Raw genomic sequence first — 115,343 nt, 5'->3', positions numbered from 1 at the left:
ACGCTGATATGTTTTGAGAATCTGCTAAAGCTTCACGCGCCGGAATAAGTCCTCGCTCATCACTAGTAATATAGTTACTTGGGCTCCATGAACCAATTGAGAATTTTACGTCAACGAGTGGGCTACCTGCACCAATTACGCCATACTCAATAGCAGGTGCGTATACAAGTAATGGTTTCATCGTAGAACCATTTGAACGATAAGCTTGTGTTGCATGGTTAACTTGAGTTGTATTAAAGTCTCGACCACCTACAAAACTTAAAATGCGACCTGTCGTATTCTCCATTAAAATACTGCCCACTTGTACGGGCATTTCGATATCAACTTCCTCACCGGTTACAGGGTCTTTCCCTTTACCAGTATATGTGTGGCCGTAATATTGGAAGTCCTTAGCAGCTTTTTGCATGGCATCATACATATCTTTGTTAATGGTTGAATAAATACGATAACCTTTTGAGCGAACATCTCGATCTGCTAAGATTTTATATTTATCTTTTAATTTTTTTTCTGTTTTTAATCGCTCTGGGTCAATACCGTCATCTTCTGCGAGTTTTTCTGCAATAATATCTTTTGCGCGGCTCTCAAGCTCATATGTAAGCCATGGATAACGATCCTCCGCTCGCATTTCTGGACCACGGAAGTCAGCAGCAATATCATAATTCAGTGTTTCTTTATATTGAGCATCGTCAATATAACCAGCTTCTTTCATACGATAAAGAACTGTTTTCATACGATCAATACCTGGTTTTAAAGCTTCCTCACTTTTCAGTTCACCCGTATTTGTAAAAGGTGTGTAAGCAAATGGCGCCTGAGGAATACCAGCGATGTAAGCTGCTTGCGCAAGTGATAAATCCTTAGCTTTGACACCAAAGATTCCTTCTGCGGCTGTTTCTACGCCTGCAATATTTCGCCCTGAAGAGTTACGACCGTATGGAATAATATTTAAATAAGCCTCTAATATTTCTTCCTTTGTCATAAAATGCTCTAAACGCATAGCAAGTAAAATTTCTTTTGCTTTACGTTCATAGGAAACTTCATTGGTTAATACTTGGTTTTTAATAAGTTGTTGCGTAAGTGTAGAGCCACCTGTCTGTGTAGCAGAATTCGTAACATCTTGTAATAAGCCTCGTACAACCGCTTTTGGTACAATGCCGTTATGTTCACGGAAATACTCATCTTCTGTTGCCAGTACTGCATTAATAACATCTGGTGCAACATTTTTTAGTGAAGTTTCGCGGCGATCTAAATCTGTCCGTAATTTTCCGATATAAATATCGTTGGCAAAATAAATTTCACTTGTTTCTTCATAGCTAAAAATTTGATCTCGCAATTCATCTTTTGAGCGTAAAGGCTCTTCTTTTACAAGAGAAGCGAAATAACCAGCTCCTACTGAACCGACAAATACAGTGCCAACCAATGCAAAGACTAAAAATAGTAAAAATAAGTTCCAGGTAACGCTACCTGAAATACGTAATTTCTTCATCCATTTTTGTTCAATTAATGTATCGATCTTTGCATTGATTTTTTCAATCCAATCCTTCAATGTATCGACCTCCTAAAATCTTGTTTATTATAGCACATATTGTTTTAGCTCGAACATAGTTATTGACTTTGAAATAGATTCGTATAGAATAATGTTTATAGTTTTCTAGTGATGAAGAGTTTGGAGTAGTTTCTATATTCCCTGTTTAGAGAGCCAGTGGTTGGTGAAAACTGGTCATAATGTAGAGACGAATTACGTGCTTGGAGCTTAGACGTGCGCGCCTGCGATAAAGGCGGTTGAATGAAGTGGAAGGTGGATGACATCTTCAAGCCGGGTGGTACCGCGTTAATTTACAATTTAACGTCCCTGCATGCAATTGTTTGCGTGTAGGGATTTTTTTATTTCATGAACTTGTCCATGCACGTAGCGAATTTCAATCAATTAGGAGGAATCATCATGACAAACGAATTATTACAAGATTTAGAATGGCGTGGGCTGCTATACCAACAAACCGATGCTGATGGTATGGCAAAACTATTAGAAGAACAGTCCGTCTCTTTATACTGTGGTGTTGATCCAACAGCAGATTCTATGCATATCGGGCATATTGTCCCGCTTTTAACATTACGTCGCTTCCAAAAAGCTGGTCACCGTCCAATTTTACTTGTGGGTGGGGCTACAGGCATGATTGGAGATCCATCAGGTCGTTCAGAAGAGCGTCAATTACAAACTGTGGAGCAAATCGATAAAAATGTTCAAGGGATTCGCGGTCAACTAGAACGAATTTTTGACTTTGCTGAAGATGGTAATGGCGCTCAGCTTGTGAACAATCGTGACTGGATTGGCAATATAAATACGATTGAATTTTTACGTGATTATGGGAAATTAATTAATGTTAACTACATGTTGGCAAAAGATACAATTGCTTCTCGTCTTGACACGGGGATATCTTTTACAGAGTTTGCTTATACATTAATTCAAGGGATTGATTACAATCATTTATACAACCACTACAATTGTCGTATTCAAGTAGGTGGCTCTGATCAATGGGGTAATATTACAACAGGTTTAGAGGTTATTCGTAAGACACATGAAGAAGAAACTAAAGCCTTTGGGATTACGATTCCATTAGTAACGAAAGCAGATGGTACGAAATTTGGTAAAACAGCTGGTGGTGCTGTCTGGTTAGATGGTAAGAAAACATCTCCATATGAATTCTATCAATTTTGGATCAATGCTGCTGATGCAGATGTCATCAAATACTTGAAAATATTCACTTTCCTTACTCGTGAAGAGATTGAAGCATTAGCTGTTTCTGTAGAAGAAGAGCCACATTTACGTAAGGCTCAAAAATCACTTGCTGAGGAAATGACACGATTAATTCATGGTCAAGCGGCGTTAGAGCAAGCTATTCGCATTACAGCAGCTTTATTTTCAGGCGATTTAAAAGCACTTTCGGCTGAAGAAATGAAGGATGCCTTTAAAGATGTTCCTTCTATTGAAATGGCAAAAGAAGATAAAAATATTGTGGACCTTCTTGTAGAAGCTGGTATCTCATCATCGAAACGTCAGGCACGTGAGGACGTTTCGAATGGTGCAATTAGTGTCAATGGTGAAAAAGTGACGGATTTAGAATATGTAGTCGATGCAAAGGATCGTCTAGAGGATGCCTTTAGCATTGTTCGTCGCGGTAAGAAAAAATATCATATGGTAAAGTTTGTATAATGATTTTAATTTAAACAACATCCCCGATCATAAAGGGGATGTTGTTTTTTTATTATAGAAAACTTGGCGATTTTATGTGTTCATATTGCTGAGGGTGCAGTATTTTTGCCAGTTTTATAGCCCCTTCAATAAGACGGGGAGAAGGCCGACAATAAAGCCATTCCTCCATTACATGAAGCTGTTCCATTTTCACAGCATGTAGCTCACTTGCATGGGGACGCTTTAATAAGTTGGCCGGCTGTATACGCTCAAAAGCTACACCTACCCAAGCCATCATGATATAGTCGGGCTTTCGTTTAACAACATCTGCCCAATCAGTTTGAACACTGGCTAGTTCTACATCGTGAAATAAATTGACTCCGCCTGCAATAGCACTAATTTCTGTTAGCCAATTTATTTTTCCTGGTGTAAAAATTGGGTTTGGCCACCATTCCCAGTATAGAGTAGGTTTCTTCGTGAGAGAGTTAGCAACTATACGCATTTTGTCAATGGATTGCAAATATTCTTCTGCGATTATTTTAGCACGTTCTTCTACATGGCAAGCTCTCCCGAGTGAAAGGAGATCTTGTGCAATTTCCTCTAACGAGTTCGCATTAAAAACAATATGAGGGATATTTCTTCTTTGCAATTCCTCGATGTTTTTTTCCATTCCAGGCACACTTAAAGAAGCAAGAACAAGATCGGGGTGTAATGCCTCTAAATCGTTCATATTAATAGATAAATCTGGACCAAGCTGTGGCAAATCTTTAACGCTTGATGGCCAATCGGAGAAATCATCTACTCCAACAAGCTGGTCTGTCAGTCCTAAATAGGCTACAAGCTCTGTATTGCTTGGACATATCGAGATTAAACGCATTTGTTATCTCCTATTCTTTTTAAGAAAAGTATAGCGAGAGTTTCCATTCTAAACAATGTGTTTACATCATTTTCATCTTTGAGCATAGAAAAAAGGTGGAGAAAAACTTGGTTTATCTCCACCTTTTGTTTTTTTATTAATTATGAAAGAGCAGCAACAGCTTCAAGCGATTCCTCTTTTTTCACGATAGGGCCCATTGCATTTGTAATAATTTGTTTAATATCATCTAGTGTTGCTTTACGAGGATTTGTCTCAGCACAAACATCTAACATCGCATTTTTTGCTAAAATTTCAATATCCTCATCTTTTGCACCTAGTTCGCGGAAGCCACTAGGAATATTTAAATCCTTTGATAGCTTTTCAATAGCTGAAATAGCTTTTTCAGCAGCATCACGCTTACTTAATCCTGTCACATTTTCACCTAATAATTCAGCAATGCGAGCAAAACGCTCAGTACGTGCTGTTACATTGAAGCGGCAAACATGTGGTAATAAAATGGCATTACATACGCCATGAGGTAGATTATAATAGCCACCTAACTGATGAGCAATCGCATGGACATAGCCTAGTGAAGCATTATTAAAAGCCATACCAGCTAAAAATTGTGCATATACCATTTGTTCACGTGCTTCTAAATCAGCTCCATTTGCATAGGCACGTGGTAAAAATTCAGGAACTAGTTGAAGTACCTTCTCAGCACAAGCGTCTGTAATTGGTGTTGCATTTGTCGAAACAAATGATTCAATAGCATGTGTCAATGCATCAACACCAGTAGCAGCTGTTAGAGCAGGAGGTAACCCAATCATCAGTTCGGGATCATTAATCGAAAGTAACGGAGTCACATGTTTATCAACAATGGCCATTTTTACTTTACGTGCTGTATCTGTAATAATCGTGAAACGAGTCATTTCACTAGCAGTACCAGCCGTTGTATTAATAGCAATTAATGGCACAAGTGGATTTTGTGATTTATCAACGCCTTCATAATCTTGAATGCGTCCACCATTCGAAGCAATAAGTCCGATACCTTTTGCTGCATCATGAGCGCTCCCTCCTCCAAGAGAAACGATTGAATCACAGCTTTCAGCATGGTAAGCTGCTATGCCATCTTCAATATTTTGATCTGTTGGATTTGGTTCTGCTTTAGGGAAAATTGCTACATCAATTCCAGCAGCTGTAATGATGTTTGCAATTTGTTCAGAGAGACCTAATTTGTGTAAGCCCTCATCTGTTACGATTAATGTCTTCTTCACTTCTAAATCATTTAAGTGTTTACCAACTTCTTGAATTGCTCCAGGTCCAAATAAGTTTTTTTTCGGCATAACAAATTGCTTTAGAACGTCTGACATACTTCCAACCCCTTTTTAAAAATTATTATTGCTTGAATGATGGTGAACCACCTTTCGGAATTCATCGTATTCTATTTTTTATTAAAGTTCAACTCGTATTTTTATTAAAATTGCTCGCTTTATCCTTGTTATTATTTTACAAAAAAGTTAGCTTGTTAAAATGTTCTTTAAAAATGTGAAAGGTATAAGAATGCTGATTGTAATATGTTTTATAAAATGTTTTACTATAAAAATAAAATATATTTTTTTGGAAATGGTTCTATTTGAAGGGGTCTAAGAATAGTAAATAACTGATATTTGTTTTTTAATATTAAGATAGTGGTTATGTTATTTTGAAGCGATGTAATTATTATTTTAAAGTATATAAAATTTTCATAAATGAGAGGGAGTTATGATTGTTGATTATAATAATATTAAGAAATTCTGAATATACGGACGGTGTATTTCTAGAATAACCCTCATACCAATCTCTACGCCCTGAGAACCCAAGGGATATATAAGAAAAGAAGCTTATTTCGTTAATGCCCTCATCTTCAGATAGTTTAAATTTTTTAAATGGCTAATTTGTTGAATAGCGCAACCAAGAAATTGATTGAAATGGAAGTTTTCAATTTCGTTAAAAATTATTTTTAAAAATTTGTTCAATAAAAGAGCATTATTCAACTTAAGTTATAGTCCTTTCAACTGCTCTTTTAATCCAAGATAGTCATTGATGACAAATAATAAAGAATCCAATTCTCTCTTAGAGTGACGGTCAACAGCAATGTATTGCAATTGCTAGGGCACTTGCCCCTAAACCTCGTTTACTACTGTTAGACGAGCCTTTTAGTAACTTAGATACCGAGCTTCAAGTAAAAATTAGAAAAGATTTACGTGACATTTTAAAGCGCGCAAATATTACATCTATTTTGTTACACACGATGAAGAGGATGCCTATGCTATCGCTGATTTTATCGTGCAATTAAAAAATGGAAGAATCGAACAAATGGGAAATCCTTGCTATCTTTAAAAAAAGGGGTAAAAGATTGTCCTAACTTTGTTTGAACATAGTGTGAAAATATCATTTAACAATTTAGGGTACTGAGAAATTAGAGCTTCACAGTACCTTCTTCGTCTTTGTTTAATAAGGGGGCGGGTTTTGGTAGTCAAACTGAGGCTAAAAAGTTTTTTATAAAGTGTTTAAAAACTCATGTGTCTTGAAGGTGATAAAACGACCTCTTAAACAAGTGGAAACATTAAAACAGCATTTCTCTGACCGAGAATACTATCAACTTTCTGTCAATAATAACACGTTGATTTCCATCCTTCTCTAACTTAAATCTAACGTGATAAGGGCTTTACTTCTCTCAACTAATTCCCTTTTCTTTGAATTTAAGGATCTCTGTAGCAATAAAGGGAAATCATTAAGCATTAGTTAAATAAAAAAACCTATTTATCAAAATGCAATTTCTAGAAAATGATACTCTTGAGAATAAAGCAACATATTCTTCAATGAACAAGTAATTGGTTGTTTATTTAATTCTCCTCCAACCCACATAACACACGTTCTAAATGTTCCTTCTTTACATGAGTAATTCCCCATTCACAAATCATATCGAGTAAAGGAATAAGGGACAATCCTTTTTTAGTTATGGAATATTCTACACGAGGAGGAACTTCTGGATATACATTTTTTACTATTAATCCATCCATTTCAAGTTCTCTTAATTGTCTGGATAGTGTTTTATGTGAAATATCCTCAATATATCTTTGAAGCTCTCCAAATCGTTTGAGAGGGTTTTCGTATAGTTCATATAAAATCATTATTTTCCATTTTCCTTGAATAATTTGCATTGTAGCATCAAACTCATTTAAATATTTTTTCTTATCCAATTCATTGCTCTCCTTTATTAAGTACCTTAAGGTTACTAAGGGACAAAGAGGTGCCTACTTTATCTTAAGTAGATTTAATTGTAAACTGATTTTACTTAGAAATCAAAGAAGGAGTGACAATCAGAATGAAAACAGGATATATTGCAATTACAGGTGCTTCATCAGGTATTGGTGAAGCAACAGCAAAGAAGTTTATACAAAATGGATATAACGTTTTAGTTATAGCACGTCGTGCACATTTGTTAGATCAATTTACAGGAGATAATGTAATTAAAGCAAGTGTGGATGTAACAGATAGAGAGGCTTTAGATAAAGCTCTTATGGCAGCTGAAGACAAATTTGGACCAGTTGAAGCAATCGTAAATAATGCTGGACGTATGTTATTGGGCGATATCGCTAAACAAAATCCTCTTGAATGGAAAGAAATGTATGATGTAAATGTGTTAGGTATGTTAAATGGAATGCAAGCAGTATTGCCTTCTATGATTGAACGTCAAACAGGAACTATTATTAATGTAAGTTCTATTGCTGGAAAGAAAACATTTGCTGATCATGCGGCATATGTGGGGACGAAATTCGCAGTTCATTCAATGAGTGAAAATGTTCGTGAAGAGGTTTCAAAGCATAACGTACGTGTGATAACAATTGCACCAGGTGTGGTTGAGACCGAGTTACTATCACACACATCTGACGAACAAATTAAAGAGAACTACATAGAATGGAAGGAATCAATTCATGGTGGTTTAAATCCAAGTACAGTAGCAGAAACAATTTATTTTGTATTTAATCAGCCTCAAAGTGTAAATATTAGAGAAATCGTATTAGCACCAACAAAACAACAAGCATAAAATGAAGAGAATAATATAGACCGCTCTCTTTTATTATACTGATGTTATATACTGGTATATTAGCGTGAGTAATTATGTATTCTTGCGAAAAAAACGGGGCTGATAGTGTGAGTGAAAAAATGGTGCAACAAACATTATTGGGAGATCTGGAATGGAAAAATCCAATTGAAATGGTCGATATAGAATTGTTTGAAGAGTATATTTATTATAACTGTATTTACTTTAAGTTGCCTGAAGAACAAGACTATATTTCTTTATTACGAAGGGAAATTTTAAAGCGAATGTGAGATTTATCGAAGGAGTAGCACTAGCTGCTCTTTTTCTTTTTTAGCTCTTGAAAAAACATCCGTTTCTTTAACGAAATGGACGCAATGAGCAGAAATTTTTGAGTGATTGATCAATTAACGGAGTTTATTTCCGTGTGGGTAAATTATGGAATTAGTTACACTTAATAATTATGACAAACACAGTGGCCATAGCGGAAGTGTCAACGTTGAGTACTAAAATGAATGCTCCAATATTAAAAAAGATTAACAGTATAAGAGTTATATTATATAGGTAAATATACTTGTTAGTAGTTAGATATCCTTTTTATCAATTACGATGTAAAATTACCTAAATAATAAAATGCGAAACTATGGATATTATAGGTATTTTATATTAATATAGATGATAGTTATTCTAACATACTTTTAATAATTATTTTAGGCTATGGATATTTAGAAAAATATACAGATAGGAGTGTAAAAGTTGATAATACTAGATAGACCTTATGTTTCTGATTTATTAGCGCACACAGTTAGTAAGAATAAAATTCCAGTTATCAAATTAAATGAAGTTTTTATACCAAATGAATCTACTATAAGTTTAAAAAAGGTAGACGATTTGTTGATTGAATTAGAGAAGAAGAATTATCAAATTCTCTTTAACTCTGAAAATGGACTTAATATTTTATCTAAATATGCACCTAATCACTACTTAACAATTGTTACAGATATTTTGAAAAATAAAGTTACTTTCAGGAAAACATTAAGTAGTCATTTTAAAGATTTCTTTTTCACAGAAGTATCTCTAAAAGAATTAGATGAATTAGATCCTGGTTCACTACCTTTCCCTATTATTGTTAAGCCTGTTATAGGATATTCAAGTGTAGGAGTACATCGTATTGATAAGGTAGAAGAATATAAAGAAACTATTGAACAACTTAAGTTTGAAATGGAAGTTACAAGTGCAGAGTATCCAATCGAAGTTATTAATAATCAATCCTTTATAATTGAGAAATTAATTGAAGGTGATGAATACGCTGTTGACGTATATTTTACAGAAGAAGGCGAGCCTGTTATCCTAAATATTTTTAAAAGAATGTTTAGGCATGAGAAGGACATGAGCGATAGAATTTACTATACGAGTAAGCAAGTAATAAATGAGTCCCTCAACAACATTCAACAATTTTTAAAAACTATTTCATCGCTCTTCGCATTAAAGCTTGTCCCTATACATATTGAAATTCGCATCGATAATCTCGGACAGATAGTTCCTATTGAAGTAAACCCACTTAGATTTGCTGGTATCGGTACAAATGAACTTGGCGTTTATGCATATGGTGTCAACGCATGCGAGTACTTTTTTAAACAACAAAAGCCTGATTGGGAAAATATAATTAATCAAATGGATGATTCAATTTATAGTTTTTGTTGTGCTGAAATAGATGCATCTATTGATTGTAAGAAAGTTGTGTCTATTAATCATGAAGCGTTTAAACTAAATTTTGAAGAAATTTTAGAATATCGACGGATGAAAGTGAATGAAAGCTCTACTTTTGCTGTAATATTCCATAAATCACCAGATTTAAAAGAAAATACTAGGTTATTGAATTTAGATCTGAATCAATATATTACGTTAAATGAATTGGTATTTGTTTAATAATAGTTAATTTTATATTACAGTTAGGAGCGTTAACGATGTTTAAAGGTATGACCATTAGAAAGAAAATATTATTAAACGTATTAATGCCTATTATTGTTATAAGCACAATTTTTAGTTTTGCCATATTTATTGTAGCTGAGCGTTTAATCGATGGATATATTATTCCTCAGTTTGAAGAGAGCTTAACAATGAAAATGGATGACTTTGAAGAGTTATTTGATAAAGAATTAATCAATAGTGCTAAAACAAACAAAAGTGCATATCAAGAACTGTTGTCCAGAGGAAATGACTTTCAAAAAGAGTATGAATTAGAAAATGTGTATATTATGAGTAAAGTAGATAATAAAGAAGTCATTTTATTTTTAGGTAATGACGATAAGTATTTATCACCACTAGCGTTTACAGATGAACAAAAAGCAGCGCTAGATACAACTAAAATGGTTACAAGTGATATTTATATAGATGATTACGGCGCTCATAAGTCTACATTTTTACAAGTTCCAGGAACAGATTCTGTCTTAGGGTTAGATGAAGATGCAGATTTTATAGTTGATCTGGAGAATTTATTAATAAAGGTATGTGTGTTATTAGCACTTATATTTATTGTGGTAAGTGGTATACTAGCATATTTCACTGCTAAAAGAATTTCTAAACCGTTAAATGAACTTGTTGATTATACTAAAGTAATTGCTGCTGGTGATTTAACACAGGAAATTAAAAATACAAGTAATGATGAAATTGGTCAGCTTGCATCAAGTTTTAATAGTATGCAAGTGCAGCTAAAAGAAGTTATAGGTCATGTATCCTCAACAGCAGACTATGTAGCAAGCGGGTCTAAAGAATTGACGCAAAGTATAGAGCAAGTGACAGAAATGGCCAATCAGGTATCAGCAGCAATTCAGGAAGTTTCAGTAAGTAGTGAAATGGTAACAACTGGGGCTATTCAAAATCAAATTGCGATTAGAGAAATATCAGAGGGGATAGTAGAAATCACAGAATCTACTACAAACGTTTCTGATGAATCTATTAGAACATCTGAAGAATCCAATCAAGGTAATCATGTCATTCAACAATCCGTACAAGGAATTGATTCAATTAACGAGCTTTCAAAAGCCTCTATGCAAATGACAGAACAAATGCATCGACGTTCTAAAGAAGTAGGACAAATTACAAATGTTATTACAAGTATTTCAGATCAAATTAATTTACTAGCATTAAATGCAGCTATTGAGGCTGCTCGTGCAGGTGAATACGGAAAAGGATTTGCTGTTGTCGCAGATGAAATAAGACATTTAGCAGAACAATCTGCCCAATCTGCTAATGACATAACTAAATTAATCTCTGAAATGCAAAACAATTCTAATGAATCGGTTGAAGCTATTACGAGAGTAGTAGATGAAATTAATCATGAGACTATCGCAATAAGATTGGCTGGAGATACTTTTCAAAAAATCTCATCTCTAATTTCAAACATTAGTATGCGAACGCAATCAATTGCTTCAACAGTAGAACAAATATCAGCAAGCTCTGAACAAGTATTAGGGACTACTGAGACAACTGTGCAATCATTGGAGCAAACATCAGCAGGTACCCAAAATATTGCTTCAACTATGCAAGAGCAATCTGCTTTTATGGAAGAAATGCTAGGAACAGCTAATCAATTAAACGAGATGGTTGAAAACTTAAAAGGTCAAATTGCACATTTTAAAATTAAGTAATCCTAGCAAAGTTAAAAGGATAAATTACAACCAGGAATGTATGTTCTGATGGAGGAGTCAGTGAATTGGAAGTTGTGAAGACGATGTCTTTGTCTTATTAGTAGATTCTTATATGAAGATTATTTCAGAGGTCTTAGATTTTACAAATATTCTAGAGCAAAAAGCATTATCACCAATACGGTAAAAAGCTACTATGAAGACCCACTGTCCTATAAAAATGATATATATAAACACCTTTTGTTGAGATATGGGTATAAGGATAACCAAACAATCAACGGAGGTGTTTTTTCTATGGGAACAAAAGTAGGTTATCCAATAGAAGTAAAAATGAAGGCAATTGAGAAGAGATTAGCAGGAACCCCGGTCAAACAGGTATTAGAAGAATTAATAATAATAACATTGGTGTGTAATATACTACGATGGACTGCCTGAATCCCTTCGTAGATGTAGAAGTAGGAGCAATTATTATCTTTTATCCTAATTATTGAAAAGTAGTTAATCAAACACCTTCTCCATATAAATAATAGTCGTTTCAATCTTTTCGTGGCCGAGGGAATTTTTATTATTTAGACTGTTATCTGCATACGGCTCTTTTGTTTGTGAAGAAATAAATACATAACCATTTTCTTTAAGCTGTTCACCATCTTCTAATAGAATTTCAGAACGCCACACTCTATACTTTTTAACACTGCACGAACTCCTTTTATGAATTCACTGGAATCTGAACAGTTTATTGTTGCTCCAAGGATCGCTCCGATTGTATGGTTCGTTGCAGTTACATGTGTTAAACTAGTTGTAAAATAAATTCCAAAAGCAACAGTGAAATTTTCTTCACACGCAGTTATACAGGCTAACGCACGTCAACTTTCTTCCAAACAAGTTGCTGATGTAATTGTAAATGGAAGAAAATTCATGGATAAACATACACGTGCTAGAGCTATTTAGGATAAAAATCAAAATATTAATGTAGTTTTTATAGGGAATTCAAAAGAGGTTGCAACGGTTTACAAACCTGATAGTGGGGAAATCGCTAAGAAATTTATTAATAGTAACTGGGGATGGTAAGATTTAATTATGGCAACCTTATACGATAGATCATTTGATGCATCAAAGACAAGTTTAGAAGTTGTTAATATAGAGAGTGATACTGTTTCCAGTAATATTTTGATTAAACTTAATTGTGGTGAACATCATTTAGATTTTAAGTTTTTGGTTTTACGAAGTGACCTTATAATGCTGCATACGCTGATATTAAATAATTGGGACGAATTATTGGAAGCAGAAGTATGGGACTCAACGGATCCTTCTTTTTCATTTGCTATTTTAGCGAATAATAGTGACCTAATTGATGAACAGATTTATCAATTCCAATTTTGGATTGATGCAGGAGAATATAACTCTCATAGAGCTACTCGTTCTGGTATTGGTATTACAATTTATCAAGATAGAAAATCTATTGAAGAATTTGCATTACAGATAAAAAAGAATTTGATTAGGATTTAAAGCAAAGACCAGGCGCTCAATTGAGAGTGAGTACCTGGTTTTTATTAATTTATTCACTTTTTAATTCAGCCAAGTCATCTAAATCACAGTACTTATTAATGTAACTCTTAGCTGAACTCTTCGCTGAATGTTTCCTTGTTTTATCTCTGTTTTTTTCTCTGTAAGCCTGTGTAGCTCGTTTTTGTGCTTCGGAATGAAGATAAATGTACATCTGTCCGTTGATTTTTTTGAAATAAATTAAAGTGACGTTCCCTCATTCGCTCCCCTAAACCCCTAGTAAAAAACGCTAATTATCCAAAGTAAAATACAAAACAAAAACCCCGTAAACACTTGGTATACCAAGGCTACGGGGTTTAAGAATCCGAAGATTTCTATCGTTAAAAAATTAACGAGAGTAGTACTCTACGATGAATGATTCGTTGATTTCAGCTGATAACTCAGAACGCTCTGGAAGGCGAGTGAATGTACCTTCTTTTTTGTCAGCGTCAAAAGTTAAGTAGTCAGGTACGAAGTTGTTTACTTCGATTGCTTCTCCAACAACAGCAAGGTTTTGAGATTTTTCGCGAAGAGAAATCGTTTGACCTGGTTTTACGCTGAATGATGGGATATCAACGCGTTTGCCATCTACTAAGATGTGACCGTGGTTTACTAATTGACGAGCTCCACGACGAGTACGAGCTAAACCTAAACGGTAAACTAAGTTGTCAAGGCGAGTTTCAAGAAGGATCATGAAGTTTTCACCGTGTACACCTTTCATTTTACCAGCGCGGTTAAACAATGTACGGAATTGACGTTCGTTCATGCCGTACATGTGACGAAGTTTTTGCTTCTCTTGAAGTTGTAAACCGTATTCTGATAATTTTTTACGTTGGTTTGGACCGTGTTGTCCTGGTGCGTAAGGACGTTTTTCGATTTCTTTACCTGTACCGCTTAGTGAGATACCAAGACGACGTGATAATTTCCAAGATGGACCTGTATAACGAGACATATTGTTGTCTCCTCCTTTAAATTTGGTTTTTTTGTTGTAAAACAAAAACCAGTAGTACCCATTCTTACACGCATTTTATTTTCATGTATTTTCGCCTATGCAGCCGTTAGGTTACACAATACACCATCTATTTTTAAAAGTTGACTATCTAATTAGTTGTACAGAAGAAAATAGAGGAATAAAATACAATATAAGCTTATACCACTGCTGCGTTCATTTTACACAACCTCCATTGTAACTGCTTAGGACATGTACGTCAATTAATAGTATTTAAAATTTTATTACAGGTATATAGTAGAAAATTCTCACTGTCCATTCCTAATGTGTTAGAAATAGTTAAAGATGCGCTGTAAAATCTAAAATGTAAAAGTAAGGGAGAATTTACATAGTCAAAATGACACAAATTATGTATAATATATTATAAGTTAATAGTAATTGATTTGGACGTTATATAGAAAAGGTGATTTCATGACAGACCATTTACAAACGCTAAAATATATAAAATCTGATGTTTTGAGCTTTTGGGTGAGTTCTAATGAAGAACAAGCTAGTTTTAATGGGTATTTTTATTCATTAAAACAGTGTCTTAAGAAACACTTGGAAATTGATAATGTAGCTTTTCTTAGTTTTGAAGGTAATTCTTTAATACCTATTGAGGAGATGGCTTCATTAACGATTGAAACAAAGCTAAATGCTGTGTCATGGCTGATGATTGAAGCTAGTTTTTATCAACAAAAAGTAGTGAAAATTCCTTATATATTAAAGGCAAGACAGGCCTATTCAATGATGACAGATATGGTGCTTTTCCAAGCAGAGGGCAATAATCCCATTGGTGTATTACTTGTGGAGGCAACAGAGTCTTGGACAGACTTTATGACCTCAGATTACGGCGAAAAATGTATAGAAATACTTTCTCAGGTTCTTCAAATGATGAAAGATAATTTAGATGTAAAAATAAATGAAGACCAATATAGAAAACTATATAACATGACTGATTTATTTCATTCAACAATGGATATTGATTTAATTTTGGAAAATGTATTGAAAAATATAAGGGATAACTTCCCTGAATTTAATGTAGAGCTTATATTATCGAATGATCAAGACCGACACACGACCATCGATATTAAGCTTTTTGATTATTTATCGGAAAGACCTACCACTATTGAGGCTTTTGTATCAGGAGAGTTAACAACAGAACTTGCGAGTGATTTAAATTGCCGTTTATTAAATGCCCCTATTAAAGGAAGGCAAGCTATTTATGGCATATTACAAGTGAGTGCTCCAACTACTTACCTTTTTTCAACGACTGAAAAAGATTTTGTACGGATGCTTGCGCAGGCGTCAGGAAATGCACTAGAAAATGCAAAGCTATATCATCAGTCGCATCGCCTCGTCAGTGACTTACAACTTATCAATGAAACATCACATCGTTTAAATATGAGGATTGACATTCATGAAATGTTACTTTTCCTGCAAAAGCAGTTACTGAAATCCTTTCAACCAATGGAAGTTTGCTTCGCCTTTAAAAAAGATGACACCTTTGAAGTAGCGGGGGCAAGTACTTCGCTATTTAGTTCTGAAGAGGGTCAAACCTATATTAAGCATGTTGAACAACATTTTACTCAAACTAATGATCCGCTGTTTATAGCTGATTTTAGTCGATTAACCTCTAAACAAATTGAATATCGTTCCATAATGGCCATCCCCATTCTAATGGAAGAAAAGATCAATGGCTTTAGTATCGTTTTACATAAAGAGCCGTATTTCTTTTCGTTTGATAGCTTTAAATTAATGCAGTCTTTAATCCACCACTCATCTTTAGCAATTGCAAACTCTATTTTACGAACACAGCTTCAGGAAATGGTCGATTTGGATCATTTAACGAAACTATATGCACGTAGTTACCTTGATCATTTTGTAGAAAAGTCTCTTGAATATGATCAATCAGGTATGTTTTTGCTCATTGATATTGATAATTTTAAACGCATAAATGACACGTATGGTCATCAAGTAGGTGATAAAATACTGATGCAGATTGCCGTTCAGTTGAAGGAAACAATAGGTAGTCGAGGAATTTGTGCAAGATGGGGCGGTGAAGAGATGTCCATATATGTACCTAACATTAGTGAAAAAGAAGCTTTGGAATTAGCATCAGCCATCGTTGAAGTAATTCCAAGTGCCACCGATCCTCAAGTAACAATTTCAGCAGGACTCATTACATGGAATGATCAAGACCGACCAGCATTCCAATCCGTTTTCTTACATGCTGATACCGCTCTATATGAAGCAAAAAATAGTGGTAAAAATCGTTTTTGCATCCATGATGGTTCTTTTCAAAACCAATAATATGGATGGAGTTCTTGTAAATGGTTCTATAAAATAAATTGCCCTGAAATGACAATGCATTTCAGGGCAATTTTTTAACATCTTATATATGAAGTAGTAGTGTTTGAACAAAATGCTCTAAACCAGCTTGATCTTCCTTGGAGAAGCGATTCACAGTAGGGCTATCGATATCAAGTACACCCATGACCTCACCTTGTTTCATTAATGGTATGACAATTTCAGATTGGGAGGCAGCATCGCACGCAATATGTCCTGGGAATTCGTGAACATCTTTGACAACAATCGTTTCTTTTGTTGCCACAGCTGTTCCGCAAACCCCACGGCCAATTGGTATTCTAACACAGGCAGGCAGACCTTGAAATGGACCGAGTACAAGCTCATTTTCCTGTAAGAGATAGAACCCCACCCAGTTAATATTTGTTAAAAATTGATGGAGGAGTGCAGAAGCATTGCTTAAATTTGCAATCTGATCCTTTTCACCAGTTAGTAGTGCGTCTAATTGCTTAGATAGTGTAAGATACTGGTCAGCAATGGATCCTTCATAATTAATTTGTGTAAACATACAAGCACCTCGTTTAAAAGTTATTTAGATCGGTAATATAACATTATAATGTTGATGTAAATCAGTCACACTATGGGCATCGGAACCAAATACATAAGGTAATTCAATCGCCTGACAATAATTGATAAAGGCAAATGGTGGATAGGGCTCCTGACAAAATGGTTTACTTATACCAGCACTATTTACATCTAATTCATAGCCATTTTGCTTCATACTGTCCAAAACTTGGTAAAGTCGAGTGTCGTCATTAATTTTCTCATGATGAGCTAGCTGAAATTTATGAATCAGTGATGGGTGCCCAATCCTTTTTGGCTTATAAGAACCAAGGTCTGCTTTTATAGAGTGTAGGACTGTATCATAATATAAATGATACACCTGTTCAATAGAGCCAACTTTCTTAGAGAAATCAATAAAGCATTTAGGAGAGAAGTCGATACATTCAAAGGTGTCCTGCCACTGTAAAAAATGGACTGACAAGATGGCATCATCTAAAAAATGTCCATATGTATCAAGAAAATGACGAGTTTCTTGTTCAAAACCTTTGATATAATCAACTTCTAATCCGATACGAATTCGAATGTCTTTTGCATATTGTTTTTGCAGGCATTGTAATTCTTCAATGTATGGCATGAGATACTCGGGTTTCATCCCACTATCTTGGAGTGGGGTAGGATCAATAAACCCTGCTGGTAATGGGGCGTGTTCTGTAAACGTTATATCTGTGAAATTATGAGAAATTGCTTTTTCAATATATTGAATGAACGTGTCCGAACTGCCATGTGGACAATAAGGACTATGTATATGCCCATCACGTTTCAAAATGTACCACTCCTTTAGATCTATAGACTGCTATCTTAATATTTTACAATAGCAAAAATACAGTTTTCTGAAAATCACTTAAATTTTAGTACAAAAGGCGAAAACATAGTATATAATAAATACAACTAGCCAATTCGTTTATTGTAGAATAGGAGGCTTACGATGGAGTATATCATCATTCCGATTATCCTACTATTAATTTTAGCCATAGTAGGATTTATGATGCGAAGAAAACATGTTGCAATTATTGCAAAACTTGAAAATGAAAAATTACAAATACAACATAAACCTATAAATGAAGAAATTTCAAAAGTAAAATCTTTGAACATGAACGGTGAAACGGAAGAAATGTTTGAACGATGGCGCAATATTTGGGATGAAGTCATCGATGTACATATGACTAAAATCGATTCACTTTTATTTGATGCAGAAGATCAAATTAATCGACTTCGTTTTAAAAAAGCGACATTAATTGAACGTGAAATCGAAGACTATATCAAAAAATGTGACCAAGATAAAGATAAAATTTTAGAGGAATTAAATGAATTAATTGGCAGCGAAGAAAAAAATAGAATTGAAATTGAACAGTTAAAGGAATATTACCGTTCTGCAAGAAAAACATTGCTAGCACACCAGCATTCCTTTGGTGTAGCATTACCTGCACTGGAGAAAAAGCTAGAGGAATTTGTTGAGCAGTTTGAAAAATTTGATGTTCTGACGAATGAAGGTAATTACTTGCAGGCGAGAGAAATTGTGATTAGCTTAAATCAAGAATCCCAGCAGACATTCGAATATATTAATGATGTCCCAACAATTTTGACGGAATTACAAGTTAAGCTGCCGGGAGCCGTTCAAGAATTGCGTAATGGTCAACGTGAAATGGAAGACCAATCCTACTATCTGCAGCATTTAGAATTAGCAGAGGCATTAAATAATTATGAAAAAGAATTTGCTAAGTTAAAAAATGACCTAGCAGAGCTAAATTTAATGGTGGTTAAACCTCGTGTAACAGAAATCAATGAAGAAATCGATCATTTTTATGATTTACTGGAAAAAGAGGTTATTGCCAAAAATTATGTGGATCAAAATTGTGATCGTTTATTAAGCTCAATTACAAATGTTATTACGTCTACAAAATCAGTGAGTGATGAGGCAACCTATGTACAACAAAGCTATCACTTAAATGAAAAGGATGCTGAAATTCCAAAAGCAGCATTAAAGCAATTGGAAGCACTGCAACGTCGTTACGATTTATTAGCCATGCGTGTCAAAGAAGAAAAGTCTGCGTATTCAAGCTTACAAGAAGAATTAATTGAAATAAGTGAAGAGCTTGAACGAATTCATGAAGAGCAAGGTCATTTGTCTAATACAATGAAGAAACTTCGTATTGATGAAAACAAGGCCCGCGCTCAAGTTGAAAACTTAAAGAAAATATTACAAGATACAGATCGTCTCCTAAATAAGGCGAATATTCCAGGAGTCCCAGAGGAGATGGACGCACGACTTGATGAAGCGGCAGAGCATATATATGTAGTTATGCAAAGTCTGCAGGAAGTTCCGCTTAATATGGGAACGGTTCATAATAATTTAAATGCTGCAACACTTTGTGTAGAGGATGTTAGAGCAAAAGCTCATGAGTTAATAGAGAATGTAATGCTCATAGAACGTATTATTCAGTATGGTAATCGTCATCGTGCATCCAATCCAACATTAAATGCGCGTTTAAAAGAGGCGGAGGAAGCATTCCATCAATTCCGTTATTCCAAAGCATTAGAGGAAGCAGGGACAGCTGTGGAAGAAATGGAGCCAGGTGCATTAAAACGTATTCAAGAAATGGTAGCAGAGCAGACTATGACTAACAATTAAAACTACATTTATGCTGTCTAAAAAGTTTAGAAATTACTTTTTAGACAGCTTTCTTTTTAAATTTGGATAAGGGTGTGAGACTGATGGGATTGTTCATTCGAAAAATGAATGAAAAGTATGCTCAGGAAATTATATGTTGGCAATATGAAGAACCCTATGATTTTTATAATAATGAATTATCCGAGGAATCCTTGCGGGAGTTTCTTGATAATCCTTACTTTGCCATAATTAATGAGCAAGAGGACTTAATCGGTTTTTATTGCACGGGGTCAGCTGCGCAAGTGCCAAAAGGACATGATTATAATGCTTATTCAGAAGATTATATAGATATTGGTATTGGCATGAAACCAACGCTAACAGGAAAAGGTTTTGGCACAAAGTTCTTTTCATTTATCATCAAGAATATGGAGGAAGAATATCCTCTGCCACTCCGTTTAACAGTCGCCCTATTCAATAAGCGAGCTATATTCCTATATGAAAAATTAGGATTTGTGAAAGAGCTCGAATTTAGTACGCCAACGGAATTTATTACGATGTTAAAAAAATTGTGAGTTCCATCACTCTTGAGATTAAAATATGAATTATCGTTAAAGTTAGTGGTCAATCGCTAAAGATTGCGTTATGATAAATACCGTTACATCAACGTTTTGAAAGTGTGTGAAAAATAATGAATGATACAATTTATTTAGATAATAGTGCCACAACTAAACCATTAAAAGAAGTTCTTCAGGCGTTTATGGTTGTAAATGAGCAGTATTATGCCAATCCTGCATCCATCCATGCTATGGGTGTTGAAGCAAATGATTTATTAATGCGGGCACGTGAGCAAGTAGCAGATATTTTGCAAACAGAAGCAAAAAATGTGCTATTTACTTCAGGTGGTACGGAATCGAATAATGCGGCTATTTTTGGAATAGCGCGTAGCAATACACATATAGGAAAGCATATTTTAACAACTGAAATTGAGCATCCTTCTGTTTTAGAGACTGTGAAACAGCTCGCAACAGAGGGCTTTGAAGTGGAATATTTAAAGGTTGATCATCATGGTATTATTTCATTGGATGAACTTCGTGCAAAAATACGTAAAGATACAATTTTAGTAAGTATGATGCATGTAAACAATGAGATGGGTGCTATCCAACCGATTGATGAAGCAGCTAAATTAATCCATGAAATGAGTCGTGCAGCCTTACATGTGGATGCTGTACAAAGCTTCGGGAAATTAGCTGTATCCTTTAAGGGTGAAGAGGGACCGGATTGTATTTCGATCTCTGGCCATAAAATTCATGGCTTTAAAGGCTCTGGCGTATTAGCATTTCGTAAAGCGATAAGATGGCAGCCCTATGCACTTGGAGGTGGCCAAGAATTTGGATTGCGTAGTGGGACTGTAGCTGTTCCACAAGCTGTGGCTTTATCTAAGGCAGCTCGTATTGCGGTTGAAACCATGCATGACCATGCAAAAAAATACCGTCAATGGCATGATGAAATTCTTGCACAGCTAAATGAATATAGAGAGGCTATTCATATTTTGTCGACTCCACAGGGAGCGTCACATATTATATCTTTCAGTGTTCGCGATTTAAAAGGAGAAGTCATCATTAATGCGATGCAAAAACGAGGTGTGATTGTATCAACATCCAGTGCTTGTTCTTCGAAGCAAACTAAAACAAGTCATGTTGTCGAAGCATTGCATCTAGATGAGCATTATAAAAAAGGTGTCATCCGTATTAGTTTTGGTGCACATAACACAGCCGAAGATATTAAAAAGTTTAAACAAGTATTAGCAGAAGTAATGCTAGAGCTTAAAGGAGAAATAAAGTAATGATTTGGAAAGAAATTTTAATTCGATATGGTGAACTTTCTACAAAAGGTCGCAATAAGATGGATTTTATCCGCCGTTTACGTGAGAATATCCGCCATGCTTTTGCAGATTTAGGACATCTTCATATTCGTACCGAACGTGATCGAATGTTTATTGCAATAGAGAATGACGCACAAATGCAAACACTTGTAACAGGTTTGCCTAAAATTTTTGGCATCCAATCATTTAGCCCTGTTGCAGCGTGTGAAAAAGATATGGAAAGTATGAAAAAACTTGCGATTACGATAATGGAAACATTTAAAGACCAGCCATATACGTTTAAAGTGGAAGTGAAACGTACTGATAAAACCTTCCCATTAGAATCACATGCGATTCAGCGGGAAATTGGTGGATATGTTTTACCTCAATTTAACAATTTATCGGTGAAAGTGAAGCAACCAGATATCGAGTTACGTGTAGAAGTCCGTCATGATGCAACCTATATGATGGCGCAAGTCATTCCAGGTGCAGGAGGAATGCCTGTAGGATCAAATGGGAAGTCATTGTTAATGCTTTCAGGTGGTATTGATAGTCCTGTTGCAGGTTATTTAATGATGAAACGCGGAGTCCGTTTAGAAGCTATTCACTTTTTTAGTCCACCCTATACAAGCCAAAATTCATTAGAAAAAGTAAAAGTGCTTGCAAATGAGTTAACGAAATTTGGTGCTAATATTCGTTTGCACGTTATTCCTTTTACTGAAATACAAGTATTGATTAAAGAGAAAGTACCATCTAATGTATCAATGACAACAACTCGTCGTATGATGTTAAAGGTTGCTGATCAAGTACGTGAGGAAATCGGAGCTCTTGCGATTGTCACGGGAGAAAGCCTTGGACAAGTAGCGAGTCAAACACTTGAAAGCTTAACGGCTATAAATGCAGTAACGAATACGCCTATTTTACGACCATTAATTTCATCAGATAAATTAGAAATCATTGAGTTAGCTGAACAAATTGGCACCTATGAAATATCTATTCAGCCTTTCGAGGACTGCTGTACAATCTTTACGCCTGCTAGTCCTAAAACAAAGCCTAAGCTCGAAAAGGTTGAGCATTACGAAAGCTTTTCTGATTTTGATGAACTTATAGCACGTGCTGTCAAAAATCGTGAGGTCTATATTTTCCCTAAGAAAGAAGAAGAGCAACAGCAAGATAAGTTTGCTGATCTTTTATAAATCAAAAGTTCAAAAACCGTCTCAAATAGCCTATTTGAGACGTTTTTTTTTGTATAGTTCGGCATATGCCAATAGAGGTACAATTTACCTTTATTTTTTTTGTATTAAAAATCTAATAACGCACATTCTATATTCACAAGGAGGTGAGAAACATGGCTTCAAACAACAACCGCAGTTCAAACCAGCTTGCAGTACCTGGTGTACAACAAGCACTTGATCAAATGAAATACGAAATTGCACAAGAATTTGGTGTTCAATTAGGGGCTGACGCTTCAGCTCGTGCTAACGGTTCCGTTGGTGGTGAAATCACTAAACGTCTTGTACAAATGGCAGAATCTCAATTAAAGGGTATGCCAAACAACAACCAATAAATGCTAAATAAGCATTTATAAACTTAAAACCAGTGACCGTAAAAGGCACTGGTTTTAGTTTGTTTAAAGATCATCTTTTTATGCGATTTAAAGACTTAAATATGGATACTGTTTGTTCAATATCCTCACTTTCACAGAGAGCAGAGATAACAGCAACTCCATCAGCACCAGCTTGAAAAACAATATCAGCATTTATCCCATTTATGCCACCTATAGCCACGATAGGTAAGTTAGGCTGTAATTTGGAAGCCTTCTGTAAAAAATTGGTGCCACATGGTGGCTGTGCATCACTTTTAGATGTTGTGGCAAAAATAGGGCCGATACCTACATAATCAGCATGATGATCAATAGCTATTTGTAGTTCCTCCTGCGAATGTACGGAAACGCCAAGAATTCGGTTCGCCATTTTTTTCCGTGCAATGGCAATCTGTTCATCATCTTGTCCAATATGGACACCATCAGCACCAAGTCGTACTGCTAGATCCACGTCATCGTTAACAATAAACGGCACATGGTAATGTTGACATAATTGTTGACACTGGCGGGCAAATTGCTCATAAGCTAGTCCTGTTAATGCGTAAGGACCTTTTTCACGTAATTGAAACATGGTTATGCCAGCCCTCAGCGCTTTTTCGAGAACAACTAACGGCTCTTGATGGGAAACATTGCTTGTACCCATAATAAAATAAAGCTGTAAATCCTCACGTTTCAACTAACTTCACCTCGCAGGCACCATTATGCAGCCGATAAGCAAAATGATTTGTAGGGCCATGACCATTACCAATGGCTAAATCATGCATAATAGCTAATTGTATAAATTTTTTAGCTTCAATAACAGCTTTTTCAATTGTCAAACCTTGAGCAATAAAAGCAGTGAGAGCTGCTGAAAATGTACAACCTGTACCATGTGTGTTTTTCGTTGGAATACGAGGAGACTGCATGGAAAAATATTTGTCATTTTTTATAAATACATAATCAATCGCATATAACGAATTGGGGAGATGCCCACCTTTAATGATGACACAGTGAACACCTAGTTGGAAAAAGCATTGAGCGACCTCCTCCATATCAGAGAATTGATTTATTTTTCTTCCAGTAAGTGCCTCTGCTTCTGGTATATTTGGTGTCACAATTGTAGCAAGTGGTAGTAAAGAAATGCGCATGGCTTCAATAGCCTCTTGCTGCAATAAGTTTTCTCCACCTTTTGCAATCATAACTGGATCAACAATTAGTGGGATTTTTAAATCCTGTAAAATGTGTGCGATTGTCTGAATAATATCCGAGGAATAAAGCATCCCCGTTTTAATCGCAGCAATCGAAAAATCTTCTAGTAATGCATGAAATTGTTTTTCAACAAAATTAACTTCAATTGGGAAAACCCCTGTTACACCTCGTGTGTTTTGAGCAGTTAAAGCTGTAATAACTGAGGTACCGAAAACCCCTAATTCCTGGAATGTTTTTAAATCAGCCTGAATACCAGCGCCACCACCACTATCTGAGCCTGCAATTGTCGTTACAATATGCATGAAGCCTCACCCTCCTTTGAAAGACGATGAAGGGCATTTAGCAAAGCAATTTGAATATCCCCGATATCCTCTGTAAAGGCTGATGCTAGCTCAGCTGCTTTTTTGTAGTAAGTGAGGGTTTCCACTAATTGACTGTATGGATCTTCTCCTGAAGAGTATGCGGCTCCACATATAGCACTAAGTAAACAGCCTGTACCAGTGACTTCTGTCATTTGTGAATTTCCACCAGTTATCCATTGGCTCTGCACACCGTCTGTCATAAAATCATGTTCGCCTGTAACAATGACTATACAGTTGTAGCGTTGAGCCAATAATGTTGCTTCTGTTTCTATGTCAATAAATCCATCACCACTATCAACACCTTTTTGTTGCCATTCCACATTCACTAATGCCGCAAGTTCTCCCTTGTTACAGCGTATGACCGCAAATTGTATGTCTGTAAGTAATTGGTGTACGGTTTCCTTGCGATAAACTGTGGCACCTGCGCCAACTGGATCTAATATAACAGGAATACCAAGGGTATTTGCCTTTTTTCCTGCTAACAGCATCGCTTCCTTTGTTCGATCATTCAGTGTACCAATATTGATTAAAAGAGCTTCTGCAATGGCGACCATTTCTTCTACCTCATGGCTGTCATCAGCCATGACAGGAGAGGCTCCTAATGCCAATAAGCCATTTGCTTGGAAATTAGCCACAACATAATTAGTTATACAGTGTATAAGCGGTTGTTGTTGACGAATCGTTTGAAAAATCATTTTAGTCCTCCTTCATGGGTGGACGTAAGCACGCAAAAAAAGGCTCTTTTGTGTAAAAATGCACGAAAAAGAGCCTTTCATCTGAAAAAAAGATGTTCATTGCTCCCTACGTCAGTATTAACTAACAGGTTCAAAGGGTCAGGTTTTACCTTCTCAACTCTTTATGAGTCCCCCTGCAATCTTGCTTTTAGTTGACCAAAATGTACCATACTTTTCATATGTATTCAATAGCAAGTTTTCCTATCAGCAAAACGTGACTGATGCCATATAGGTAAGTATGATAGTTGTCATGACTTTACTCAAATCAAGTGTAAACCATTGAAAATTCTAAGAAAGGAGTATAATGTGTCTTATCAAAAGGGGGCATTTGCCATGAAAAGACAAGAATTAGTAGCACCAGAATGGTATAACATAACTGATGAATTTGAAAAATATGCTAAGGATTCAACTAAAAATGCATTGATAATTTATGAAGAGCATTCTGATGTACAATTTATCACCTACGCACATTTACTTGAAAGAGCGAATCAGGCGGCACATGTATTTACAAAAAATGGATTAACTAAAGGTGATGTCATTTTAGTGATGGTACCACGCTCAGTAGAAGCATACATTGTCTATATTGCTGCATTAAAAGCGGGTTTAACAATCATTCCAAGCTCTGAAATGCTAAGAACAAAAGATATTGAGTATCGTATTCATCATGCCGATGCTAAAGCAATTGTGGCCTTTGAGCCTTACATTCAGCAATTTGATCAAGTAGAAAATTTACAAGAGGTGCAGCTATTTGTTATTGGAAATGCTCATGAGCCATGGCAGCCATTGTTAGACATAATGCGAAAGCAACCAACAACTTACATAAGTTCTACACCAACAAAAAGTACAGACCATGCATTTTTAGCTTATACAAGTGGCACAACAGGAAATCCGAAAGCTGCAGTGCATACGCATAGCTGGGGCTATGCACATTTACGGACAACAGCTCCTCATTGGCTAGGAGTACAAGAAAATGATATTGTATGGGCAACCGCAGCACCAGGATGGCAAAAATGGATTTGGAGCCCGTTTCTCGCCATTTTAGGCAGTGGTGCCACTGCTTTTGTCTATAAAGGAAAGTTTGATGCGGCAACCTATTTAACATTGCTTGAAAAATTTAAAATGAATATCTTATGTTGTACACCGACTGAATATCGTTTTATGGCAGCACTTGACAATTTACAGGAGTATGATATCAGTTCAATTCGACAAGCTGTTTCAGCAGGTGAGCCCTTGAACAGTGAAGTTATAAAAAAATTCGCGGATACTTTTCATCTACAGGTGCGAGATGGTTATGGTCAAACAGAAAATACCTTACTGGTAGGGACTATGGTAGGTATGGAGGCAAGAGTTGGTTCGATGGGGAAGCCTACCCCTGGCAACACCGTTGAAATTATAGACGATTTTGGTGAGCCAGTAGCTATAGGAGAAGTAGGTGATATTGCCGTTCATCGAGAAACACCTGCACTCTTTAAAAGATATTTAAATGATCCAGAACGTACAAATTTACAATTTCGTGGTGATTGGTATATAACAGGGGATCGAGCTTATAAAGATGCGGACGGCTACTTTTGGTTTGAAGGACGCGGGGATGATGTCATTATTTCCTCAGGTTACACAATTGGACCCTTTGAAGTGGAGGATGCGTTGATGAAGCATCCGACTGTGAAAGAGGTTGCTGTCATTGCAAGCCCTGATAGAGTTCGCGGGAACATCGTTAAAGCATTTATTATCCTGCAGTATGGTGTTAATGGTGATCAAGGGCTTATTCAAACCCTTCAAAATCATGTGAAATCATTAACAGCACCTTATAAATATCCACGTGCTATTGAATTTGTTACAGAGTTACCCAAAACTGCATCTGGTAAAATTAGACGTGTCGAATTAAGGCAACAAGAAATAAAAAAATGTATACAATAATCATTTCCTAGGAAATAATGTCGAAAATCAGAGTTCATCAAAGAAATGAACTTTGATTTTTTTTGTAATTTTAGGTAAGGTATTATGAGGAAATAAATAGAATAAAACTAATTGCATATTATTGCAAAAAAATGAAACTAATGAGCAAGTCATACGTATTACGTCATAAGGAGGCGGAAAGAGATGAATGTTAAAAGGTGGGTTGCATTAATAGTAGCAGGTGTTCTTTTACTGTTTTCATTGGGGATTAATACCATTTTTGCGCTATTTAAAGCAGATTTCCTAGGTAATTTTGATAGTTTAATGGCAGGAAATAACTTAGATGTATATGAAAATGTAATCGAAGGGGATAATTTTGATAAAAGGATTGCCTATTTAAAGGTGGATGGCACGATCCAAGATATTGGCTCAAGTTCACTATGGCAGCCTGTTGCATATGATCATCAATTTTTCCTAGAACAATTGGATAGTATTTTGTACGATGATACGATTGAAGGAATTGTTTTAAGTGTTAACTCTCCTGGTGGAGGGGTAAAAGAATCTGCTGAAATTTATAAAAAGCTGTTAAAAATTAAAGAAGAAAGACAAATTCCAATTTATGTATCAATGGATTCAATGGCAGCATCTGGTGGTTATTATATTTCAGCTCCAGCAGACAAAATATTTGCACATCGTGATACAATAACAGGCTCAATTGGTGTTATCATGCAATCTATTAATTATCAAGCATTGGCTGAAAAAGTCGGTGTCAAATTCGAAACGTTTAAATCTGGTGAGCATAAGGATATGCTAAGTCCAATGCGTGATGTGACACCAGAGGAACGTGCAATGATGCAGGATATGATCAATGAAACATATGAAGAATTTGTGGATATCGTTGAACAAGGACGTAATATGTCAGAAGCCGATGTGAAGAAAGTGGCGGATGGCCGTATTCTTGGTGGTACAAAAGCACTTGAAGCTGGTTTAGTCGATGAAATTGGCGACGAAGAAGCTGCCATTGCAGCCTTACGCGCCGATTTTGGACTAGAAGATGCTGTATTATTTGAATATGCTTATGATATGGGCGGATGGCAATCATATGTTGGGATGAAAATTGGCTCCATGTTCGGTCCTTCAGCAGAGGAAAAAATGCTAATGAAAATTATGACAGATTACAATGCACCTAAAATGATGTATTTATACGGGGAATACTAAGGAGGGAGTTCAATGACAAACAATGAAGTTGTTATGCAAGGTTCACCCTCAATGGAAAATAACTTTTTTAACAATGGCACGGAAGATTTAGCAAGGCAAAAAAACTACACATTAAAAACAGCAGGCTTTTGGATTCGATTGTGGGCATTTTTATTGGATGGGTTTATTGTGTCTGCTGTAGTTGGAATACTCTTTAATCCTATCTTTTATTTAATGGATTGGTCCTTATCAGAATCAGTTTGGTATGCTCCAATCTCCATTATTTCAGCGGTTCTTTATTATAGTTATTTTGTCCTTATGACAAAATTCTTTGGTCAAACGCTAGGGAAGATGGTATTTGGATTACGTGTCATTTCATTAAAGCATGGTAACCTTACTTGGTCAGATGTATTATTCCGTGAATGGATTGGGCGTATTATTAATAATATTGTGATGCCTCTTTATATTTTGGTAGTTATTTTACCAGACAATCAAGGGCTGCATGACTATTTCGCCGATACAACAGTGGTGCATGAGAAAGTCTATATTGAAAAGAATTTAGTGCCACTTTCTATAGAGAAAAAAGATGAAAAGATAGCTTCTATTGAACAAGAGGGAAAACCTGAGCTAGAAAAACTAGAAGAAAAAAATGAACAATAAACAAGAGACTGTCTCAAACGATGAGACAGTCTTTTCTATTGCTAGCTAACACTTTGAATAAAGTAAGCTATCTTAGTTGCAATTAATTCCCTTCATTTAGTAATATTATGTACATATGATGATTAGGAGGCGTTTATATGGCACAAGTAACATTTAAAAATGGTCCAGTGACACTAGTAGGTAATGAAGTAAAGGTGGGCGATTTAGCACCAGCTTTTACAGTATTAGCGAATGACCTTTCACCTGTAACATTAAAAGATTCAGAGGGGAAAATTCGTTTATTTAGTGTTGTACCATCATTAGATACTGGTGTATGTGATGCTCAAACACGTCGTTTCAATGAAGAAGCAGCTAACTTAGGTGATAATGTAGTGATTTACACAGTATCTGTAGATCTTCCATTCGCTCAAAAACGTTGGTGTGGGGCAGCAGGTATTGATGCGGTTCAAACGGTTTCTGATCACCGCGACCTTTCATTTGGTGAGGCTTATGGCGTGTATATTCAAGAATTACGTCTTCTGACACGTGCTGTGTTTGTTGTGGATGAAAACAATAAAGTAACATATGTTGAGTATGTACCTGAGGCAACAGATCATCCAAACTATGAAGCGGCTATTGCAGCTGTCAAAGCACTAGCATAATGGCCTGCTTTTAGGCTAAGATAATACTAGACAAAGGGGCTGTGACGAGTGTTTGTCACGGCTCTTTTCTGCTTGAAAGGAAGTTATCTATGGAAAATATCGAGAAATTATTTGGTATGTTAAATGAGCATGCTGAAAAAATCGAAAAAGAGCACAATACAACTTTGTTAGAGGGGTTGCTAGATGGGCTAGAGGCATGGCTTGATGGCGAGGTTGATTTCTCACAAAAAGATGCAACGAAAGAGGATATTCGCAAGGCTATACAAATTGCCATTCTAAAAGGAATGCGTAAAAGCTCTCAACCAAACCATCAAATGACACCTGATACGTTAGGGTTATTAGTGGGCTATTTTGTTGAGCAAATCTTTGCTGAACGTCTTGAGCAAGAAAAAATATCGATTATGGATCCAGCAGTAGGTACGGGAAATTTATTGCTAACAGTTATGAATTTATTAGATGGAAAAGTCGAGGCTACAGGTGTAGAAGTAGATGAGCTACTTATACGTTTAGCGGCAGCTACAGCTGATTTAACAGAGCAGCCAATTTCTTTATATCGACAGGATGCCTTGCAAGATTTACTAGCAAATCCAGTTGATGCAGTTGTTTGTGATTTACCTGTTGGTTATTATCCAAATGAAGAAATTGCCCTTGAGTATGAATTGTGCTCGTCAGAGGGAATGAGCTATGCCCACCATTTATTTATGGAGCAATCTATGAATTATACAAAGGATGGTGGCTACTTATTTTTCCTTGCGCCATCACATCTGTTTGATTCAGAGCAGTCTAAGCAACTTCACAAGTACATTCAAAAGCACGCTTGGATTCAAGCAATTATTCAGCTACCTGATTCCATGTTTGCTAATAAATCATTAGAAAAGAGCATTGTCATTTTGCAAAAGCAATCGAAGGAATGTCAATCACCTAAAGAAGTGCTTTTAGCAAAGGTACCAAATATGCAAAATAAACAAGCACTTGCCTTATTCTTTGAAAAAGTGAAAATGTGGAAAGAAGGCAAATAATTGCTCATAGAATTCAAAAAGGTATCCTACTGTAGGATACCTTTTTATGTATTGCTGATTAGTTTTCAGGTGTGCGGATTACAAGAACGTCACAATTAGCTGAACGTACAATTGCTTCAGATACTGAACCAATTAGGAAACGTTCTACTGCATTTAGACCTGTGGCACCACAAATGATTAGATCTGCGTCTACGATTTTAGAAAGCTCTTTAGTAATAATATTTTTTGGAGAACCATATTCGATGATTAGGTTAACGTTTGCGATACCTTCATCTTCAGCTTGCTTTTTGTAACCATTTAATAGTTCTTCAGAGAATGCTTGTGCACGTTCTGCAATAGAACGGTCGTATGCTTCGATTGCAGCGAATGAACGTGTATCAATAACATTTACTAAATTTAATACCGAACCTTCATTACGCTTCGCCACGTCAATTGATTTACGAAAGGCGTATTCAGCTTCCTTAGAACCGTCTACTGCAACCACAATGCTTTTATAATGATTAGCCATTTGAAAAACCTCCCTGATTTGTATATGTTGATTATACCAAATGATTTTCTAAAGGAAATACTTTCCGGAAGAAAAATTATGAAAAAGTGAAGGCATTTCATGAAGAAAATATAATTACTTCATTCCCACTATTTGCAGCGTGCAAACGTATTTTTGGCTTTCGGAATGGCTAGTTCCTATTGTTATAAGCTTCCTTTTTATTTTTTAAATATAGTAATTTATTAGCTGGAATTACCGTTTAAATATTTTGTATTTTGGAAATGTTAGAAATTTTATTTGTATTTACTTTAATTAAAGCTTTTTTTTTATTTGTTTGGTAATATGGAATTGCAAGGGGTGCATCTATTTTTAATTACATAAATGATGCTGATTTTTTACGTAATGGAAGGGGATAGGGAACTATGAAAATTGGTATTCCAAAGGAAATTAAAAACAATGAAAATCGTGTAGCGATGACACCAGCAGGAGTTGTTACTTTAACACATGCAGGCCATGAGGTGTACATTGAAACTGGAGCAGGCTTAGGATCAAGCTTTACGGATGCTGATTATATTGCAGCTGGTGCTCATATTGTGAATACTGCTAAGGAAGCTTGGTCACAAGAGATGATTATGAAGGTGAAAGAGCCTGTAGCTTCTGAGTATAATTACTTTTATGAAGGTCAAATCCTATTCACTTACTTACACTTAGCGCCAGAAGTTGAATTGACTCAGGCACTTTTAAATAAAAAAGTTGTAGGGATTGCCTACGAAACCGTTCAATTAGCAAATGGTTCACTACCGTTATTAACACCAATGAGTGAAGTAGCAGGTAAAATGGCTACACAAATTGGTGCACAGTTCTTAGAGAGAAATCATGCTGGTAAAGGGATTTTACTTGGCGGTGTATCAGGTGTACAACGCGGTAAAGTGACAGTCATCGGTGGTGGTATCGCGGGAACGAACGCTGCGAAAATCGCTGTTGGCATGGGAGCAGACGTAACAGTTATCGATTTAAGTCCTGAGCGTTTACGCCAATTAGAAGATATGTTTGGCCGTGATGTTCAAACTTTGATTTCTAATCCTTATAATATTGCAGAATCTGTGAAAACTTCTGATTTAGTAATTGGTGCCGTGTTAATTCCAGGCGCAAAAGCACCGAAGCTTGTGTCTGAAGAAATGATTCAATCAATGCAAGCTGGCTCTGTAGTAGTGGATATCGCTATTGACCAAGGTGGTATTTTTGCTTCTTCAGATCGTGTCACAACACATGATGATCCAACTTACGTAAAACACGGCGTTGTCCATTATGCAGTTGCGAATATGCCGGGAGCTGTACCACGTACATCAACAATTGCTTTAACAAATAATACAATTCCTTACGCACTTCAAATTGCAAATAAAGGCTATAAACAAGCTTGCCTAGACAATGCTGCACTAAAAAAAGGTGTGAATACATTAGATGGACAACTAGTATATAAAGCTGTAGCAGATTCACAAGGAATTCCATATGTCAATGTGGATGAGCTTATTCAATAATTTCCTGTAAAAATGAAAAATCCTTCGAGAAATTCACTCTCGAAGGATTTTGTTATTTTTCTTACAAACATTTCCCAAGTAAAGATCAACGACGCTTTTATAGGCAAGCTCTCAAAAATTTTGTGTTTGTCTACAGTCTGTAGGAAGACAAATTCGATGCTTCCTTTTTTATATTATAGAATGATTAAATCTTTCGGGAATTTTGTTAGTACTTCCACACCATCTTTTGTTACAACAACATCATCCTCAATACGTACACCTGTTACATCTGATTTATAAATACCAGGCTCAATCGTAAAGACCATGCCTTCTTCCATTGTCATATCATTTGTTCCTGTAACGGATGGGAATTCATGTACAGAGATGCCGAGACCATGTCCAAGACGATGTGTGAAATACTCTCCGAAACCTGCTTCTGTAATCGTATCGCGTGCAATTTTATCTAAGTCCATGGCACGAACACCAGGCTTCACAGCTGAAACAGCATTTTGGTTGGCCGCTAACACAGCGTGATATATTTCTTTTTGTGCTTCACTTGGCTCACCAAAGGCAACTGTACGCGTAATATCAGAGCAATAGCCATCATAAATGACACCAAGGTCAAATAGCACCATATCCCCTTTTTCTATTTTACGTGCGCCTGGATGACCATGAGGAGAGGCTGTTTTTGGTCCACTTAGTACCATTGTTTCAAAGGACATTTTACAGCCTTTATCTTGAATAGCATTTTCAATGGCTGTTAAAATTTCCATTTCTGTTTTACCTTCAGCAATTTCCTTGCAACCGATTTCAATAGCATAATCAGCTAACTCCGCAGCTTTGCGTAATTTGTCTAATTCACTTTCATCCTTAATTACGCGCATTGCATTAATTTTTTCGTCTAAACGTACAAAATTTGCTTGTGGGAAGGATTGCTGTAGTGCCTCTAAGCGTTCCACAATGAGCTGTGCTTTTTCAATGGCAAACGTAGTTGGTTTAATTTCACGTGATGTAATGGCTTGTGCAAGCACTTCCATCGAATTGTCAGTATCTTGGTGACCAATAACCTCATAAGACCAACCAGCCGCTTTTGCATCTGGAATCTCCATTTGCGGACAAATTAGAAAAGGTTCAGCATCTTTAAAAATCATGACACCTAGTAATCTCTCATGTGGATTACTTTTAAAGCCTGAAACGTAAAAAACATTGTCAGGTGTAGTGATAAATGCTGCATCAATGTGATTTTGCTGTAAATAACTTTGGATTTCTTCAACCTTTGACATAAATATGTCCTCCTTTTTAGTACATGGAAAATTTTAATGAGGAACCTTCGACTTTCTAAAGAAAAGGGCTGTTCCTTTTTATCACTGAATAATTGTGATCTAACAAAGTATAAAATTGTTAGAGAGTGATACGATTATTCTCTGTACAAGCATATCAAAAAAAGGAAAAAAGCGCATGGGTAGCGAATTAAAATGGAGGGGTTGTCATTTATAAACGAGGAGGACATTAAGATGGAAATAAGCTATCATGGACATTCAATTGTCAAAATTCAAACAAATGGGAAAACAATTTTAATTGATCCTTTTATTAACGGTAATGGACAAACAGATTTAAAGGTTGCTGAAGAAGCACCAGATATTATTTTATTAACACATGGTCATAATGATCATGTTGGAGACACCATAGAACTAGCGAAGAAAAAAGATGCGCTAGTCATTGCTCCAAATGAATTAGCCAATTGGATTTCCTGGCAAGGAGTTAAAACACACCCAATGCATATTGGAGGGGCTAAGGAATTCGATTTTGGGAAGGTAAAGTTTACGCAGGCTTTCCATGGCTCTTCTTATGTAACAGATACAAAAGAAATTATTTATATGGGAATGCCAGCTGGGATATTACTATTTGTTGAAGGGCTAACGATTTATCATGCAGGTGACACAGCTCTATTTAGTGATATGAAATTAATTGGGGAGCGACATCCAATAGATATAGCATTCCTACCAATTGGTGATAATTTTACAATGGGTCCAGAAGACGCTGCATGCGCAGTTTCATTCTTACAGCCTAAAATAGTTGTACCTATTCATTACAATACATTCCCACCTATCGAGCAAGATCCACAGATTTTTGCTGATTTAGTACAAAACTCAGAGGTTCAAATTTTAAAAGCTGGTGAGAAAGTAAACTGTTTCTAATCGTTGATTATGCTGTACTATATGAATTGACACCACGCTGGTAGTTGGAATGATAGGGTTTTTTAAACAATTTGATCACTTTATATTAAATATTTTTATAAAAAATATGGTACACTAAGAGCAGAATTGAAGCTTAGGAAATAGGTGATATTTTGTCTACAAAACATGAGAAAATTTTACAATACATCGAGTCACTACCTGTGGGCGATAAAATTTCAGTACGTCAAATTGCGAAAGAAATGCAAGTGAGTGAAGGGACTGCATATCGTGCTATAAAAGAAGCAGAAAACCGTCGCTTAGTAAGTTCAATTGAACGTGTTGGAACAATTCGTATTGAAAAGAAAAAGAAAGAAAACATTGAACGTTTAACTTTTGCAGAAATTGTCAACATCGTAGATGGTCAAGTTTTAGGTGGAAAATCAGGTCTACATAAAACGTTAACGAAATTTGTTATAGGGGCAATGCAATTAGAAGATATGATGCGGTATACAGATGCGGGTAGCTTATTGATTGTAGGGAATCGTTTTAAAGCCCATGAAAATGCACTTCGAGCAGGTGCTGCTGTTTTAATTACAGGGGGTTTTGATACAACAGATGCCAATAAACAACTGGCTGATTCATTAGATTTACCTATAATTTCAACTAGCTATGATACGTTTACTGTAGCAACGATGATTAACCGAGCTATTTATGATCAGCTCATCAAAAAGGATATTTTATTTATTGAAGATATTTATGTTCCAATGACTGACACAGCAGCGTTAAAAAATGATGAGACCATCCGTCATTTCCAGAAGTTAAATGAACGCACCACACATGGTGCATTTCCAGTTGTCACTCATCAAAATAAACTTGTCGGAATGATTACTGTAAAAGACGTTATTGGTCGAGAAGAAAATGAGTTAGTTGAAAAGGTTATGACGAAGAATCCAATTGCTGGTTCCATGAAAATGAGTGTTGCTTCAGCTGGGCATCGTATGATTTGGGAAGGGATTGATCTGTTACCTATCGTAGATGACGACAACATTTTACAGGGTGTCATTAGTCGTCAGGACGTGCTTAAAGCATTGCAGCTAGCTCAAAGGCAGCCACAGCATGGTGAAACTATAGATGATTTAGTGAAAAATGAGATGAAGGTACTTGGTGATGATGAGCTGGTCGTGGAATTTAAAGTTACACCTCAAATGACAAATCAATACGGGGCAATTTCTTACGGTGCTTTCACCACTCTACTTGCTGAAGTGGGTTCATTTGCATTAAAGCGTCGCAAACGAGGGGATGCAGTAGCTGAGAATATGACCATTTATTTTATTAAACCGGTACAGATGGAAAGTACACTTACAGTCAAGCCACGAATTTTAGACATGAGTCGTAAGTTTGTGAAAATGGATTTTGAAGTGTATAATCAACAAATACTTGTTGGTAAGGCAATGATGATGTTCCAGCTTTTAGAACGTTAAGTATTAAAAGGGATGGCCTAGCGCAATTGCTTGGTCATCCCTTTGTTACATATTATCGATTAATGCGGAATTCTTCTTCAACAAATTGACCATAATGACGCGCTTGTTTCGTATTTTCTACTACGACAAAGATGCCTAGCACGACAAGAATTGCTACAATTACAAATGTATATAAGCTAGGGAATAAATAGGCTTGATTAAATCCGAAAAACAGTAGGAAGGAACCGAAGCCGATATTCGCCTTACTTTTATACCAATTTTTAGCGATTGGTAATGATGAACGGAACTGTTTTGTTTTAAAATAAAAATAAAAGACAAAAGATATAATTATCGCAAACACAAATATTAAATTGAGCATAGTAAACCTCCTAGCATAACTAGACATTATTGTAACGATAATTCTGGAAAAATGCTAACGGTTCTTACTATCATTTTGGAGGAATTTATTGTGAAAAGACAAATCATCGACACAATTGCTGCCTATGAAACAATCATTATTCATCGTCATGTACGACCAGATCCAGATGCTTATGGCTCACAACAAGGATTGAAAGAATTGATTTTAACAAATTATCCAGATAAAAAGGTTTTTGCTGTAGGTGAGCATGATACTTCCTTAACATTTATGGCACAGCCTGATCAAGTAGCTGATGATGTTTATGATCATGCTTTAGTAATTGTGACTGACACGGCCAATACCGAACGTGTTGACGATCCACGCTATACTAAGGGGAAAATGATTATTAAAATTGATCATCACCCTAATGATGATGCCTATGGTGACCTTTTATGGGTCGATACGACAGCAAGTTCTTGCAGTGAAATGATTTACGAACTGTATGAGGAAGGTAAGGAAGTGGCTAACTGGCAAATGTCTGATACTGCTGCACGATTATTATTTGCTGGAATTGTAGGAGATACAGGTAGATTCCAATTCCCAAGTACTACGGCTAAAACATTTAAAGTGGCTGCAGACCTGATTACATATGATTTTGATCGAAATCAAATTTTTGATGGTATGTATGAAATGGAGCAAAAACTGCTTAATTTACAAGGTTATATTTATCAAAACTTTAAAATGGATGAATATGGAGCAGCTCATGTGAAGCTAACAAAAGAATTATTAGCAGAACATGATATTGTACCGTCAGAAGCATCACTGCTAGTAGGTTGCCTAGGTAGTGTTAAGGGGATTTGCTCGTGGGTTGTATTCATTGAAGAGGTAGATCAAATTCGTGTACGTTTACGTTCGAAGGGTCCTATTATTAATACATTAGCAAAAGAGTTTAATGGTGGTGGACATCCGCTGGCTTCTGGAGCTACGGCTTATTCATGGAAAGAAGCAGATAACGTCATCACAAGATTACAAGAGATTTGTAAAGCGTATCATTAAAAAGAAAAGGAAGGGATTCATTTGACACATGTATACACAAAGATGCATACGAGCGCGGATTTATTGAAAAGCACAATTCGGCTTGAGCAATTGATTCCTTTTTTACTAGAACAAAAGACGCAGGCCTGTGCAATCGTAAATACGAAATTGTACGGGCTTTTGCCTTTTTGTAAAGCCATGCAGCAAGCAAAAATACATGCCGTCATGGGGCTTTCTGTTAATGTGCAATGGCATGACACAACGCTTCCTCTTGTACTGTATGCACAGTCTCAGGAGGGCTATCAACAGTTATTGAAAATTAGCAGTGCGGCTTCAATTAGGGAAGACGGAGTGCTACCTTGGAAATGGCTAGAGGGCTATGCAGCAGGCTGCTTGGCATTGCTTTCATCCGATGATTTAGCCGAATTAAAAGATTGGCATGGAGTAGTATCTGCCTTAGCTCATCTCTTTCAGCATCACTTTTATATGGGAATTACCAGACCTGGAGGGGTGGCGCTAGCTAATGAGAATGAGCTTGTAGAGTGGTGTGAGGGACAGAGGATTCCACTTGTAGCTGTTCAGAGCTGTTATTTTTTACGACCTGAAGATCATTTTGCATACGAAGTAGCAAGAGCAATCGATACGGGAGACAAGCTTGGAGATACGATGCTAACAGCTAAATTACAGGGTTATTTTGCACCAACAGCACAAGAGTGGCAAAGTTGGTTTACTGATCGACCAGAATGGCTTGAGACCTGTGGACAAATGCTTGCTAGCTGTCGTGCTATCATTCCTGAAATGTCTGTACAAATGCCTAAATTTCCTGTGCCAGTAGGTGAAACAGCTGAGAGTTTACTTGTTAAAGAAGCATTTTCTGGATTAGAGGAACGATTTAACCAGCTGGACATTCCGTATGGTTACCGAGAAAGACTACAATATGAGCTTGAAATAATATGTTCAATGGGCTTCGCTGATTATTTTTTAGTTGTAGCTGATTTTATGCGCTTTGCCAAAGACAATCGCATTTTAACTGGACCAGGTCGTGGTTCCTCCGCTGGGTCACTAGTTGCCTATAGTCTAGCTATTACGCAAGTAGATCCACTCGCCTATGGTTTATTATTTGAACGATTTTTAAACCCTGAACGGATATCCTTACCTGATATTGATATTGATTTTGTCGATAGTAAACGACATCAAGTGATTCAGTACGTTGCACAAAAATATGGTAAAGGCAATGTCGCCCAAATCATTACATTCGGTACATTGTCTGCCAAAGCAGTGGCTCGAGATGTCGCAAGAGTATTTGGTTTTGGTGCAGAGGTATTAGAGAAAATTTCAAAAATGATTCCGAATAAACCGGGGATTACATTGCAAAAGGCTTTAGAAGAATCATATGATTTACAGGAGTGGCTCTCTGAGGATCACCAGCATCAGCGTTGGTTCGAAGTAGCGCAAAAATTAGAAGGTCTGCCTAGAAATTCCTCTACCCATGCGGCAGGCATCGTTATTGCTCCTTCCTCCTTAGTCAATACAGTCCCTATTGAGGATGGACATGAAGGCATATATTGCACACAATGGCCGATGGGTGATGTAGAGGCGAGTGGGCTTGTCAAAATGGATTTTTTAGGTTTACGCAATCTAACTATTTTAGAGCAAATTCGTTGGTCCATTTATAAAGCGGGTGGACCTTGGATTGATTTTGAACGAATTCCTATGCATGATGAAAAAACTTTTCAATTATTGCAAAGTGGTGATACATCAGGTATTTTCCAATTAGAATCGGAAGGAATGAAACAAGCATTACGAGACATTCATCCTACACAATTTTTAGATATTGTGGCTGTGAACGCACTTTATCGTCCGGGTCCAATGGAATTTATACCTGTCTATGCTAGACGAAAAGCCGGTAAAGAATTAGTGGTTATGCCTCACCCTGTGTTAGAGCCAATTCTACAAGAGACTTTTGGTGTTATTGTCTATCAAGAGCAGATTATCAAGATTGCCTCTGTGCTAGCAGGATTTTCAATGGGTCAAGCAGATTTACTTCGCCGTGCCGTTAGCAAAAAAAATCGTCAAGTCCTGGAGGAGCAACAGGTTACCTTTGTACAAGGGGCATTAAAACAAGGCTATGATCAGCATGTGGCGACAGAGGTGTATGAATTAATTGTCCGCTTTGCTGATTACGGATTTCCTAAAAGTCATGCTGTAGCTTATAGTATTATTTCTTATCAAATGGCTTATTTAAAGGCACATTTCCCTCAAAGCTTTTATGCTGCATTATTATCTAATGCAACGGGAAATGTAGATAAAATTCAACAGCTAGTACAAGAGGCCAAAGACAAAGGTATCCCGTTTTATCCACCTTCATTAAAGGACAGTACAAAATATTTTACGGTTGAGCAGGAGGGGATCCGTTATAGTTTAGCAGGGATTAAAGGCGTCCCTCATACTTTTATTGAAAGTATCAATACATTGCGCCAAACGAACCCTCAGGCATTATATAACCTTTTTGATTTAGCTGTGGCATTAAGTGCACAGCATTTTAAACCGAAAGTAATAGAATCATTAATTTATGCTGGAGCCCTAGATTTTCTAGAAAAGGACCGTGCAGTACTAATCATGACAATAGATGCTGCCTTAAAACACGCTGAACTACTACGGCCAAATGAGGATATTGATATATCAACTGCTACAGAATTTAACTTTGGAAAGCCAAAATATATGCAAGTTGATGATATGCCACAAAAGGAAAAATTGATACATGAGAAGGAAAGTTTAGGCTTTTACATTTCTGCCCATCCGGTTACGCAAGAAAGACCATATTGGGCTGATGTGAATTGTACAAGTCGTGAGTTAAAGCAAATGCGAGATGGTACGTATGTGAAAATGATTGGTGTCATGGAAGAAGTAAAAAAAATTCGTACCAAAAAAGGGGAGCAGATGGCCTTTGTCCAGTTACAGGATGAGCATGGATCTGTTTCTGCTACATTATTTCCACAAGTTTTTCAATTCGTTCAAGATTTTTTAGTAGAAGATGAAATTCTGGTTGTAGAAGGGAATCTAGAAAGACGTTTTGGAAAACCGCAAATTAAAGTAAAACATGCGCAAGCGACGAAAAAGATATGAAATGAAACAAGAATTAAGAAACTGCATTGAATTTTATGCAGTTTTTTCTTTACTTTTTAACAGTTATTCTGTAAGCTAGAGTCAACGTTAAAAAGTGGTCAGACCACTTTTCTGATAAGGGGAGTTAGTCGTATGGATAAAAAAACCGAACAAAAAAAAGTGTTTTTAGAAATCGTCCAACAACTACGTCAACTCATTAAAATGGAAAAAATACAAGCAGGTGAAAAGCTTCCCTCCGAACGAGTCTTATCGGAGCGTCTAGGTGTCGGGCGATCCTCTGTCAGAGAGGCATTGCGAAGTCTAGAATTACTAGGTCTTATTGAAACGAGGCATGGTGGTGGTACTTTTCTTGCTTCCACACATAAGCATCAGCTTGTAGAAATACTGTCGATGTTTATATTAGAAGATGAAAAATCGAAAAAAGATGTCGAATTTACGCGACAAATTCATGAAAAGGAAGCTATTCGCGTAATAAGTTGTACAGAGATTCTTCGCACACTACCTGTGTGGGATAGTTTTTTTGTGAAACTAGAATTAGAAGGTATGATTAATTGTCGTGATATATTGCGAGAACTTCTAATCACAACAGGCAATCGTTTATCATTAAAAATCTGGTTTCAGTTGGCAGCTTACGATGGCGACCGTTTAAATCGAAACTCAACAGAAGATGAAAAAATAATCATTCAAACCATGTTGAAATCGATGCAGCTAGGGTACGAAAAAGAAGCACTAAAAGCTTATGAGCAGTGGATGAGTACTGTACAAAGCACTTAGACAACAACAAAGGGGGAGTCAAACATGGCAATACGTAGCTTATTTAGTGGTAACCGAAAAAAGAAAGAGGATGGACAGGAAAAAGCATTTCCAGAAGGATTAATGACAAAATGTCCTGAATGCCGCCATATTCAATTAACGAAAGAACTAGAAAAAAATCATAAAGTGTGTACGAAATGTAGTCATCATTTCAAAATGACTGCACAAGAACGTGTAGACTACTTCTTGGATGAAGGTTCATTTGTTTCGATGGATGACCATTTACAAACAAGCAATCCATTAAACTTCCCAGCATATGTGGAGAAAATTTCAGCTGACCAAGAAAAAACGGGCTTGAATGAAGCTGTGCTAACGGGTGTTGGTACATTAGACGGAGAGGAAATTGTTGTGGCCATTATGGATTCTCACTTCCGTATGGGTTCCATGGGTTCAGTTGTGGGCGAAAAAATTACTCGTGCAGTAGAAAAAGCAACTGAATTAGGTGTGCCTTTTATTATCTTTACGGCTAGTGGTGGTGCACGTATGCAAGAAGGTGTACTATCTTTAATGCAAATGGCAAAAACAAGTGTTGCTTTAAAGCGTCATAGTGATCAAGGCTTATTGTTTATTTCTATTTTAACGCATCCTACAACTGGTGGGGTTTCAGCAAGCTTTGCCTCTGTAGGTGATATAAATATTGCAGAACCACAAGCATTGATTGGCTTTGCTGGTCGTCGTGTCATTGAAGAAACTGTAAGAGAAAAACTACCGAATGATTTCCAAACAGCCGAATTTTTATTAGAGCATGGCCAATTGGATGCCATTTTCCCTCGCAAAGATTTACGTAAACAAGTTTCATTACTTGTAAAAATGCATACGAAAGGCGGCGTGCAACATGTCTAAAAATTTAGCTTTTGAAGAACCAGTTATCCAACTACGAGAAAAAATTGATGAATTAAAAACAATTGCTACTGAAGCAGATGTAGATATGACAGGTGAGATTGAGAAATTAGAAACACGGTTATCACAATTAGAGCAATCTATTTATGCGAATATGAAGCCGTGGGATCGTGTGCAAGTAGCAAGACATCCAGAAAGACCTACTACTTTACAATATATTGAAGCGATATGTGAGAATTTTATTGAGTTGCATGGAGATCGTACTTTTGGTGATGATGCTGCAATCCTTGGTGGAATTGGTATTTTTGAAGGGCAACCTGTAACAATAATCGGACACCAACGTGGGAAATCTACAAAAGAAAATATACGACGTAATTTTGGTATGCCTCACCCAGAAGGGTATCGTAAAGCCTTACGTTTGATGAAGCAAGCAGAAAAATTCAAACGGCCAATTATTTGTTTTATCGATACAAAAGGTGCTTATCCAGGTAAAGCTGCAGAAGAACGAGGGCAAAGTGAAGCAATTGCTAGAAACCTTGTTGAAATGGCAGGCTTAACAGTTCCAGTCATCAGTATTGTGATTGGAGAAGGAGGAAGTGGCGGTGCCTTAGCATTAGGTGTAGCAAACCGTGTCTTTATGCTTGAAAACTCAACATATTCCGTTATTTCTCCAGAAGGAGCAGCGTCGATTTTATGGCGTGATGGTAGCCTTGCTAAGCAAGCGGCTGAAGCAATGCGAATAACAGCACCGGATTTAAAAGAGCTTGGTGTTATAGATGGTATCATCCCTGAGATTATTGGTGGTGCGCATCGCAATGTAGCAAAACAGGCACTTTATATTAAAGAATGCATTAGCACTACACTTCATGCATTAAATTCTCTAAATGGAGAACAATTAATTAACGATCGTTATGAAAAGTTCAAAAAAATCGGACAATATACAGAAGTATAAAACCATTTTTTAAGGCTTTCTTTTGATAGCATCAACAATTATGGGGATATGAATTTGCTCGTTAAGAGACAAAAATTGTTTCTTAACCTATTAAAAAGCTATAAAAAATAAAGAAGCTAGGTACGCAATCTGAACGTCAGACTTCTTGAAAAAATGTTAGATTTAGGATGTTTTTGGATGGAAAGAGTGTGTGAAAGCGCATTCTTTTCATTTTTTATGTAAAAGTTATGTTTTTGTATCATCAGAACCCTTACATAGTTTGTTTTTTCATGTTAATGTGAATAATAATAGTAACTGCAGGAGGTTCGACAATGAAAAAAATTGCTGTATTAACTAGTGGTGGAGATGCGCCTGGAATGAACGCAGCTATTCGAGCGGTTGTTCGTAAGGCAGCATTCCATGGAATTGATGTTGTCGGAATTAAACATGGTTATGAGGGCTTAGTAAAAGGTTATTTAGAAGAACTTGATCTAGGCTCAGTTGGTGGTATTATTCAGCGTGGTGGTACCCATTTAAATTCTGCCAGATGTCCAGAATTTAAAGAAGATGCCGTGCAACAACAAGGAATTGAAAACTTACGAGCTGCCGGAATAGAAGGACTTGTTGTCATTGGTGGTGATGGTTCTTATAGAGGGGCTATGGATCTAGTGAAAAAAGGCTTCCCTGCTGTAGGTGTACCAGGGACTATCGATAATGATGTTCCAGGGACGGAATATACGATAGGCTTTGATACGGCACTCAATACAGTAGTAGAATCCATCGATAAAATCCGAGACACAGCTACTTCACATGAAAATTCCTTCATAGTTGAGGTTATGGGTCGTGATGCAGGGGATATTGCTTTATGGGCAGGGCTTGCTGCGGGTGCTGAAACAGTTTTAATTCCAGAAGAGGATTATGATTTAGATGATATTGTGGCACGCTTAGATCGTGGTGCAGCACGTGGGAAGAAGCATAGTATTATTATTGTGGCAGAAGGTGTTATGTCTGGAAATGAACTAGCTAAGCTGATAAAAGAAAAGACTGGAAAAGAAACTAGAGTTTCGGTGTTAGGTCATATTCAGCGTGGCGGTTCACCAACTGCACGTGATCGCGTATTGGCAAGTCAGTTTGGCGCACATGCAGTGGAGTTACTAATGGAAGGCAAGTATGGCCGAGCAGTAGGTATTCGCAATCATCAAGTTATTGATTATGATATGCCTGAGGCCTTTGAAAAGAATCATGAGGCAGATGTAAGTCTATACACGCTTATGAAAGAACTATCAATATAATTTGTTATAAACGGAGTGGGCAAAAAATGAGAAAAACAAAAATCGTATGTACAATTGGACCTGCAAGTGAGTCATCAGAAACATTAGAAAAATTAATTGAAGCAGGTATGAATGTAGCCCGCTTGAATTTTTCACATGGCTCTCATGAAGAGCATGCGGGGCGAATTCATTTAATTCGTGAAGTGGCACAAAAGTTAAATAAACCAGTAGGAATTTTATTAGACACAAAAGGTCCTGAAATTCGTACGCATAACATGAAAAATGGTGAGCTTCATTTAACAGCTGGTCAAGTGATTGATATTTCAATGACTGAAGTGGAAGGCACGGAGACAAGCTTTTCTGTTACGTATGAGCAATTAGTAGAAGATGTTGAACAAAACTCCATTATTTTACTTGATGATGGTCTTATTCAATTACGTGTATTAGCTACAGATGTTGAAAAAGGTTTAATTCATACGATTGTAGAAAATGCTGGTGTATTAAAAAATAAAAAGGGTGTTAACGTACCAGGTGTATCTGTACAGCTTCCAGGTATTACAGAAAAGGATGCACAGGATATTTTATTTGGTATTGAGCAAGGCGTTGACTTCATTGCTGCTTCATTCGTTCGTCGCGCAAAAGATGTACTAGAAATTCGTGAGTTGCTTGAGCAAAATGGCGGTGGGCATATCCAAATCATTCCTAAAATTGAAAACCAAGAGGGTGTCGATAATATAGATGAGATTATCCTTGTGTCTGATGGATTAATGGTAGCACGTGGAGATCTTGGTGTTGAAATTCCAGCAGAAGAAGTACCACTTGTACAAAAGAAATTAATTTTAAAATGTAATCAAGTAGGGAAACCCGTTATTACGGCCACTCAAATGTTGGATTCAATGCAACGTAACCCACGTCCAACACGTGCAGAAGCAAGTGATGTAGCGAATGCAATCATTGATGGTACAGATGCGATTATGTTGTCAGGAGAAACTGCTGCAGGTCTATATCCAGTGGAGTCAGTACAAACCATGAATAAAATTGCTCAACGTACTGAAAATTCGTTAGATTATAAATCGATTGTTTCTACACGTAGTCGTGAAAAAGAAGCCAATATGACAGAAGCTATTTCACAAGCAGTCGCGTATACATCCATTAATTTAGGTGTTAAAGCCGTATTAGCACCAACAGAAAGTGGTAATACAGCTAGAATGATTGCCAAATATCGACCTGGTGTACCAATTGTTGCAGTAACAGGCTCAACAAATACAGCCCAAACATTAACTTTAGTATGGGGTGTGCATCCAATTGTTTGCCAACGTGTTACAACAACAGATGAGATATTAGAATTAGCTGTGGATGAAAGCTTAAAGCATGGTTTCGTCACACATGGTGATGCTGTTGTAATTACAGCAGGTGTGCCTGTTGGAGAAGCAGGAACAACAAACCTAATGAAAGTACACATTATTGGCGATTTACTTGCTCGTGGTCAAGGAATTGGCAAGGCATCCGTTGTAGGTAAAACGGTAATCGCTAAAAATGCAGCTGAAGCACTTGCTTATGATACAGAAGGAAGTATTCTTGTAACAGTGGGTTCAGACCGTGAAATGATGCCAGCAATAGAAAATTGTATAGGGCTAATTACTGAAGAAGGTGGACTAACGAGTCATGCTGCAGTAGTTGGACTAAGTCTTGGTATCCCTGTAATTGTTGGTGTAAAAGAAGCAACAACATTATTACGCCATGGTCAAGAAATTACGATGGATGCTGAAACAGGCGTTATCTATAAAGGACATGCTAGCGTTCTTTAATAATAAACAAAAAGCTCTAGTGTGATTTGTTGTACTAGAGCTTTTTAATAAGGGTTGTACAAATTAACTATATTAAGTGCTATATGGAAAGCTTCTTATTATATCTCCATTAATAAACAAAAGTGATTTGGTATTATTTGATGAGAGGCATTCATTTTTTTATGAAACTAAATGGGCTATAATAACGTATATAAGGTATACCTTTTCAAGTAGAAAGGAGAAAAATATGCGAAAAATTTTTCTTGGTTTCATTGTCTACGCATTAGCCGAATTGGCGTTATTAATAGTTATTGGACAAAACATTGGTGTTTTAAGTACATTATTACTCATTATTGTCACTAGTGTACTTGGGATTTATGTAATGAAAAATAAAGGTATGAATTCTGTCCAAAGTGTAAAAAATACATTAGCACGTGGAGAGGCTCCGGGATCTGCGTTGGTAGATACATTATTAACTTTTAGTGGTGGGCTACTTTTAGCATTACCAGGGTTTATTACAGATATTATTGGCTTACTACTGCTTCTGCCTTTTTCACGAAAAATGTTCCAACCAGTTGTCTATTATTGGATGCGTAAAAAAATGAAAAAAGGTCAATTTATTATCGTTCAAAGATAGAGTTTTCTTTTAGCTTAACTGCTAAAAATAAAAAGATTGGGCTAAGTAATATTCCATAAAAGCCAAATAATAGAATAGAGGCGGCGCTGATGAAAAATGTATGGAATGTACGTAATTGAAGCGTGTTGGACCAAAGCATGGAGTCAGCTAGCTGCCTTGTTAATTGTACAAATAAATACAATAGTAAAATGGCTACACATAAAAATGTATTACCATTGAAATAAAAATAAATACTCATCGGTACAAGAAATACACCAATACCGAAAAATGGCAGTACATCTGCAAATGCGACAATAAAAGCTTTAATAATAGCTTGTTCAAACTGAAGGATCATAAAGCCTCCACAAAGAATAAGTAAGGTAATTGTAAATAATTGAAATTCCACAAATATAAAATAATGAAAAAGTTGCATGATTTTCGCAAAATGTGATTGCCACTCATGACGATATTTCTTTGGCACATATTGAAAAAACCAATAGCGTGATTTACGTGTTTCAAGTAAAGCGAAATAATAAGCTACCAAGAAAATGAATACCTCAATGACATGTTTCATTAATAATTGGAAAAGATCAGCTGTATATATAATGATCGAATCAAAAATAGAAAGTGATTTCTCCTTTAAAACTTGTATAAACATCGATTCATATTCACTGAAAAGTGGGAAGTTTTGTAATGTATTACGTATCTCCGGAAAGATGACAATTACACTGTTGATGGATATGACAACAAGCAAAAAAATACAAGTTAAAATCAATACCTCCACAATTATTGCTGCTATCCAATAGGCGATCCTACAATATTTATGCAAAAAATTTATGATAGGATACGTCGAAAATGATAAAAAAATCGCGAGTGAAACTGGCAGCACGAACCAAAGTATGACTAAATAAAAGATAAACAGTAAAATACTTGTGGTTCTTTCGTATGAAAAATACTTTAAATTCCTCATTTTAACAAAATCACCTCAAATCATAATGTCAAAAAATACAAAAAAAACTCTTTAGGGCATATATATAGTCGTTCGGACGTCTTTTTCTTTATTTGGAGGATTTTCATTCACAAAGCTGTCAAAAATGATTATAATAGCAATGTAAGCGATTTACTTAATGGTTCATATGAGCAAAATCCGTAAATGCAAGAAAAAAACGCATTTACAACAAAATATAAATATGAGGGAGCGATAATTTATGTCAGCAACTAAAGGTTTAGAAGGTATCGTAGCAGCGGAATCTAAAATCAGTTCAATTATCGATGACACACTTACATATGTTGGTTACAACATTGATGATTTAGCACAAAATGCGTCATTTGAAGAGGTAATTTACTTGTTATGGCATACTCGTTTACCAAAAGCGGACGAGCTAGCTGAATTAAAACAACAATTGGCAGACAATATGTCAATTCCGCAAGCGATTGTCGACCAATTCAAAACATACCCACTTTCAACTGTACATCCAATGGCTGCACTACGTACTGCAGTATCTTTACTTGGTGTATTCGATGAAGAAGCGGATGTTATGGACCCAGAAGCAAACTACCGTAAAGCAATTCGTCTTCAAGCTAAAATTGCTACAGTAGTGACTGCATTTGCGCGTGTTCGTAAAGGTTTAGAACCAGTTTCACCAAAACCTGAACTAGGATATGCGGCAAACTTCTTATACATGCTTAAAGGCGAAGAGCCAGCAGATATTGAAATTGAAGCTTTCGACAAAGCATTAGTATTGCATGCTGACCATGAGTTAAATGCATCTACATTCACTGCACGTGTATGTGTAGCTACATTATCAGATGTTTATTCAGGGGTAACTGCGGCAATCGGCGCGTTAAAAGGGCCACTTCATGGTGGAGCAAATGAGCAAGTTATGAAAATGTTAACTGAAATTGGCTCACTTGAAAATGTTGAATCTTACATTCAAAATAAATTAGACAACAAAGAAAAAATCATGGGCTTCGGTCACCGTGTATATCGCAAAGGCGACCCTCGTGCACCACATTTACGCGTAATGTCTAAAAAATTAACTGAACTAACTGGTAAACCAGAGCTTTATGAAATGTCAGTTAAAATCCATGACATGATCGTAGAACAAAAGAAATTACCAGCTAACGTAGATTTCTTCTCTGCGTCAGTGTATGATTCTTTAGGTATTGATCATGACCTGTTCACACCAATTTTCGCAGTATCACGTACTTCAGGTTGGGTGGCACACATCCTTGAGCAATATGCAAATAACCGCCTAATCCGTCCACGTGCTGAGTATGTTGGACCAGGCATGCAAAAATATGTTCCAATCAGCGAGCGCTAATTTGGAAAATATGCTAGAATGTTTGGGACTGTGTTATCACTAACACAGTCCTATGATTATGAATTTAGGAGGCAACAGAATGTCAAACAAAATTGTAGTTGAAAATGGCGTACTTAATGTACCAAATAATCCAGTAATTCCTTTCATCGAAGGTGATGGAATTGGTCCAGATATCTGGGCAGCAGCATCACGCGTAATCGACGCAGCAGTAGAAAAAGCTTATAACGGTGAAAAGAAAATTGAATGGTTAGAAGTTTTAGCTGGTGAAAAAGCATTTAACCAAACTGGTGAATGGTTACCACAAGAAACTTTAGACAAAATTAATGAATACTTAATTGCAATCAAAGGTCCTCTTACTACACCAATCGGTGGTGGTATCCGCTCTCTTAACGTAGCATTACGTCAACAACTTGACTTATATGTATGCTTACGCCCAGTACGTCACTTTGATGGAGTGCCTTCTCCAGTTAAACGCCCAGAAGACGTTGATATGGTTATCTTCCGCGAAAACACAGAAGACATCTACGCTGGTATTGAATTCGAATCTGGTTCAGAACAAGCTCAAAAAATCATCAACTTCCTACAATCTGAATTTGGTGTAAATCAAATCCGCTTCCCAGAAACTTCTGGTATCGGTGTAAAACCTGTATCTAAAGAAGGTACTGAGCGTTTAGTACGTTCTGCTATTGAATATGCAATTAAACATAAACGCCCATCTGTTACTTTAGTTCATAAAGGTAACATCATGAAATTCACTGAAGGTGGATTCAAAAAATGGGGTTATGAATTAGCAGAAAAAGAATTTGCTGATCAAACTTTCACTTGGAATCAATACGATGCAATCAAAGCTGAACAAGGTGAAGAAGCAGCAAACAAAGCACAATCTGATGCTTTAGCAGCAGGTAAAATCTTAGTAAAAGATTCTATCGCAGATATCTTCTTACAACAAATCTTAACTCGTCCAACTGAGTTCGATGTAGTAGCTACAATGAACTTAAATGGTGACTATATTTCTGATGCACTTGCTGCACAAGTTGGTGGTATCGGTATCGCTCCAGGAGCTAACATTAACTATGTAACTGGACATGCGATCTTCGAAGCTACTCACGGTACAGCTCCAAAATATGCTGGTTTAGATAAAGTAAACCCATCTTCAGTATTACTTTCAGGTGTATTAATGCTTGAACACTTAGGATGGCAAGAGGCTGCTGACATGATCACTAAATCTGTTGAGCAAACAATTTCTTCTAAAGTTGTAACTTATGACTTTGCTCGTTTAATGGATGGCGCTACAGAAGTGAAATGTTCAGAATTCGCTAATGAGTTAATCAAAAACTTATAATTTTCTATTCTGATATAGAAATTTTCACGTAAAAGTGTGCTTATAAATGCCGATATAATTAGGGTAAAAGTGAATTTTCGTTAAATAAAATATTTACGATGAACTTGTTTAATCGAGGGAGTGAGATGTATTTCTCCTCCCTCTTTTAAAATATATAACCCCATTTTAAAGGAGCGTATTCAAATGTCTCTGAAACGTAAAAAATTATCAGTAATCGGTGGAGGATTTACAGGTGCTACAGCAGCGTTCTTAGCAGCTCAGAAAGAACTTGGTGACGTTGTATTAGTAGATATCCCTCAAGCAGAAAATCCTACAAAGGGAAAAGCTTTAGATATGTGGGAAGCAGCGCCTATACAAGGGTATGATGCGTATGTAAAAGGTACTTCCGATTATGCGGATACAGCGGATTCTGACGTAGTCATTATTACAGCTGGAGTAGCCCGTAAACCAGGTATGAGTCGTGATGATCTTGTACAAATCAACCAAGGCGTCATGAAAACGGTGTCCAAAGAGATTGCCAAACATTCACCAAATGCCACAATTATCGTACTTACCAATCCAGTGGATGCCATGACCTATACAGTCTATAAAGAAACTGGTTTCCCAAAAAATCGTGTGATCGGACAATCCGGTGTTCTTGATACGGCGCGTTTCTGTGCATTTGTCGCAGAAGAGTTGAATGTGTCAGTGAAAGACATTACTGGTTTTGTATTAGGTGGTCATGGAGATACGATGGTGCCTTTAACACGTTATTCGTTTGCAGGTGGTATTCCATTAGAATCATTAATCTCTGCTGAACGTCTAGAAGCAATTGTAGATCGCACACGTAATGGTGGTGCTGAAATCGTTAACTTACTTGGTAACGGTTCAGCGTACTATGCACCTGCTGCAGCATTGATTGAAATGGCAGAAGCTATTATAAAAGATCAGAAGCGTATTCTTCCATCTATTGCTTATTTAGAAGGTGAATATGGCTATAGCGATTTATATCTGGGTGTTCCTACATTACTTGGCGAAAATGGTATTGAAAAAATCTTTGAGCTTGAGTTAACAGACAAAGAAAAAGAAGCTTTAGACCAATCGGCAGATGCAGTACGCAGCGTGATGAAAATTCTAGTTTAGGTTAATAATGTCCGACTCAAGGTGCTGTCCGTCAGAAACTTTAGGGGAGCATATCGATCTCTCTTTATTTCAGCTATTGAAAAAATATATAGCAGTGTCTGTGTATCTGAAGTTCAACAGTGGTACATGAGTATTTGCTGGATTAAGAAAACGAGTAGGTAACTCCTGCTCGTTTTTTTATGTATACGTGTTGTGAGACTTAGGGTACTTCGGCTTTTCGTTGTACTTTTGGCATAAAATTGATACTATGAATGTAGTATGATAGAAAAGGGGTTGGCGTATCTTTGCTTCAAAAAAATAGTAAACTTGGTCTGACAATTGATGAAATTACAGTTGGCGAAAAGATCCATATCACTGAAAAGATTGAGGATAGGGATCTGTTGTTGTATTTGGGGCTCACGAATGATAGTAATCCACTATACATTCAACATGATTATGCGGCGATGACACCTTTTGAAAAACCGATTGTCCCGACCATCATGTTAAATGGTATTATTACATCAGCTGTGTCAAAGTATATTCCTGGACCAGGTGCACGAATTATTGAGCAACATTTAAAATATTTAGGTCCTCTCTATCATTATGAATTGTTTGATACGCTTTTAGAGGTAACAGCAGTTAATAAATACGAAAATACGATTACTGTGTCTGTTCACTCTTATAATGAGCAAAAGCAGCTTGTGATTGAAGGTATGTTGTTGGTGACACCACCACTTGCATTATAGACGTCTTGAGATTTGAAATGGGGGTTTCAAATCACTAACGGAGGCATTATATTATGACAAAAACGATATTAGTTATTGAAGATGAATTTTCAATCGCAACATTATTGAAATATAATTTAGAACAGGCTGGCTATTTAGTGGAAACAGCTGCGGATGGACAAGAAGGTCTGGAAAAAGCAATTGACATACAGCCTAATTTAATCCTGTTAGATTTGATGCTACCAAAACTAGATGGTATGGAAGTATGCAAACAAATACGTCAGCAGCGTATGAATACGCCCATTATTATGTTAACAGCAAAAGATGATGAATTTGATAAAGTACTTGGTCTAGAATTAGGTGCAGATGATTATATGACTAAACCCTTTAGTCCGCGGGAAGTATTAGCACGAGTTAAGGCTGTTTTAAGACGTTTTACACAAAATGTTGTATCAGATGAGAAAGATGAGCCTCAAGAGAAAATGTTTGAGTTTGGGCAATTGCGTGTATTTCCAGAGCGCTTTGAAGTCTTTTTACAAGATGAAGCATTGGAGTTTACACCAAAGGAATTTGAATTACTCATTTACTTACTAGAAAATAAAAATCGTGTATTAACACGTGATCAGCTATTAAGCGCTGTATGGAAATACGATTTTGCTGGCGATACTCGAATTGTGGATGTTCATATTAGCCACCTTCGCGATAAAATAGAGGAAAATAGTCGTAAGCCAATGTTTATTAAAACAATTAGAGGGCTGGGCTATAAATTTGAGGAGCCGAAAACGTCATGAAATCAATGAGCAACCGCTTATTTTTGACATTCATGTTTTTACTTGGAACGATACTAGCTGTCCTAATGATTGTTATAGGTCAGCTTTTTCCTGTTTATATTAAGCAACACAATGAGGAAGCAAATACTCATAAACAAGCATTAATGACTCAAATAATAGATGAACGCAAGATTCAACTTTCACAGGAAGATCAAGAAGCATTAATTGCATCACTGAGCTTGGATCAAGAGGATTCTTTGACCTTTGTGCGGGCGAGGCTCTATATCATATTGGCGATTCTCTTCACTATCACACTGATTTTAATCGGAATTGTCAGTCGCTATATGATTCGAAATTTTACAGCACCAATCGATAATGTTACGGAAACGGCTCTTGAACTTGCAAAGGGGAACTATCGTGCACGTGCACAGGAAAATGAATATGAACGCATGATACCATTAAGTCATTCGATTAATATTTTAGCTCGTAATTTACAGGATATTACGACTGTCCGTGAAGTAGAAGAAGAGAGGCTGAAAACGTTAATCGAAAATATGGGCAGCTCTCTCATGATGATTGGGCGTGAAGGCAATATTTCAATCGTAAATCGCGTTTTTTTAGAGCGATTTGGTATGCAGATTGATGAAGTTCAGGGAAAGGTCTTCCGGACAATTGGTTTACCCAAATCATTAGAGCAGTTTATCGATCACGTATTTCTTACAGAGATGCCTTATCGACAGCAGATTAAAATGGAGATAAAGCAGGAGCTATATAATAAAGAAGTATATGGAGCACCTGTAATAGGGGACCATGGACGATGGCTAGGCGTTGTTATCGTTATGCATGATATAACGGAGCTTGTCCGTTTAGAGCAAATTCGCAAAGACTTTGTTGCCAATGTATCTCATGAATTGCGAACGCCGATTACCTCTATTAAAGGTTTTTCCGAAACTTTATTGGATGGAGCCTATAAAGACGAAAAAATGTTAATATCTTTCTTAGAAATTATTTATAAAGAAAGTAATCGTCTTCAAATGCTCATTCAGGATTTATTAGAGCTTTCTAAGATTGAGCAGCATGGCTTCACGGTTAACATTATGCCAATGGGCTTGCAGGATGTGCTGATTCGTGGAGCAGAGCTAACAGCGCCACGCTTAGATGAAAAAAATATGAGCTTTCAAGTGGATATTGACGGTGACGTACAAGTAATGGGAGATGCCAATCGTATTATTCAAATAGTGACGAATTTAATTACCAATGCGATCACCTATTCCCCAGAAAATACAACAGTGTCTATTCGTTTAAAGGAAAATGAAACATATGGCATTATTGAAATTGAAGATCAAGGAATCGGCATTGAAAAGCATGAAATTGCCCGCGTGTTTGAGCGCTTTTATCGTGTTGATCGCGCGAGAAGCAGAAATTCAGGCGGCACAGGTCTAGGCTTAGCGATTGTAAAGCATCTTGTTGAGGCCCATCATGGACGTATTCAAGTAGAAAGTGAAGTTGGAGTAGGGACAACAATGATTGTGATGATTCCGAAAAATTAACAAATCCTTTACATGAACAAAATGTTACATTCATATTTGGGGACTATACTTGTCAGTAGAAACCCCCTTATATGATTGTTAAGACTATAACCTAAAAAATCACTCACCATCTTTGTGTTGGGGGATTTTTTAATAACTGCTTTATTTTTCACTACAGGAGAATCTATTGTCTAATGATTAGGCACTAGATTCTTTTTTCTGTTTTACAGAGAGGGTAAATAGGTGTAAAGTATAGTAGCATAAAAGTTTAACATCAATCCATTGTAGATTGTTTGTCAAATTACAGCTTGTACAGTCAGTGAAAGCATAACTTCTTTTCATTTGAATCGTGTTTTCTGACTGTTGAAGCAGAGAAAAAAATGAGAGAAGGATGACCATGAAAATCGTCAAAAGTATCGTGCAAATTGGCTTTCTTTATTTCCTTTTATTGATTGGAAATAGTATTGCACGCCTACTTCACTTGCCGATTCCAGGGAGCATAATAGGACTCGTTCTATTATTTTTACTTTTACAGTTTCATATTATCAAGCTTGAATGGATTGAGCTAGGGGCAGCATTATTACTAAGTGAACTTTTACTCTTCTTCATCCCATCTGCTATTGGTGTCATCGATTATGATGCATTATTCGGTGTCCAAGGCATGAAGGTTGTATTGGTCATTGTTGGAAGCGCGATTATTGTGATGTTTGTAACGGGCTATACGGCACAATGGCTAGAACATCGAAAGAAGGGTGATACGGTATGAGTTTTGGGATAGCCGGTATTAGCTTACTTGGAACAATTATTATTTTTTATATTTGTAAAATGATTTATAAGAAATATAAAAAAGAATGGCTGACACCGATGCTGGTGACGCCAATTGTCATTATTATCTTATTATTACTAACAGGTATACCATATAAATCTTATAATGCAGGAGCCAGTGTTTTAACAAATTTACTAGGACCAGCAACAGTTGCTTTTGCGGTTCCTATCTATAAAAACATCAATTTATTAAAAAAACATGCCTTCGAAATATTTATAAGTATTGCGGTTGGTTCAACAGTTGCTATTATTTCATCTTTTATTATGGCCATAGTAGTAGGGTTAAACAATGAGCTTGTGCATAGTTTAGTGCCACGTTCAGTGACAACACCTATTGCAATGGACATTTCAAATATGATTGGGGGCTCCCCTACTCTAACAGCTGTCTTTGTTATGACGACAGGCATTTTAGGAAGCCTATTAGCACCTATCGTTATTAAAATATGTCGATTCCACAACCCATCGTCTAGAGGCTTAATGTTAGGAATGGGCGCACATGGGGCAGGTACATCAAGAGCTTTTGAATTTGGTGAACTAGAAGGAACATTTGCCAGTTTAGCAATGATTGTGGCTGCTTTAATTAGCATTGTATTAACCACAACCATTTTCCCAGTCTTTGAACATCTAGTTATTAATATCCTGTTACCATAAAAGGTAGCAGGATTTTTTTATGCTAAATTCACTATATTTTGAAACTTTTTATAAGACTTTCCCGTAAACATAAGTAAATAATAAAAGGGAGGAATAGACATGAGTGTGAAAAGGACACTAATGATGGTTGGACTTGGGATTTTTGGAGTTATTGCACTTATTACCGTATTTACATCTTGGTACACTGTAGATGAATCAGAACAAGCGGTTGTCATTACATTTGGTCGTGCCGATGAAATGGTTACAAACCCAGGACTACATTTTAAATTACCTTGGCCAGTTCAATCAGTTGAAATTTTATCGAAAGAAACGTTCAGTTTACAGTTTGGCTATAAGCAAAATAAGGCAGGAGAGCTAGAGGCCTATGATGCTGAGACAAAGATGATTACAGGCGATGAATATATTGTATTAACTGACCTTGTTGTACAATGGAAAATTACTGATCCTCGTAAATTTTTATTTAACGCGCAAAGCCCCGAAGAAATTTTACATAGCGCCACATCAAGCGCCATTCGTTCAATTATTGGTAGCTCTACAATTGATGCAGCATTAACAGATGGGAAGGCTGAAATTGAAGCAAAAACACGCGATTTACTAGTGTCCTTAATCGAAAAATATGATATTGGTATTGGCGTATTAGGTGTGAAGTTGCAAGATGTTGAATTACCGAACAAGGAAGTGCGAGCTGCCTTTACAGCAGTAACAGATGCACGTGAAACAAAGAATACAAAAACGAATGAGGCACAAAAGTATATGAATCAGCGTAAAAGTGAAGCTGAGGGTGAAAAAGATGCTATTATTTCCAAGGCACAAGGTGCAAAAACAGCCCGTATTGAGCAAGCTCAAGGTGATGTAGCTGTCTTTAATAAGATGTATGAGCAATATAAGGGGAATCAACAAATTACACGAGAACGATTAATTTTAGAGACACTTGAAAATGTTTTACCGAAGGCGCAAATATATATTATGAATGATGATGGTAGTACAATGAAGTACTTACCGCTACAGCCATTACAGCCTCAGCAGCCACAAACAGATAAAAAAGAAGGGAGTGGGAATTAATGGACCAAAAAAATAAGGACCTTGACAAATTCCTCAATTTTTTATCAGGAAAAAGTAAAAAAAAGGCTCCAACAGACGGTAACTCGGGAGACAATGTCGTGAAAATGGAGAAAAAAGGCACGCTCAATCCTAAAAAATATCTGTCTCTTGCCATTACATTAACAATTGTCTTTGCGGCAGCCCTTACTATCTTTGCTAATGTTTATATTGTAAAGGAATCTGAGTATGCCGTTGTTCGCCAGTTTGGAGAGGTAGTAAAATTTGAACGAGATCCAGGCTTAAAAATGAAAATTCCTTTTATTCAAAGTGTTACACGATTACCAAAAAATCAGATGACCTATAATATTTCAGAAGAAGAAATTAATACAAAGGATAAGAAACGAATTATCATCGATAACTATGCTGTTTGGCGTATTACGGATCCAAAAGCTTTAATATCGAATGCAGGTACACTTAGTAAGGCAGAGACTCGAATGGAGGAGTTTATTTACTCAGTAATTAGAACAGAGCTAGGGCAACTACGATACGATGAAATTATTAATGATGAAAATTCCTCACGAGGAAGCATCAACGATCGTGTAACAGAGCGAGTTAATGAATTGTTACAAAACGACAAATATGGCGTAGAAGTAGTGGATGTACGTATTCGTCGTACAGACTTACCCGCTGAAAATGAACAATCTGTATTTACCCGTATGATTTCAGAGCGTGAATCAACTGCTCAATTATATCTTTCTGAGGGGGATGCAGATAAACGACGTATCGAAGCGCAAACTGATCAACAGGTGCAGGCAATGTTAGCTACAGCGAATAAGGAGGCATCCATTATTCAAGCTGAGGGAGAAGCAGAAGCTGCAAAAATATACAATAAATCATTTTCTCAAGATCCTGAATTTTACTCCCTATACCGCACGCTAGAATCCTATAAGAAAACGGTTGGAGAGGATACGGTCATTATTTTGCCAGCGTCATCACCTTATGCGAAAATTTTATCTGGTTATTTAAAATAATAGATAGTAAAGTCGTCTCTCCTATTAGGAGGGCGACTTTTTTTAAATATGAAAATTATAAGTATCCATACAATTGGATTGTTATATTGTGAAAATAATAGAAACTTACAAATTTCTATTCCCCAACCGCCTATAATTTGATAGAATAATAATGTTTAAAAAAGAACTGTTGGGGGTAATAGTTGTGAAATTAAGAATTAGCACATGGCTCCAAAATGTAGGAATTGCTTGTAGTATAGCGTCGTTATTGACTCTTTTTTTCCGCCTATCTGATTTTGCATGGATGACAAAGAGTGTTTATCATATACCTGTATTTTTTGTCAGTATCTTTTTAGTGAGTATTATTATTGCGAATGATGTAAGAAATCTGTTTAAAAAGTTGTTTTGGTATGAAAAACGGAAGGTCAAGCGTCCTATATGGCAAGTCGGTATTGGCTTTATTTTCTTTTTAGCACAAATTAGTGCTGTGATGGTATTTAGTAAAGAGTTAACACAGCCACAGCTGGGTGGAATGCCATTATTTTTAGTATTTGCCTTTATGAATGCATTTATCTTAACGATTATATATGAAGAAATTTTTTATCGAACAGCTAATCAATAAATCCATTATAGAACTTTCATTCACAGGAGTTTTCTCCACGAATGAAAGTTTTTTACGTTTTTTGCATTGAATACGTAGAATCATCTACCCTGTTAATATGGAAATAATTAACTTTCTTTACTGTTCAGAGAAGGTCGATAACTGAACGCATTCTATTTTGTATGATCAGTAAAATTTCACGGATTGGCTTGTCGCTATAGATTGAAATACAGAAGTAATGGATAGGATTTTAAAAGTGACGGGTAAAACCAAGAGAATGACGGATAGCGACTCGAAAGTAGCGAATATCCAAGGGGATGACCGTCTGCTTTTTTTTACTTGAAATGTATTGTTATGATAAAGTAGAAGGAAGTAGAAGACAACGCAGGAGGATCATATTATGACAAAAGAAAAATTACTATTATTGGACGGTAATAGTTTAGCATATCGCGCGTTTTTTGCGTTGCCATTGTTGACGAATGATAGTGGTATTCATACAAATGCTGTATACGGCTTTACAACAATGCTACAAAGAATATTAGAGGAAGAACAACCAACGAAAATTTTAGTGGCTTTTGATGCAGGAAAAACAACTTTCCGTCATGAAACTTTTACAGAATATAAAGGTGGACGACAAAAGACTCCACCAGAATTATCGGAGCAATTCCCTTATATACGAAAGCTAATTGATGCTTATGGAATAAAACAATACGAGCAAGATTTATATGAAGCGGATGATATTATCGGGACGCTGGCGAAAGAAGCTTCATCACAGGATATGGATGTGATTATCGTTTCTGGTGACCGTGATTTAACACAGCTTGCGACGGAGCAAGTAACAGTTTATATAACGAAAAAGGGGATTACAGAAATTGAGAGAAATACTCCGGCCTTTATTGCAGAAAAGTACGGTTTAACGCCGCTACAGATTATTGATATGAAAGGCTTAATGGGTGATTCTTCAGATAATATTCCTGGTGTGCCAGGTGTTGGTGAAAAGACTGCCGTCAAACTATTAAAAGAGCATGGCTCCGTTGAGGCACTTTATGAGGCGATGGATACATTGAAAGCTTCTAAAATGAAAGAAAAGCTGGTAGCCAATGAAGAGCAGGCTATTATGAGTAAGAAACTGGCAACGATTTATACAGATGCACCAATTACCATTTCACTAACTGATCTCGCTTACAACGGACCAAATGAAGAAGAATTAATGAATGTATGGCGTGAGCTGGGCTTTAAATCACTGCTCGAGAAAAGTGATTTTACTGTGCAAGAGCAAGAGCAAACACCTTTTGATTTTGAACAAGTTCAAGAAGTACGCCAAGAAGACTTACAAGATGTGATGGCTGTGCATGTGGAGCTAGAGAATGAACATTACCACACTTGTGCGCTACTAGGGATGGCATTATCTGATGGAACAAAGACTCAATACATTCCTTTTGAGATTGCGGCAAAATCAGATATACTACGTCGCTGGTTAGAGGATTCATCAAAAATAAAATATATGTCTGATTCCAAAGCGTCTAAAGCGGCATTAAAACGAGCAGGTATTCAATTAGCTGGCGTTGATTTTGATTTAGTGCTTGCTTCGTATATTAATAATCCCGGACTTAGTGGAGATGATGTTGCCACTCTTGCAAGAGAGCTTGGGTATTATGATGTACAAGCAGATGAAACGGTCTATGGAAAGGGAGCTAAACGTGCTGTACCTGAAATAGATAAGCTTGCTCAGCATGTTAGCCGAAAAGCCTATGCTGTATGGTCATTACAGCCGAAGCTAGAGGCATTATTAAAAGAAAATGAACAATTTGACCTTTATAAAGAGTTGGAATTGCCTCTGGCAGCCATTTTAGGTGAGATGGAAAGTGAAGGCATTACTGTTAACCGTGCCACGCTAGAAAAAATGGGACAAGAGCTTAACGATAAGCTTGTCGTACTTGAACAAGAAATTTATGCGGAGGCAGGAGAAACCTTCAATATTAATTCACCAAAACAATTAGGTGTTATTTTATTCGATAAATTGGGCTTACCTGTTATTAAAAAAACGAAGACGGGCTATTCGACGGCTGCTGATGTATTAGAAAAATTAAAATCAGAGCATGCAATTATTGAATATATTCTGTTATATCGTCAGCTTGGTAAATTACAATCTACTTATATTGAAGGGTTGCTAAAGGAAATACATGAAAAGGATAGCAAGGTGCATACTCGTTTCCAACAAGCTCTAACCGCTACAGGACGACTAAGCTCGACAGATCCAAATTTACAAAACATCCCTATCCGTTTAGAGGAGGGACGTAAAATCCGTCAAGCATTTGTCCCTTCAAAAGAGGATTGGATCCTGTTTTCTGCGGATTATTCGCAAATCGAATTACGTGTACTCGCTCATATGTCGGAAGATAAAAACCTTGTAGAGGCCTTCCGTGAAGGGATGGATGTTCATACACGAACAGCGATGGATGTATTCCATGTATCCGAAGAAGAAGTTGATAGTAATATGCGTCGTGCAGCAAAGGCTGTGAACTTTGGGATTGTTTATGGGATCAGTGATTATGGTCTATCACAAAATCTAGATATTACCCGTAAGGAAGCGGCAACTTTTATTGAGAAATATTTCGCTAGTTTCCCAGGCGTCAAACAGTATATGGATGATATTGTGCAAAATGCGAAGTTCAATGGCTATGTCACAACGATTTTAAATAGACGTCGGTATTTACCAGATATCACAAGCTCGAACTTTAATTTAAGAAGTTTTGCTGAGCGTACGGCTATGAATACCCCGATTCAGGGAAGTGCTGCGGATATTATTAAAAAAGCAATGATTGATATGGATGCTCGACTAAAAAAGGAAAATATGCAGGCAAAGCTACTCTTACAAGTGCATGATGAATTAATCTTTGAAGCACCTAAGGAAGAGATTGCGATGTTAGAAAAAATTGTACCAGAGGTAATGGAAAATGCGATTGAGCTTTCCGTACCGCTAAAAGTAGATTTTAACCATGGTTCGACATGGTATGAAGCAAAATAAGGAGGGGTTCAAATGCCTGAGTTACCAGAGGTAGAAGGTGTCGTCCAGGCATTGAAGCCAAAGGTTGAAGGACGTACAATTCAACATGTTCAGCTATCTGAAAGGGTACACTTTTCTTTTAGTGAGGGGAAACAATGTATTGTTAAACAAGCGGAGCCTGATGCATTTGAATTAACATTGTCTGAAATGACGATTACAAAAATTGAACGACGTGCGAAATATATTTTCTTTCATTTATTGAAAGATGAGGTTCCTTATGTTCTTGTTAGTCACTTAGGAATGACAGGTGCATGGTTTGTTGTAAATTCACCAGAAGACATCAATGAAGCCAAATTCCAAAAGCATATACATGCAACATTTAAGATGGCTGATGGTGGTTACTTAATTTATTCAGATATACGACGTTTTGGTGAACTACGATTTTTGGCAAAAATTGAAGATCATATACCATTAACAAAAATGGCACCAGAGCCCTTTGATGAATTAGCGTGTGAATTTTTTATAACAAAATCTACATTACCGAAATATGCGAATAAGGCCGTAAAAGAAGTGATTATGGATGGTCAAGTCATTTCGGGTTGTGGCAATATTTATGCAACGGAGGCGCTATTCGCTCAGAAAATTCATCCTGCACGAAAAATGAACCGCATAAGTGAGAAGCGCAAACGAGCATTATTTGAGGAGATCGTTGCTGTTTTACGTCAAAGTATAGAAGCAGGTGGTTCAACTATCTCTGATTATCGAAATATTAATGGGGAAGCTGGGAGCATGCAGAATCGTTTGAAAATGTATGGGAAAAAAATATGCCCCGCCTGTGAAACAGCAACAAGTCAAATGACGATTGGTGGGCGGACGTCGTCTTTTTGCCCAAATTGTCAACATTAAAGGGGATTTAACAATGATTATCGGACTTACAGGAAGTATTGCAAGCGGAAAAAGTACAGTAGCAAAAATGATGCTCGAACTAGGATTACCGATTGTGGATGCAGACATTGTAGCGCGAGATGTTGTCGAACCAGGAACGGAGACATTGGCATTTATTGCAGAAAACTTCGGCCAAGATATTTTACTAGAGGATGGCAATTTGAATCGGACAATGCTTGGAAATATTATTTTTCATGAGCCAGCCAAACGAAAAATTTTAAATGATATTATGCATCCGGCCATTAGAAAGGAAATGCTACGTCAACGGGATGCCTATTTAGAGGGCGGTCATGAACATGTTGTCATGGATATTCCCCTGTTATTTGAAAGTAAGCTTCAGCATTTTGTAGAGCGTATCATTGTAGTGTCGGTAAGTGAAGAGGTTCAGCTTCGACGTTTAATGGAACGCAATCATTTAACAAAAGAGGATGCCTTGGCGCGCATGCATTCACAGTTGCCTATGTCTGTGAAAGAAAAGGGAGCTCATGCAGTCATTTATAATAATGAGAATCTGGAAAATACAGAGGAACAATTAAAGAAAATTCTAGCTTTCTGGGGTGTAATTTAAATGGCTTCAGACTAAAAATGTGTAGCAAGTACATCTTGCTACACATTTTTTTATGGGTGAATGCCATAATAAGAGATAATTTTTCAGAAAATAAGAACTTTAATAATATGAGTATATAATGTTCATCTTTTTTAAAATTGTGTTATACTAATCACCATAAAGTATATAATTAATCTGAGTATGTACTCACAGGAGGATTTTTAAATGACAGTATCAATTGCTATTAATGGTTTCGGACGTATCGGACGTATGGTTTTCCGCCAAGCGATCGTACAAGAAAATTTAAATATTGTTGCTATTAACGCTAGCTATCCAGCAGAAACGTTAGCACATTTGATTAAGTATGACACAAATCACGGAACATTTGAAGGTACAGTAGAACCAGCAGGCGATGCTTTAGTTGTAAATGGCAAACGAGTTCAAATTATTAGCGAACGCGACCCATTAAAATTACCTTGGGCTACAATGGGTGTTGATATCGTTATAGAAGCTACAGGTAAATTTAATGAACGTGACAAAGCAGCAATGCACTTAGAGGCTGGCGCGAAAAAAGTTATCTTAACAGCACCTGGTAAAAACGAAGATGTAACAATTGTTTTAGGTGTTAATGATGACAAACTTGATATTGCTAAACATGATGTAATTTCAAACGCTTCTTGTACAACAAACTGCTTAGCACCAGTAGCAAAAGTATTAAATGATACATTTGGTATTGAAAATGGTTTGATGACAACTGTTCATGCTTATACAAACGATCAAAAGAACTTAGATAATCCACATAAAGATTTACGTCGTGCACGTGGGTGCGCACAATCAATTATTCCTACATCTACAGGTGCTGCCAAAGCATTAAAATTAGTTCTACCTGAATTAGAAGGTAAAATTCATGGTATGGCACTTCGCGTTCCAACACCAAATGTTTCTTTAGTGGACCTTGTAGTAGATTTAAATACAGATGTAACAGTTGATGCTGTTAATGCAGCTTTTGTAAAAGCTGCAACAGAAGGTCCAATGAAAGGTATTTTAAATTTCTCAGTTGAACCACTAGTATCTTCTGATTACAACACAACGACTTACTCATCAACAGTTGATGGGCTTTCCACAATGGTATTAGGTAACCGTAAAGTGAAAGTACTTGCTTGGTATGACAATGAATGGGGTTACTCTGCGCGTGTTGTGGACCTAGTGAAAAAAGTAGCTAATGCATTAGAAACAGTTAACGCATAATAATATTTTTATCTTGAGCACATTGAAATCTAACGGGTTTCAATGTGCTTTTTTAAAAAAACTTTCCTTGTACTTTAAGTGCTTTAGGTTTATCATGAGCTCACTACGGGAATGCACTTTTCTTATATGTAGGAAATTTGTTATAATAGAAATATTAAATTGTTGTAAACCAGGAGAGTAATTATATGAGATGTCCATCTTGCCAATTTAACGGAACGCGTGTTGTGGATTCGAGGCCAGTAGATGATAACAAAGAAATTCGTAGACGTCGTGAATGTGAGTCATGTGGCTTCCGTTTTACAACGTTTGAAAAAATTGAAGAGACCCCATTAGTTGTAGTGAAAAAGGAAGGTTCACGAGAGGAATTTAGCCGTGAAAAGGTACTTCGTGGCCTTATTCGTGCCTGTGAGAAACGCCCAGTTGCGCTTGATATACTGGAGCAACTTGTCCTATCAATTGAAAAAGATCTTCGTCGTATTGGAAATTCGGAGGTACGCTCAGAAGATGTCGGTGAATTGGTCATGGATCGCTTAGCCAAAATTGATGAGGTGGCGTATGTCCGTTTTGCATCGGTCTACCGACAGTTTAAAGATATCAATGTCTTTATCGAGGAGATTAAAGATATTATTCAACGTCAAACGGAGCAGAAATCATAGAAAATAGAGAGGATGAATGACGTTGATTCATTTATATAAGGAATTGCAGCCTGGCGATCCTTTTGACATTCGTCTACCTCATGCATTTTCTACTCAAGAGCGTCAATTAGTAACATTATTCTATCAACCGTTAACGGGCTCAGACCCCATCAGCCTATACTTAACTTTATGGGCTGAAGCAGAGCAGATACCAAAGCAGCAAATGACACATTATTATTTAATGAATGTGCTTGGTCTGCCCATTGGTAAAGTGTTTGAGGCACGAATAGCCCTTGAAGCGATTGGTTTACTACGTACATGGAAAAAAGAAAATGCTGGTGAGCGGAGTTTTTTATATGAGCTACAGCGTCCATTAGATGCAGAAAGCTTTATGAAAGACCCGTTGTTGTCGATGTTTTTATTTAGCAAAATTGGAGAGCAGGCATATCGTAATTTGCGTCAACGTTTTATATCCCCTGTAAGGGACGCGGAGTTAAAGGATGTATCTCGTGCCTTTATAGATGTCTATAAGCCCGTTCATTCCAATATTCCATCAGATTTACAAGTGGATACGAATCGTAAGGATAAACAACAAAGGGTGTATCCTTTTTATTTGGAGCAATTTGACTTCGATTTGTTACAAGCAGGGTTATCCGAGCAATTGGTACCGTCTAGTTTACTGACATTAGAAGTTCGTGAGGCTATCGCAAAGCTAGCATTTTTATATCATTTAACAGCGCTCGATATGCAAAAAGTGGTGATTCTTGCTTTAGACGATGATTTAGGAATTTCTCAAGAGCGCTTACGCAAGGCAGCTGCTGATTTCTATAAGTTAACTGTGTCAAAAGAGCCGCCAAAAATAGCGAGAGTTAGCGAACAGTTGCCATTAGAAGAAACGGGACAAAAAACGAAGGATCAGGAGCTACAACACTATTTAGAGACTACAGCTCCTATTCAAGTGTTACGTGACATTAATAATGGAAAAGAACCTTTGCAAACCTCTGTACAACTTGCGGAAAGCTTGATTGTACAGCATGGCATGCCGGTTGGGGTAGTCAATGCTTTGCTAGAGTATGTTATGTTAACAACGGATATGAAGTTACCTAAAAAATATGTGGAAACGATTGCGGATCATTGGGTTCGTAAAAATATTCAAACCGCTAAAGAAGCAATGGAACTTGCACGCCAAGAGCATGATAAATATACAACTTGGAAAAATAAACCTCAAACGACCACTAAAACGAGTCAGCGTGTTAAGGGACGTTCAGGACATCAACGAGAAGAAAAAGTCCCTGAGTGGTTTTATAAACGTGATGAGAAACAAGAGGAAAGTACTTCTAGCACGATAGATTTTGAAAAAGAACGTCAAAAAATATTAGAAATGCTAGGGAAAAGTGAATAGTAAAGAAGGTGAACAACAATCGAACCAATAAATGGACCATTAAAACGAGCTATTAATGTACCCTCGTTTCAAGAACGCTATGAAGCTATGCGACGTGAAATTTTAGATAATCCCCGAGTACAGGAATTTCTTGCACGTCATGCAGATGAATTAAGCTATGATAATATCGAACGAAATTTACCTAAGCTGCATGAATTTATTAGTCAATCTACGGAATGTTGTGGTTGTGATAACACAGAACATTGTACAAACTATTTAAAAGGCTTCCTCCCTACTCTAAGGGTAGTTCGGAATACAGTTGAAATTGATTATGTACGCTGTGAGCAAAAGATCAGGGAAGAAGAGCGTCGGGATGTCGCGAATATGATTGCAAGTATGCATATGCCAAAAGATGTGCTTCAAGCAACTATTCAAGATTTAAGTATCGATGATGAGTCTCGGGTGATGATTGCCCAAAAAGCAGCACAATTTGTAAAAGCGACAAAAGAATCAGGTCATTTACCATCAAAGGGTTTTTACTTATACGGTAAATTCGGCGTGGGGAAGTCTTTTGTGCTTGGTGCAATCGCCAATGAGCTAGCGTCTATTAAAATACGTTCAGTGGTTGTCTTCGTGCCAGAATTTTTACGGGAAATGAAAAATGCTATTGGCGATAATACATTGAATGAAAAAATAGATTATATTAAAAAGGCACCTGTTTTAATGCTCGATGATTTAGGTGCAGAAACAATGACCGCCTGGACACGGGATGAAATTTTAGGGACTATTTTCCATTATCGTATGGCGGAACAATTGCCAACGTTTATTACATCAAATTTTAATTATGGAGAATTAGAGCACCATTTAGCTCAATCACAAAAAGGTGATATTGAGGTTGTTAAGGCAGGCCGTATAATGGAGCGTATTAAAGCCTTGACAGAGCCAATTGAAATGCGTGGCAATAACCGTAGGATGTAACATTGGTAGTTGCATTTTTCGACAATCGAGCGTATACTGACTCATATACTAAATATCAATATGCATTGATGAGGACATGAATTTTGTGTATCAGCTTCTAGAGAGGGAAGTCAACGGCTGAAAGCTTCCTAGTTTGAACGCATCATTTACTACCTGCTGAGCAGCGAAAGGGATAATCTTTCGCCGGTCCCTAGCCCGTTAGCTAGCCTTGAGCTTCGTCTGACTTGATAAGTCGGAAGGAAGAAGGGTGGAACCACGAGCATACGCTTCGTCCCTTTTGTGAGGGACGGGGCTTTTTTTATTATTTTAGATGTGGAGACTTCGCTTAGACCAATTGTGGAGAGCGCTCATATAGGCAGCTGAATCACTTTATTAGTCTACAATCAATCATTATGTATTCAACTTAACAAAGGAGTGCAAAGAATATGTCAGAAATGATTAAATTAACTTTCCCAGATGGCGCTGTAAAGGAATTTGTAAAAGGTACATCAACAGATGACGTAGCCTTATCAATTAGCCCTGGCTTACGAAAAAAAGCTTATGCAGGTAAAATTAATGGTGTATTGGTAGATTTAAAAACACCAATCGAAGAAGATGCTACAATTGCCATTATTACACAAGATGATGAAGAAGCACTTGAGATTTTACGTCACTCAACAGCTCATTTAACAGCACAGGCAATTAAACGTTTATTCCCAGATGTAAAGCTTGGTATTGGTCCTGTCATTGATGGTGGATTCTACTACGATATTGATTCTCCTACACCCATCACTGCCGAGGATTTACCAGCAATTGAAAAGGAAATGAAAAAAATTATTGCTGAAAATCTAGAGGTAGAACGTAAAAATGTAAGTCGTGCGGAAGCACAAGCAATGTATGAAGAAATTGGCGATGAATATAAATTAGAATTACTAGAGGCAATCCCTGCAGATGAGCAAGTGTCCATTTATTATCAAGGGGAATTTTTCGATCTTTGCCGTGGTATTCACGTACCATCTACTGGTAAACTTCGCGAATTCAAGCTGCTATCATTAGCAGGTGCCTATTGGAGAGGGAACTCTGATAACAAAATGCTACAACGTATTTATGGTACAGCGTTCTTCAAAAAAGAAGAATTAAAACATCACCTACAAATGCTAGAAGAAGCAAAAGAACGTGATCACCGTAAAATCGGGAAGGAATTAGAGCTATTTACAACTTCTCAAAAGGTCGGCCAAGGTTTACCACTTTGGTTACCAAATGGTGCAACAATTCGTCGTGTTATTGAGCGTTATATTGTCGATAAAGAATTATCTCTTGGATATAAGCATGTTTATACACCTGTATTAGGTTCAAAAGAGCTTTATCAAACTTCAGGTCACTGGGATCATTACCAAGATTCTATTTTCCCACCAATGGAAATGGACAATGAGACATTAATTATGCGTCCAATGAACTGTCCTCACCATATGATGGTTTACAAAAATAGCATGCATTCTTATCGTAGCTTACCATTACGTATTGCTGAGCTTGGAACAATGCACCGCTATGAAATGTCGGGAGCAGTTTCTGGCCTGCAGCGCGTACGTGGGATGACTTTAAATGATGCACATATCTTTGTTCGTCCAGACCAAATTAAAGCAGAATTCCAAAAAGTCGTGCAGTTAATCTTAGAGGTGTATAAAGATTTCGATTTAAATGATTATTCATTCCGTTTATCATATCGCGACCCTGCTGATACTGAAAAATACTTTAATGATGATGCTATGTGGGAAAAAGCACAAAGTATGTTAAAAGAAGCAATGGATGAGCTTGGCTTAGATTACTTCGAGGCTGAGGGTGAAGCAGCATTCTATGGTCCTAAACTGGATGTGCAAGTAAAAACAGCGATTGGTAAAGAAGAAACTTTATCAACAGTTCAGCTAGACTTCTTATTACCAGAACGTTTCGACCTAAGCTACGTTGGGGAGGATGGCAAACCACATCGTCCAGTCGTTATTCACCGTGGCGTTGTATCAACAATGGAGCGTTTCGTTGCCTTCTTAATTGAAGAATATAAAGGTGCATTCCCAACTTGGTTAGCTCCTGTCCAAGTAGAAGTCATTCCAGTATCGAATGAAGCACACTTCGATTATGCAAAACAAATCGAAGAGCAATTAACAGCAGCGGGCTTACGTGTGGAAATGGATGATCGTGAAGAGAAATTAGGCTATAAAATTCGTGAAGCACAAATGAAAAAGATTCCGTATATGCTTGTCATTGGTGATAAAGAAGTTGAAGCTAATGGTGTTAATGTTCGTCGCTATGGCTCAAAAGATTCCGAAACAATTAGCTTTGAGAATTTCCTAGCAGCTATAAAAGCAGAAATTACAAAATAATCTTTCTTAAAAAACCTCACTTGCATAAGTGAGGTTTTTTGTATAAAATGAATCTTGCTGTTGTATAAATTATTTAATAGTAGGTCAATCTAGAAATGATAAGAAAATTAGTATTTGACAGCTTATCATATACATGCTAATATAATTAAGGTTAATGAATACAAAGTTTGTGGTTGAAGTAGAGGCTGCCCGCTTCTCACCTGATACAACGCTTTAAAGGCTGTGAACAGGTATGACACGTTGAATTGTTTTGCGTAGACTTGCGCATGCACATATAGCGGGCGGACATCTTCAAAATGTCCGTCCTTTTTTTATGGACATGACAAGAGGATGTACCGTTCAACCGGGCAAGGCTTTGCCCAAACCATGTATTCGCGACAACTACTTGGAGGTGGATTACTATTAGCAAAGACATGTATGTAAACGAAGGCATTCGCGCACGTGAACTTCGATTAATCGATCACAATGGTGACCAGCTTGGTGTAAAGACACGTAATGAAGCGCTAGAAATCGCCGCTCGTGTAAACTTGGATCTTGTCCTTGTGGCCCCTCAAGCCAAGCCGCCAGTCGCTCGTATCATGGACTATGGTAAATTTAAGTTTGAACAGCAAAAGAAAGACCGTGAAATTCGTAAAAATCAAAAAGTCATCGTAATGAAAGAGGTTCGTCTGAGCCCGACAATCGATGAACATGATTTCCAAACGAAGCTACGTAATGCGATTAAATTCCTTGAAAAAGGCGATAAAGTAAAATGTAGCCTACGTTTCAAAGGTCGTGCGATTACACACAAAGATATTGGTCAACGTGTGTTAGATCGTTTTGCTGAAGCTTGTGCTGAAGTATCAACGGTAGAACAAAAACCGAAGATGGAAGGCCGAAGCATGTTCTTAGTTCTTCAACCAAAGAACGAGAAATAATATTAGACGAACAGTTTAGGAGGAATTCGACATGCCAAAAATGAAAACTCACCGTGGAGCTGCGAAACGTTTCAAAAAAACGGGTTCAGGTAAATTAAAATATGACCGTGCTTATGGAAGCCACTTATTCGCAAACAAATCTACGAAACAAAAACGTCACTTACGTAAAGCAAACATCGTTTCATCTGGTGACTTCAAACGCATCAAATCTTTACTTGTTTACATGAAATAATTGACTACAAAAATACTAACATTCATTTTTTAATGAAAAGCAGGAGGTAATTCATATGCCACGCGTAAAAGGCGGAACAGTGACGCGCAAACGTCGTAAAAAAGTATTAAAATTAGCTAAAGGTTACTATGGTTCAAAACATACATTATATAAAGTTGCTAACCAAGCAGTAATGAAGTCAGGTCAATATGCATACCGTGACCGTCGTCAGAAAAAACGTGATTTCCGTAAATTATGGATCACTCGTATCAACGCAGCTGCTCGTATGAACGGTCTTTCTTACAGCCGTTTAATGCACGGTTTAAAAGTTGCTGGTATCGAAGTTAACCGTAAAATGTTAGCTGACCTTGCTGTAACTGATGCTGCTGCATTCACTCAATTAGCAGACGCTGCTAAAAAAGCAGTAGCTAAATAATATTTGACTCAGTTAAATATTATTTCTGCACCGAAAGCGAATGCGATAGGTGAAGAAAAAGACTGATGGATTTTTCCATCAGTCTTTTTTGTGTTAGATTAATCATATACGTTTTTTTGATAAAGGAGTAGAAAATGGGACAAGCAGTATTAGCTTATATGAGTATTATATCGATTGTGTTGCTCATTTTAATGGGGATGGACAAATCGCGTGCTAAAAAGCATGAATGGCGTATTGCAGAGCGTACTTTGTTCACACTAGCCATCGTAGGAGGGGCAGTAGGTGGAGTGCTTGGCATGTATTTATTCCGTCACAAAACACGCCATAATAGTTTTGCCTTTGGATTTCCTCTACTGGCAGCCATCCAAATTTTTATTATCGTACAGCTTTGGATATAAATAAAAACATTTTAAAACACACATCCTCATCAAGAGGATGTGTTACGCATAAGCTGTTCAATGGGCTGCTTCCAATTGATTTTCGCACTTGGATAATTCAATAGTATTTCTTGCTGTAAATATTCAAAGTCGCCTTTTGTAAAGCCCTGCAATGTTGCAGTATCACGTGCGCCGACAAAAATAGTGACAACCTCGAAGGCATCCTCTGTTGTACCTAAGTATTTTTCGCCTTCAAAAAGAGCACCCTTATAGGAAATAAAGAAATTTTTCCGGACATTTTTAACGTCATCATAAAAGTAATATTGGCCTTTTTCATAGGCTTCGTCAAGTTTGCGTTTAGGATCAGTTATATAACGAATCGCTTTATAAAATACATAAATAATAAGCGCTATTACAGCAAGTCGAATTAGTAACGGCAACATGTTTAAATTTCCCCCTTGAAGAAAGGTTATTCTTTCCTATACGATTGGGGAGGTCAAATAGTTTCACTTTTATTTAAATATTTTTTAGAAATTTAGGAGAAAAAAATGAATATACAACAATTGTTTATGATGCAAAAAGAGCTGGATGATTTCATTGAGCAAACTCAAAATATTCAGCAAGATGTATTTCAAGAAAAAGGACTAGCATTATTGGTAGAGCTAGCTGAGCTAGCCAATGAAACGCGCTGCTTTAAATTTTGGAGTACAAAAGGGCCTTCAGCACGAGAAGTCATTCTAGAAGAATATGTGGATTCTATTCATTTTATCCTTTCCTTAGGCTTATTAAAGAACTATACAACCATCGAAAAATGGCCTGTGATAGAAGAACAGAGACATTTAACAGCAACATTTATAGAGACACAAAGTGCTATTTTAGCTTTTATCGAGCAACCGACAGAGGATCGATATCTAGCAATTTGGCAATGCTATGGTTTACTTGCATACAATCTTGGTTTTACTTTCGAAGATGTAGTTCATGCTTATATTGAAAAAAACCAAGAAAATTATAATCGTCAGCGTACAGGATATTAAATAATTAAGAAATACACCAATTTTCAGACGATTAAGCTAGGAATATTTCGGTAAACGAAGTATAATAAAATAGATATAAGAAGTAGGAGGCAAAAGAATGACACAACTAGATCCAACATTACAAATGTTTAAAGATTTAACAGATGCAAATGGTATTGCAGGTAATGAACGTGCACCGCGTGAGGTCATGAAAAAATATATTGCACCGTATGCAGATACTGTAGAAACAGATAACCTAGGTAGTGTAATCGCTAAAAAAGTAGGCGATGAAAACGGACCTAAAATCGTCGTGGCAGGACATTTAGATGAAGTAGGTTTCATGGTTACACAAATTGATGACAAAGGCTTTATCAAATTCCAAACAGTAGGTGGCTGGTGGAGCCAAGTTATGCTGGCACAGCGCGTGACAATTACAACACGTAAAGGTGATGAAGTAATAGGGGTTATCGGTTCAAAGCCACCTCATATTTTACCTGCTGATGTCCGCAATAAAGTAGTAGACATTAAAGATATGTTTATTGATATTGGTGCAGCTTCTAAAGATGAAGTGCTTGAATGGGGCGTACGTCCTGGCGATATGGTAACACCATATTTCGAGTTTAATGTTATGAAAAATGAAAAATATTTATTGGCCAAAGCTTGGGATAATCGTATTGGTTGTGCCATTGCTATTGATGTAATGAAAGCTTTACAAAATGAAAAACACCCTAATATTCTTTACTCTGTAGGAAATGTGCAAGAAGAAGTTGGACTTCGTGGTGCTAAAACAGCTACACATAAAATCCAACCGGATATTGGATTTGCCGTTGATGTGGGTGTAGCAGGAGATACTCCAGGAGTAACAGCTAAAGAATCAACGAGTAAAATGGGTGCAGGTCCTCAAATCGTTGTGTATGATGCATCTATGGTTTCACACCGTGGCTTACGTGAATTCGTATTAGACGTAGCAGACGAAAACAATATTCCATACCAATTTGAGGCAATGGCTGGCGGCGGTACAGATGCTGGCTCCATCCATGTAACAGCAAATGGTGTACCAGCATTATCCATCGGTATTGCGACACGTTATATCCATTCACATGCAGGTATCCTACATCGTGATGATTATGATAACGCTGTTAAATTAATGGTTGAAGTCATTAAAAAATTAGACCGTGATGCAGTCAATAAAATTACATTCGACTGATTGAATGGAGAGTAAATAGATAAACAGTAGTTTTGCCTTCTAACTAAAATGTTAGAAGGCTTTTTTGTTAATGAAAAAAGATAGTAGACATATCGCACAAAATTAACATAATAGTTATCATAATAATCATAAGTACATATTATTTGCACAATAAAAAATGAAACGAAAATACTATATTTGAAAATTATTTTTATATGGTATAATTTCCTATAAAAGGAGTGGATTTATTTGGGAATTAAAAAAACAATCAAGTTTATATTATGTTTATCTATTAGTTTATGCATTCTAAATTATCCAAGTATTTCATTTGCTGAAACACTTGATACTAATAGTTCTAGTGTAAAAAGCAAATCTGACATTGATACGGGTATAGCAAACTTGAACTACAACAACAGGGAAGTACTAGCAGTGAATGGTGACAGAGTTGATAGCTTTGTTCCAAAAGAAGGGCTTAACTCCAATGATAAATTTATAGTGGTGGAGCGCAATAAGAAATCACTGACAACTTCACCAGTGGATATATCAATTATTGATTCGATGGCGAATCGTACATATCCAGGAGCCCTACAACTTGCCAACCAAGCTTTTGTAGACAATCAACCCAACTTATTGGTGGCTAAAAGAAAACCCCTAAATATTAGCATTGATTTACCTGGTATGAAAAGAGAAAATACTTTGACTGTTGATAATCCAACATATGGTAATGTATCTGGAGCCGTGGATGAGTTAGTATCTACTTGGAGCGAGAAATATTCCTCTACACATACTTTACCTGCAAGACTACAATATTCAGAATCAATGGTTTATAGCAAATCTCAAATAGCAAGCGCTTTGAATGTAAACGCCCAAGTTCTCGACAATTCACTGGGAATTGACTTTAATGCGATTGCGAATGGAGAGAAAAAAGTGATGGTTGCCGCATATAAACAAATTTTTTATACGGTAAGTGCAGAACTGCCTAACAATCCATCAGATCTTTTCGATGATAGTGTTGATTTTGCAGAGCTAACTCGTAAAGGGGTAAGCAATGATGCTCCTCCTGTAATGGTGTCGAATGTAGCTTATGGTAGAACAATTTATGTGAAATTAGAAACAAGCTCTAAGAGTAAGGATGTACAAGCAGCATTTAAAGCATTACTGAAGAATGTTAACACGAATGTAGAAACTAGTGCACAATACAAGGATATTTTTGAGGAAAGTTCCTTTACGGCTGTAGTATTAGGCGGAGATTCACAAAAGCATAATCAAATTGTCTCAAAGGACTTTAATGATATTAGAGAAGTCATTAAAGATAATGGAGAATTTAGTCTTAAAAATCCAGCTTATCCAATTTCCTATACAAGTGTTTTCTTAAAGGATCATTCAATTGCTGCTGTTCATAATAATACAGATTATATTGAGACGACAGCTACAGAATATTCTAAAGGCAAGATCATCCTTGATCATTATGGTGCATACGTTGCTCAATTTGAAATAGCATGGGATGAATTTTCCTATGATGAGAATGGAAATGAAGTATTAACTCATAAAACGTGGGATGGAAACTGGAGAGATAAAACAGCTCATTTTTCTACAGTCATACCGCTTCCGGCTAATTCGAAAAATATAAGAATTTATGCAAGAGAATGTACAGGTCTTGCTTGGGAATGGTGGAGAACGGTTATTGATGAATATAATGTTCCATTGTCTAATGAAATCAAAGTCTCCATTGGAGGAACTACATTATACCCAACAGGCAGTATCGAGTAAGTAGCCGTATATAAAGATAAAGAATTTTTACCTCCTAACAAATTATTGTTAGGAGGTTTTTACGTTTTCAAGTTCTTTCAATAACTGCCCCATGTTCCTTCTTTATTCATACCCCTTTCTATAATTAAACTACAAAGGATTCAATCTTAAAAAATGTTATTATGCATAAATATTCAATATGACGAATTTTTGTCACATTTAATATTTATCGAAAAAAAATTATAAAAATTCAGTTGATTTTATATTTATGCATGATATACTGATTTCAACAGCAATGAAACAAGGAGCGAAGGCCATGAAATTACTCGAAGAAGTACAGCTAAAGTTAGTTTCTAGTTTAAAAGGAAAAGACCTATTAACGTTGCTTGACTATACAAGTCAAGAAGTTAAAGAACTTATTGAATTAGCAACTCAGCTTAAAATGATTACCAAAGAGGGGAAATGTCCAAGATTACTAGAAGGCAAAACACTTGGTATGATCTTTGAAAAACATTCAACGCGTACTCGTATTTCCTTTGAAGTTGGTATGAATCAGCTAGGTGGAAAAAGTATGTTTATGCATGCACGTGACTTACAAATAGGCCGTGGTGAATCCATTTACGATACAGCACATGTCTTATCAGGCTATTTGGATGGGATTATGATCCGAGCAAATTCCCACGCAATGGTGAAGGAACTAGCAGAGCATGCGGCTATTCCCGTCATCAATGGATTAACAGATATTTATCATCCATGCCAAGCTTTAGCGGACTTAGAAACAATTGCAGAAAACAAAGGTTTTTTAAAGGGACTTAAAATTGCCTATGTAGGAGATGGCAACAATGTAGCACATTCTTTAATAGTGGCTTCAGCACATGTTGGGATGAATGTAGCTGTGGCGACACCAGCAGGCTATGAATGTGATGCGGAAGTGATCGCTAACGCACAAGCAATTGCCGCGGCAAATGGCAGTACAATTATGGTGACACATGACCCTGTGGAAGCTGTATTACAGGCAGATGTTGTTTATGCAGATGTTTGGACTTCGATGGGCCAAGAGGAAGAAGCAGCAAAACGTTTGCAAGATTTTGCAGATTACCAAATCAATGATGAGCTTGTAGCATATGCGAAACCGAACTACATGTTCCTGCATTGCTTGCCAGCACATCGTGAGGAAGAAGTGGCAACATCTGTTATTGATGGCCCTAATTCTTACATTTTTGAGCAAGCTGAGAACAGACTTCATGCACAGAAAGCAGTTCTTGCATCAATTCTAGCGTAAGATTTGAACTATACTTTTCGAGTTGAAAAGTACAATAAATAGAGTTTATATGCGCAACAGAGGGTGCCCATATGAATAACCTACAAGTGGCTGACAGACAGAGGGATGATCACCACGCGCGATGCTTGTTGTCAAGATGGATGGCTACATCGCTACATAGTCAAGTAACCTGGGAGACGCTGGGTTACTTTTTTCTTTTGTATGGAGTGATAGAGGACTAAAAACTAAGTTTTCCTATAAAGTATAGAGAATATAAAAAATTATTTATATAATAGATTTAAATAAGGAGTGAAGGGATGGAACTCACATGAATATAGACCATATAGAGGCTTTTTTATATGTTGTCCATTACAAGAGTACGCATAAGGCAGCCAACGCTTTGTTTCTTTCTCAACCGACGGTGACTGCACGTATCAAATCATTGGAGAGGGAGCTAGGGGTTGAATTATTTTATCGAGAGGGACGAAGTGTAACCTTATCAGATAAAGGCAAAGATTTCTTACCTTTCGCCACTCAAATCGTGCAAACATTTCAGCAAGGAAAGAAGCAATTGGAAAAGACACAGGAAACAGACGATGTATGTATTGGTGCAAATGGCGTAACAGCTCAGTATTTTTTAGCGGATGCGTTACCTAAATGGAAAGAACAATTTCCTAATTTGCGTTTTCAATTGGTGACAGGCTCAACAGCTATGCTATTAGAAAAATTGGAGAGTCACCAAATACATGTAGCTTTCATTCAGTATGTGCACAGAGAAGGAATATTCAACGAGTTATTATTAAAAAATGCAGTGAAACTTGTGAAGCATTGTGAACATCCTTTACGACAATATGAATGCATCGAGGCGAAAGAATTGGCACAACAGAAAATGGTGTTTTTTGAGTGTGGAGCGTTTGATTGGAATTATGTGCATAAAATGTTCGAGGTAGAGGGTGTAGCAGCCAATATAGAGGTTCGAACAGATCATTTAGAAATCGCTAAGGCCTTCATTCGCACAAAAAACTATATTAGCTTTTTACCACAGCTTTGTGTCAAAAATGAGCTTGAAAGCGGCGAATTTGTTGAGGTAGATGTGAAGCATTTACTGGATATGAATCAACATATATTCCTAACTTATAAAAATAAAGATACATTGATTTCAGATTTTTGGGAGACAATTTGTCATACAGCGAAGGATTTTGAAAGGGGACAAATGATGGAGTGATAAAATTTTTTATGTAGCCGATAAATTTTTTCTATTACTTAACCTATTGCATATTGTCTGAATGAACTGTAATATCATTCTCAATCCAAATTTATTTATGAATGATCGTAAATAAATATTTTTTTAACTCGAAAACATACTTAACCACTATGTTTAGTAAAAAATAAAAATAAGGAGGAATTGATATGGCTAGACAAGACAAAATTCGTTTGGGAGCAATTATTCACGGAGTAGGTGGTAATATTTCAAGCTGGCGTCATCCAAAGGTAGCGAGCAATCAAAGTGTCAACTTGCCTTTTTATATTCAGCAGGCTCAAAAAGCAGAGGAAGGGAAATTTGATGTTGCTTTTATTGCGGACGGCTTATTTATTAATGAAAAATCGATTCCTCATTTTTTAAATCGTTTTGAGCCTATTACGATATTATCGGCATTAGCATTAGCAACCAATAATATAGGGCTAGTTGGAACGGTATCGACATCCTATAGCGAACCATTCACAGTGGCACGTCAATTTGCCTCTTTAGATCATATTAGTGCAGGGCGTGCAGGCTGGAATGTGGTAACTACTCCTTTAGAAAGTACAGCTTTGAACTACAATAAAACAATAGATCAACATCCTAGTCATGCAGAACGTTATCAAATCGCCGAAGAATATTTAGAGGTTGTTAAAGGATTATGGGACTCCTGGGAAGATGATGCATTTATTGCAGATGTCGAAAATGACCAATTTTTTGATCCAGAAAAATTACACACGTTACATCATAAAGGGCAGTATTTTTCAGTCCAAGGTCCACTAAATATTGGGCGAACAAGGCAAGGCCAGCCAGTTATATTCCAAGCGGGTGCATCTGATGCTGGGATTCGATTGGCTGCTAAGGATGCAGATGCCATTTTTACACATGGGACATCTATAGAAGAATCACAAAAGTTTTATAAAAGAGTAAAGACTGAGGTTGCAGCATTTAAGCGAAATCCAGATGAAGTAAAGATTTTTCCGGGTATTTCTCCAATCATTGGCGATACAGTAGAGGAGGCAGAGGCAAAGTATCAGGAAATCGTTGAATTAGTTTCCATTGACCGTGCTTTGGCTTATCTTGGTCGTTACTTCGATCATCATGATTTTACACAGTATGATGTGAATGCGCCGTTTCCAGAGCTGGGAGAAATTGGGTCAAATAGCTTTAGAAGTACGACTGATTATATTAAACGCTATGCTAAGCAGGAGGGGCTTACATTACGTCAAGTTGCTTTACGTGAGGCGACTCCGAAAACGGCATTTTTTGGGACGGCAGAGCAAGTGGCTGATCTTGTACAGGAATGGTTTGAGCAGGAGGCAGCAGATGGCTTCATAATCGGTGTAACGGTACCAGGTGCCTTAGAGGATTTTGTTGATAAAGTAGTACCGATATTACAAGCTAGAGGGCTTTATCGAGAAGACTATGAAGCTGATACATTGCGTGGAAATTTAGGATTGCCATTTAAGAAAAGTAGGTATATCAAACAGTCTGTTTAAAAACCTAGTAAATTTATTTGAATAAGTGAAATTAAGGAGGCTGTGTATGAGTTATACATTAGGCATATTAGATCAAAGTCCAATTATGGATGGAGCTACAAATGAGCAAACATTACAAAAAACTGTCGCATTGGCACAGAATGCAGAGCAGTTAGGCTACTCTCGTTTTTGGGTATCGGAACATCATCATTCGGATGCACTAGCAGGGTCATCTCCCGAAGTATTAGTGTCCTATTTACTTGCAAAAACCGCATCTATTCGTATTGGTTCTGGAGGAGTCATGCTCCAGCATTACAGTCCATACAAAGTAGCTGAAAATTTTCATGTCCTTTCATCCTTAGAGCCGGGGCGTGTTGATTTAGGTGTTGGGAAGGCACCAGGTGGTTTACCGCTTTCTACAAAAGCCTTACAATATGGCACGCTCAATCAAGGCGAGGATTTTGAAAAGAGACTCACATTTTTACAGCAATTAATTGAACAAAATGTACCTACGGATCATGATCTTCATGGTGTGCAAGCCACACCTATCCCAAAAGTAAGTCCGGCACTATTCTTATTAGGGGCAAGTCCACAAAGTGCAGAACTTGCTGGAAGACTTGGTATTGCATTCGTCTTTGCACGATTTATTAATAGTGACAATGAATTACTAGCACAGGCGTCTAGTATTTATCGTGAACATCATCCTAAAGGCCACTTTGTGGTCTCAATCGCAGCTGTTGCAGCACCTACAAATAAAGAAGCAAAGGGACTGATAGAAGACCAAAAAATTACAAAAGTTCATTTAGCAAGCGGTAGGACGTTGACTCTACAATCCGTAGAGCTAGCAGAAAAATTTGGGCAGGAGTCTGGAGAGGAATATACGGTCAAACAATATGATGCGGATATTGTTTATGGATCACCAGAAGAAATTAAAAATCTACTTGATCATTTTCACGTTCAATACCAAATAGATGAGTTCATTTTGCACACGCCTGTACGAAAGGAATTTGAACGGCAACGCTCCTTTGAACTTTTAAGTCCTATTCATTTAAAGTTGCAGCAACAAGTAACAGTAAGATAAGGAGGAAAAATAATGAGTGTGACTAGAGATATAATTGTTTGGTCAAAGCAGGGATGCAGCTATTGCGATGATATAAAAGCGTATTTACAAGAACAGCACCTTCCTTATAAAACGGTAGATGTAACAAATCATGATTCATTTAGAGATATTCTTGACTTAAAATATGGTGTTCGTTACGTGCCCATTGTAGAAATTGGCTCGAGAGAAAGTGGTGTCTATAGAGCCATAACAGAAATTGGTTTAGAACACGTAAAGAATGCACTTGCCGTGAGCTTACCCTCACAAACATAGAAGAAGGAGAGGAAATTATATGAAAAAAATATTATTTTATATGCTACTTTTGCTGACGGCGCTTTTAACAGCATGTGTAGAAAAATCGGACGGAGATTCGAATGAACAAAAAACAGCGCAAGGAGGAGAAGATGTCCAAAAAATTATCGTTGGTACAGGTACACAGTTTCCAAATATTTGTTTTATCGATGAAAAAGGCAACTTAACCGGCTATGATGTGGAGCTAGTTCGAGCAATTGATGAAAAGTTACCTGAGTATGAATTTGACTTGAAAACAATGGAATTTTCAAATTTATTACTAAGTTTAGAAACAAGAAAAATAGATTTCATCGCCCATCAAATGGAAGTTAATAGTGAACGAGAGGAAAAGTTTTTATTTAATAAAGAACCGTATAATGTTTTCCCATTAAAGGTGACAGTAAATGAAAAAAATAATGAGATCCAATCTATTGAAGATTTGAAAGGGAAAAACGTAAGTGTTTCGCCAACAAGTAACTCCGCTGTCTTTCTTGAAAAATATAATAAGGACCATCATTTAGGCGCGAATATCGTGTATTCTTCAGGTTCAGTCGATGTCAATAATCAACTAGCAAGTGGCCGTATTGATGCCATTATTACGACACCCTTTGCCGTGAAATACTATAACGAAAGCAATGAAGCACAGCAAAAGGTTGTTGGGGATGCATTATTAAATTCGAAGGTTTATTTCTTATTAAATAAGGATGAGGTGAAGTTACAAGAGCGTTTAGATGAGGCTATTGTTGAGCTGAAGAAAGAGGGGGTTATTAGCAAACTAAGTAAGAAATGGTTAGGTGATGATTATACAGTAGACTTCTAACAATCAAGGAAGGAAGAAAGAGGCATGGATAATAATCTTGATTTTGTACTCATTGCGAAAGTACTTCCAACATTGCTTCAGTATTTACCAGTAACTGCAGAAATACTAGTGTTCTCCATAATTTTTGGTATAGTGCTAGGAATTATGCTAGCAATACCAAAGCTTTTAAACGTAGCGCTATTAAAGCAAATTATTACAATTTATATTTCATTTATTCGTGGCACACCAATCTTAGTGCAATTGTTTTTAGTGTTTTATGGAGTACCAGCACTCCTAAAGCTCATTCATATTGATGTTACTCGATTGGATGCTATGTATTTTGTCATTATTACGTATACACTGAGCAATGCGGCAGCCTTTGCTGAAATATTTCGTGCAGCCATATTAACTGTTGATCGTGGGCAAATAGAAGCAGCCTTTTCCGTGGGCTTAAACGGGCCTCAAGCCTTTTTGCGAATTGTTTTCCCTCAAGCAATCCGCGTTGCTTTTCCAAATATAGCGAACACCATGATTAGTTCATTAAAAGATACCTCACTCGCTTTTTCTATAGGTGTAATGGATATGGTTGGGCGAGGAGAGACTTTAATTGCGTCCACAACACGGGCTTTTGAAATATATGTGGCATTATCGATCGTTTACTTTGCGATTGTCATAATTCTTGAAAAAATATTCAAATTCAATGAACGTTATTTCAATCGCTATATGCCAAAAGAAGTTGAAACTTATTAGGGGGATGTGCTATGACCATTGATATTGTATTTGTGATGGAGGCTTTACGAGAAATTAGTAAAGTAATACCGCTAACACTATTCATGACATTTACCCCAGTTTTTTTGGGTATTGTAATTGGAATTATGGTAGCCTTTGTACGGATAAAACAAATAAGATTTTTGACGCCCTTCTTAAATTTTTATGTTTCCTTTTTCAGAGGCACACCTATTATTATGCATATCATGCTTGTTTATTTTGGATTACCCATGCTAGTGGATGGTGTGGTAAATACTTTTCACTTATCATTTCAATCTAGTTCAATTCCTATATTATTTTTTGTAATACTTGCACTCACATTCAGTGCAGGGGCATATGCATCGGAAATTATTCGCTCTGGTATTTTAAGTGTCCCCAAAGGGCAATTAGAAGCGGCATATGCAATAGGTTTAACATTTACACAAGCAATGCGACGTTATGTTTTACCACAAGCATTTGGTAAGTCAATTCCTAACTTTACTAATGTCTTTATTGGTTTTTTACATGCCACATCATTAGCTTTTTTTCTGTCCATCAAAGAATTGACAGGAGTGGCGAACATTGTTGCTTCTGTGAACTTGAAATTTTTAGAGGCTTTCATTGCGGTTGGTATCATTTATTGGGGGATTTCGATTATTACAGAATCGATCTCACATCGTATTGAAAAAAGAGTAATGGCCTATAGTAAAAGTGGGCTTTAGTTGAAAGGGGAAAATATATGACAACAGCGGAAATTGTTATTGAACATTTACAAGAGGAAGAGTATGCAGATTATCGTAAGGTTTTAGTAGAAAGCTATGGGCAATATGAAAAGGATTATAAGGACCCAGAGCAATGGGCGTCCTATTTAAATGATATTCGAGCATCCGTTGGCAATCCAAACGCCCAAACTATTCTAATAGCAAGGAGAGGGGATGAGATTTTAGGGGGACTGCAATTATTTACCGATGCAGAGAGAGCATATGGGCTGCCAGAGCTTAATATACAATCGACCATCGTTCGTTTATTGGGGGTTCATCCAAAAGGAAGAGGGCAGGGAGTTGCTAAGAAATTATTGCATGAAAGCTTTGCCTTTGCAAGAAAGAGACAGGATCAGGCACTATACTTGCATTCAGGAGATATTATGCAGGCTGCTATTAATCTTTATTTATCTTTAGGTTTTGTAAGAGACGAGTCAAAGGAATTTTATAAGGGAGATATATTAGTAAAGAGCTTCCGCTATGATTTATAAATAAAAACCGCTGATTGTTGGAATCGGCGGTTTGTTTATGGTTATAGGGAGAAGACTTTCCCGGGATTCATTATGTTAAGGGGGTCAAGTGCTATCTTAATACTTTTCATCACTGCAAGAGAGGTACCATGTTCAGTAGCTTGATATTTCATCTTACCAATGCCAACACCATGTTCTCCTGTACATGTGCCACCTCGAAGCAGAGCATATTGAACAATTTGCTCGTTGAAGCGATCGGCTTTTGTCTGCTCCTCCGCATCATCGGGGTTTAACATTAATAGCGCATGAAAGTTACCGTCTCCTACATGCCCGACAATTCCTCCTACTAATCCCACATTATTTAGCTGCTCCCTTGCATATAAAATGGTTTCGGCAAGCATGGAAATAGGAACACAAACATCTGTTGACATAAGCTTTTTACCAGGATGAGCATGCATATAGGCATAGGCCAATGAATGGCGTGCTTCCCAAAGTTTATTACGTCCAGCATTATCCTGTTCAAATTCAACAGATAGGCAATGAAAATCCTTAAAAATTTCTGTGGCAAATGCTATATCTGCATGCATACCTGCCTCATTACCCTGGAACTCTAAAAATAGTGTCGGCTTTTCGTTAAAGGATATGTCATGATAAGTATTGACTTGTTGAATGGAGGCTTCATCAACTAACTCCACCCGACCAACCATTATTCCTGTTTGTAATAATGCAGTGACGGAACTGACAGCATCGCCCACTGTATTAAAAACAGCCCGTCCTGCGGTCACAAATTCAGGTATTCCATATACTTTCAGTGTAAGCTCAGTAAAGCAACCAAGCGTACCTTCTGAGCCAACGAATAAACCGTTTAAATGATAGCCAGAAGAGGACTTCGCTGCTAAATTTCCAGTATGAATCACAGAGCCATCTGCCAATACTACCTCTAAATCACGAACTTGATCGCGCATAACACCGTAGCGAACAGCAGTAGTGCCACTAGCATTAGTAGCTGCCATACCACCTAGTGTGGCATCAGCACCCGGGTCCACTGTAAATTGTAGCCCATGCTTTTTTAATTCTTTATTCAATTGTGAACGTGTGACGCCTGGCTGTACTTTTACAAGAAGGTCTTCAGGTCTAACTTCTAAAATAGCATTCATTTCAGAGAAATCGATTGAAATACCATTTGCAATGGGAATTGCATTTCCTTCTAGACTTGAGCCAACACCGAATGGTACAACCGGAACACGTTGTGCATGCGCGACTTTTAAGATGGCACTGACATCAGCGGTGGAACGTGGAAAAACAACGATATCAGGTAAGCTCATCGCATGATGGGATTCATCCTTACCATGTAGCTGTCGTACCGTTTCGTTTGTTGACACTTGCTCTTCTAATAATACCTGTTTGAGTTGATTGACAATAAATTCTACTACAACAGTCATTCCAATCCCTCCAAATTTTCTGATAAGTAAAACATTATCATGCATTTATTGGAAAGGGAATGCATTGCTTATAAAAAATCAGTTTGCAAATGCTTTTTCTAACTTTTGAACGAATGCTTCTTGTTCAGTAGAGCTTGATTGCTTCCACCATTTTTCAAAAAATACCCCAAGTCCTGGGAGTAAATGCTCTTCTCCACGGCTAATGGCATCTTCAACAATATCTTTAATTTCTGCTGCAGATTGACCGTGTACATTGGCTGTAATCGCATCTCTAATTTGAAAATTCATCTATTTCGCCTCCTTAATAGTAATTTGTCCAAGTATCGTTTTAATATGTACGAAATACCAAAGAAAATAGTTCAATTTTACAAAAACAAGGTGTAATTATGATGAATACTGCTAGTAATTTGAATCATATTGAGCGATTAAATGATAAAAGTGAACATTCGATTTTTATATATATCCATTTTAAGATAACATCACCTAGGAATATCGGACTGTGCATAGTTGACAGGAAGAGACAAATGACTATCCATAACAATCGAAAGCCCACAACTACCCAATCATTTGAGGAAATATTGGAAAGTGTGCAACCGATGATTAGTTCTATTCTTACAAACTTTAGAATTTATAAAGATTATGATTATTATCGCCAAGTAGCGACTATTGCTGTTTGGAGGGCATGGTTAAAAGCAGATCCAGCAAAAGGACAATTATCTGGTTATATTTATTCCAACATAAAAGGAGAAATATTAAATGAATTAATAAAGGAAAAAAACTATTTAGAGAAAATAGCAACAGTTGATGATGAAACACTTGATTTTCTTCGTAGTGAGTTCGAGCGAGAGGAATATAACCATCCACAAAGTTCCAACTTTCTAGAGAATTTGATAGGACAGTTAAAACAGGTAGAAAGAAGCATCTTATATTTATATTATGTAGAAGATCGCAGTGATCAAGACATCGCTAATATACTAGGTTTTTCCGTAGCAGCCAGTAAAAAAAGAAGGGAAAGAATCATTAAGAAGTTAAGAAATAAGGATTCTAGAGTGGAAAAAAAGCAATAATATATCAAAAGTATGCTAATATTGTAACAAAATGAATATTAGCATGCTTCTCTTGCCTGCATACAAATTACGATAAAAGTGTTATGATTTGTAAGTAGTCAAAGAAAAATACAATTTTACATAAATTATTCAGTTGCAGTAGTTAAAAATACCTAGTGATTTTACATAGTAGTATGGAGGGTTTGTGTTGGGCAAATGGTTTAATCAGATCGATAAAAAAGAGGTTTGGTACATGGTATTACCATTACTACTGGTCATACCATTATTAATTTTTAGCAATCAAGTATATGATGTTTTTCAAGGTGAAATTTATACAAATTTAAAATTGATTATACAAGTATTGATTATTGTGTTTACAATGGCAATAGCCATACAATCCTATTTAGTATTTTCTCACTTACTATCCAATCAGACTTTATACATAGGAAATGTGTTTTTTATTTTAGCATTACTTGAATTAGTAAGTTTATTTTTTAGCCATAACCATTATATTAAATGGGACTATATAGATGGCACTTTACATATCTTAATACGTTTTTACTTATCACTTGGTTTTTTATTCATTATTTTATATCCTAAAAAACAATTAACAATAAAGTATAGAATCCTTAGTTATAGCGGTTCTCTACTTTTTGTTATAGCAAGTATTCTCCTAGTTTTTATTTCACCAAAATTTTTGCCAGTACAATGGATAGATCCTATTGATAATATGGTACACCTATTTTCTATTGTTCTTCAACTGATCACAATAAATATTATTAGTAGGTTTTTTAAGAAAATGCCAAAGCGTTCCATGTGGCTCATCAGTGCGGCTATATCGCTTATTGTAAGTGATACGCTTTTTATAATAAGCCAAGATACACATGCTATTTGGGATTTCTCCGCCCTTATTTATCAATTTTTAGCATTTTACTTTTTCTTAAAGGCAATTTATTATACATCGGTTGAAAAGCCGTTTCAACAACTGTTGAAAATCAAAAAAGATCTTGAACAATCACAACGGGAGCTTCAATTTCAAGCCTATCATGATGATATTACACTATTGCCAAATGAGCATTTATTACTTAAAACATTAAAGGAAAAATTACATGAAAACGAACTTCAAAAGGCAATCATTGCGATAGAAATTGATCGGTTTGCAGCCATTCGTTCTTCCATAGGAATCAGTCATTCTAATAAAATGATGAAGTTAGTGGCAGACCGTATTCAAACGATTTTACCACCGCACTATTTTGCGACCAAACTACAAGAGGGCCAATTTGTCATTTACATTCACCATGTAAAGACTGTTGAGGAGCTATTACAATTTTGCTTAAATCTAAAAAGTGCCATGAAAAAACCTTTACAGGTACAATTATTTTCGTTAAATGGCAATTTGAATATGGGAATTGCCCTACAAGAGGAAAAGTGGTCGGGGGAAGAGCTATTGATGCATGCCCAACTAGCCATGCGAGAGTCTAGACAAATACCTCAAAGATTTCTTTTTTATAAGCCATACATGTCTAAAGGAATTGCAGATCGTATATTGCTTGAGCAAGATTTACATAATGCATTAGCCAATAATGAATTTTATTTAGATTATCAACCACAGGTAAATTTAAAGAGTGGTGCGATTGAATCTGTTGAAGCATTAGTACGCTGGCGACATCCAAGTCGGGGGTTTGTGTCACCTGAATTATTTATTCCGATTGCTGAAGAATGTGGTCTTATTATTCCTCTTGGAAAATGGATATTAGAAACAGCCTGTCAGCAAGCGAAACAATGGGAGGAACAAGGGTTACCTCCAATCAAAGTAGCTGTTAATCTTTCACTTGGACAATTATTTCAACAGGATTTAGTTGAAATGGTGGCTGGAATATTACAACATTCAAAATTGGATGCTCATTATCTACAATTAGAAATTACAGAAAGTATGACAATGAATATTGATCAAATGACACAGCTACTGCATGAATTAAAGGCGCTTGGCATTCAAATAGCAGTAGATGATTTTGGAACAGGATATTCATCTTTATCCTATTTAAAGGATTTTCCAATAGATTGTCTAAAAATTGACCGCACTTTTATTAGAAATGTTCCACATAATCCAAATGATGAAGCACTTGTATCGATGATTATTTCGATGGCCAAGCATTTACGCTTGAAGGTTGTGGCGGAGGGGATTGAAGAGGTTGAACAGCTTTCGTTTCTGATGGAAGGTGGATGTGATTATATTCAAGGTTACTTATTTAGTAAACCGATTTCACCTCAGCAAATTTCGGAAACCTTTCATGATTTGCACCACCATGTAAATGACGTCTTGATGCAGCTTCAATATAAAGAAAATTATAGTGTGTAAGCAATGCAAAGAACCTGCATAGTGATGAAGCAGGTTCTTTCTTTTCTAGTGAACGAGATATTCTTCCTTCAGTTCGGATATATCTACTTCAGAACGCTCCTCTAAAGAGCGTCGTAGGTGAACAGTCGCTGTTTTCTCATCATCATGGAGTTTATCAATCCAAACGGATACACCATTATAGCTCACTTCATATTCTAACGGTGAGGCGACAATTTCATGTGCACGTTGATAATCCAACAGAAGACCCCCTTATTTTTTCTTCTTATTGTGCTGATTTTGGGTTACTGAATTAATCAGCTCCATGAACTCTTGAGAAAATTCCTCGCTAACCTTATTAGGGGCGATCTTCTGATTTTTTGGTGTTTGAGGTAATGAACCTTTATTGTTACTTTGACCTTGTTTATTGTCTCTTCCCATGTGAGTTGCTCCTTTCAAATTGATATATCTTAATATGGCTTTGAAATGAGCTTTTTATCATGGGAAAAAATCGGGAAAATGTAGCATATCTTTATTAGTTGAGTACACAATAAGAAAAAGCTAAGGTTTTATTATAGAAAAATTTTCATTTAAAAGTACCCAATTTTGTGGAAATGGGAAACCTAAAGCCCAATAACTAATTCCTCGAAGGTTATATTGTTTGACTAAGTCAAATTTAGCTTGGGCACTTCTTGCATCTTCAAACCATACCTCGTGATTTCTCCCTTGTTCATCGACATAACGATAGAATGGGGATTGTGCTGTTTGGTCAAATTGGATAGTAGCGCCATATTCAATGGCTCGATTAAGAGCCTGCTGTGGACTAAAAGTTTCGGCTTCTTGGCCTTTGACATGGGGTAATAGCCAATCACGAGCATATAGCTCAAAGCCTAATAAAATTTTATTTGCTGGTATTTCTGTCAGTGCATATTCCACAACTCTTCTCATCTCATTAATAGGGGAAATCGCTTGAGGAGAACCAAAGCGATACCCCCATTCATAGGTCATCAAAACCACAAAATCTGCTATTCGACCGTGCGCCGCGTAATCGTGTGCTTCATATAACGTTCCAGCTTGCGTTGCACTTGTTTTAGGTGCGAGTGCAGTTGACACGAGATAGCCCATTGGATGAAGCGTATCCGCAGCTAATTGTATAAACGCATTGTAATTTTCTCGATCTGCTGGTAAAACATTTTCAAAATCAATATTCAAAACTTGATAGCCCTTCTCTTGCATTACTTGCAAAACATTATTCATCACCTTGACACGTAAATCTTCATTGGACAAGACAACATGTGCTAAATTAGAGCCACCCTCTGTAGAAGTAAAATTAGTGAGCGTTAGCATAGGAATGATGTTTTTAGCCTGTGCAGCTGCTATCATTTTTTCGTCGTTTATAGGCTGTAGTGTACCGTCTTCCTTCATCATATATGCAAAAGGACTAAAATAAGTAAGTAGATGACCAACGGCATTAATGGAATCAATCGCTTCCTCAGATGGTTGGTAAGAATAAGCATTTACTTCAATGAGGGGTAATTTTCTAGGGATGATTAACTGAGCGCCGACATAAATCATATTAGGGTTGTTTATATGATTTACAGCAACAATTGCTTGGATGGTCGTCTCATACTCTTGAGCTATTTGCCATAAAGTTTCTCCAGGCTCCACAATATGAATGATTGGTGGAATAATTAATTTAGTGCCAGGGGTTAACATATCAGGGTTAGTTAGATGATTGTCTGCAATGATGGCTTCTAGCGGAACGCCAAATTGCTGTGCAATTGCCCATAATGTATCTCCGCTTTTAACGGTATAGGTGGTATAGGGTGACGGTATAACAAGTGATTGTCCGATGGCTAATTGATCTGGTGTGGCTAACGCATTTAATAAGGTAATAGATTGCACAGATACCCCATAACGATTGGCAATATGCCATAGCGTTTCCCCAGCACTTACTACATGAATAATCATAGAACACCTCCTACATGATAGTTCATTACTGCATCATATGATTCAAATGAAGAAATGAGTATTTTTATAAGAGAAAAGTAAAATGCTTAAAACTTCAAATTCTTTCCCTATGATACCTAGCATAGGATATGACATAAGTTAGGTATGATAGGAAAGGGGTTTGAGGTGAAAAAAGCGAAACTTACAGGCAGAATCGTTACTCCTGAAGATCCGAATTATGAACAAGCCAGGACGAATAATAATTTAAGTAATCCAAAATATCCGAGAATAATTGTATTTTGTCAAAGAACAAAAGATGTGGTGAATGCCTTGAGATGGGCAAGAGAAAACAATGAACCTTTCAGGGTTCGCAGTGGCCGCCATAGCTATGAAAATTATTCGATATTAAATAAAGGACTTGTCATTGATATAAGTGATATGAATCACATGGCTATTAATTTGCAAGATATGTCGGTCAAAATCGGTGCTGGAGCCAATTTAGGAAAGGTGTACAGAGAATTATGGGAAAATGGTGTAACGATACCTGCTGGCACAGAAAGTAGCGTTGGTGTAGTTGGCTTAACTCTTGGTGGGGGGATTGGCATGCTGTCACGACCTTTTGGGCTAACTTGTGATAATCTCCTCGAAGTAGAGATAGTGACGGCAAGTGGACAGGATGGGGCTAGAATCATCCAAGCAAATAGGCAAAATCATAATGACCTCTTTTGGGCAAGTTGTGGTGGCGGCGGCGGTAATTTTGGGATTGTTACTTCATTAACATTCAAGCTTCATGCTATCAGTGAAGTTTCGCTCTTTTCTATCACATGGGGATGGGACGATTTTGAGCTTGCTTTTAATACTTGGCAAAAATGGGCTCCCTTTACCGATAAGCGTTTGACATCGCAAATTGAGTTAAAGACTAAGGAAGTTGGAGAGGTTGTAGCACAAGGGGAATTTGTGGGTCCTACAGCTGAGTTAAAAAAACTTCTTCGACCTCTAAGGAAGGCAGGTTCACCAACAAATATATGGATAAAGGAAGTACCCTATATCAAGGCTGTAGAATTTTTTGATCTACCGAGTGGTAATCAACCAGTTCTCTATAAAAGATCAGGTTCCTTTATAGAGAGACCACTTCCTTTTGAGGCCATTAAAAGAATGAAGGATTTTTTAACGCTTGCCCCTAATCCAAATACGACAATTTGGCAACAATCCTTAAGAGGAGCAGTCAGTGAAATTTCGCCAACTCGCACAGCCTATTATTACCGAAATGCAATAATGGCTCAAGAATACAATACTTCTTGGAAAAAGCCAGCTGAAGAAAAGAAAAATATCGAATGGGTGGAGAACATACGAAGAGCTTTATCTCCATATACCACTGGTGATTATGTCAATTTCCCAGATCGATTTATTCAGGATTGGCCAACAGCCTATTATGGTCGTAATTTTAGAAGGCTGAGAGAAGTGAAAACAAAATATGATCCATTTAATGTTTTTCACTTTCCGCAAAGTATTCCGCCAATTAGAAAATGGTTATAGACAATATGATGAGCAGTATGCGGACGCATTGCTGCTCTTTTTAATGATCAAAGTATGTCCAATCTACAAGTGGAAATTAATCTTGATAATTACCGTACCAAAGTTCACAATAAAACTATTACATATATTTCTAAAAGGAGTTAGTTGGATGGAAAATATTGTTGTTCGTAATCATGTAAAAATAGTTGGACAAGGAGATCAATCGATTATTTTTGGACATGGTTTTGGCTGTGATCAAAACATGTGGCGTTATATTACGCCTGCATTTATGGACAAATATAAAATTATCTTATTCGATTATGTCGGCTCTGGAAGATCAGATAAAAATGCCTATATATCAGAGAAATATAAAAATTTGGAAGGCTACATGCAAGATTTATTGGATATTATTGAATCTTTAAAATTACAGCAAAGTGTTTTTGTAGGACATTCTATTAGTTCCATGATTGGATTACTTGCATCCATCAAAAGACCGGAATACTTTAAAAAATTAATTATGATTGGTCCTTCTCCATGTTATTTAAATGATGGTGAATATATTGGTGGATTTGAGCGTAGTGATATTTCGGAATTATTAGAGATGATGGAAATGAACTTTGCGGGTTGGGCAAGTTATATGGCCCCTATCGCAATGAGCAATCCTGAAAATCCAGCATTAACGGATGAACTCAAACAAACATTTAAATCTGCAGATCCTGTCATTGCGAGAGAATTTGCCGAGGTAACATTTTTATCGGATCATCGAAATGAATTATCACAGGTAACAGTCCCTGTTTTAATTATACAATGCTCCGAGGACAGTATTGTGCCCATAAGTGTAGGAGATTATTTACATAAACATATTAAAGACAGTACTTTTAGCTTAATGGAAGCGAAAGGACATTACCCTCACATTAGTCACCCAAATGAAACCATTCAGTGTATTATGGATTTTTTGTAGAGAAGATAATGAAAGGATTATTGTAAATGGAACAACAACTTAATGATGCGCCCTGTGGTTTTCTTTCCATCACTCATGAAGGAGTGATTGCCGAGGTCAATCACACCTTACTAAAATGGATAGGCTTTGAACAGGTGGATTTGCTACAACAACATTTAGAAATACTTCTATCTACTCCTAATAAATTAATTTTTCACTCCTATTTTTATCCGGCGATAAATTTAGAACAGCAAGTAGAGGAATTGTTTATTCATCTCAAACATAAGGAAGGTATGGCCATACCTTTTCTAATGAATGCTAGATTGTATACGGAAGATACGGTAGAGCGAATTGATTGTATTTTAGTCAAAATGCAAAAGCGTATTGATTATGAACAAGAGTTACGTTCAGCTAAGAAGCTACTAGAGGCAGCCTACCAAGAAAAAGAACAGGCGTTAGCCAATTTGGAGCAAATATATGTAGAAATCGAACAACAACAGGCAAAATTATTAACCGTGAATGCTTCCTTAGTTGAATTATCAGAGACAGACAAACTGACGGGTTTAAAAAATAGGAGATTCTTCCAAGAAAAACTTGAACAACAGCTCAATAGTTATTATGAATCAGCTAAGCCTTTCTCTCTATGCATTCTTGATATTGACCACTTTAAAAAGGTTAATGATACGTTTGGACATCAAGTAGGTGACGATGTTCTTGCTCAATTGGCACAGCTATTAACACAACGAGCGCGTAAAGAAGATACCGTCGTTCGTTATGGTGGTGAGGAATTTGTTATGATTTTACCGGAAACCGAGATTGCCGCAGCAAAAGAGATAGGGGAGCAAATAAGAAAAACCGTTGCGTTAGATCATTGGCCAGCTGGTCAAGTGACCATAAGTATTGGTTTGGCAACCGTCACATCTAAAGATACTGGTACGACCTTGCTAAAGAATGCGGATGATGCCTTGTATGCATCGAAAAAAAATGGTCGTAACCAAGTGACCCATTTTTATGATATGAAGTAAATGTGTTTTATTGTTCCGCTAATAATTTTTGAATGGAAGGTAAATCTGCAGGAGCGAAAGAAAGCTCAAGCAATTGCTGACGAGGAACCCATTTTGCTTCAGCGTGTTCCAATATTTGTGGAGTACCTTCGACAATAGTGGCTAGATAAGTTTCTAGGTGAAAGAAAAATGGTTCATATTCATAAAGAGTTTGCGTTACTGGATCACCAACTTGAATGATGCAGTTGAATTCTTCAAGGATTTCTCGATAAAGTGCTTGCTGAGGAGTTTCGCCGGATTCAATTTTACCACCAGGGAATTCCCAATAATTAGCGAGCACCATATGGGTATTTCTTAAAGCACAAAAAATTTCTTGTCGATCATTTTCAATTATGGCACCAACTACATGGATTGTTTTTTTCATCCGCATCCCCTTTTTTGATACTGTAAAATTACTGAGAAATATGTATGATTATAGCATAATGGATTTATTAGAGCTGTACTAAAATTATACTTGTCTTAGAAAAATAACAGTTTTCTCACATAGCTATGAAATTTGGTATTTCCTAAGGTATAATAATGGTCAATATATAGGAAAAAGGCGGTAATAGGTAGCAATGAAGAGAATCGAATCTACGCAAAATGCGTTAGTGAAATATTGGAAAAAATTGGCGACAACAAGAAAAGAGCGGGAACGATCAGGTGAATTCATAGTCGAAGGCTTTCACCTCATAGAAGAAGCATTAAAACATAAGGAGCAAGTCCTACAGATTATTGTGCGTGAAGGTGTAGATTTACCGATGCTATGGCCAATTGATGGAATCGCTATTGTAGAGGTGACGTCAGTAGTAGCGAAGGAATTTGCTGAAACAGAAACGTCACAAGGTGTTTTTGCTATTTGTAAACAGCCTGTTTTAGAGGAGGAAGCGAAGACATCTTGGCGTAAAGTGCTATTGATCGATGCTGTTCAAGATCCAGGTAATATTGGGACAATGATACGTACAGCTGATGCTGCTGGGTTAGACGCTGTTATTTTAGGGAAGGGTTGTGCCGATATCTACAATCCTAAAACATTACGAGCTGCACAAGGCTCACATTTCCACATCCCTGTAGTACGTGAAGAATTAACAGAATGTGTCGACTTTTTACAGGATCAAGGAGTACCTGTATTTGGTACGGCATTGGATGAAGACGCAGTGCCTTATAGCGACATTCATCATACTGGTGCATTTGCGATTATAATGGGGAATGAAGGAAGTGGTATTCAGCCACAGCTTTTAGCAATGACAGACCAAAATATAATCATTCCTATTTTGGGTCAGGCAGAATCACTAAACGTAGCTGTTGCAACCGGTATAGTTCTATATGGTTTTGTGAGATAATTAAGTGATTCATGCTTGTTGCTAGTTGTCCCTTGATTTGCAACAGTTTATTATTGTATAATTAACTCTAAAATGTAAGTTTAAATATGAAATGCAATGACCGGGAAGTAGTAAAAATTGTGAATGGACGACAGGGAGCGTGTGGCCGGAGATTGAGAGCCAACGCCGTACCGATGCAATTTTGAATTCAGCCCGTGAGCAGCTACCGGGACCAGCCTAATGCTGTAAAGGTAAGCCGGCTTTATCAAGTCGTTATGTCAATGAAGTGATTGTAAGGATATTGGGCCTTGCAATAACTAGGGTGGTACCGCGAATATGTCCTCGTCCCTTTTTTAGGGGCGAGTTTTTTTATGCCTAAAAACAGGCGTTAATTTTCTAGGGAGGTTTTAACATGGAAGAGCAATTAAAGCAATTAGAGCAAGAAGCACTTGCTAAAATTGAAGCGGCAGCAAGTCTAAAAGAATTAAATGAAGTACGTGTTGCATATTTAGGGAAAAAAGGGCCTATTACTGATTTATTAAAAGGTATGGGTAAATTATCAGCTGAAGAGCGACCAAAAATGGGTGCTTTAGTGAATAATGTTCGTGAAAACGTAACGGCAGTATTAGAGTCAAAGGCTGCTGTACTTGAAGAAGCGGCTATTGCTGAAAAATTAGCAAGTGAGTCGATTGATGTTACTTTACCTGGACGTGAAATAAAAGTCGGGAATCGTCATCCATTGACACGTGTTATTGAAGAAATTGAAGATTTATTTATTGGCATGGGCTATGAAATTGCAGAGGGTCCTGAAGTAGAGAAGGACTACTATAACTTTGAAGCATTAAATTTACCAAAGGGTCATCCTGCTCGTGACATGCAAGACTCGTTCTATATTTCCGAGGAAATATTATTACGTACCCATACATCACCTGTACAGGCTCGTACTATGGAAGCTAAAAAAGGTGAATCTATTCGTATCATCTGTCCAGGAAAAGTATTCCGTCGTGATAATGATGATGCCACTCACTCACATCAATTTATGCAAATTGAAGGTTTAGTAATTGGGGAAAATATTCGTATGAGTGATTTAAAAGGAACTTTAGATACCTTAGCAAAAAAAATGTTTGGTGCTGAACGTGAAATTCGACTTCGTCCGAGCTTCTTCCCATTCACAGAACCATCTGTTGAAATGGATATTTCATGCTTTAAATGCGGTGGTGCAGGATGTAACGTATGTAAGAGCACTGGCTGGATTGAGATACTAGGAGCAGGTATGGTTCATCCAAACGTCTTAGAAATGGCTGGCTATGATCCGAAGAAAGTTTCTGGTTTCGCATTTGGTATTGGTGCAGAGCGTATTGCCATGTTGAAATATGGTGTCGACGATATTCGACATTTCTATACAAGTGACACTCGTTTCTTATCACAATTCGAGCGAACAGAGGCGTAAGGGGGATAAAACATGTTAGTATCATTAGAATGGTTAAAAGAATATGTCAATACACAGGACTTAGCACCTGAGCTATTAGCAGAAAAAATTACACGCTCAGGGATTGAAGTAGACGCAGTCATTGATCGTGCGAATGCAATGGATAAAGTTGTAGTCGGATATGTTGTATCAAAGGATAAACATCCAGAAGCCGATAAATTAAATATTTGTCAAGTTGATGTTGGAGAAGAAGAGCCTCAACAAATTATTTGTGGTGCTCCCAATGTAGATGCTGGTCAAAAAGTAATTGTGGCTCGCCCAGGTGCCCATTTGCCAGGCGGTATTAAAATTAAAAAGGCCAAACTCCGAGGACATGAATCAAATGGCATGATCTGTTCATTACAAGAGCTTGGTATTGAAGGAAAGCTTGTTCCTAAAGCTTATTCTGAGGGCATTTACGTGCTTCCGGAGGATGCGGAAGTAGGAACTGACGCGCTAGCCATTCTAGGCTTACGCGATACGGTGCTAGAGCTTGGTTTAACACCAAATCGCTCAGATGCACTTTCAATGCTGGGTGTAGCGTATGAGGTGGGTGCTATCCTGTCAGAGGAAGTAAAGTATCCAAATATCGCTTATCAAGCTGCCAATGAAAAAGCAGAGGATTTACTAAAGCTTCGCGTGGAAGATATGCAAGCAAATCCAATGTACGTCGCAAAAGTTGTGAAAAATGTCAAAATTGGTGAGTCTCCAATGTGGCTTCAAAATCGTTTGATGGCAGCAGGTGTGCGCCCGCATAATAACGTAGTGGATGTGACGAATTATGTGTTAATGGAATATGGTCAACCACTTCATGCCTTCGACTATGATAGCCTAGCAACGGGTGAAATCGTTGTTCGTAAAGCGACAGATGGTGAGAAAATCACAACTTTGGATGATCAAGAACGTACATTAAGAGCGTCAGATTTAGTTATTACGAATGGCAAAGAGCCAGTTGCTATAGCTGGTGTAATGGGTGGTGCTAATTCTGAGGTAACGGATTCTACAACGACTGTTGTCATTGAATCAGCTTATTTCGATGGCTTAACAGTGCGTCAAACATCTCGTCATCTTGGCCTTCGATCAGATGCATCTGCTCGCTTTGAAAAAGGGGTGGACCCTAACCGTGTTTTACCTGCTGCCGAACGTGCTGCAACATTACTTGCTGCATTAGCTGGTGGTGAAGTATTGGAAGGAACATGTATAGTAGACGAGTTAGACAAAACACCAGCACGTGTTGTCGTTTCACCAGATTTTATTAACGAACGTTTAGGCATGAAGATCGCATTAGAGGATATGCTTTCTATTTTAGAGCGCCTAAAATTCGGAGTAGAAGCTGCAAATGGTTTATTAATTATTGATGCACCAACACGTCGTCAGGATATTAAAATCGAAGAGGATATCGTAGAGGAAATTGCTCGACTTTATGGCTATGATGAGATTCCAATGACATTACCAGAAGGTGCAACACAAGTAGGTAGTTTGACATCTTATCAAGCTAATCGTCGTGTTGTTCGTAGCTATATGGAGGGTGCTGGTCTGTATCAAGCTGTGACGTATTCATTAACATCTGATGCGCTGTCACAACGATTTGCATTGAAAGCCGAGCCAGTAACTCGTTTACTAATGCCTATGAGCGAAGATCGCTCTACACTACGACAAAGCCTAGTTCCACACTTAATCGAAGCAGCAGCCTATAATGTTGCCCGCCAAGCAGACAGTGTAGCACTATATGAAATTGGCTCAGTATTTCTTGGTCAATCGGAGGAAGGACAGCCTTTCGAAGAAGAGCATCTAGCAGCAGTCCTTACAGGGAAATGGCTAGATCACGCATGGCAAGGTGAGAAAAAGGCTGTAGATTTCTTCGTCTTAAAAGGTGTTATCGAGGGTGTCATTGGCAAGCTTGGTCTAGGAAATCGTATTTCATTTGAAAAAGCACAAATTGATGGATTACATCCAGGTCGTACAGCTAGCATATTATTAGATGGCGAGCAAGTTGGGATCATAGGTGGACTACATCCTGCAGAGGAAAAAGCATGGGGTGTAAAAGATACTTATATCATGGAAATGAATCTCGTTGCTCTATTAAATGCAACAAATCAAGAAGCGCCACTTGCTTATACACCAGTACCTCGTTTCCCTGCAATGTCTCGTGATATTGCGCTCATTATGGACCGTATAACAACTGCAGGTGAAGTCGTTAAAGCTATTAATGAAGCCGGCGTGAAATTATTGAAGGATATCCGTGTATTTGACGTTTACGAAGGTGAGAAAATGGAGCAAGGGAAAAAATCTGTAGCATTCTCACTCACATACTTCGACCCAGAACGTACGTTAACAGATGAAGAAGTAGTAGCTGCACACAATAAAGTACTAAAAGCAATTGCTACAATCGACGGTACAGAGGTACGCTAAAATTTATAATAAAGACTGTCGTTTTAGATGGTCTTAAACTTAGTCAAAAGTCATCGAGAAGTTTACTCTCGATGACTTTTGTCATTTTTCTTTCTCTTTTATTTTCAATATTTAGTAAATCATTGCTATCCAACATTCTCTTCGAGCATAGATGCTCTCTTAAGCTGTCTGCCACGTCCAAATAGCTAGTTTCTTTAAATTCATGGCAGCAAAAGTAAGCATCGCCTGCATGGACCATTTTTTTAGACCTCTTAAGGTTGTCCATCGCTTACCATGCTTTTCTTTTGCATCCGCAAAGACACGCTCAATCGTTTCTTTGCGCTTGGCATAAATTTGTTTGATGTCATAGGAATGGCGTAAATGTTCAGCTTCCTCCACATACGACTCCCAAATATGACGTTGAATGAGTTTTTGATGATGCTTACTTTCTGTACATTGGGAAAGGCATGGACACTTCGCACAAATCAAAGGATTCGATTTATATTGGCGATATCCTTCCTTCGTCGTTGTCGCATACTTCAATATCTGCCCTTGTGGGCAAAGATAACAATTATAGTGCTCGTCATATATATACTCATGCTTTCGGAAGAATCCATCTTTCGTTTTAGGACGTGTATATGGAAGAACAGGCAACATTTAATTCTCTAACAAAAAGTTCGTAATCGCTGGTGTTTTATAGGCTGCGTCTGCCGCAACAGCTAATGGTTTTTGAACGTTTTGAATGACCCTTTCCACAAGTGGCTACAATACATGGCTATCGTGCACATTTTCCAGATTCACAATGGCACCTAAGACAAAGCCTTCTAAAGGATAGATAAATGAAAAATCAATAGCAGCCTCTAGTTTTCGCACTAAATGATTGTTGGGAACTAATGGATCAATCGTTAACATTTCTAATTGTTCTCGTTCATTGGATGGATTCTTCGTCATCATCGTTTATCACCTCAAAAATTTACTTTTCAACACCCTATGTAGATGGAGTACTTTATGTAGAAGTTGATGGGAACGAAGGGCGGCGACTCCTGCGGGAAAAGCGGGAAAGTCGAGATCCTGGACTGAGCGAAGCGAGGGAAGCAGCTCGACCCCGCCCGCGGAAAGCGTCCGCCCGTAGTGGAAATCAACGGCTTTACTTTATTTCATTGTAAAAGAAAAAAGACTGTCATATAGACAATCTTTTTTAGTGGTTAATTTATATATAGTAGTTTTTTAAATCATCTTTCTCGCTTTTTCTGTATTAGCAAAATGCCATTTTGTAATGGAGCGTAGAAATTCTTCGCCTTGTTTACGCCAAATACGTACAGCTTGCACATCTACCTTGTTTGAGGCCCCTTTCATTAACTCTAGACCCGCTATATCACTTAGACGATCCATTTCCTTTAAAAACGCAGCACGAGCTAGAATGGATGCTGTGGCCACGGCTACATGCAATTGCTCGGCTTTAGTAGAAAAGTACACGCTTTCCTGTACAATTTCTCGTTCGTTTTTTAAGTAATTGTAATAAACACCCCGTTCTGCAAACTGATCAATTAAGATACATTCAGGTGTTTCGGGAGCCATTTTTGCCAGGGTGTTGTGCAGTGCCTTGTTGTGCATCATGGCTTTCATTTTCCCTTGTGAATAGCCTTTTGCTTGTAGGCTGTTATATTTTTCATTGCGTAAGATGAGAACACTATGAACGCAGGCTGCTCGTAAATCAGGAGCAATTTTCCGCATATAATCATCCGATAACATTTTTGAGTCTTTGACACCAAGCTCATTGATTAGTTCAATTTTGGATGAAGGTACATACACGGCAGCTACTGTCATGGGGCCAAAATAATCCCCTGTGCCTGTTTCATCTGAGCCTAATACGGACATCGATGCAAATTGGTCTGGTAGTGTATCCCCCTTTGCCCCAATAATAGCTGATTTCGAATTCGGTGTTTTTTCAATTGTCCCCCAGCGGGCAGCTTCACGCTCAGCGCCACCACCTTGAAACATTAATTTTCCTGATTTATACATTGTTATGGAGGTATCTGGTAGTTTTGCGGCGAAGATTACACCAGCAGCCTTACGTTCAATATAGTTGGCTGCATAGTATGCCATCACCTCTTTTTGAATATTTGTTGAAATGGAAAGCACAATATTTGACATTTAATCGATCCTTTCTGTCCTCATTGTTCACAATTTTATACCTTTCATGGTATGATAATAAATAGCTTTTTTGTGTGATGGTGCTAGCAAGCGAAAAAAATCTTGCGAGTATCGAATTTATAGGAGGGTGCGACTATGGAAAAACAAGAAAAGAATAAAATTTCTGTGGAAATATATGGTCATACATATAAAATGGTCGGCTTGGAATCCATTGGCCATATGCGACTTGTTGCTTCGATTGTTGATGACCGTATGCGCGAGATGAACGTACATAATCCCTCACTTGATAGCACAAAACTTGCTGTTCTGACAGCAGTAAATACAGTACATGATAATTTACTATTAAAAGAGCGGCTGGAGCAACTGGAAGAAGAATTGAAAAAATTAAAGGGTTGAAGAGAATGTTAGATTTAATCATATTAGTGGTACTGTTAGCTGGAATTGGTGTCGGTGCAAAACGTGGTTTTATTGTACAAATGATGCACATTGTCAGCTTTATAGTAGCCCTAATTGTTGCGTATATTTATTATAAGCCATTAGCACAAAAATTTGTATTTTGGGTTCCATATCCAGGAGTTACTGATACAGGTAGTCTTGGTGTCGTGATAGACAGTCTAGATTTAGACCGCACATTCTATCGTGTAATTGCTTTTGCGGTAATTTTCTTCGCCGTAAAAATAACATTGCAAATTGTGGCATCGATTTTTGACTTTATCGCTTATTTACCTGTACTGAACACAGTAAATCGTTGGCTAGGAGCGCTGTTCGGCATGATTGAAAACTATTTAATTATGTTTATTTTGCTATACGTATGCGCTTTACTACCGATTGATAGCATACAAAATTTAATGTCGAAGTCATTGTTAAGTGGTCTTATTTTAGAGCATACACCGGTCATTACAAAGATGTTCCAAAACTGGTGGTATATTTATATGCAATAGTCAACTATGCACTTCTCTCTGTTTTGAGAGAAGTGTTTTTACGATAGGAGGAATTATTGGTGAATAAAAAAACCATTATTCGTACACTCGAAAAAATTGCTCTGTACATGGAATTGCAAGGTGAAAATCCATTCAAGGTATCTGCTTTTCGAAAAGCAGCCGCAGCACTGGAAGGAGACGAGCGTTCATTAAGTGAAATGGATGATGTAACCAAACTTAAAGGTATTGGCAAGGGGACGGCTGCTGTTATTGAGGATTTGATGGTAACGGGTGAATCGAGTTTGCTAAAAGACCTAGAAGAGATTGTACCTAAAGGATTATTGCCATTGTTAAAGTTGCCAGGTTTAGGTGGAAAAAAGATAGCCAAGCTTCACCAAGAGCTAGGCATCGATTCAGCGGAAAGCTTAAAGGAGGCTTGTGAAGCAGGCAAGGTTCGTGAATTAGCCGGCTTTGCTGCCAAAACAGAAGAGAAAATTTTAAAGGAGCTTGCCAATTTAGCTAATCGTTCTGATCGTTTACCCATTTGGCAGCTAGAGCCTGTGGTTTTACAAATAGAGGCCCTTCTAGATAGTATGGAGGAAGTGGAACGTTTTTCAGTAGCTGGAAGTTTCCGTCGGGCAGTGGAGACTAGTAAAGATATTGATTTTATTGTTGTAACAGAAGCGGTTGAGGTAGTCCGTGAAAATTTAATAAATACATTAGCCATTCAAGAGGTTGTTGCAGGAGGAGATACAAAAATCTCGGTGATTTTGGATTTAGATGAGCCAGTCAGCGTTGATTTTCGCTTAGTGAAGGACAAGGAATATGCAACTGCCTTGCATCATTTTACCGGCTCTAAGGACCATAATGTACGCATGCGCCAACTTGCAAAAGCGCGAGGAGAAAAAATTAGTGAATATGGTGTAGAGCAGGAAGATGGTACGGTTCTAACATTTCAAGATGAAGCGGCATTTTTTGCTCATTTTGATTTACCCTGGATTCCACCTAGCTTACGTTCAGGGGCAAAGGAGTTTGACAAAACAGAGGAAATACAAAAATTAGTTCGACTTGAGGATATTAAGGCTGATTTGCATATGCATACGACGTGGTCGGATGGTGCATATTCTGTTGCAGAAATGGGCAAGGCATTACTAGCACGTGGCTATCAATATGGCGTTATTACGGATCATTCTCAATTTCTAAAAGTCGCAAATGGTTTAACACCAGAGCGTTTAAAAAAACAGCGAGTGGAAATTGAAGCTTTTAATGAAGCTCACCCAGAATTTCATTTATTTACAGGTACAGAAATGGATATTTTACCGGATGGAACCTTAGATTTTGATGATCAAGTATTGCGGGAATTAGATTTTGTGATTGCTTCTATCCATTCAAGTTTTACACAATCACAGGAAAAAATTATGGCACGCCTACTGACAGCTATGCAAAATCCTTATGTCCATATGATTGCCCATCCTACAGGGCGAATTATTGAAGATCGTGATGGCTATAATCCTAATATGAAACAGTTAATTGCCTGGGCGAAGGAATATGGTAAAATTTTAGAGTTAAATGCCAACCCTTACCGTCTTGATTTATGTGTTGAACATTTAGAAATGGCTTTAGCAGCAGGTGTACCAATAGCAATTAATACGGATGCCCATGATTCGGCACATTTACGTTTTATGGATATTGGAGTTCGCTATGCCAATAGAGCATGGATACCAAAAGATTTGATTGTGAATACATGGACGCGTGATCAATTTGAAGCGTTCATACGACGAAATAAATAGGTTGAGGAGGTGTTCTCAGTGATTGCAGAACGCGCATTGAAAACACTAGAATACGATAAAGTACGGCAACAAGTGGCTACCTATTGTACTTCTTCAATTGGGAAATCAGCCATCGAGGAGCTTGTACCACAGACTGATTATGATAAAGTAGTACAACTATTAGAAGAAATGGATGAGGGTTTATCCATTTTACGTGTAAAAGGTAATGTACCGATGGGTGGGATATTTGATGTTCGACCATCTGCAAGAAGAGCACAAATAGGGGGCATGTTAGCAGCGATAGAGCTAATGGAAATTTCTAGTACAATTCGAGCGAGTAGAATTCTCCGCAATTTTATCGAGGATTTAGAAGCCGATGAAGTAATTGAGATTCCACATTTCATCGCTAAAAAGGAAACAATGCCTGTATTAACGGGATTACAGCATGAAATTAATAACTGTATTGATGATAACGGAGCCGTTTTAGATTCGGCTAGTACAACTTTACGAACTATTCGCCAATCCTTACGCTCGGAAGAAGCCAAGGTGCGTTCTAAATTGGAGAGCTTAATCCGTGGCAGTAATGCATCGAAAATGCTATCTGATACACTTGTTACAATTCGGAATGATCGCTTTGTCATTCCTGTCAAGCAAGAATATCGTCATCATTACGGTGGAATCGTCCATGACCAATCCTCTTCTGGACAAACATTATTCATTGAGCCAGATTCTATCGTCCAAGCGAATAATGAAATTCATCGTTTGAAAATGAAAGAACAGGCTGAGGTTGAAAGAATTTTACTAGCTTTAAGTGCAATGGTGCAAGATGTAGCACCAGATTTATTTAACTTAGTAAAGGTATTAGGGGATATCGATGTCATTTTAGCTAAAGGCAAGTATGGCCAAGCCAATAAGTGTACAATGCCTAAAATGAATCAGGACGGCTATATCCGCCTTGTTCGTGCACGCCACCCTCTGTTACCAATAGATATAGCTGTGCCAAACGATATTGAGTTTGGGAAAGACATAACAGCAATAGTCATTACGGGTCCAAATACAGGTGGTAAAACGGTCACTTTAAAAACAGTTGGCTTGTGTACATTAATGGCTCAAGCAGGGTTACCGGTACCAGCATTGGATGGATCTCAACTTGCTGTGTTTAAACAATTGTTTGCTGATATTGGAGATGAGCAATCTATAGAGCAATCGCTTTCCACATTCTCATCTCATATGGTCAATATTGTCGACATCTTACAAAAATTTGATCATGAGTCACTTGTTCTATTTGATGAGTTAGGAGCAGGGACGGACCCACAAGAAGGGGCAGCTTTAGCCATTTCTATTTTAGATGAGGTGCATGGTCGTGGTGCTCGTGTGATGGCTACAACTCACTATCCTGAACTCAAAGCATACGGTTATAATCGACCTGGTGTTGCCAATGCCAGTGTAGAATTTGATATTGAAACATTGAGTCCTACCTATCGTTTATTAATTGGTGTTCCTGGACGTTCAAATGCATTTGAAATATCCAGTCGCCTTGGTCTCCCAGAGTCCATTATTGAGCGTGCTAAAGGCTTTACAGGAACAGATCGACATGAGGTTGAATCGATGATTGCTTCATTAGAGGAAACACGTCGTCAATCGGAGGATGATGCAGAGCGTTCCCATGCATTATTGTTAGAGTCAGAGAGCTTACGTAAAGAGCTACAAGATAAATTGCAAGCCTATGAAGAGCGTAAAGAGGCACTTGATAAGAAAGCTAAAGAAAAAGCTCGTAAAATTGTAGAAGAAGCGAAACGTGAAGCGGAAGGTATTATTGCTGAGCTGAGAGAAATGCGTAAAAATGCCGACCAAGTTGTTAAAGAGCACGAACTGATTGAAGCACGTAAACGTTTGGAAGAAGCAACACCGCTTGAAAATAATAAAGTACTAAAAAAAGCTGCACAAGTAAAAGCCCGTGCACAAAACTTAGTTGTCGGGGATGAGGTAAAGGTGTTAAGCTATGGTCAAAGAGGTACTTTGTTAGAAAAAGTTTCGAATACTGAATGGGTTGTCCAAATGGGGATTTTAAAAATGAAAATCTCTGATAGTGATTTGGAGTATATTAAACCTGAAAAAGAGCCTATTGTACGAACAGCTGGTGTAAAAAATCGAAATGGCCATGTGAAATTAGAATTGGATTTGCGTGGAGAGCGCTATGAAGATGCAATTTTAAGGACAGAAAAGTATATTGATGATGCTTTACTCGCGAATTATGGTCGTGTATCTATTATCCATGGTGTTGGTACTGGGGCTTTACGCCAAGGTATTCAAAGCTATTTGAAAAACAATAAGCGTGTGAAATCCTTCCGTTTTGGTGAAGCCGGCGAAGGGGGCTTAGGCGTCACAGTTGTTGAATTGAAATAAGCTATAAAGGGGACGGAGAAAGATGCTGAATTCTGGCTTTTGGCGATATCCAATTATCGAAACGGCAGGATACTTTAGTGTTGTTGTGTTATGTTTAGTCGTGTCGATGGCATTGTTCGAAGTCGTGACGAAGTATAAAAATTGGGAAGAAATTAAAAAAGGTAATGTAGCTGTGGCACTTGCAACAGGCGGAAAAATACTAGGAATTTGTAATATTTTTCGTTTTTCCATTGCTCGTCATAGTACATTAAGTGAAATGATTGGCTGGGGTCTTTTTGGTTTTACGCTGTTAATTGTTGCCTATTTCTTATTTGAATTTATGACACCTCGTTTTAATGTTGATCAAGAGATTGCCAATGATAATCGCTCAGTTGGTTTCATTTCCTTTACCATTTCAGTTGGTCTATCGTTTGTAATTGGGGCAAGTATTGCATAGGAGTGTCATGACATGGAAAAATTAGCAAAGGTACTAATCATTGTCTGTATCGCATTTTTGGCAGTGGGCGTCTATTATATGATGACTATTTAAACATTTGAACGCATCCTTTTAAAGGGTGCGTTTTTTATTGAGCTAGCTTATTGCAGGTAGCCTCAACTAAATTTACGAAAGACTTGAGAGAAAAAATATTTTTCAAATATAGAAATACGTAGGTTATTTTTAATCTGAAAGACTTGAGAATGAATGAGTGTTCATCGTATCTAACCGCACAAATACTATATAGAATAAGTCATAATAATGTTGTTAAATGCATAATAATTAATCGAAAATACGTTTATTTTCTATTTTCTGTTTGAAAGTGCATTTCTTTTTCATTATAATAAAATTAAGAATTGACAAAGTTTGGGACAAAGGGGAGAGGACGTATGACAGCAAAACCATGGCTAGCAAATTATCCTGAAGAAGTACCATCGTCTTTAACGTTTGAGGAAATTCCAGTGCAAGAGTTTTTGACACGCGCCTATAAAAAGAATCCATCAAAAATAGCGATTCATTTTATGGGGAAGGATTTGACGTACACCGAACTATATGAATCTGCTTTAAGATTCGCAAACTATTTACAATCATTAGGTGTGGAAAAGGGAGACCGGGTGGCCATTATGTTACCTAACTCGCCTCAAAGTGTAATCGCTTACTACGGTGCCATGTATGCGGGTGCTGTTGTCGTACAAACAAATCCACTTTATACTGAACGTGAGCTTCAATATCAAATGGCAGATTCGGGTGCAAAAGTTATACTTGTGATGGATATTTTGTACCCAAGAGTTATGAAAATTATCAAAGACACTGCCCTAGAAAATGTCATTGTGACAGCCATCAAAGACTATTTACCATTCCCAAAAAATTTAGTCTATCCATTTATTCAAAAAAAGCAATATGGCTTTAGTGTCAAGGTTGAACATAGTGGACAAAATCATTTGTTTTCAGAAATAATGCGCTCTGCACCAATCAAGGTAATGGATCATATTCCTTTTGATTTTGAAGAAGACCTAGCATTACTTCAATACACAGGTGGTACAACCGGATTCCCGAAAGGAGTCATGCTTACCCATAAAAATTTAATAGCCAATACGACAATGTGTGATGCATGGATGTATAAATGTGTACACGGTGAAGAGGTTATTATGGGTATCCTACCATTCTTCCACGTCTATGGTATGACAACGGTTATGCTTTTATCAGTTTTCACTCAAAATAAAATGGTGCTTTTACCGAAATTTGATGCGGAAACAGCATTAAAGACAATCGATAAGCAAAAGCCGACCCTTTTCCCTGGTGCGCCAACCCTATACATTGGTTTATTAAATCATCCAGACATTGCTAATTATGACTTATCATCTATAAAGGCCTGCCTAAGTGGTTCAGCTTCTTTGCCAATTGAAGTGCAAGAGAAATTTGAAGAGGTAACAGGTGGAAAATTAGTAGAAGGTTATGGATTAACTGAAACATCGCCAGTGACACATGCTACTCCCATTTGGGGCAAGCGGGTGATTGGCTCGATTGGATTACCTTGGCCTAATACAGAAGCAGTTATTTTGCGGACAGGGGATACTGAAGAATTGCCAGTTGGAGAAGTTGGTGAAATTGCAGTAAAAGGGCCACAAGTGATGAAGGGCTATTGGAATCGTCCAGAGGATACTGCCGCTACATTTGCAGATGACTGGTTTTTAACAGGAGATCTTGGCTATATGGATGAGCAAGGCTTTTTCTATGTAGTGGATCGTAAAAAAGATTTGATCATTGCTGGAGGCTTTAACATCTATCCTCGAGAGGTTGAGGAAGTGCTATACGAACGAGAGGAAATCCAAGAATGCGTTGTAGCAGGTATACCTGACCCTTATCGAGGAGAAACGGTAAAAGCTTATATTGTTTTAAAAGAAGGGTATTCGATTACAGAAGACGAATTAAATAAATATTGCCGTCAGCATCTAGCGGCATTTAAAGTTCCACGGTATTATGAATTTAAACAGGAGTTGCCAAAAACAGCCGTAGGTAAAATTTTGCGTCGTACATTAGTGGAAGAAGAAAAAACGAAAATGGCGAATAAAGAAGCGAAATAAATACGTGTTAAAGTATTGACAAGCAATGGTGTAAAATATAATATGAAAATATGAATGAATGACCATTCATATTTTCATATTTTTTTAGGTTCTCACGTCATACGTGATTATGTTGACGTGCGCATGTTTTTTAGGTGGTGATATAAAAGTGAAACGAGATAAGCCAAAATATAAGCAAATTATTGATGCAGCTGTCATCGTTATTGCGGAGAATGGGTATCACCAAGCGCAAGTATCGAAAATCGCCAAACAGGCTGGGGTGGCCGATGGAACTATCTATTTATATTTTAAAAATAAAGAAGATATATTAATTTCTGTCTTTAATGAAAAAATGGCTGTTTTTGTAGAGTCATTACAAGATATAATAGAAAATGGGAATACGTCTAAAGACAAACTTTCCCGAATGATTGAAAATCATTTTAATGTTCTAGCGACAGATCGATACCTAGCAACCGTCACGCAATTAGAGCTTCGCCAATCAAACAAAGACTTACGACTAAAAATTAATTCGGTATTACGTGAGTATTTACATTTACTTGATCAAATTTTAATCGAAGGTATGCTTTCAGGTGAGTTCAATCAAACGATGGATGTACGCTTGGCACGTCAAATGGTTTTTGGAACAATCGATGAAACTATTACGTCGTGGGTTATGAATGACTATCGATATGATTTGATGGAACAGGTTCCGAAGGTTCAGGCATTAATCCTGAACGCCATAAAAGGTTAAAAGGATGTGGAGAAATGGAATTTCTAAGTTGGAAAGTGGAAGATGGGGTAGCAAATATTACAATTGCACGTCCGCCAGCAAATGCGTTATCACGCGGTATTATTGCAGAAGTAAATTCTGTGCTAGATGCTGTAGAACATGATGATGCTGTAAGAGTCCTTGTACTTCATGGTGAAGGCCGTTTCTTCTCTGCAGGTGCAGATATTAAAGAATTTATTGGGGTAGAATCTGGAGAAGAGTTCACGAAGCTAGCTAGCAATGGACAGCAAGTATTTGAGCGTGTGGAATCGTTCCCTAAGCCAGTTATCGCAGCTATTCATGGTGCAGCATTAGGCGGTGGGCTTGAGCTAGCAATGAGCTGTCATATGCGCTTTGTTACAGAATCAGCGAAACTAGGTTTACCAGAGTTACAATTAGGTCTTATTCCTGGCTTTGGCGGTACACAGCGATTACCACGTTATGTTGGTGTAGCAAAGGCTGCTGAAATGATGTTTACGAGCGAACCGATTTCTGGTACAGAAGCTGTGCAATGGGGCTTAGCAAACCGTGCATTCTCAGAAGAGACACTTTTAGAGGAAACGCTAAAAATTGCAAAGAATATTGCAAAGAAGAGTCCAATTGCTTTGAAGGCAGCTATTCAAACATTGCAATATGCAAAGCATGCATCATTTTATGAAGGTATTGATGCGGAAGCAAAATCCTTTGGTACAGTGTTCGTCACAGAAGATGCAAAAGAAGGAATTCAAGCATTCATTGAAAAGCGTGAGCCTATGTTTACTGGCAAATAATTTTCCCATATGTCGATAGCAACAAACAAGTATGTTATCGATGTTATTGAAACTAAATATATATAATATTTATAAGTTTACTTAGAATTATAAAACGTTCCAGGAGGTATGGATATATGAATATTTTTGCATTAATTAAACGTACGTTTGATACAGAAGAAAAAATCGTTGTGTCGGGTGGTAAAATCCAAGAGGACGGCGCAGAATTCATCATTAACCCTTACGATGAATATGCCATCGAAGAAGCAATCCAAGTGCGTGACGCTGCAGGTGGAAAAGTGACAGTAGTGACAATTGGTGGCGAGGATGCTGAGAAGCAATTACGTACAGCTTTAGCAATGGGCGCAGATGAGGCAGTGCTCATCAATACGGAAGATGATTTAGACGAATTAGACCAAAATGCTGCTGCTTATTTATTAGCAGAATACTTAAAAGATAAAGATGCTGATTTAATTTTAACAGGAAATGTTGCGATTGATGGTGGTTCAGGTCAAGTGGGTCCACGTGTTGCAGACTTACTAGATATTAATTATGTAACAACGATTACAAAACTTGAAATTGATGGAACTTCTGCGAAAATTGTTCGTGATATAGAAGGGGATTCAGAAGTAATTGAAACTTCTTTACCACTGTTAGTAACAGCTCAACAAGGTTTAAATGAGCCACGTTATCCATCCCTACCAGGTATTATGAAAGCGAAGAAGAAACCGCTTGCAGAACTTGAGTTAGATGATTTAGATATCGATGAAGACGATGTAGAAGTGAAGATTGAAACGATTGATATCTTCTTACCAGCTCAAAAAGCAGCAGGCCGTGTGCTTGAAGGCGACCTTTCTGTACAAGTAAAAGAACTGGTAAATCTACTTCATACGGAAGCAAAAGTAGTTTAAAAAATCGAATCTTAAAGGGTAACGGAGGGAATATGCTATGTCAAAAAAAGTATTAGTATTAAGTGAAGTTCGTGAAGGAAGCTTACGTAATGTTTCTTTCGAAGCAATTGCAACTGCAAAACAAATTGCTGATGGTGGCGAGGTTGTAGGGGTACTTTTAGGGGATGCTGTAGCAAATTTAACAGGTCCATTATTTGAGTATGGTGCTGATCGTGTTGTAACGGTGGAACACCCACATTTAAAACAATATACATCTGATGGCTATAGTCAAGCACTACTAGCTATTATTGAGCAAGAAAAGCCAGCTGGCATTGTCTTTGGCCATACGGCAAATGGAAAAGATTTATCGCCAAAAATCGCAAGTAAATTACAGGCAGGTCTTGTATCTGATGTTACTACAATTGAAGGCGCAGGCGATGATGTTGTATTCATTCGACCAATCTACTCTGGTAAAGCTTTTGAAAAGGTGAAGGTAAAAGACGGTATCGTATTAGTATCTATTCGTCCAAATAACATTGCACCTTTAGAAAAAGTTGATGGTAAAACAGGAGATGTTTCGGCAGTAACTGTAGAAATTACAAACCTTCGCACAATTATTAAAGAGGTTGTTCGTAAATCTTCAGAAGGTGTTGACTTATCAGAGGCAAAAGTTGTTGTTGCTGGTGGTCGCGGTGTGAAATCTGAAGAAGGATTTGAGCCACTGAAAGAGCTTGCTGACTTATTAGGCGGTGCGGTTGGAGCATCTCGTGGTGCATGTGATGCTGAGTATTGTGACTATTCACTTCAAATTGGTCAAACTGGTAAGGTTGTAACTCCAGACCTTTATATTGCAGCTGGTATTTCAGGGGCAATTCAGCATTTAGCAGGAATGTCAAATTCTAAAGTAATTGTTGCTATTAATAAAGATCCTGAAGCAAATATTTTCAAAGTAGCAGACTATGGAATTGTTGGAGATTTATTTGAAGTAGTTCCGTTATTAATTGAGGAATTTAAGGCTCTAAAAGTGAATGCATAAACGTTATTGCAGGGAGGGATGATCCTTCCTGCTTTTTTAATTTTCTAAGAAAGTAGCTGCTATTTGAAAATTATTGCAAAATAAAATATTGACATAATTAACAGATACGATTATAGTGTTGAATAATCATTAAATATTCAAATAATGTTTTTAAACGCAAAGATTAGGAGTAGTAAAAGCTCATTATTCGGTAAAGAGAGCTGCGGGTTGGTGCAACGCAGACCAATAAGACTTTGAACTTGCCTAGGAGTGGTAAGATAAATAGAATTGTCGGATTATTCTATTTGTTTGACGATTGACCTTCGTTACAAGGTTTTAAGTTGGGTTCATAAAGAACCAATTAGAGTGGTACCGCGGTTTGCTTATGGCATATCGTCTCTTCTTTCATTTGATGATGAAGGAACAGACGGTATGCCTTTTTTGATTTTTAGGAGGTAAGAAAGTGGAAAAGAACAATCAACAACAATTAAAAAGAACAATGACCTCGCGTCACATTACGATGATGGCATTAGGTGGTGCCATTGGCGCAGGATTATTTAAAGGAAGTAGTGCAGCCATTGATATGGCAGGTCCATCGGTGCTTATAGCCTATTTATTAGGGGGCATTATTTTATTATTTGTTATGCAAGGTCTCGCAGAAATGGCAGTCCGCAATAAGGAAGCAAGAACGTTTAGAGATTTAGTCGAATCCGTTTTAGGCAAATATCCTGCTTATTTTTTAGACTGGATTTATTGGAAGATGTGGGTATTAAATATTGCAGCAGAATCTGTTGTCGCCGCTATTTTTATACAATATTGGTTGCCTGAATACCCAATTTGGATATTGGCGTTATCTGTTTCGGTGCTAGTGACAGCTATTAATCTGTTATCCGTGAAGATTTTTGCTGAAACGGAATACTGGCTAGCATTGATTAAAATTACGGTTATTATTGTATTTATTATTGCAGGACTCATTTTATTGCTTGTCTCATTTGGTCAACATAGTGCTGTAGGTTTTTCTAACTTAACCTCGCACGGCGGTTTTTTCCCAAATGGATCAATGGGATTAATTGCAGCTATGCTTGTGGTGATCTATTCCTATGGTGGAACTGAAATCATTGGGATTACATTAGCTGAAACAAAAAATCCTGAAAAGGTAGTACCAAAAGCTGTGCGCAGTACATTAGTACGGATTGTTACTTTCTATTTACTGCCATTCTTTATTATCGTTAGTTTGATTCCTTGGAATGAAGTGAATGGAGTACCAGAAAGTCCATTTGTAATGGTATTTAAAATGATCGGAATTCCTGGTGCGGATCATATAATGAATGCTGTAGTGTTACTTGCTATTATTTCTTCTATGAATTCGGGCCTTTATGGTTCGTCACGTGTACTTTATACACAAGCAGTAGACGGGCGTGTTCCTAAAATTTTTGCTCAATTATCCAAAAGAAATGTTCCCGTATATGCGATTTTGATGTGTACATTAGCGTTATATTTAGGTGTCATCGTTTCGTTATATGCTGGAAGCAAGACATTTGATTTTCTGATGGGATCACTTGGATATACTGTGCTATTTATTTGGTTAATTATTGCCATAGCTCATCTGAAATCAAGAAAAAAACAATCAGCAAACTCAAGTGTGTATGAAGTGAAATGGTACCCTTATACTACATGGATTGCGATTATTGCACTGAGTACGATCTTAATTGGTATTATTTTTACCACTTCAATAATCGTGACGGGTATTACATTAGCCATCTACATTTTTATTACGTTAACTTATTTATGGAAAGGCCGTTATCAACAAAATTAATCGGTACGTTTAATTTTCGACAAGGATTTTCATAAAAAATACATTACAGGCAGATTGTTCGCTCAAGTGAATTTATCCATGCTATACTACAATCATAGTAAGTTTAAGGAGGATTTCAAATGGCAATTGTACATGCAACAGATGCTACGTTCCAAAGTGATATTAAAGAAGGGTTAGTATTAGTGGACTTTTGGGCTGCTTGGTGCGGACCTTGTAAAATGATCGGGCCAGTTCTTGAGGAAATGGACGCTGCAGGTAGCGCGGCTAAAATTGTAAAAGTTGACGTAGATAATAACCAAGGTACTGCAGCTGAGTATCAAATCATGTCAATCCCATCATTATTATTATTTAAAGATGGAGAATTAGTTGACAAAACTGTAGGCTTCCAACC

General features: G+C 37.2%; 106 protein-coding genes, 2 pseudogenes, 1 riboswitch and 2 other annotated features (2 of these 111 cut by a window edge). Of the genes and pseudogenes, 84 read left to right on the top strand and 24 right to left on the bottom strand.

The annotated features are described in order from the left end of the window. On the bottom strand, positions 1-1,543 hold the 5' portion of the coding sequence (locus ACE1MS_RS16970; RefSeq protein ID WP_012295681.1) for a transglycosylase domain-containing protein. Its footprint begins 1,514 nt before the window's first position; only the first 1,543 of its 3,057 coding nucleotides appear in the window; it begins with the start codon at positions 1,541-1,543; its stop codon lies off the left edge, out of view. Positions 1,544-1,645: 102 nt separating this feature from the next. Continuing rightward, positions 1,646-1,854 (top strand) — a binding site (T-box leader). Between the two features lie 85 nt (positions 1,855-1,939). Here ACE1MS_RS16970 and tyrS point away from each other — a divergent pair. Next, positions 1,940-3,208: a tyrosine--tRNA ligase gene (gene tyrS / locus ACE1MS_RS16965; protein ID WP_031418597.1), complete on the top strand. Its 1,269-nt coding sequence runs from the start codon at positions 1,940-1,942 to the stop codon at positions 3,206-3,208. Positions 3,209-3,260: 52 nt separating this feature from the next. On the opposite strand, the gene ACE1MS_RS16960 is transcribed toward tyrS, so the two are convergent. Both ACE1MS_RS16960 and ACE1MS_RS16955 read right to left on the bottom strand, forming a co-directional pair. Further along, positions 3,261-4,064, bottom strand: coding sequence for a cobalamin-binding protein (locus tag ACE1MS_RS16960; protein WP_012295679.1), 804 nt, complete (start codon positions 4,062-4,064; stop codon positions 3,261-3,263). Positions 4,065-4,204: 140 nt separating this feature from the next. After that, positions 4,205-5,413, bottom strand: a complete 1,209-nt coding sequence (locus ACE1MS_RS16955; RefSeq protein ID WP_036164644.1) for an iron-containing alcohol dehydrogenase — start codon at positions 5,411-5,413, stop codon at positions 4,205-4,207. 746 nt (positions 5,414-6,159) lie between these two features. Between ACE1MS_RS16955 and ACE1MS_RS16950 the strand changes: the two are divergent. Next, positions 6,160-6,422 (top strand): annotated as a pseudogene (locus ACE1MS_RS16950) (ATP-binding cassette domain-containing protein); the annotation flags it as partial. A 506-nt stretch (positions 6,423-6,928) separates the two neighbouring features. On the opposite strand, the gene ACE1MS_RS16945 reads toward ACE1MS_RS16950, so the two are convergent. Then, the gene (locus ACE1MS_RS16945; RefSeq protein ID WP_012295675.1) at positions 6,929-7,285 is read right to left on the bottom strand and encodes a winged helix-turn-helix transcriptional regulator; all 357 of its coding nucleotides are present in this window, start codon (positions 7,283-7,285) and stop codon (positions 6,929-6,931) included. A 125-nt stretch (positions 7,286-7,410) separates the two neighbouring features. Here ACE1MS_RS16945 and ACE1MS_RS16940 point away from each other — a divergent pair, with 125 nt between their 5' ends. The 4 genes from ACE1MS_RS16940 (at position 7,411) to ACE1MS_RS16925 (ending at position 11,777) form a co-directional block, all read left to right on the top strand. Then, positions 7,411-8,133 carry an SDR family oxidoreductase gene (locus ACE1MS_RS16940; RefSeq protein ID WP_012295674.1) on the top strand — a complete coding sequence of 241 codons (723 nt, stop codon included), beginning with the start codon at positions 7,411-7,413 and terminating at the stop codon, positions 8,131-8,133. A 107-nt stretch (positions 8,134-8,240) separates the two neighbouring features. Then, on the top strand, positions 8,241-8,420 hold the full coding sequence (locus ACE1MS_RS16935) for a hypothetical protein (RefSeq protein ID WP_447402497.1): 180 nt from the start codon (positions 8,241-8,243) through the stop codon (positions 8,418-8,420). Between the two features lie 463 nt (positions 8,421-8,883). Continuing rightward, positions 8,884-10,056 carry an ATP-grasp domain-containing protein gene (locus ACE1MS_RS16930; RefSeq protein ID WP_036162311.1) on the top strand — a complete coding sequence of 391 codons (1,173 nt, stop codon included), beginning with the start codon at positions 8,884-8,886 and terminating at the stop codon, positions 10,054-10,056. A gap of 38 nt (positions 10,057-10,094) precedes the next feature. Further along, positions 10,095-11,777: a methyl-accepting chemotaxis protein gene (locus tag ACE1MS_RS16925; protein WP_012295671.1), complete on the top strand. Its 1,683-nt coding sequence runs from the start codon at positions 10,095-10,097 to the stop codon at positions 11,775-11,777. Between the two features lie 495 nt (positions 11,778-12,272). Here the strand turns inward: ACE1MS_RS16925 and ACE1MS_RS16920 are convergent, their stop codons facing one another. Continuing rightward, the gene (locus tag ACE1MS_RS16920) at positions 12,273-12,449 is read right to left on the bottom strand and encodes a hypothetical protein (protein WP_155273145.1); all 177 of its coding nucleotides are present in this window, start codon (positions 12,447-12,449) and stop codon (positions 12,273-12,275) included. Positions 12,450-12,851: 402 nt separating this feature from the next. Here ACE1MS_RS16920 and ACE1MS_RS16915 point away from each other — a divergent pair, with 402 nt between their 5' ends. Then, entirely contained in the window at positions 12,852-13,280 is a 429-nt protein-coding gene (locus ACE1MS_RS16915) for a hypothetical protein (protein WP_031418602.1), read from the top strand. A gap of 385 nt (positions 13,281-13,665) precedes the next feature. On the opposite strand, the gene rpsD is transcribed toward ACE1MS_RS16915, so the two are convergent. Beyond that, positions 13,666-14,268, bottom strand: a complete 603-nt coding sequence (rpsD, locus tag ACE1MS_RS16910) for a 30S ribosomal protein S4 (protein WP_008176787.1) — start codon at positions 14,266-14,268, stop codon at positions 13,666-13,668. A 468-nt stretch (positions 14,269-14,736) separates the two neighbouring features. Here rpsD and ACE1MS_RS16905 point away from each other — a divergent pair, with 468 nt between their 5' ends. After that, on the top strand, positions 14,737-16,617 hold the full coding sequence (locus ACE1MS_RS16905; RefSeq protein ID WP_031418603.1) for a sensor domain-containing diguanylate cyclase: 1,881 nt from the start codon (positions 14,737-14,739) through the stop codon (positions 16,615-16,617). Between the two features lie 82 nt (positions 16,618-16,699). Here the strand turns inward: ACE1MS_RS16905 and ACE1MS_RS16900 are convergent, their stop codons facing one another. Both ACE1MS_RS16900 and hisJ read right to left on the bottom strand, forming a co-directional pair. After that, positions 16,700-17,179, bottom strand: a complete 480-nt coding sequence (locus ACE1MS_RS16900) for a GAF domain-containing protein (protein ID WP_012295648.1) — start codon at positions 17,177-17,179, stop codon at positions 16,700-16,702. 24 nt (positions 17,180-17,203) lie between these two features. Further along, positions 17,204-17,998, bottom strand: coding sequence for a histidinol-phosphatase HisJ (gene hisJ, locus ACE1MS_RS16895; protein ID WP_012295647.1), 795 nt, complete (start codon positions 17,996-17,998; stop codon positions 17,204-17,206). Positions 17,999-18,160: 162 nt separating this feature from the next. Between hisJ and ezrA the strand changes: the two genes are divergently transcribed. The 5 genes from ezrA to ACE1MS_RS16870 all read left to right on the top strand — a co-directional run bounded on the left by ezrA (position 18,161) and on the right by ACE1MS_RS16870 (position 23,271). Next, a complete protein-coding gene (ezrA, locus tag ACE1MS_RS16890) occupies positions 18,161-19,864 on the top strand; it encodes a septation ring formation regulator EzrA (RefSeq protein ID WP_012295646.1) in 1,704 nt (567 codons plus the stop codon). Positions 19,865-19,947: 83 nt separating this feature from the next. Beyond that, complete coding sequence (locus ACE1MS_RS16885) at positions 19,948-20,415, top strand: GNAT family N-acetyltransferase (RefSeq protein WP_031418608.1); 468 nt, start codon at positions 19,948-19,950, stop codon at positions 20,413-20,415. A 116-nt stretch (positions 20,416-20,531) separates the two neighbouring features. Further along, complete coding sequence (locus ACE1MS_RS16880; protein ID WP_289449672.1) at positions 20,532-21,686, top strand: cysteine desulfurase family protein; 1,155 nt, start codon at positions 20,532-20,534, stop codon at positions 21,684-21,686. After that, positions 21,686-22,900, top strand: coding sequence for a tRNA uracil 4-sulfurtransferase ThiI (gene thiI, locus ACE1MS_RS16875; RefSeq protein ID WP_447402496.1), 1,215 nt, complete (start codon positions 21,686-21,688; stop codon positions 22,898-22,900). The genes ACE1MS_RS16880 and thiI overlap by 1 nt, the downstream gene beginning before the upstream one ends. A 152-nt stretch (positions 22,901-23,052) precedes the next feature. Further along, positions 23,053-23,271 (top strand): alpha/beta-type small acid-soluble spore protein, encoded by a 219-nt coding sequence (locus tag ACE1MS_RS16870; protein WP_012295642.1) that lies wholly within the window; start codon positions 23,053-23,055, stop codon positions 23,269-23,271. A gap of 70 nt (positions 23,272-23,341) precedes the next feature. Here the strand turns inward: ACE1MS_RS16870 and thiE are convergent, their stop codons facing one another. The 3 genes from thiE to thiM are packed head-to-tail and all read right to left on the bottom strand — an operon-like array spanning position 23,342 to position 25,552. Further along, positions 23,342-23,983 (bottom strand): thiamine phosphate synthase, encoded by a 642-nt coding sequence (gene thiE / locus ACE1MS_RS16865; protein ID WP_036164492.1) that lies wholly within the window; start codon positions 23,981-23,983, stop codon positions 23,342-23,344. Beyond that, positions 23,973-24,797 (bottom strand): bifunctional hydroxymethylpyrimidine kinase/phosphomethylpyrimidine kinase, encoded by an 825-nt coding sequence (thiD, locus tag ACE1MS_RS16860; RefSeq protein ID WP_031418613.1) that lies wholly within the window; start codon positions 24,795-24,797, stop codon positions 23,973-23,975. Before thiD ends, thiE begins: the two co-directional genes overlap by 11 nt. After that, a complete protein-coding gene (thiM, locus tag ACE1MS_RS16855; RefSeq protein WP_036164490.1) occupies positions 24,785-25,552 on the bottom strand; it encodes a hydroxyethylthiazole kinase in 768 nt (255 codons plus the stop codon). Before thiM ends, thiD begins: the two co-directional genes overlap by 13 nt. An 86-nt stretch (positions 25,553-25,638) precedes the next feature. Then, positions 25,639-25,737, bottom strand: a riboswitch (TPP riboswitch). Positions 25,738-25,924: 187 nt separating this feature from the next. Between thiM and mbcS the strand changes: the two genes are divergently transcribed. The 5 genes from mbcS (at position 25,925) to ACE1MS_RS16830 (ending at position 31,004) form a co-directional block, all read left to right on the top strand. Continuing rightward, positions 25,925-27,508 carry an acyl-CoA synthetase MbcS gene (gene mbcS, locus ACE1MS_RS16850; protein WP_036164489.1) on the top strand — a complete coding sequence of 528 codons (1,584 nt, stop codon included), beginning with the start codon at positions 25,925-25,927 and terminating at the stop codon, positions 27,506-27,508. Between the two features lie 183 nt (positions 27,509-27,691). Then, the gene (gene sppA, locus ACE1MS_RS16845; RefSeq protein ID WP_012295637.1) at positions 27,692-28,705 is read left to right on the top strand and encodes a signal peptide peptidase SppA; all 1,014 of its coding nucleotides are present in this window, start codon (positions 27,692-27,694) and stop codon (positions 28,703-28,705) included. Positions 28,706-28,717: 12 nt separating this feature from the next. Then, complete coding sequence (locus ACE1MS_RS16840) at positions 28,718-29,344, top strand: RDD family protein (protein ID WP_012295636.1); 627 nt, start codon at positions 28,718-28,720, stop codon at positions 29,342-29,344. A gap of 137 nt (positions 29,345-29,481) precedes the next feature. After that, positions 29,482-29,985 carry a thiol peroxidase gene (tpx, locus tag ACE1MS_RS16835; protein WP_012295635.1) on the top strand — a complete coding sequence of 168 codons (504 nt, stop codon included), beginning with the start codon at positions 29,482-29,484 and terminating at the stop codon, positions 29,983-29,985. Positions 29,986-30,074: 89 nt separating this feature from the next. Continuing rightward, complete coding sequence (locus tag ACE1MS_RS16830; protein WP_447402495.1) at positions 30,075-31,004, top strand: class I SAM-dependent methyltransferase; 930 nt, start codon at positions 30,075-30,077, stop codon at positions 31,002-31,004. A gap of 58 nt (positions 31,005-31,062) precedes the next feature. Here the strand turns inward: ACE1MS_RS16830 and ACE1MS_RS16825 are convergent, their stop codons facing one another. Beyond that, entirely contained in the window at positions 31,063-31,512 is a 450-nt protein-coding gene (locus ACE1MS_RS16825; protein WP_008176818.1) for a universal stress protein, read from the bottom strand. 401 nt (positions 31,513-31,913) lie between these two features. On the opposite strand from ACE1MS_RS16825, the gene ald reads away from it, so the two are divergent. Continuing rightward, a complete protein-coding gene (gene ald / locus ACE1MS_RS16820; protein ID WP_031418618.1) occupies positions 31,914-33,029 on the top strand; it encodes an alanine dehydrogenase in 1,116 nt (371 codons plus the stop codon). 173 nt (positions 33,030-33,202) lie between these two features. Here ald and ACE1MS_RS16815 read toward each other — a convergent pair whose 3' ends face one another. Continuing rightward, entirely contained in the window at positions 33,203-34,291 is a 1,089-nt protein-coding gene (locus ACE1MS_RS16815) for a M24 family metallopeptidase (RefSeq protein ID WP_447402494.1), read from the bottom strand. 231 nt (positions 34,292-34,522) lie between these two features. Between ACE1MS_RS16815 and ACE1MS_RS16810 the strand changes: the two genes are divergently transcribed. Together ACE1MS_RS16810 and ACE1MS_RS16805 are read left to right on the top strand one after the other, a co-directional pair. Continuing rightward, positions 34,523-35,206 carry a metal-dependent hydrolase gene (locus ACE1MS_RS16810; protein ID WP_031418620.1) on the top strand — a complete coding sequence of 228 codons (684 nt, stop codon included), beginning with the start codon at positions 34,523-34,525 and terminating at the stop codon, positions 35,204-35,206. Positions 35,207-35,358: 152 nt separating this feature from the next. Next, a complete protein-coding gene (locus ACE1MS_RS16805; protein WP_031418621.1) occupies positions 35,359-36,666 on the top strand; it encodes a DRTGG domain-containing protein in 1,308 nt (435 codons plus the stop codon). A 52-nt stretch (positions 36,667-36,718) separates the two neighbouring features. Here ACE1MS_RS16805 and ACE1MS_RS16800 read toward each other — a convergent pair whose 3' ends face one another. Then, positions 36,719-37,024 (bottom strand): YtpI family protein, encoded by a 306-nt coding sequence (locus ACE1MS_RS16800; protein WP_447402493.1) that lies wholly within the window; start codon positions 37,022-37,024, stop codon positions 36,719-36,721. A 90-nt stretch (positions 37,025-37,114) separates the two neighbouring features. On the opposite strand from ACE1MS_RS16800, the gene ACE1MS_RS16795 reads away from it, so the two are divergent. The 8 genes from ACE1MS_RS16795 to ACE1MS_RS16760 all read left to right on the top strand — a co-directional run bounded on the left by ACE1MS_RS16795 (position 37,115) and on the right by ACE1MS_RS16760 (position 47,443). Then, positions 37,115-38,059, top strand: a complete 945-nt coding sequence (locus ACE1MS_RS16795; RefSeq protein ID WP_031418623.1) for a DHH family phosphoesterase — start codon at positions 37,115-37,117, stop codon at positions 38,057-38,059. Between the two features lie 21 nt (positions 38,060-38,080). Beyond that, positions 38,081-41,164: a DNA polymerase III subunit alpha gene (gene dnaE, locus ACE1MS_RS16790; RefSeq protein ID WP_447402492.1), complete on the top strand. Its 3,084-nt coding sequence runs from the start codon at positions 38,081-38,083 to the stop codon at positions 41,162-41,164. 132 nt (positions 41,165-41,296) lie between these two features. Then, entirely contained in the window at positions 41,297-41,938 is a 642-nt protein-coding gene (locus tag ACE1MS_RS16785) for a FadR/GntR family transcriptional regulator (protein WP_012295626.1), read from the top strand. A gap of 24 nt (positions 41,939-41,962) precedes the next feature. After that, entirely contained in the window at positions 41,963-42,820 is an 858-nt protein-coding gene (gene accD / locus ACE1MS_RS16780) for an acetyl-CoA carboxylase, carboxyltransferase subunit beta (RefSeq protein WP_012295625.1), read from the top strand. Then, the gene (locus ACE1MS_RS16775; protein WP_012295624.1) at positions 42,813-43,769 is read left to right on the top strand and encodes an acetyl-CoA carboxylase carboxyltransferase subunit alpha; all 957 of its coding nucleotides are present in this window, start codon (positions 42,813-42,815) and stop codon (positions 43,767-43,769) included. The genes accD and ACE1MS_RS16775 overlap by 8 nt, the downstream gene beginning before the upstream one ends. Positions 43,770-44,080: 311 nt before the next feature. Beyond that, positions 44,081-45,040, top strand: a complete 960-nt coding sequence (pfkA, locus tag ACE1MS_RS16770) for a 6-phosphofructokinase (RefSeq protein ID WP_031418625.1) — start codon at positions 44,081-44,083, stop codon at positions 45,038-45,040. Between the two features lie 26 nt (positions 45,041-45,066). After that, a complete protein-coding gene (gene pyk, locus ACE1MS_RS16765; protein ID WP_031418626.1) occupies positions 45,067-46,827 on the top strand; it encodes a pyruvate kinase in 1,761 nt (586 codons plus the stop codon). A gap of 226 nt (positions 46,828-47,053) precedes the next feature. Continuing rightward, the gene (locus ACE1MS_RS16760) at positions 47,054-47,443 is read left to right on the top strand and encodes an FxsA family protein (RefSeq protein ID WP_012295621.1); all 390 of its coding nucleotides are present in this window, start codon (positions 47,054-47,056) and stop codon (positions 47,441-47,443) included. Here the strand turns inward: ACE1MS_RS16760 and ACE1MS_RS16755 are convergent. Beyond that, positions 47,427-48,392 (bottom strand): AI-2E family transporter, encoded by a 966-nt coding sequence (locus ACE1MS_RS16755; protein WP_036162296.1) that lies wholly within the window; start codon positions 48,390-48,392, stop codon positions 47,427-47,429. The genes ACE1MS_RS16760 and ACE1MS_RS16755 overlap by 17 nt on opposite strands. A gap of 238 nt (positions 48,393-48,630) precedes the next feature. On the opposite strand from ACE1MS_RS16755, the gene citZ reads away from it, so the two are divergent. From citZ to ACE1MS_RS16640, 23 genes are all read left to right on the top strand, one after another. Further along, complete coding sequence (citZ, locus tag ACE1MS_RS16750) at positions 48,631-49,746, top strand: citrate synthase (RefSeq protein WP_025114482.1); 1,116 nt, start codon at positions 48,631-48,633, stop codon at positions 49,744-49,746. Positions 49,747-49,825: 79 nt separating this feature from the next. Then, on the top strand, positions 49,826-51,088 hold the full coding sequence (gene icd / locus ACE1MS_RS16745) for an NADP-dependent isocitrate dehydrogenase (protein ID WP_031418629.1): 1,263 nt from the start codon (positions 49,826-49,828) through the stop codon (positions 51,086-51,088). 183 nt (positions 51,089-51,271) lie between these two features. After that, positions 51,272-52,210, top strand: a complete 939-nt coding sequence (mdh, locus tag ACE1MS_RS16740) for a malate dehydrogenase (RefSeq protein WP_012295618.1) — start codon at positions 51,272-51,274, stop codon at positions 52,208-52,210. A 284-nt stretch (positions 52,211-52,494) separates the two neighbouring features. Continuing rightward, on the top strand, positions 52,495-52,935 hold the full coding sequence (locus ACE1MS_RS16735; protein WP_008176852.1) for a MaoC/PaaZ C-terminal domain-containing protein: 441 nt from the start codon (positions 52,495-52,497) through the stop codon (positions 52,933-52,935). A gap of 53 nt (positions 52,936-52,988) precedes the next feature. Then, positions 52,989-53,705: a response regulator transcription factor gene (locus tag ACE1MS_RS16730; RefSeq protein WP_012295616.1), complete on the top strand. Its 717-nt coding sequence runs from the start codon at positions 52,989-52,991 to the stop codon at positions 53,703-53,705. Then, the gene (pnpS, locus tag ACE1MS_RS16725; protein WP_036164475.1) at positions 53,702-55,234 is read left to right on the top strand and encodes a two-component system histidine kinase PnpS; all 1,533 of its coding nucleotides are present in this window, start codon (positions 53,702-53,704) and stop codon (positions 55,232-55,234) included. The genes ACE1MS_RS16730 and pnpS overlap by 4 nt, the downstream gene beginning before the upstream one ends. Before the next feature lie 376 nt (positions 55,235-55,610). Further along, a complete protein-coding gene (locus tag ACE1MS_RS16720; RefSeq protein WP_036162295.1) occupies positions 55,611-55,979 on the top strand; it encodes a CidA/LrgA family holin-like protein in 369 nt (122 codons plus the stop codon). Then, positions 55,976-56,689 (top strand): LrgB family protein, encoded by a 714-nt coding sequence (locus ACE1MS_RS16715; RefSeq protein ID WP_012295613.1) that lies wholly within the window; start codon positions 55,976-55,978, stop codon positions 56,687-56,689. The genes ACE1MS_RS16720 and ACE1MS_RS16715 overlap by 4 nt, the downstream gene beginning before the upstream one ends. A 99-nt stretch (positions 56,690-56,788) precedes the next feature. Continuing rightward, a complete protein-coding gene (gene hflK, locus ACE1MS_RS16710; RefSeq protein ID WP_031418636.1) occupies positions 56,789-57,751 on the top strand; it encodes an FtsH protease activity modulator HflK in 963 nt (320 codons plus the stop codon). After that, positions 57,751-58,761, top strand: a complete 1,011-nt coding sequence (gene hflC / locus ACE1MS_RS16705; protein WP_012295611.1) for a protease modulator HflC — start codon at positions 57,751-57,753, stop codon at positions 58,759-58,761. Before hflK ends, hflC begins: the two co-directional genes overlap by 1 nt. Before the next feature lie 184 nt (positions 58,762-58,945). Continuing rightward, positions 58,946-59,362: a hypothetical protein gene (locus tag ACE1MS_RS16700; RefSeq protein ID WP_031418637.1), complete on the top strand. Its 417-nt coding sequence runs from the start codon at positions 58,946-58,948 to the stop codon at positions 59,360-59,362. Positions 59,363-59,741: 379 nt separating this feature from the next. Next, positions 59,742-62,369, top strand: a complete 2,628-nt coding sequence (polA, locus tag ACE1MS_RS16695; protein ID WP_012295609.1) for a DNA polymerase I — start codon at positions 59,742-59,744, stop codon at positions 62,367-62,369. Between the two features lie 12 nt (positions 62,370-62,381). Next, on the top strand, positions 62,382-63,254 hold the full coding sequence (gene mutM, locus ACE1MS_RS16690) for a bifunctional DNA-formamidopyrimidine glycosylase/DNA-(apurinic or apyrimidinic site) lyase (RefSeq protein ID WP_012295608.1): 873 nt from the start codon (positions 62,382-62,384) through the stop codon (positions 63,252-63,254). Positions 63,255-63,267: 13 nt separating this feature from the next. Beyond that, positions 63,268-63,861, top strand: a complete 594-nt coding sequence (coaE, locus tag ACE1MS_RS16685; protein WP_031418638.1) for a dephospho-CoA kinase — start codon at positions 63,268-63,270, stop codon at positions 63,859-63,861. Between the two features lie 204 nt (positions 63,862-64,065). Beyond that, entirely contained in the window at positions 64,066-65,088 is a 1,023-nt protein-coding gene (locus tag ACE1MS_RS16680; RefSeq protein WP_008176871.1) for a glyceraldehyde-3-phosphate dehydrogenase, read from the top strand. 185 nt (positions 65,089-65,273) lie between these two features. Beyond that, positions 65,274-65,744, top strand: coding sequence for a transcriptional regulator NrdR (nrdR, locus tag ACE1MS_RS16675; RefSeq protein ID WP_008176873.1), 471 nt, complete (start codon positions 65,274-65,276; stop codon positions 65,742-65,744). Between the two features lie 16 nt (positions 65,745-65,760). Further along, positions 65,761-67,125, top strand: a complete 1,365-nt coding sequence (locus ACE1MS_RS16670) for a replication initiation and membrane attachment family protein (protein ID WP_036162294.1) — start codon at positions 65,761-65,763, stop codon at positions 67,123-67,125. A 27-nt stretch (positions 67,126-67,152) separates the two neighbouring features. Next, a complete protein-coding gene (gene dnaI, locus ACE1MS_RS16665) occupies positions 67,153-68,082 on the top strand; it encodes a primosomal protein DnaI (protein WP_257216206.1) in 930 nt (309 codons plus the stop codon). Positions 68,083-68,507: 425 nt separating this feature from the next. Beyond that, positions 68,508-70,439 carry a threonine--tRNA ligase gene (gene thrS / locus ACE1MS_RS16660; protein ID WP_036217398.1) on the top strand — a complete coding sequence of 644 codons (1,932 nt, stop codon included), beginning with the start codon at positions 68,508-68,510 and terminating at the stop codon, positions 70,437-70,439. A 413-nt stretch (positions 70,440-70,852) separates the two neighbouring features. Continuing rightward, the gene (gene infC, locus ACE1MS_RS16655) at positions 70,853-71,356 is read left to right on the top strand and encodes a translation initiation factor IF-3 (RefSeq protein ID WP_012295602.1); all 504 of its coding nucleotides are present in this window, start codon (positions 70,853-70,855) and stop codon (positions 71,354-71,356) included. 31 nt (positions 71,357-71,387) lie between these two features. Then, positions 71,388-71,588 carry a 50S ribosomal protein L35 gene (gene rpmI / locus ACE1MS_RS16650; protein ID WP_004226312.1) on the top strand — a complete coding sequence of 67 codons (201 nt, stop codon included), beginning with the start codon at positions 71,388-71,390 and terminating at the stop codon, positions 71,586-71,588. Positions 71,589-71,643: 55 nt separating this feature from the next. Further along, positions 71,644-72,003, top strand: coding sequence for a 50S ribosomal protein L20 (rplT, locus tag ACE1MS_RS16645; RefSeq protein ID WP_004226314.1), 360 nt, complete (start codon positions 71,644-71,646; stop codon positions 72,001-72,003). Between the two features lie 134 nt (positions 72,004-72,137). Beyond that, complete coding sequence (locus ACE1MS_RS16640; RefSeq protein ID WP_012295601.1) at positions 72,138-72,401, top strand: DUF1294 domain-containing protein; 264 nt, start codon at positions 72,138-72,140, stop codon at positions 72,399-72,401. A gap of 29 nt (positions 72,402-72,430) precedes the next feature. Here ACE1MS_RS16640 and ACE1MS_RS16635 read toward each other — a convergent pair whose 3' ends face one another. Continuing rightward, positions 72,431-72,823 carry a hypothetical protein gene (locus ACE1MS_RS16635; protein ID WP_008179260.1) on the bottom strand — a complete coding sequence of 131 codons (393 nt, stop codon included), beginning with the start codon at positions 72,821-72,823 and terminating at the stop codon, positions 72,431-72,433. A 105-nt stretch (positions 72,824-72,928) separates the two neighbouring features. On the opposite strand from ACE1MS_RS16635, the gene ACE1MS_RS16630 reads away from it, so the two are divergent. The 12 genes from ACE1MS_RS16630 (at position 72,929) to ACE1MS_RS16575 (ending at position 84,495) form a co-directional block, all read left to right on the top strand. Further along, complete coding sequence (locus ACE1MS_RS16630) at positions 72,929-73,414, top strand: dUTP diphosphatase (RefSeq protein ID WP_031416425.1); 486 nt, start codon at positions 72,929-72,931, stop codon at positions 73,412-73,414. Between the two features lie 97 nt (positions 73,415-73,511). After that, the gene (locus ACE1MS_RS16625) at positions 73,512-74,600 is read left to right on the top strand and encodes a M42 family metallopeptidase (protein WP_008179256.1); all 1,089 of its coding nucleotides are present in this window, start codon (positions 73,512-73,514) and stop codon (positions 74,598-74,600) included. A 228-nt stretch (positions 74,601-74,828) separates the two neighbouring features. Further along, positions 74,829-76,349 carry a thiol-activated cytolysin family protein gene (locus ACE1MS_RS16620; protein WP_012295599.1) on the top strand — a complete coding sequence of 507 codons (1,521 nt, stop codon included), beginning with the start codon at positions 74,829-74,831 and terminating at the stop codon, positions 76,347-76,349. A 295-nt stretch (positions 76,350-76,644) separates the two neighbouring features. Next, positions 76,645-77,610: an ornithine carbamoyltransferase gene (gene argF / locus ACE1MS_RS16615; RefSeq protein ID WP_031416420.1), complete on the top strand. Its 966-nt coding sequence runs from the start codon at positions 76,645-76,647 to the stop codon at positions 77,608-77,610. Between the two features lie 307 nt (positions 77,611-77,917). After that, positions 77,918-78,814, top strand: a complete 897-nt coding sequence (locus tag ACE1MS_RS16610; RefSeq protein WP_447402491.1) for a LysR substrate-binding domain-containing protein — start codon at positions 77,918-77,920, stop codon at positions 78,812-78,814. 185 nt (positions 78,815-78,999) lie between these two features. Further along, the gene (locus tag ACE1MS_RS16605) at positions 79,000-80,328 is read left to right on the top strand and encodes an LLM class flavin-dependent oxidoreductase (RefSeq protein ID WP_012295596.1); all 1,329 of its coding nucleotides are present in this window, start codon (positions 79,000-79,002) and stop codon (positions 80,326-80,328) included. Positions 80,329-80,374: 46 nt separating this feature from the next. After that, positions 80,375-81,388: an LLM class flavin-dependent oxidoreductase gene (locus tag ACE1MS_RS16600; protein WP_012295595.1), complete on the top strand. Its 1,014-nt coding sequence runs from the start codon at positions 80,375-80,377 to the stop codon at positions 81,386-81,388. Positions 81,389-81,400: 12 nt separating this feature from the next. Further along, entirely contained in the window at positions 81,401-81,679 is a 279-nt protein-coding gene (locus ACE1MS_RS16595; protein WP_012295594.1) for a glutaredoxin family protein, read from the top strand. Positions 81,680-81,698: 19 nt separating this feature from the next. Further along, positions 81,699-82,517 (top strand): transporter substrate-binding domain-containing protein, encoded by an 819-nt coding sequence (locus tag ACE1MS_RS16590; RefSeq protein WP_012295593.1) that lies wholly within the window; start codon positions 81,699-81,701, stop codon positions 82,515-82,517. A gap of 24 nt (positions 82,518-82,541) precedes the next feature. Next, the gene (locus ACE1MS_RS16585; RefSeq protein ID WP_031416417.1) at positions 82,542-83,246 is read left to right on the top strand and encodes an amino acid ABC transporter permease; all 705 of its coding nucleotides are present in this window, start codon (positions 82,542-82,544) and stop codon (positions 83,244-83,246) included. Positions 83,247-83,257: 11 nt separating this feature from the next. Beyond that, positions 83,258-83,965 carry an amino acid ABC transporter permease gene (locus ACE1MS_RS16580; RefSeq protein ID WP_036217391.1) on the top strand — a complete coding sequence of 236 codons (708 nt, stop codon included), beginning with the start codon at positions 83,258-83,260 and terminating at the stop codon, positions 83,963-83,965. A 17-nt stretch (positions 83,966-83,982) separates the two neighbouring features. Beyond that, a complete protein-coding gene (locus ACE1MS_RS16575) occupies positions 83,983-84,495 on the top strand; it encodes a GNAT family N-acetyltransferase (protein ID WP_447402490.1) in 513 nt (170 codons plus the stop codon). Between the two features lie 41 nt (positions 84,496-84,536). On the opposite strand, the gene ACE1MS_RS16570 is transcribed toward ACE1MS_RS16575, so the two are convergent. Both ACE1MS_RS16570 and sspI read right to left on the bottom strand, forming a co-directional pair. Then, on the bottom strand, positions 84,537-85,916 hold the full coding sequence (locus ACE1MS_RS16570) for an FAD-binding oxidoreductase (protein ID WP_031416415.1): 1,380 nt from the start codon (positions 85,914-85,916) through the stop codon (positions 84,537-84,539). Between the two features lie 78 nt (positions 85,917-85,994). Next, a complete protein-coding gene (sspI, locus tag ACE1MS_RS16565) occupies positions 85,995-86,204 on the bottom strand; it encodes a small acid-soluble spore protein SspI (protein ID WP_008179231.1) in 210 nt (69 codons plus the stop codon). Between the two features lie 236 nt (positions 86,205-86,440). On the opposite strand from sspI, the gene ACE1MS_RS16560 reads away from it, so the two are divergent. Both ACE1MS_RS16560 and ACE1MS_RS16555 read left to right on the top strand, forming a co-directional pair. Beyond that, entirely contained in the window at positions 86,441-86,983 is a 543-nt protein-coding gene (locus tag ACE1MS_RS16560; RefSeq protein WP_012295588.1) for an RNA polymerase sigma factor, read from the top strand. 187 nt (positions 86,984-87,170) lie between these two features. Continuing rightward, entirely contained in the window at positions 87,171-89,321 is a 2,151-nt protein-coding gene (locus tag ACE1MS_RS16555) for a bifunctional diguanylate cyclase/phosphodiesterase (protein WP_447402489.1), read from the top strand. A gap of 45 nt (positions 89,322-89,366) precedes the next feature. Here the strand turns inward: ACE1MS_RS16555 and ACE1MS_RS16550 are convergent, their stop codons facing one another. The 3 genes from ACE1MS_RS16550 to ACE1MS_RS16540 form a co-directional block, all read right to left on the bottom strand. Beyond that, positions 89,367-89,558: an H-type small acid-soluble spore protein gene (locus ACE1MS_RS16550; protein WP_012295586.1), complete on the bottom strand. Its 192-nt coding sequence runs from the start codon at positions 89,556-89,558 to the stop codon at positions 89,367-89,369. Between the two features lie 12 nt (positions 89,559-89,570). Beyond that, on the bottom strand, positions 89,571-89,738 hold the full coding sequence (locus tag ACE1MS_RS16545) for a YfhD family protein (protein WP_139015345.1): 168 nt from the start codon (positions 89,736-89,738) through the stop codon (positions 89,571-89,573). A 120-nt stretch (positions 89,739-89,858) separates the two neighbouring features. Then, positions 89,859-91,268 (bottom strand): LysM peptidoglycan-binding domain-containing protein, encoded by a 1,410-nt coding sequence (locus ACE1MS_RS16540; RefSeq protein WP_012295585.1) that lies wholly within the window; start codon positions 91,266-91,268, stop codon positions 89,859-89,861. A gap of 165 nt (positions 91,269-91,433) precedes the next feature. Here ACE1MS_RS16540 and ACE1MS_RS16535 point away from each other — a divergent pair, with 165 nt between their 5' ends. The 3 genes from ACE1MS_RS16535 to ACE1MS_RS16525 all read left to right on the top strand — a co-directional run bounded on the left by ACE1MS_RS16535 (position 91,434) and on the right by ACE1MS_RS16525 (position 94,727). Further along, the gene (locus ACE1MS_RS16535; RefSeq protein ID WP_243432732.1) at positions 91,434-92,783 is read left to right on the top strand and encodes an FAD-binding oxidoreductase; all 1,350 of its coding nucleotides are present in this window, start codon (positions 91,434-91,436) and stop codon (positions 92,781-92,783) included. 148 nt (positions 92,784-92,931) lie between these two features. Further along, complete coding sequence (locus tag ACE1MS_RS16530) at positions 92,932-93,723, top strand: alpha/beta fold hydrolase (protein ID WP_447402488.1); 792 nt, start codon at positions 92,932-92,934, stop codon at positions 93,721-93,723. A 26-nt stretch (positions 93,724-93,749) separates the two neighbouring features. Beyond that, the gene (locus ACE1MS_RS16525) at positions 93,750-94,727 is read left to right on the top strand and encodes a sensor domain-containing diguanylate cyclase (RefSeq protein WP_447402487.1); all 978 of its coding nucleotides are present in this window, start codon (positions 93,750-93,752) and stop codon (positions 94,725-94,727) included. 7 nt (positions 94,728-94,734) lie between these two features. Here the strand turns inward: ACE1MS_RS16525 and ACE1MS_RS16520 are convergent, their stop codons facing one another. Next, entirely contained in the window at positions 94,735-95,130 is a 396-nt protein-coding gene (locus tag ACE1MS_RS16520) for a (deoxy)nucleoside triphosphate pyrophosphohydrolase (RefSeq protein WP_447402486.1), read from the bottom strand. A 193-nt stretch (positions 95,131-95,323) separates the two neighbouring features. On the opposite strand from ACE1MS_RS16520, the gene ACE1MS_RS16515 reads away from it, so the two are divergent. The 3 genes from ACE1MS_RS16515 (at position 95,324) to pheT (ending at position 99,947) form a co-directional block, all read left to right on the top strand. Further along, on the top strand, positions 95,324-96,088 hold the full coding sequence (locus ACE1MS_RS16515; RefSeq protein ID WP_012295580.1) for a TrmH family RNA methyltransferase: 765 nt from the start codon (positions 95,324-95,326) through the stop codon (positions 96,086-96,088). Between the two features lie 391 nt (positions 96,089-96,479). Next, complete coding sequence (gene pheS / locus ACE1MS_RS16510; RefSeq protein WP_008179193.1) at positions 96,480-97,517, top strand: phenylalanine--tRNA ligase subunit alpha; 1,038 nt, start codon at positions 96,480-96,482, stop codon at positions 97,515-97,517. Positions 97,518-97,529: 12 nt separating this feature from the next. Next, positions 97,530-99,947, top strand: a complete 2,418-nt coding sequence (gene pheT / locus ACE1MS_RS16505) for a phenylalanine--tRNA ligase subunit beta (RefSeq protein ID WP_036217381.1) — start codon at positions 97,530-97,532, stop codon at positions 99,945-99,947. A gap of 159 nt (positions 99,948-100,106) precedes the next feature. Here pheT and ACE1MS_RS16500 read toward each other — a convergent pair. After that, positions 100,107-100,751 (bottom strand): annotated as a pseudogene (locus ACE1MS_RS16500) (transposase); the annotation flags it as partial. Positions 100,752-101,153: 402 nt separating this feature from the next. Then, positions 101,154-102,080 carry a ribonuclease HIII gene (gene rnhC, locus ACE1MS_RS16495; protein WP_289449665.1) on the bottom strand — a complete coding sequence of 309 codons (927 nt, stop codon included), beginning with the start codon at positions 102,078-102,080 and terminating at the stop codon, positions 101,154-101,156. Between the two features lie 135 nt (positions 102,081-102,215). Here rnhC and zapA point away from each other — a divergent pair, with 135 nt between their 5' ends. The 12 genes from zapA to trxA form a co-directional block, all read left to right on the top strand. Further along, a complete protein-coding gene (gene zapA / locus ACE1MS_RS16490) occupies positions 102,216-102,476 on the top strand; it encodes a cell division protein ZapA (protein WP_012295575.1) in 261 nt (86 codons plus the stop codon). A gap of 5 nt (positions 102,477-102,481) precedes the next feature. Beyond that, positions 102,482-103,021, top strand: a complete 540-nt coding sequence (locus ACE1MS_RS16485; RefSeq protein ID WP_012295574.1) for a CvpA family protein — start codon at positions 102,482-102,484, stop codon at positions 103,019-103,021. Positions 103,022-103,080: 59 nt separating this feature from the next. Then, the gene (gene polX, locus ACE1MS_RS16480) at positions 103,081-104,790 is read left to right on the top strand and encodes a DNA polymerase/3'-5' exonuclease PolX (RefSeq protein ID WP_447402485.1); all 1,710 of its coding nucleotides are present in this window, start codon (positions 103,081-103,083) and stop codon (positions 104,788-104,790) included. 18 nt (positions 104,791-104,808) lie between these two features. After that, positions 104,809-107,175 (top strand): endonuclease MutS2, encoded by a 2,367-nt coding sequence (locus ACE1MS_RS16475; protein ID WP_012295572.1) that lies wholly within the window; start codon positions 104,809-104,811, stop codon positions 107,173-107,175. Between the two features lie 22 nt (positions 107,176-107,197). Then, positions 107,198-107,611 (top strand): DUF350 domain-containing protein, encoded by a 414-nt coding sequence (locus ACE1MS_RS16470; protein ID WP_008179180.1) that lies wholly within the window; start codon positions 107,198-107,200, stop codon positions 107,609-107,611. 428 nt (positions 107,612-108,039) lie between these two features. Then, positions 108,040-109,734: an AMP-binding protein gene (locus ACE1MS_RS16465; RefSeq protein ID WP_031419385.1), complete on the top strand. Its 1,695-nt coding sequence runs from the start codon at positions 108,040-108,042 to the stop codon at positions 109,732-109,734. A 148-nt stretch (positions 109,735-109,882) separates the two neighbouring features. Then, entirely contained in the window at positions 109,883-110,464 is a 582-nt protein-coding gene (locus tag ACE1MS_RS16460; RefSeq protein ID WP_025114529.1) for a TetR/AcrR family transcriptional regulator, read from the top strand. A 14-nt stretch (positions 110,465-110,478) separates the two neighbouring features. Next, a complete protein-coding gene (locus ACE1MS_RS16455) occupies positions 110,479-111,252 on the top strand; it encodes an enoyl-CoA hydratase (RefSeq protein WP_036217358.1) in 774 nt (257 codons plus the stop codon). 116 nt (positions 111,253-111,368) lie between these two features. Then, a complete protein-coding gene (locus ACE1MS_RS16450; RefSeq protein WP_012295569.1) occupies positions 111,369-112,142 on the top strand; it encodes an electron transfer flavoprotein subunit beta/FixA family protein in 774 nt (257 codons plus the stop codon). A 37-nt stretch (positions 112,143-112,179) separates the two neighbouring features. Further along, positions 112,180-113,157, top strand: coding sequence for an electron transfer flavoprotein subunit alpha/FixB family protein (locus ACE1MS_RS16445; protein WP_197223715.1), 978 nt, complete (start codon positions 112,180-112,182; stop codon positions 113,155-113,157). A gap of 150 nt (positions 113,158-113,307) precedes the next feature. After that, positions 113,308-113,540, top strand: a binding site (T-box leader). 95 nt (positions 113,541-113,635) lie between these two features. After that, complete coding sequence (locus tag ACE1MS_RS16440; protein ID WP_036217373.1) at positions 113,636-114,952, top strand: amino acid permease; 1,317 nt, start codon at positions 113,636-113,638, stop codon at positions 114,950-114,952. 119 nt (positions 114,953-115,071) lie between these two features. Then, a protein-coding gene (trxA, locus tag ACE1MS_RS16435) for a thioredoxin (protein WP_008179170.1) crosses the window boundary here: on the top strand, positions 115,072-115,343 show its 5' portion. Its footprint extends 40 nt past the window's final position; the window shows 272 of its 312 coding nt (coding positions 1-272); its start codon is at positions 115,072-115,074; its stop codon lies off the right edge, out of view.

It is taken from the genome of Lysinibacillus sp. fkY74-1 (genome assembly GCF_053165895.1).
This window is presented reverse-complemented; position numbering and strand designations above follow the sequence as displayed.

Coding starts and splice junctions, on each gene's coding strand:
- tyrS (WP_031418597.1), top strand. CDS start 1,940: ATGACAAACGAATTATTACAAGATTTAGAATGGCGTGGGCTGCTATAC.
- ACE1MS_RS16960 (WP_012295679.1), bottom strand. CDS start 4,064: ATGCGTTTAATCTCGATATGTCCAAGCAATACAGAGCTTGTAGCCTAT.
- ACE1MS_RS16955 (WP_036164644.1), bottom strand. CDS start 5,413: ATGTCAGACGTTCTAAAGCAATTTGTTATGCCGAAAAAAAACTTATTT.
- ACE1MS_RS16940 (WP_012295674.1), top strand. CDS start 7,411: ATGAAAACAGGATATATTGCAATTACAGGTGCTTCATCAGGTATTGGT.
- ACE1MS_RS16925 (WP_012295671.1), top strand. CDS start 10,095: ATGTTTAAAGGTATGACCATTAGAAAGAAAATATTATTAAACGTATTA.
- ACE1MS_RS16915 (WP_031418602.1), top strand. CDS start 12,852: ATGGCAACCTTATACGATAGATCATTTGATGCATCAAAGACAAGTTTA.
- rpsD (WP_008176787.1), bottom strand. CDS start 14,268: ATGTCTCGTTATACAGGTCCATCTTGGAAATTATCACGTCGTCTTGGT.
- ACE1MS_RS16905 (WP_031418603.1), top strand. CDS start 14,737: ATGACAGACCATTTACAAACGCTAAAATATATAAAATCTGATGTTTTG.
- ACE1MS_RS16900 (WP_012295648.1), bottom strand. CDS start 17,179: ATGTTTACACAAATTAATTATGAAGGATCCATTGCTGACCAGTATCTT.
- ezrA (WP_012295646.1), top strand. CDS start 18,161: ATGGAGTATATCATCATTCCGATTATCCTACTATTAATTTTAGCCATA.
- ACE1MS_RS16885 (WP_031418608.1), top strand. CDS start 19,948: ATGGGATTGTTCATTCGAAAAATGAATGAAAAGTATGCTCAGGAAATT.
- ACE1MS_RS16880 (WP_289449672.1), top strand. CDS start 20,532: ATGAATGATACAATTTATTTAGATAATAGTGCCACAACTAAACCATTA.
- thiI (WP_447402496.1), top strand. CDS start 21,686: ATGATTTGGAAAGAAATTTTAATTCGATATGGTGAACTTTCTACAAAA.
- ACE1MS_RS16870 (WP_012295642.1), top strand. CDS start 23,053: ATGGCTTCAAACAACAACCGCAGTTCAAACCAGCTTGCAGTACCTGGT.
- thiD (WP_031418613.1), bottom strand. CDS start 24,797: ATGCATATTGTAACGACAATTGCAGGCTCAGATAGTGGTGGTGGCGCT.
- thiM (WP_036164490.1), bottom strand. CDS start 25,552: ATGATTTTTCAAACGATTCGTCAACAACAACCGCTTATACACTGTATA.
- mbcS (WP_036164489.1), top strand. CDS start 25,925: ATGAAAAGACAAGAATTAGTAGCACCAGAATGGTATAACATAACTGAT.
- sppA (WP_012295637.1), top strand. CDS start 27,692: ATGAATGTTAAAAGGTGGGTTGCATTAATAGTAGCAGGTGTTCTTTTA.
- ACE1MS_RS16840 (WP_012295636.1), top strand. CDS start 28,718: ATGACAAACAATGAAGTTGTTATGCAAGGTTCACCCTCAATGGAAAAT.
- tpx (WP_012295635.1), top strand. CDS start 29,482: ATGGCACAAGTAACATTTAAAAATGGTCCAGTGACACTAGTAGGTAAT.
- ACE1MS_RS16830 (WP_447402495.1), top strand. CDS start 30,075: ATGGAAAATATCGAGAAATTATTTGGTATGTTAAATGAGCATGCTGAA.
- ACE1MS_RS16825 (WP_008176818.1), bottom strand. CDS start 31,512: ATGGCTAATCATTATAAAAGCATTGTGGTTGCAGTAGACGGTTCTAAG.
- ald (WP_031418618.1), top strand. CDS start 31,914: ATGAAAATTGGTATTCCAAAGGAAATTAAAAACAATGAAAATCGTGTA.
- ACE1MS_RS16815 (WP_447402494.1), bottom strand. CDS start 34,291: ATGTCAAAGGTTGAAGAAATCCAAAGTTATTTACAGCAAAATCACATT.
- ACE1MS_RS16810 (WP_031418620.1), top strand. CDS start 34,523: ATGGAAATAAGCTATCATGGACATTCAATTGTCAAAATTCAAACAAAT.
- ACE1MS_RS16800 (WP_447402493.1), bottom strand. CDS start 37,024: ATGCTCAATTTAATATTTGTGTTTGCGATAATTATATCTTTTGTCTTT.
- ACE1MS_RS16785 (WP_012295626.1), top strand. CDS start 41,297: ATGGATAAAAAAACCGAACAAAAAAAAGTGTTTTTAGAAATCGTCCAA.
- accD (WP_012295625.1), top strand. CDS start 41,963: ATGGCAATACGTAGCTTATTTAGTGGTAACCGAAAAAAGAAAGAGGAT.
- ACE1MS_RS16775 (WP_012295624.1), top strand. CDS start 42,813: ATGTCTAAAAATTTAGCTTTTGAAGAACCAGTTATCCAACTACGAGAA.
- pfkA (WP_031418625.1), top strand. CDS start 44,081: ATGAAAAAAATTGCTGTATTAACTAGTGGTGGAGATGCGCCTGGAATG.
- pyk (WP_031418626.1), top strand. CDS start 45,067: ATGAGAAAAACAAAAATCGTATGTACAATTGGACCTGCAAGTGAGTCA.
- ACE1MS_RS16760 (WP_012295621.1), top strand. CDS start 47,054: ATGCGAAAAATTTTTCTTGGTTTCATTGTCTACGCATTAGCCGAATTG.
- ACE1MS_RS16755 (WP_036162296.1), bottom strand. CDS start 48,392: ATGAGGAATTTAAAGTATTTTTCATACGAAAGAACCACAAGTATTTTA.
- citZ (WP_025114482.1), top strand. CDS start 48,631: ATGTCAGCAACTAAAGGTTTAGAAGGTATCGTAGCAGCGGAATCTAAA.
- icd (WP_031418629.1), top strand. CDS start 49,826: ATGTCAAACAAAATTGTAGTTGAAAATGGCGTACTTAATGTACCAAAT.
- mdh (WP_012295618.1), top strand. CDS start 51,272: ATGTCTCTGAAACGTAAAAAATTATCAGTAATCGGTGGAGGATTTACA.
- ACE1MS_RS16730 (WP_012295616.1), top strand. CDS start 52,989: ATGACAAAAACGATATTAGTTATTGAAGATGAATTTTCAATCGCAACA.
- pnpS (WP_036164475.1), top strand. CDS start 53,702: ATGAAATCAATGAGCAACCGCTTATTTTTGACATTCATGTTTTTACTT.
- ACE1MS_RS16720 (WP_036162295.1), top strand. CDS start 55,611: ATGAAAATCGTCAAAAGTATCGTGCAAATTGGCTTTCTTTATTTCCTT.
- ACE1MS_RS16715 (WP_012295613.1), top strand. CDS start 55,976: ATGAGTTTTGGGATAGCCGGTATTAGCTTACTTGGAACAATTATTATT.
- hflK (WP_031418636.1), top strand. CDS start 56,789: ATGAGTGTGAAAAGGACACTAATGATGGTTGGACTTGGGATTTTTGGA.
- hflC (WP_012295611.1), top strand. CDS start 57,751: ATGGACCAAAAAAATAAGGACCTTGACAAATTCCTCAATTTTTTATCA.
- polA (WP_012295609.1), top strand. CDS start 59,742: ATGACAAAAGAAAAATTACTATTATTGGACGGTAATAGTTTAGCATAT.
- mutM (WP_012295608.1), top strand. CDS start 62,382: ATGCCTGAGTTACCAGAGGTAGAAGGTGTCGTCCAGGCATTGAAGCCA.
- coaE (WP_031418638.1), top strand. CDS start 63,268: ATGATTATCGGACTTACAGGAAGTATTGCAAGCGGAAAAAGTACAGTA.
- ACE1MS_RS16680 (WP_008176871.1), top strand. CDS start 64,066: ATGACAGTATCAATTGCTATTAATGGTTTCGGACGTATCGGACGTATG.
- nrdR (WP_008176873.1), top strand. CDS start 65,274: ATGAGATGTCCATCTTGCCAATTTAACGGAACGCGTGTTGTGGATTCG.
- ACE1MS_RS16670 (WP_036162294.1), top strand. CDS start 65,761: ATGACGTTGATTCATTTATATAAGGAATTGCAGCCTGGCGATCCTTTT.
- thrS (WP_036217398.1), top strand. CDS start 68,508: ATGTCAGAAATGATTAAATTAACTTTCCCAGATGGCGCTGTAAAGGAA.
- infC (WP_012295602.1), top strand. CDS start 70,853: ATGTATGTAAACGAAGGCATTCGCGCACGTGAACTTCGATTAATCGAT.
- rpmI (WP_004226312.1), top strand. CDS start 71,388: ATGCCAAAAATGAAAACTCACCGTGGAGCTGCGAAACGTTTCAAAAAA.
- rplT (WP_004226314.1), top strand. CDS start 71,644: ATGCCACGCGTAAAAGGCGGAACAGTGACGCGCAAACGTCGTAAAAAA.
- ACE1MS_RS16640 (WP_012295601.1), top strand. CDS start 72,138: ATGGGACAAGCAGTATTAGCTTATATGAGTATTATATCGATTGTGTTG.
- ACE1MS_RS16635 (WP_008179260.1), bottom strand. CDS start 72,823: ATGTTGCCGTTACTAATTCGACTTGCTGTAATAGCGCTTATTATTTAT.
- ACE1MS_RS16630 (WP_031416425.1), top strand. CDS start 72,929: ATGAATATACAACAATTGTTTATGATGCAAAAAGAGCTGGATGATTTC.
- ACE1MS_RS16625 (WP_008179256.1), top strand. CDS start 73,512: ATGACACAACTAGATCCAACATTACAAATGTTTAAAGATTTAACAGAT.
- argF (WP_031416420.1), top strand. CDS start 76,645: ATGAAATTACTCGAAGAAGTACAGCTAAAGTTAGTTTCTAGTTTAAAA.
- ACE1MS_RS16610 (WP_447402491.1), top strand. CDS start 77,918: ATGAATATAGACCATATAGAGGCTTTTTTATATGTTGTCCATTACAAG.
- ACE1MS_RS16605 (WP_012295596.1), top strand. CDS start 79,000: ATGGCTAGACAAGACAAAATTCGTTTGGGAGCAATTATTCACGGAGTA.
- ACE1MS_RS16600 (WP_012295595.1), top strand. CDS start 80,375: ATGAGTTATACATTAGGCATATTAGATCAAAGTCCAATTATGGATGGA.
- ACE1MS_RS16595 (WP_012295594.1), top strand. CDS start 81,401: ATGAGTGTGACTAGAGATATAATTGTTTGGTCAAAGCAGGGATGCAGC.
- ACE1MS_RS16590 (WP_012295593.1), top strand. CDS start 81,699: ATGAAAAAAATATTATTTTATATGCTACTTTTGCTGACGGCGCTTTTA.
- ACE1MS_RS16585 (WP_031416417.1), top strand. CDS start 82,542: ATGGATAATAATCTTGATTTTGTACTCATTGCGAAAGTACTTCCAACA.
- ACE1MS_RS16580 (WP_036217391.1), top strand. CDS start 83,258: ATGACCATTGATATTGTATTTGTGATGGAGGCTTTACGAGAAATTAGT.
- ACE1MS_RS16575 (WP_447402490.1), top strand. CDS start 83,983: ATGACAACAGCGGAAATTGTTATTGAACATTTACAAGAGGAAGAGTAT.
- ACE1MS_RS16570 (WP_031416415.1), bottom strand. CDS start 85,916: ATGACTGTTGTAGTAGAATTTATTGTCAATCAACTCAAACAGGTATTA.
- sspI (WP_008179231.1), bottom strand. CDS start 86,204: ATGAATTTTCAAATTAGAGATGCGATTACAGCCAATGTACACGGTCAA.
- ACE1MS_RS16560 (WP_012295588.1), top strand. CDS start 86,441: ATGACTATCCATAACAATCGAAAGCCCACAACTACCCAATCATTTGAG.
- ACE1MS_RS16545 (WP_139015345.1), bottom strand. CDS start 89,738: ATGGGAAGAGACAATAAACAAGGTCAAAGTAACAATAAAGGTTCATTA.
- ACE1MS_RS16540 (WP_012295585.1), bottom strand. CDS start 91,268: ATGATTATTCATGTAGTAAGTGCTGGGGAAACGCTATGGCATATTGCC.
- ACE1MS_RS16530 (WP_447402488.1), top strand. CDS start 92,932: ATGGAAAATATTGTTGTTCGTAATCATGTAAAAATAGTTGGACAAGGA.
- ACE1MS_RS16525 (WP_447402487.1), top strand. CDS start 93,750: ATGGAACAACAACTTAATGATGCGCCCTGTGGTTTTCTTTCCATCACT.
- ACE1MS_RS16520 (WP_447402486.1), bottom strand. CDS start 95,130: ATGAAAAAAACAATCCATGTAGTTGGTGCCATAATTGAAAATGATCGA.
- ACE1MS_RS16515 (WP_012295580.1), top strand. CDS start 95,324: ATGAAGAGAATCGAATCTACGCAAAATGCGTTAGTGAAATATTGGAAA.
- pheS (WP_008179193.1), top strand. CDS start 96,480: ATGGAAGAGCAATTAAAGCAATTAGAGCAAGAAGCACTTGCTAAAATT.
- pheT (WP_036217381.1), top strand. CDS start 97,530: ATGTTAGTATCATTAGAATGGTTAAAAGAATATGTCAATACACAGGAC.
- rnhC (WP_289449665.1), bottom strand. CDS start 102,080: ATGTCAAATATTGTGCTTTCCATTTCAACAAATATTCAAAAAGAGGTG.
- zapA (WP_012295575.1), top strand. CDS start 102,216: ATGGAAAAACAAGAAAAGAATAAAATTTCTGTGGAAATATATGGTCAT.
- ACE1MS_RS16485 (WP_012295574.1), top strand. CDS start 102,482: ATGTTAGATTTAATCATATTAGTGGTACTGTTAGCTGGAATTGGTGTC.
- ACE1MS_RS16470 (WP_008179180.1), top strand. CDS start 107,198: ATGCTGAATTCTGGCTTTTGGCGATATCCAATTATCGAAACGGCAGGA.
- ACE1MS_RS16465 (WP_031419385.1), top strand. CDS start 108,040: ATGACAGCAAAACCATGGCTAGCAAATTATCCTGAAGAAGTACCATCG.
- ACE1MS_RS16455 (WP_036217358.1), top strand. CDS start 110,479: ATGGAATTTCTAAGTTGGAAAGTGGAAGATGGGGTAGCAAATATTACA.
- ACE1MS_RS16450 (WP_012295569.1), top strand. CDS start 111,369: ATGAATATTTTTGCATTAATTAAACGTACGTTTGATACAGAAGAAAAA.
- ACE1MS_RS16445 (WP_197223715.1), top strand. CDS start 112,180: ATGTCAAAAAAAGTATTAGTATTAAGTGAAGTTCGTGAAGGAAGCTTA.
- ACE1MS_RS16440 (WP_036217373.1), top strand. CDS start 113,636: ATGACCTCGCGTCACATTACGATGATGGCATTAGGTGGTGCCATTGGC.